Below are 106,355 nucleotides of genomic sequence, written 5' to 3' on the forward strand. Positions count from 1 at the left end.
TGGTGGGTAGGGGGTCGGGGCCGGGGTGGGGGGTGTCCGTCCTCGGAACGGCGCGGAATCGGCCTGTTACGGGGGTGAACCGGGTCGACGCGCCAACCGCTGCGGGCGGACACCCCCCACCCCGTCCCCTTCCCGCCGTGGGCGAGTGCGGGTACGTACCCCGCTCGGCTGCGGACGGCGGGTGGCGGACGGCGGGTGGCCGCGCCCCGCGCAGCCCGCGGATGCGCGGGGCCGCGTACCCGCACAACCGCGCACGGCGCGTGACCGCGTACCCGCGCCACCGTGTGGCCGCATCCCGCGGGCGGCGCGCAGCCGCATAGCCGCGGGCAATCGTGCCTCCCCAGAGGGGGGACCCCCAGGGGCGGCACGGGTGGGCGCGGCGGCACCCGGCCAGCGCCGGGCCGCGCCACCCCCTCCGTCAGCCGGCGGCACCCGGGCAGCGCCGGGCCGCGCAACGCCCCCCGCCCAACCCCGACGCCGGGCACCAGGCACCAGACACCAAAAGAGCCGCCGCCCTACTCCCCCAGATGCCGCTCCACCGTCGCGACCTTCGACGTCAGTCCATCCGTCACGCCGGGGCGGATGTCGGCCTTCATGACGACGGACACCCGCGGTGCCCGCGCCTCCACTGCCGCGACCGCCCGCTTGACGACGTCCATGACTTCGTCCCACTCACCCTCTACGGACGTGAACATCGCGTCGGTCCGGTTCGGCAGCCCCGATTCACGGACCACCCGCACCGCGTCGGCCACGTACTCCCCCACGTCCTCACCGACACCCAGCGGCGTCACCGAGAAGGCGATGATCATGCGTTCACCACCCCTTCCTGGCGAGCGCGGGACGCGATCACCGCGTCCTCGGCCTCCCGCTTCAGCCGCCGCTCGGCGAAGAAGCCGCCGGTGGGCAGCACCGAGAGGACGAAGTAGAGGATGCCGGTGCCGGCCGACCACTTCGCCCGGTTCCACGCGTCCGCCCAGAAGATCACGTACAGGACGAACAGCACACCGTGCACCATGCCCATCACCGGCACGGCGTTGAAGTCGGTGGTGCGCTTGAGCACCGAGCAGACGAGCAGGAGCAGGAAGGAGATCGCCTCGGGTGCGGACACCAGGCGGAGGCGGCGGAGGGCGGCGGCGGTCTTGAGGTCCACGGGTGGTCACCTTCGGAGGCTTCGGAGGAGAAAGACGTCGACGATCATCTTGTGAACGTGCGCACAAGCGCTTGGCCATTGTGGCAAATCCTCGGCGGGCCCGGCCGGGCGGGTGCGGACTCGGTTACCTTCGCAGCGTGGCGATGTTCCGACTTCAGAGCAGCAAGGTGCTCGCCGTCGACATGACCGGAGACGCCGTCAAGGCGAAGAACGGCTCGATGGTCGCGTACGACGGGCAGATGAGCTTCAAGAAGCTGAGCGGCGGGGGTGAGGGGCTGCGGGGAATGGTGACGCGGCGGATCACCGGGGAGCAGATGACGGTGATGGAGGTGAGGGGGCAGGGGACCTGCTGGTTCGCGGACCGGGCGTCCGAGATCAATCTGGTGGAGTTGCGGGGGGACAAGCTGTACGTGGAGTCCAGTAATTTCCTCGCCGCCGACGCCGGGCTGCGGACCGGGACCGAGTTCACCGGGCTGCGCGGCGCCTCGCAGGGCAACGGGCTGTTCACGACCAGCGTCGAGGGGCACGGCCAGGCGGCGATCATGTCGGACGGGCCGGCCGTGGTGCTGCGGGTCAGCGCGCAGTACCCGCTGACCGTCGATCCGGGGGCGTACGTCGCTCATCAGGGGAATCTGCGGCAGTCCTTCCAGTCGGGTGTGACGTTCCGCACAGTGCTGGGCGAGGGCGGCGGGGAGGCCTTCCAGATCCGGTTCGAGGGGGACGGGCTGGTGTACGTGCAGCCGAGTGAGCGGAACACGATCGCGGGGGATGTGTGACGTGGCGTTCCGGGAGATCAATTCCAAGATGGTCGAGGCCACGGTCGCGCCTGGGCAGCGGTTGTTCAGCCAGCGGGGGGCGATGCTGGCCTATCGGGGGGATGTGTCGTTCACTCCGAATCTGCGGGGCGGGCAGGGCGGGGTCATGTCGATGATCGGGCGGCGGGTGGCGGGCGAGGACACGCCGCTGATGACCGTCGAGGGCAGCGGGACCGTGCTGTTCGGGCACGGCGGGCATCATGTGCAGGTGATCCAGTTGTCGGGGGACACCTTGTACGTGGAGGCGGATCGGCTGCTCGCCTTCGAGGGCTCGCTGGAGCAGGGGACCGTCTTTCTGGGGGCGCAGGGCGGGGTCATGGGGATGGTGCGGGGGCAGGTCAGCGGGCAGGGGCTGTTCACCACCTCGCTGAAGGGGCACGGCGGCGTGGCCGTCATGGCGCACGGGGGTGTGATCGAGGTGCCGATCGTGCCGGGGCGTCCGGTGCACGTCGATCCGCAGGCGTATGTCGCTCATCACGGTGATGTGCGCAACAAGCTGTCGACGGCGCTGGGGTGGCGGGACATGGTGGGGCGTGGGTCCGGGGAGGCGTTCCAGCTGGAGCTGAGCGGGAGTGGCGCGGTGTTCGTGCAGGCGTCGGAGGAAAAGCTGTGAGCGTGGTTCAGCATGACGCGGTGACACTGCCGGTCGACGACAACGTCAACCCGTACACCTTCTGTGTGGAGCTGAAGGGGAGCCAGTGGTTCCTGCAGAAGGGGAAGATGATCGCCTACTACGGGGCGATCGAGTTCAACGGGATCGGGCACGGGCGGCTGGATCGGCTGGTGCGGTCTTCGTTCCATTCGCCTTTGCATGCCAGTGACTGGGTGGTGGCGGAGGGGTCGGGGAAGATGCTCCTCGCCGACCGGGCCTTCGATGTCAATTCGTTTGACCTGGAGGAGGGGAACCTGACCATTCGCTCGGGCAACCTGCTCGCTTTTCAGCCAAGTCTCGCGCTCAAGCAGTCGATCGTGCCGGGCTTCCTGACGCTGATCGGGACCGGGAAGTTCGTGGCCGCCTCGAACGGGCCGGTGGTGTTCATGGAACCGCCGCTGCGGGTGGACCCGCAGGCGCTGGTGGGGTGGGCCGACTGTCCCTCGCCGTGCCATCACTACGACCACGGGTACCTGACCGGGCTGATGGGCGGTCTACGTGCGATGACGGGCCTGGGCGGCGCCTCCGGGGAGGAGCACCAGTTCGAGTTCGTGGGGGCCGGGACGGTGCTGCTTCAGTCGAGTGAGGCGCTGATGGCGGAGCAGCCGGTCGGCGGCACTCCGCAGCAGCCGGGGGTGCCGGGCGGCGGCGGGCACGGGGCGCAGAGCGCCGGGTCCGGGGCACCGCGCCTTCCCGGACAGCTCGGTGACCTCCAGCGCCGCTTCGGGCTGTGAGCGGTACCCTGCGGAGGGTGACGTCGAACGCGTGCGCACCGAGACCGGGTCACTGTTACTAGTTCGCATTTCAACATCTTAGGTAGACTTCATCCATGGAGACCGAGACGGCCACCCGCTGGCTGAACGATGCGGAGCAGTCCGCCTGGCGCACCCACCTGGAGGTCAACAAGCTGCTGACCTACCAGCTCGAGAAGGACCTTCAGCCGTTCGGCCTGACCATGAACGACTACGAGATCCTGGTGAACCTCTCCGAGTCGCAGGACGTGCGGATGCGGATGAGCGACCTCGCCACCGCCACCCTCCAGTCCAAGAGCCGCCTCTCGCACCAGATCACCCGCATGGAGAACGCCGACCTGGTGCGGCGGGAGAACTGCGAGTCCGACCGCCGGGGGCTGTACGCGGTGCTCACCGAGCACGGCATGGAGACGATGCGCAAGGTCGCGCCGCACCATGTGGCGTCCGTGCGCAAGCACTTCATCGACCTGCTCTCCCCCGAGGCGCTGACCGAGCTGGACAAGGCGCTGCGGCCCATCGCGGACCATCTGCGGGGGCAGCGCGGCCGTCCCTGACGGCCGGTCTAGACGGCGGGCAGCCGGAGTTCGAACAGGGCGCCGCCCTGCGGGGCCTCACGGACCGTGAGGGTGCCGTCGTGCCGGGCGGCGACGTCCCGGGCGATGGCGAGGCCGAGTCCGGCGCCGCCGTCGTCGCGGCTGCGGGCCGCGTCCAGGCGTACGAAGCGTTCGAAGATCCGGTCCCGGTCGGCGGCGGGAACGCCCTCGCCGTCGTCGGCGACGGCGAGCACGGCCGTGCCGGCTTCCCGTCGGACGCGGACCTCGACCGCCGAACGCGCGTGCCGCTGGGCGTTGTCCAGCAGGTTCGCGAGTACCCGGCCGAGCTGGCCGCGCGACCCCGTGACGGTCACGCCCGCCTCGGCACGCACTTTCACCCCGGCCCGCCCCGCCGCCTCCTCCCGGGCGAGCGCGGCCAGGTCCACCCGGGCGTCGGCCGGCCGCTCCCCCGCGTCCAGCCGGGCGAGCAGCAGCAGGTCGGCGGCGAGCCGCTGGAGCCGTACGGTGTCCGCGACCGCGCCGTCCACGTCCAGCAACTCGGGGTGTGCGGCGCCCACTTCGAGCTGGGTGCGCAGGGACGCGATGGGGCTGCGCAGTTCGTGGGAGGCGTCCGCGACGAAACGGCGCTGGCGTTCCACCGAGGTCTGGAGCGCGGACAGGGTCTCGTTGGTGGTCAGGGCGAGGCGGGCGACCTCGTCGTGGGTGGCGGGCACCGGGACCCGGCGGGCCAGGTCGGCGGAGGCGGTGATCGCGGCCATCTCGCGCCGGATGCCCTCCACCGGGCGCAGGGCGCGCCGGGTGACCAGCCAGGTCACGGCGGCGACCACGGCCGCGAGGCACGGGAAGCCGATCAGCATGACGGTCAGCGCGGTGCGTACGGCGCCGTGCTCGGCGGACAGCGGGGAGCCCGCGTGCACGGTGAGAGTGCCGCGGTCGTCCGTCTCCACGGTGACGGCGGCGAAGCGGTAGTCCTCCGTCTCGCCGTCGATCGTCGCGGAGCCGTCGGTGACGGTGGTCCGCCCGCCGATCTCGCCGGGTTCCAGCCCTTCTTCGTCGTCCTCGTCCTCCCGGCCGTCCCGGCCGGCCGCCGGGCTCGGGCGTACGTCGTCCACCCCGGTGCCGCTGATCCGCTCCAGGTCCTCGCTGGCGGCGACCAGGACGCCGTCCGCGTCGGTCACCTGCACCGGCCGGTCGTCCACGTCCAGGGACAGGTCGTCGTAGCGGGTGCCGGCGGCGAGCTGGGCGGCGACCTCGCGGGCGGAGCGTTCGGCCGAGGTGCCGGCCTCGCCGAGCAGGTTCGAGCGCAGCGACAGCAGTACGGCGGTCCCGGCGGCGACCAGTGCCACGGCGACCACCAGGGTGGCGGCGAGCGTCGCGCGGGCCCGGACCGAGCCGAACAGGCGGCTCACCGGCTCGCCTCCAGCCGGTACCCGGCGCCGCGCACGGTCGCGATCAGCCCGGCGCGCAGCTTGCGCCGCAGGGCGCTGACGTACACCTCGACGATGTTGGGGTCGCCGGCGTAGGCGAAGTCCCAGACGTGCTCCAGGATCTCGGCCTTGGAGACCACCTCGCCGGCCCGCCGGACGAGCTGCTCCAGTACCGCGAACTCCCGTGCGGTGAGGGTTACTTCGTCGTCGGCGAGGAAGACCCGGCGGGCGGCCGTGTCGACCCTCAGGTCCCCGTGCGTGTGCACGGGCGAGGCCCCGGCGCTCGGCCGGCGGCGCAGCAGCGCCTTGATCCGGGCGACCAGGACGACGTAGGAGAACGGTTTGGTGAGGTAGTCGTCGGCGCCGGTGTCCAGGCCCTCCGCCTCGTCGTACTCGCCGTCCTTGGCGGTCAGCATCAGGATCGGCACCTCGTGGCCGGCGGCGCGCAGGGCGGCGCAGACCCGGTAGCCGTTCAGGCCCGGCAGCATGATGTCGAGGATCAGCAGGTCGTACGGGGTCTCGGTGGCCCGGTGCAGGCCCTGACGGCCGTCGTGCACCACGTCCACCGCGTAGCCCTCGGCGGTCAGGCCCCTGGCCAGCGACAGGGCCAGTCGTTTCTCGTCCTCGACGATCAGCAGGCGCATGCGTCCCAGGGTGACGCACCCGACCTGAAGATCTCTTCAGGCGGCTTCAGCTCCCCCTCAGCGTCGGTCCCCGACAGTGAAGCCACATCAGGTCGAACGAACCGACTCGGGAGGACAGCTCATGAAGCGCAACATCGTCATCGCCGCCGTCACGGCCGCCGCGCTGATCGGCGGCGGCACGGTCACGGCGGTCGCGGCCGGCGGGGACAGCGGTCACGCCGGGACCGCAGACCGGAGTGCGAACGCCCGGTCGGCCGGCGCCGAGGTGACGGCGGCCCAGGCGATCACCACCGCGCTGAAGGACACCTCCGGCACGGCCGTCTCGGCCGAACTGGACGACGACGAGGGCGACACCCCGGTCTGGGACATCGACGTCCTGGGCGGCGACGGCACCTGGCACAGCGTGCGGATCGACCCCGCCGACGGCACGGTCCTCGGCTCGGACACCGACGACGACGAGGACGACACGGCCGAGGTCCGGGCGGCGCTGAAGGGCACCTCCGTCACCGCCGCCGAGGCGGCCGAGGCGGCGGCCGGCCAGGGCACGGTGACCTCCGTCGACCTGGACGACGACGGCCGGGACCAGGGCTGGGAGGTCGAGACGCGCGGCTCCGGCTCCGGCGAGCGGGACTGGGTGGTCTCCGCCGGCTCGGGCAAGGTGACGGCCGACCGCGACGAGGAGTCCGACGACGACTGACGGACGTCGGCCTCCAGGCGGCCCCCTCGTCACCCCTCCGTGACCCCCGCCACCAGCTCGTCCGCCGCCCGGTAGGGATCCAGTTCCCCCGCCACGATCCGTTCCGCCAGCGCGCCCAGGCGGCGGTCGCCGTGCAGGTCGCCGATGCGGTGGCGGAGGGCGGTGACCGCGAGGGTCTCCACCTCGCGGGCGGCGCGGGAGTGGCGGCGTTCGGTGAGGATGTCGTGCTCCTCCATCCAGGCCCGGTGTTTTTCGAGGGCCTCGACGACCTCTTCGGTGCCCTCGCCGCGGGACGCGACCGTCTTGACGATGGGCGGGCGCCAGTCGCCGGGGGCGCGGGACTCGCCGAGGCCGAGCATGTGGTTCAGCTCGCGCGCGGTGGCATCCGCGCCGTCGCGGTCGGCCTTGTTGACCACGTAGACGTCGCCGATCTCCAGGATGCCGGCCTTGGCGGCCTGGATGCCGTCGCCCATGCCGGGGGCGAGCAGCACGACGGAGGTGTCGGCCTGGGCGGCGATCTCCACCTCCGACTGGCCGACGCCGACCGTCTCCACCAGGATCACCTCGCAGCCGGCCGCGTCCAGGACGCGGATCGCCTGCGGGGCGGCCCAGGCGAGGCCGCCCAGGTGCCCCCGGGTGGCCATCGAGCGGATGTACACGCCGGGGTCGGACGCGTGGTCGGACATCCGGACCCGGTCGCCGAGCAGGGCGCCGCCGGAGAACGGGGAGGACGGGTCGACGGCCAGGACGCCGACCCGTTTGCCCTGCTTGCGGTAGGCCGTGACCAGGGCGGAGGTCGAGGTCGACTTGCCGACGCCCGGTGAGCCGGTCAGGCCGACGACGTAGGCCCCGCCGGTGAGGGGGGCCAGGGCCGCCATCACCTCCCGCAGTTGCGGGGACGCCCCCTCGACCAGGGAGATCAGCCGGGCCACGGCGCGTGGGTGGCCTTCCCTGGCCCGGGCCACCAGCGCGGGGACGTCCTGCATGCGTACAGCTCCCTTCGGAACGGTCAGGCCCTGGGTACCCGGACGATCAGCGCGTCACCCTGGCCGCCGCCGCCGCACAGTGCCGCCGCGCCGGTGCCGCCGCCGCGCCGCTTCAGTTCCAGGGCCAGGTGCAGCACCAGCCGGGCGCCGGACATGCCGATGGGGTGGCCGAGGGCGATCGCGCCGCCGTTCACGTTCACCTTTTCGGTGGAGACGCCGAGGTCCTTCATTGACTGCGCGGCGACCGCCGCGAACGCCTCGTTGATCTCGATCAGGTCGAGGTCGGCGACGTCGAGGCCCTCCTTGGCGAGGGCGTGCCGGATCGCGTTCGACGGCTGCGACTGCAAAGAGTTGTCCGGGCCCGCGACGTTGCCGTGGGCGCCGATCTCGGCCAGCCAGTCCAGGCCCAGCTCCTCGGCCTTGGCCTTGCTCATCACGACGACGGCCGCCGCGCCGTCGGAGATCTGCGAGGCGGAGCCCGCCGTGATCGTGCCGTCCTTCGCGAACGCGGGGCGCAGCCGGCCGAGCGACTCGGCGGTGGTGTCGGGGCGGATGCCCTCGTCGGTGGCGCACAGCACCAGGTCGCCCTTGCGCTGGGGAATCTCCACCGGCGTGATCTCGGCCTCGAAGATCCCGTTCTTCTGGGCCGCCGCCGCCCGCTGGTGGGAGAGCGCGGCGATCTCGTCCTGCTCGGCGCGGGTCAGGCCGAGGCGGGTGTTGTGCTTCTCGGTGGACTCGCCCATCGCGATGTGCTCGAAGGCGTCGGTCAGACCGTCGTACGCCATCGCGTCGATCATCTCGATCGCGCCGTACTTGAAGCCCTCGCGGGACTTCGGCAGCAGGTGCGGGGCGTTGGTCATGGACTCCTGGCCGCCGGCCACCACGATGTCGAACTCGCCGGCCCGGATCAGCTGGTCGGCCAGCGCGATCGCGTCGAGGCCGGAGAGGCAGACCTTGTTGACGGTCAGCGCCGGCACGTTCATCGGGATGCCGGCCTTGACCGCGGCCTGCCGGGCCGGGATCTGGCCGGCGCCGGCCTGGAGCACCTGGCCCATGATCACGTACTGGACCTGGTCGCCGCCGATCCCGGCCCGGTCGAGCGCGGCCTTGATGGCGAAGCCGCCGAGGTCGGCGCCGGAGAAGGACTTCAGCGAGCCGAGCAGACGCCCCATCGGGGTCCGCGCACCCGCCACGATCACCGAGCTGTTCGAGGTGGAAGACATGAGCTGCGATCTCCTTTTCCGGCCCGCACTGGCCGAGGAGTGAACGAGGGTTTACTCGAAGGTACCGACCGGTATGGCAGCCGTCACCGTGCCGTCGGTGTGATCGCGCGCACGTTGCGTAACCGTCCGATCGGCGCTGCACTGAACCCATGCTGACGCGAATCGACCACATCGGGATCGCCTGTCATGACCTCGACGCGACTGTCGAGTTCTACCGGACCACCTACGGCTTCGAGGTGACCCACACCGAGGTGAACGAGGAGCAGGGCGTGCGCGAGGCCATGCTCAAGATCAACGATACGTCGGACGGCGGATCCTCGTACCTCCAGCTGCTCGAACCGACCCGGGCGGATTCCGCGGTCGGCAAGTGGCTGACCAAGAACGGGGAGGGCGTGCATCACATCGCCTTCGGGACCGCGGACGTCGACGCGGACGCGGCCGGCATCCGCGAGAAGGGCGTCCGGGTGCTGTACGACGAGCCGCGACGCGGTTCGATGGGGTCCCGGATCACCTTCCTGCACCCAAAGGACTGCCACGGCGTACTCACAGAACTGGTCACATCGGCGGCTGTTGAGTCACCTGAGCACTGACCCCCGTACATAGAGGCCGGTAGGGTTGGGTGCGGTCGCCGCTCGATCCAGGGTGACCCGGCCCCGTCGGCAGCGGTGGGGCCACAGCCGGGGTCCGGGTTTCGGGGGACGAGCGCCGGGGCAGCAGCACATGCCCCGCCGTTGATCTGACACCATTCCCCGGGGGCCCCGTTCGGCGGACGGTCGGGGTTCGTTCGTCAGAGTGTTGCGACCAGGGGACGGATGGGACCGCGCAGTGCGGGGCTACGAGAGCCAGGAGCGAGAGCCGGCGGCTGACGTCGACCACCTCTCTCGGTTCGAGGCCGAGATGAAGCGGCTGAAGACCGAGCGGGAAAAGGCGATCCAGCACGCCGAGGACCTCGGCTACCAGGTCGAGGTGCTGCGCGCCAAGCTGCACGAGGCGCGGCGCACCATCATGTCCCGGCCCGCCTTCGACGGCGGCGATCTCGGGTACCAGGCCGAGCAGTTGCTGCGGCAGGCGCAGGTGCAGGCCGACCAGATCCGGGCGGACGCCGAGCGGGAGCTGAGCCAGGCCCGGTCGCAGACCCAGCGGATCCTGCAGGAGCACGCCGAGCAGGCGGCCCGGCTCCAGGCGGAGCTGCACCAGGAGGCGGTGACCCGGCGCCAGCAGCTCGACCAGGAGCTGGCCGAGCGCCGGCAGACCGTCGAGTCGCACGTCAACGAGAACGTGGCGTGGGCCGAGCAGCTGCGGGCCCGCACCGAGTCGCAGGCCCGCCGGCTGCTCGACGAGTCCCGCGCGGAGGCCGAGCAGGCGCTGTCGGCGGCCCGCGCGGAGGCCGAACGGCTGACCGCCGAGGCCCGGCAGCGGCTGCGCGGCGAGGCGGAGTCCGCCCGCGCGGAGGCCGAGCAGTTGCTGCGCCGCGCCCGCGCGGACGCCGAGCGGCTGCTGAACGCCGCGTCGAACCAGGCCCAGGAGGCCACCGACCACGCCGAGCGGCTGCGCAGCTCCACCGCCAGCGAGTCGCAGGACGCCCGGCGCCGGGCCCAGGAGCTGAGCCGGGCCGCCGAGCAGCGGATGACCGAGGCCGAGGAGGCGCTGCGCAAGGCGCAGAGCGAGGCCCAGAAGCTGGTCACCGAGGCCGAGGAGGCCGCCGCCAAGGCGCTGGCCGGCGCCGAGGCGGCCAACGAGACCCGGACCCGGACCGCCAAGGAGCAGGTCGCCCGGCTGGTCGGCGAGGCCACCAAGGAGGCCGAGTCCACCAAGGAGGAGGCCGAGCAGCTCGTCGCGGACGCCCGCGCCGAGGCCGAGAAGATCGTCGCCGAGGCCGCCGAGAAGGCCCGCACGATCACCGCGGAGGAGACCGCCGGGCAGCTCGCGAAGGCGGCGAAGACCGCCGAGGACGTACTCAACAAGGCGTCCGAGGAGGCCAAGCGGACCACCAGGGCGGCCACCGAGGAGGCCGAGCGGATCCGCACCGAGGCGGAGGCCGAGGCGGACCGGCTGCGCGCCGAGGCGCACGACATCGCCGAGGAGCTCAAGGGCGCGGCCAAGGACGACACCAAGGAGTACCGGGCCAAGACGGTCGAGCTCCAGGAGGAGGCGCGGCGGCTGCGCGGCGAGGCCGAGCAGTTGCGCGCCGACGCGGTCGCCGAGGGCGAGAAGATCCGCGCCAAGGCCCGCAAGGAGGCCGTCCAGCAGATCGAGGAGGCGGCCAGGTCCGCCGAGGAACTGCTCGCCAAGGCCAAGGCGGACGCCGAGGAGCTGCGGCAGACCGCGACCACGGACAGCGAGAAGGTCCGCACCGAGGCGATCGAGCGGGCCACTACGCTGCGCCGGCAGGCCGAGGAGACCCTGGAGCGCACCCGCGCGGAGGCCGAGCGGCAGCGCGAGGAGGCCGTCGAGGCGGCCGATGCGGTGCGCACGGACGCCGAGCGGGCCGCCACCGAGCTGCGCGAGGAGACCGAGCGGGGCATCGAGGCCCGCAAGGCGGACGCCGCCGAGGAGCTGACCCGGCTCCAGACGGAGGCCGAGGAGCGGCTCGCCGCCGCCGAGCAGGCGCTGACCGAGGCCCGCGAGGAGGCCGGGCGGATCCGCCGGGAGGCCGCCGAGGAGGCCGAGCGGCAGCGCGCCGAGGCCGCCGAGCGGATCCGCACCCTCCAGCAACAGGCCGAGGAGGAGGCGGAGCGGCTGCGCACCGAGGCCGCCGCCGACGCCTCCGCGTCCCGCGCGGAGGGCGAGTCCGTCGCCGTACGGCTGCGCACCGAGGCGGCGAGCGAGGCCGAGCGGCTGAAGTCGGAGGCGCAGGAGAGCGCCGACCGGGTGCGGGCGGAGGCGCAGAGCGCCGCCGAGCGGCTCGCCGCCGAGGCGTCCGAGACGCTGGCCGCCGCCCAGGAGGAGGCCGCCCGGCGCCGCCGCGAGGCGGAGGAACTGCTCGGCTCGGCCCGCGAGGAGGCCGGGCAGGAGCGCGAGCGGGCCCGCGAGCAGAGCGAGGAACTGCTCGCCTCGGCGCGCAACCGGGTCGAGGAGGCGCAGGCCGAGGCGGTCCGGCTGGTCGAGGAGGCGGACCGGCGGGCCACCGAGATGGTGTCGGCGGCCGAACAGCACGCCGCCCAGGTGCGGGAGTCCGTCGCCGGGCTGCACGAGCAGGCCCAGGAGGAGATCGCCGGGCTGCGCAGCGCCGCCGAGCACGCGGCGGACCGCAGCCGGCGCGAGGCCGAGCAGGAGGCGGACCGGGTCCGCGCCGACGCCTACGCCGAGCGGGAGCGGGCCGGCGAGGACGCCACCCGGCTGCGGCGCGAGGCGCAGGACGAGACCGAGGCGGCCAAGACACTCGCCGAGCGGACCGTGTCCGAGGCGATCACCGAGGCCGACCGGATCCGCGCGGACGTCGCCGAGCACGCCCAGCGGGTGCGCACCGAGGCGTCCGACGCGATCGCCGAGGCCGAGCAGAGTGCGTCCCGCACCCGGGCGGAGGCCCGCGAGGACGCCAACCGGATCCGCTCCGACGCGGCCACCCAGGCCGACACCCTCATCACCGAGGCCCGCTCCGAGGCCGAGCGGCTGACCACCGAGACGGTCGCGGAGACCGACCGGCTGCGCGCCGAGACGGCCGCCGAGACCGACCGGCTGCGGGCCGCCGCGTCGGCCGCGCTCACCGAGGCCGAGGAGGCCGCCACCCGGGCCCGGACCGAGGCCCGGGAGGACGCCAACCGGCTGCGGTCGGACGCGGCCGAGCAGGCCGACCGGCTGATCACCGAGGCCCGGTCCGAGGCGGAGAAGCTGACCACGGACACCCTCAACGACACCGACCGGCTGCGCACCGAGACGGTGGCGGAGGCCGAGCGGGTGCGCACCGAGGCGCTGGCCGAGGCCGACCGGGTGCTCGCGGACGCCGCCGGGGAGGCGGAGCGGCTGCGGGCCGAGGCCGCCGAGACGGTGGGCTCCGCGCAGCAGCACGCCGAGCGCGTCCGCACCGAGGCGCAGCGGGTCAAGGCCGCCGCGGCGGCGGAGGCCGAGCGGATGACGACGGCCGCCCGCGAGGAGTCCGAACGCGCCCTGGACGAGGCCCGCAAGGAGGCCAACAAGCGGCGCTCGGAGGCGGCCGAGCAGGTCGACAAGCTCATCACGGAGACCACCGCCGAGGCCGACAAGCTGCTCACCGAGGCCCGGCAGCAGGCCCAGCAGACCACCGCGGACGCGGAGGGTCAGGCCGACACGATGGTCGGCGTAGCCCGCTCGGAGGCCGACCGGATCGTCGCCGAGGCGACGGTCGAGGGCAACTCCCGGGTGGAGCAGGCCCGTACGGACGCCGACGAGCTGCTGGTCGGCGCCCGCCGGGACGCCACCGCGATCCGGGAGCGCGCGGAGGAGCTGCGCGACCGGCTGACCGGCGAGATCGAGGAACTGCACGAGCGGGCCCGGCGGGAGGCCGCCGAGACCATGAAGTCGGCCGGCGACCGCTGCGACGCGCTGATCAGGGCCGCCGAGGAGCAGCTCGCCAAGGCGGAGGCCAAGGCCAAGGAGCTGGTTTCGGAAGCCAACTCCGAGGCGGGCAAGGTCCGGATCGCCGCGGTCAAGAAGGCCGAGGGGCTGCTGAAGGAGGCCGAGCAGAAGAAGGCCCGGCTGGTCAAGGAGGCCGAGGAGCTGAAGGCCGAGGCGGTCCGCGAGGCACGGCGTACGGTGGACGAGGGCAAGCGCGAACTGGAGCTGCTGGTCCGGCGCCGCGAGGACATCAACGCGGAGATCTCCCGGGTGCAGGACGTGCTGGAGGCGCTGGAGTCCTTCGAGGCGCCGGCCGCGGGCAAGGACAACGGGGTGAAGGCCTCGGCGACGGTCGGAGCTCCCCGTTCGGGTGGCAAGTCGTCAGACGGGTAGCGTGCGGAGCGGATTCGGTGTTCCCTGGGACCTTTGGCTGAGACTCATGGCTGGACCTTTGACCAAGACTTTGGCAAGCCACCGGCATGTCCGCCACTCAAAAGAGGTGTCCTTTTACAGATCAAACACGTATCCGCTCGATGACACACCGCATTGGCCCCTAGGATTCCACCTATCACCTCACCGGTCTCATTCGACAGGAACCCCATGAGCGACACTTCCCCCTACGGCTTCGAGCTTGTGCGGCGTGGGTACGACCGCGCTCAGGTGGACGAACGTATCTCCAAGCTCGTCTCCGACCGTGACAGCGCCCTGTCCCGCATCACCGCTCTGGAAAAGCGCATCGAGGAACTCCACCTCGAGACCCAGAACGCCCAGGCCCAGGTCACCGACGCGGAGCCGTCGTACGCCGGGCTCGGCGCGCGGGTCGAGAAGATCCTGCGGCTCGCCGAGGAAGAGGCGAAGGACCTGCGCGAGGAGGCCCGGCGCGCGGCGGAGCAGCACCGCGAGCTGGCCGAATCGGCGGCCCAGCAGGTGCGCAACGACGCCGAGTCGTACGCGACCGACCGCAAGGCCAAGGCGGAGGACGAGGGCGTCCGGATCGTCGAGAAGGCCAAGAGTGACGCCTCCCAGCTGCGCACCGAGGCGCAGAAGGACGCGCAGTCCAAGCGGGAGGAGGCGGACGCCCTCTTCGAGGAGACCCGCGCCAAGGCCGCGCAGGCCGCCGCCGACTTCGAGACCAACCTCGCCAAGCGCCGCGAGCAGTCCGAGCGGGACCTGGCCTCCCGTCAGGCCAAGGCCGAGAAGCGGCTCGCGGAGATCGAGCACCGCGCGGAGCAGCTCCGCCTGGAGGCGGAGAAGCTGCGCACGGACGCCGAGCGCCGCGCCCGGCAGACGGTGGAGACCGCGCAGCGCCAGGCCGAGGACATCGTGGCCGACGCCAACGCCAAGGCCGACCGCATCCGTTCGGAGTCCGAGCGCGAGCTGGCCGCCCTCACCAACCGCCGCGACTCCATCAACGCGCAGCTCACCAACGTGCGCGAGATGCTGGCGACCCTCACGGGCGCCGCGGTGGCCGCCGCCGGTTCGCCGGCCGAGGACGAGCCGATCTCCCGCGGGGTGCCCGCCCAGCAGTCCCGCTGACGTCACACCGGCGTCCCGGACCGGGTCGGATCATTGACGTAGCCCTCTGCCACTGGGGTGGCAGAGGGCTACGTCGCGTTCTAGCGTGGGCGGCATGATCGAGCTCGAGGGGCTGACCAAGCGGTACGGCGAGAAGGTGGCGGTCGACCACCTGTCCTTCACCGTCAGACCGGGGATCATCACGGGCTTCCTCGGGCCCAACGGCGCGGGCAAGTCGACGACCATGCGGATGGTGCTGGGCCTGGACCGGCCGACCGCCGGGGACGTGCGGATCGACGGCAAGCACTACGACCAGCTCCGCGATCCGCTGACGTACATCGGCGCGCTGCTGGACGCCAAGGCGATGCACGGCGGCCGCAGCGCCTACCACCACCTGCTGTGCCTGGCGCAGGCGAACGGCATTCCGGCCCGGCGGGTGCGCGAGGTGCTGGACACGGTCGGTCTCACCGCGGTCGCGAAGAAGAAGGCCAAGGGGTTCTCGCTCGGCATGGGGCAGCGGCTCGGCATCGCGGGCGCGCTGCTCGGCGATCCCCGGATCCTGATGTTCGACGAGCCGGTCAACGGCCTGGACCCCGAGGGCATCCACTGGATCCGGAACCTGATGAAGACGCTGGCGGCACAGGGCCGGACCGTGTTCGTGTCCAGTCACCTGATGAGCGAGATGGCGCTGACCGCCGACCACCTGGTCGTCATCGGGCAGGGCCGGCTGCTGGCCGACACCTCGATGGCCCAGTTCATCGCGGAGAACTCGCGCTCCTACGTCCGGATCCGCAGCCCGCAGCGGGAGCGGCTGCTGGACGTGCTGTCCGGCGCCGGGATCGCGGTGGCGGGCGACGGTGAGGTGCTGGAGGTGGACGGCGACCAGGCCGAGACGATCGGTGAGCTGGCCGCGCGGCACCAGGTCACGCTGCACGAGCTGAGTCCCCAGCGGGCCTCCCTGGAGGAGGCGTTCATGCAGCTGACGGCGGAGTCGGTGGAGTACCACGCGCACGACGGGCAGCCGCCCGCGCAGCGGCAGCCGCAGCGGCAGCCCTGGGGCAGCGACTGGAGGAAGGGATGAGCATGGCCGCGACACAGGTGGTCCGGTCCGAGTGGACCAAGATCCGGTCGGTCGCCTCCACGGTGTGGACGCTGGGACTGGCCGTGGTCGTCACCATCGCGCTGGGCATGCTGATCTCGGCACTGTCCAGGAGCGAGTACGACAACATGAGCGAGCGCAGCCGGCTCACCTTCGATCCGACGTTCATCAGCTTCGCCGGCATGAGCCTCGGTCAGCTCGCGATGATCGTGTTCGGGGTGCTGGTGGTGGCGGGCGAGTACAGCAGCGGCATGATCCGCACCTCGCTGGCCGCCGTACCGCAGCGCGGCACCTTCCTGTTCAGCAAGATCGCGGTGGCCACCCTGCTGGCCCTGGTGATCTCGATGGCCACCAGCTTCGCCGCGTTCTTCCTCGGGCAGGCGATGCTCGGCGACCTGAAGGCGTCCATCGGCGACGACGGGGTGCTGCGCGCGGTGATCGGCGGCGGCCTCTACATGACGCTGATCGCGGTGTTCTCGATGGGGGTGGCCGCGATGCTGCGCTCGCCGATGCTGTCGCTGGGCATCCTGATGCCGTTCTTCTTCCTCATCTCCAACATCCTGGGCAGCGTCGACGTGACCAAGAAGGTCGGGCAGTTCCTGCCGGACCAGGCCGGCAGCAAGATCATGGAGGTGGTCCCGCCGCTCGACGACGACACCCCCTACGGGCCGTGGGGCGGCCTGGGCATCATGGTGCTCTGGGTGATCGCGGCCCTCGTCGGCGGGTACGTGGTGCTGAAGCGGCGGGACGCGTAGGAGCGGTGCGGGGGTCCACGATCCGGCCGGGTGGGAACGGAACCGTCAGCGCCTGGATAAGCTCCTAACCCTTACGGGGGCGTGCGCCCCGCTGTCCTGATCCTTTCGATGGGTGCGGAGCATGATCGAGGCTGTCGGCCTGACCAAGCGCTACGGCGACAAGACCGCTGTGTACGACCTGTCCTTCCAGGTGCGTCCCGGGACGGTCACCGGTTTTCTCGGGCCGAACGGCTCGGGCAAGTCCACGACGATGCGGATGATCCTCGGTCTGGACAACCCCACCGCGGGACATGTGACGATCGGTGGTTTCCCCTACCGCAAGCTGCCCAACGCCCCCCGTCAGGTCGGCGCGCTGCTCGACGCCAAGGCGGTGCACGGCGGCCGGTCCGCCCGCAGCCATCTGCTGAGCCTGGCCCAGCTCTCCGGCATCCCGGCCCGCCGGGTGGACGAGGTACTCGGCGTGGTCGGCCTCCAGGACGTCGCCAAGCGGCGCTCCAAGGGCTTCTCGCTCGGCATGGGCCAGCGGCTCGGCATCGCCGCCGCGCTGCTCGGCGACCCGCGGGTGCTGCTCTTCGACGAGCCGGTCAACGGCCTCGACCCGGAGGGCATCCTGTGGGTGCGCAACCTGATGAAGGCGCTCGCCGCCGAGGGCCGGACCGTCTTCGTCTCCTCGCACCTGATGAGCGAGATGGCGCTGACCGCCGACCACCTGATCGTCATCGGGCGCGGCCAACTGATGGCCGACATGAGCGTGACGGACTTCATCTCGGCCAACTCCGCCGACTTCGCCCGGGTCCGCACCCCCGACACCGAGCCGCAACTGCGCGAGAAGCTCTGCTCGGCGCTCACCGAGGCGGGCGGCCACGTACTGCCGGAGCAGGACGGCGCGCTGCGGGTGACCGGGCTGCCGCTGCCCCGCATCAGCGACCTCGCGCACGAGAGCGACGTACGGCTGTGGGAGCTGTCGCCGCACCAGGCGTCGCTGGAGGAGGCGTACATGCGGATGACGCAGGGCGCCGTCGACTACCGCTCGACCGCCGACGCGAAGGCCGGGCTCCAGCAGCCGCTGCCGCCCGGCGCGCAGCCCCCGATGCCGGTGCCCGGCCAGGGCCAGCCCGGCTGGTACGCGCCGCCGGCCCAGCCGGGCGGCCCGCCGTTTCCGCCGCCCGTCCAGGGCCCCGGAGGCCCGTACGGCGCTCCGGCCGGCGCCCCGGCCAACCCGTACGCCCAGCCCGCGCCCCAGGCGCCCCCGGTGCCCCAGGCACCGCAGACGCCCCAGGCACCGCAGACGCCCCCGGCCGCCCCGGGGCCGGTCCCTGGGCAGCCCGCCCCCTCCGCGCCGGCTCCCTCCCCCGCGCCCGCCCCCGCCCCGACCGAGCCCGAGGACGCCCGATGAGCACGCCCCAGCCCCCGATGCCGCAGGCCGCACCCGACCGGTGGGCGGCGCCCGGTCCGGCGTACGCCGGGTACACCTCTCCGATCCCGGTCGTGCGGGCCAACCTGACGCACGCCGTCGCCTCCGAGTGGACGAAGATCCGCTCGGTGCGCTCGACGCTGTGGACGCTCGGGGTGTTCGTGCTGCTGGTGGTCGGCATCGGGCTGCTGGCCGGCGCGGTGGTGGCCGGCAACAGCGACGACGTGTCCGCCGGGAACCCGCTGGAGCTGGGCTTCTTCGGACTGCTGCTGGGCAGCATGTGCCTGATGTCGCTCGGCGTGCTGACCACCGCGTCGGAGTACGGCACCGGTCTGATCCGCACCACCATGACCGCCTGCCCCAGCCGCGGCCGGGTGCTGGCCGCCAAGGGCCTGGTGTTCTTCCTGGTCTCGTTCGCGGTGACGCTGGTCTCCACCACGCTGGTCGGCTTCGCGCACGTGGCGATGGTGGGCGGCGCGGACGACCCGACCGGCCAGGACTGGCTCAAGGCCACCGTCGGCGTCTCGCTCTACATGGCGCTGCTCGGTCTGCTCTCGCTCGCCGTCGGCTCGATCATCCGGCACTCGGCGGGCGCCATCACCATCATGATCGGCCTGTTGCTGGCGCCGCTGGTGGTCGCGCTGTTCATGTTCTCGGAGTCGCTGGCGGACGTGCAGCAGTTCCTGCTGGAGTACTCGATCCCCAACCAGCTCAGCATCTTCTACGCCAACTCGCTGTCCGACTCCGGCCCGTCCGGCTGGGACCCGCTGTGGATCGTGCTCGGCGTCACGGCCGTGGTCTACGGCGCCGCGTTCGCGCTGCTCGAGCGGCGCGACGTCTGACAACGCGCGACGGCCTCAGAATCGCGGCGCGTTGCGGGACCGCTGCACCCGTGTGGTGCGGCGGTCCTTCGCGTTCCAGCAGGACTTGTGCCAGTGCCGGCGGTCGTCGACGCCCGCGTGGTCCGGCCAGGCCACCACGTGCGGGACGCCGTCCGGGATCAGCTGGTCGCAGCCGGGGCAGCGGTAGGACTTGCCCTGCGCGCTCGCGCCCGCCACGTGCCGCACGTACCAGTCCTCGCCCTGCCAGCTCTCGGCGGACTGCCAGCCGCCGTAGCGGCCGGGACGGTCCTCCTCGACGCTGCGGCCGGACGAACCGGCTCCCTTGGGTCGGTTGCGACGCGGGGACACAGGACACCTCACGGGGCTATACGGGGAAGTACGTACCGTAACCAGCCTACGCGGGCGCGACAGGGGGTACGCGTACGGCGCCCGGGGCGGCGGGAGATCCGCGCGGGGGTGTGCCGGGCGCCGTCGGAGCCCCGCCGGGCGGCCCATTCGGCAGACAATCCGCAAATCTCCTCGCCGGCCGTGTCCTCGGCACGTGTCACGCGGTTATGCCCTGTGGGGGAGCTCCGTGTCGGAGCCAAGGAAGCAGGAAAGAACGATGCGCGTAGGAAGTTTTGTGCTGGCGGCCCAGTTCCCGGGGCAGGGCCAGGGGGAGGCACTGCACCGGGCGGTCCGCTCGGCCGAGGTCGCCGAGGAGGCCGGGCTGGACGCGGTCTGGCTGGCCGAACACCACTTCGTGCCGTACGGCACCTGTCCGTCGGCGGTGACGCTGGCCGCCCTGCTGCTCGGCCGCACCCGCCGGCTGCGGGTCGGTACGGCGGTCAGTGTGCTGCCCACGGCCCATCCGGTGGCCCTCGGCGAGCAGGCCGCGCTGCTGCACGTGACCAGTGGCGGCCGGTTCTCGCTGGGCGTGGGCCGCGGCGGCCCCTGGGTCGACCTGGAGGTCTTCGGCGCGGGCCTCGCGGCGTACGAGGAGGGGTTCCCGGAATCCCTGGACCTGCTGCTGCGCTGGCTGCGGGAGCCGGCGGTCGGCGCCATAGGGGAACGCTTCCGGTTCCGCGAGGTGCCGGTCGTGCCACGCCCCTCGGAGGCGCTCACCGAGACGGACGGACCCGAGGTCGTCGTCGCCTGCACCTCACCGGCGAGTGTCCGGCTGGCCGCCGAGCGGGGGCTGCCGATGCTGCTCGGGATGCATGTCGGCGACGAGGAGAAGGCCGAGATGGTCGCCCTGTGGCAGCGCCGCGCGCGGGCGGCCGGCCGGTCCGCCGAGGAGATCCGGTCCGCCGCCCATGTCTCGGCCGGCGTCTGCCAGATCGCCGACCGGCGCACCGACGCCTCGGAGACGCTGGCCAAGGCGATGCCCGGCTGGCTGCGGCAGGGCCTCGGCGCCCATGTCACGGTGGACGGCCGCCCGCGCCGGATGCGCGACCCGCTCGCCTACACCGAACTGCTGTCGGGACTGCACCCGGTGGGCACCCCCCGGCTGTGCGCCGACCGGCTCACCGCGACCAGCGAGCGCACCGGCGTCACCCGCTTCGCCCTGCTGGTGGAGGGCTCCGGCGACCTCACGGCCACCGAGGAGAACGTACGGCGGCTCGGCACGGAGGTGCTCCCGCAGCTCCGCTGACCGACCGCGGAGAGCTTGCCGCTCCGGCACAACCCGCACCTCCCGCGTACGGAGCGGCAAGCCGACGGTCTCCGGCGTCAGCAGTCGCGCAGTTCGGGCGACTGGTTCAGCAACTGGCCCCGCACCGAGGTGAACCGGGCCAGCGTGGCGTCCACCGCGGGATCGGTCGGGAAGACCGCCACCCGGTGGCAGTTCTGGAAGGCCAGCCGTATCCCGAAGTGCCGTTGCAGGGCGCCGCGTATCGCGTCACTCGCGAGCACACGCAGCAGCTGGCCGCGTGCCTGCTCGTCCGGCGGAGGCGTCTGGTTGTCGGCGAACTCGCCGCCGTCCACCTTCAGCTGTGCCACCAGGGAGCTGATCATCTCCCACGCGTAGGGCAGGGAGGTCCGGACGCAGTCGACGAAGTCCGCTTCGTCGACCTCGCCTCGCTCGGCCTGTTCGAGTAGGGCCGGTGAGACGTCGAGCGACATGAGTACTCCTCTCGCACCCCCGACCAGCAGGGGTTGCCGGACAGTTAAAGGGAGTCCGCGACATCGAACACGCTGTGTACGCATCTCGCGACCTCCCGTTGAATACCGTAAGCACCCCGGCGGGGCGGCACCAGGAGAATGCCCGGATGCGCGGATTCCCGTAGGCGCACAATCGGCCAGTGCGCAAGGTAGGGCCTATGGGAGAAGTGGGACGGACCGCACACCACCTGCCCAGGGTACGAATCGCGCCGGGGCGGGCGCGTCGAGTAGCGTTGCCGACCATGCGTCTCGTCATTGCCCGCTGCTCCGTGGACTACGCCGGGCGGCTCACCGCGCACCTGCCCTCGGCGCCCCGCCTGATCCTGGTCAAGGCGGACGGCAGCGTCTCGATCCACGCCGACGACCGGGCCTACAAGCCCCTGAACTGGATGTCGCCGCCGTGCGCCCTGAAGGAGGGCACCGGAGACGAGGCGGGCGTGTGGACCGTCGTCAACAAGGCGGGTGAGAAGCTCATCATCACGATGGAGGAGATCCTGCACGACTCCTCGCACGAACTGGGCGTGGACCCCGGCCTGATCAAGGACGGCGTGGAAGCGCATCTCCAGGAACTGCTCGCCGACCGCATCGAGACCCTCGGCGCGGGCTACACCCTGATCCGCCGCGAGTACCCGACCGCCATCGGGCCGGTGGACATCCTGTGCCGGGACGCCGACGGGAAGACCGTCGCCGTGGAGATCAAGCGGCGCGGCGAGATCGACGGCGTGGAACAGCTCACCCGCTACCTCGACCTGCTCAACCGCGATCCCCATCTCGCTCCGGTGCGCGGCGTCTTCGCCGCCCAGGAGATCAAGCCGCAGGCCCGGGTGCTGGCCACCGACCGGGGCATCGGCTGCCAGGTGCTGGACTACGACGCGCTGCGCGGCATCGAGGACGACAAGCTGCGGCTGTTCTAGGCGGCGGTACGACTGAGAGCCGGGAACCGTTCGTGGTTCCCGGCCCTTTCGCTCGGGTTCCTCAGATCAGCTGCGGCGACACCGAGCCCGAACTCGCGTCGGCCCCCGGCGCGCTCGTGGTGGCGCTGGTGGTGGTCGTCGGTCCACTGGCCGAGTCGGAGGTCTCCGGGGTGGTCTCGGGGTCCGAGGTCTCCGGCGGCGGCTCGGAGGTCTCCGGCGGCTGGGACGTCTCCGGCGGCTCCGAGGTCTCCGGCGGCTCCGAGGTCTTGGGCGGCTGCGAGGTCGGCGGCTTGGAGGTCGCGGGCGGCTTCGTCGACGGGTCGTCCGTGTCCTCCGGGTCGCTCGGATCACGGGTGCCGCTCGGGTCGTCCGAAGGAGTCCCGGTGCCGGTGGGCGTCGGGTCGTCGGAGGTGCCGGGCGTGCCGTCCGGGCCCGGGTCGGTGGTGGCGGCGCCGGCCGCGCCGGGCTCCCCCGCGGCGTCGCCCTCGTCGGCGGGCCGGTCGGCGCCCAGGCCGCCGTCGTCGGCGCCCTGGCTGGCCGAGGGGTTGACGCCGACCTGGTCCGAGGGGTCGTTGCCCTCGCCGTCGGAGGTGGCGCCGAGCGTGACGACCGTACCGAGCACCGCGACCAGCAGCGCGCCTGCGCCGGCCGCGACCAGGTTGCGCCGGGCGAAGCCCTTGAGGCCGCCGCGCGCCTTGCGGGACGGCCCCGTGCGCGCACCGGCCGGACCGGCCGCACCACGGTTGACCACGGTCGGGGCGTACGGGGTCGGCTGCAGCGGCGGGAACGGCGCCGGCACCCCGGCGGCCGGCGACGCCGACTCCTCGTGCCGGGCGTCGGGCACCTCCTCCCCCGCGGTCGGCCCGAACGCGGCCGCGGCGGCGGCGATTCCCAGCGGACCGGCCGCGAGCGCGCCGAGGCCCGGGGTGTCGCCGGAGCGGTCGGCGACCAGCGCGAGGGCGCGCCGGCCGGCCACGGTGCCGCGCTTGTCGGCGGCGGCGCCGCGCAGTCCGACGGACGCCTCCAGTTCGGCGCGGGCCCGGTCGAGCTGGTCCTCGCACAGCGCGAGGACGCCCAGTTCGTGGTGGAAGTAGGCCTGTTCGGCGACGTCGCCGGCGAGCCGACTGGCCTCGCTGCCGGAGCGCAGCGCCCGCTCCCAGGCGCCCCAGTGCAGTCCGGCGGCGAACGCGGGCGCCGCCGCGCGGGCCAGCCGGACGGCCGGGCTCTCCTCGTCCTCGCCGGTCTCCGGGTCCCGGCCGGGCGGGGTCGCGGCCGGCGCCAGCACGGCCAGGGCGGCCAGTACGGCGTCGGCCTCGGCGCAGACGCGTTCCGGGGTCACCGAGGGGTGCCCGGCCCACCAGGCGTAGTGCTGGGCGGCGTCCAGCACCCGCCCGGCGGCACTCTCGCCGTACCCGGCGGCCTCCAGCTGGGTCAGCACGCCGGCGGCGAGCCGGTAGCGGGAGCCGACCGGGGAGACCAGGCCGCAGGCGGCCAGCTCGCCGAGGGCGGCGTCCGCGTGGGTGTCTCCGGCCAGCGCCGGCAGATGCGCCTGGTGCGGCACCTCGCCGCCGAGGGCGACGGCGAACTCCAGGGCGGCCCGGGCCGAGCCGCTGAGCCGCGAGGCGAGCAGCGGCGCGGGCGCGGCGGCCTCCCCGAGGGACGGCAGCGGTACGTCGTCGGCGGCGGCCGGGTCGGCGGGCGTGGCGTCCTCGGGGGCGGCGTCGGTGAACACGCCGAACTCGTCGACGGCGTCGGCGCCGGCCCGCAGCCGGTCGCGGCGCCGCAGCAGCGCGCCGGCCTGCACGAAGCGCAGCGGCAGGCCCTCGGACTCGAACCAGAGGTCGCCGGCCCAGTTGGCCTCCTCCTCGGTGAGCGGCCGGCCGGCGGCGCGCTCCAGCAGGGCGACGCCGTCGGCGCGGTCCAGGCCGGTGAGGAAGACCTCCTCGACGGCCGCGTCGGCCGAGGGGGCGGCGACCTCGGGGGTGGCGGCGACGAGGAAGGCGCACTCGGGGGTGGCGTCCAGCAGGTCGTCCAGGGCGGCGCCGCCGAACTCGGCGTCGTCCAGGACGACGACCGCGCCGATCTCCCGGACGTACCCGAGGAGTTCCTCGCGCCCCGGGCGGTGCAGGGGGGCCTGGTAGACGGCGTGGAAGAGGTCGTGCAGCAGGTCGTCGGCCGAGCGGCGGAAGCCCTTGAGGCGGACCACGCCGTCGGGGGCGAGGTCGGCGCAGTCCTCGGCGACCCGGTCAAGGAGGCTGGTGCGGCCGGAGCCGCCGGGGCCGGTGAGGCGGACCGAACGGCCGCGGGCCAGCAGCCGCACCAGGCGGTCCCGCTCGTCCTGGCGGGCCAGCAGCGGCAGCGCGGGCAGCGCCGGGCCGGGCGGCACCGGCGGCCGGCCGGTCCGTTCCACCTCGGCGCGTTCGGCGGCGGTCAGCTTGCGCGGGCGCTCGGGGCGCTCTCCCGGCGGACAGACCTCGATCTCGCTGCCGTCGACCGGGTTGACGGTGAGCAGGAAGTCGCCGGCGACCAGCTGCACCGTGCGGGCCAGCGCGGGCGCGGACTGGCCGAAGTCGGGTGTGAGGGGGTCCCTGGGCGGGCGTGGGCGCGGCGCGTCGCCGTCGCCGTCATGGCCGTACTCCGCAGGTCCCCGGTTGTTCGGGTCCATAGGTTCAAGCCCCCCAAAAGCGTCGTGTGCTTCGGTCACCGGTCGGGACCACCCTCCCGGCCTTGCCGCACACCGCGCTGTCGCTTCTGGTCCGGGCCCGCCGGTGGGTCAACGAGAGAGCGGGCAGCCAGACCCTAAACCGTAGCCCAGTATCTCCGACAGTCCGGGGTACCGCCTCGTCCGAGACGTCACAGTCTCGTGAGGATTGCGCGTGTCGTGCGGTTCGGCGGCTGCTGTCCCCTCTCGCCCGGCGCTCGGACCCCGCCGGTCCCGCCCGGGTCACACCCGGGGCAGCGTCTCCACTCCGATGCCGCCCTCGATCGCCAGGATGCGGTGCAGCCGGGTGGCCACCAGCAGGCGCTGCATCTGCGGCGGTACGCCGCGCAGCACCAGGCGCCGGCCGCAGCGGCCGGCCCGCCGGTGGGCTCCCATGATCACGCCGAGTCCGGTGGCGTCCCAGGAGTCCAGTTCGGACAGGTCGAGCACCAGGTCGCCGGCTCCGTCGTCGACGGCCGCGTGCAAGGCCGTACGGGCGTCCGCCGCGCTGCGGACGTCGAGGCGGCCCCCGACGACCAGCTCGGCGTGGTCGCCCCTGATGTGCATATGCGCTCCCCGTGCGTGCGTCTCGTGCTCCGCGGTGTGGTCTCGTACCGGTGGTCGGTGTGCTCGGTGTGCCGTGAAGGTGATGCACCTTCTGACTGTGTGCAACGCGTCGCGGTTGCCACCTGAGAGCCAACCGATACCGAATTCACTCCGGCGTGTGACGTTCACCGGAGCGAGGGCGGAGCTCAGTGCTTGTAGAAGCCCTGCCCGCTCTTGCGTCCGATGTCACCGGCGTCCACCATCCGGCGCATCAGCTCCGGCGGGGCGAACTTCTCGTCCTGTGACTCCGTGTAGATGTTGCTGGCGGCGTGCAGCAGGATGTCCACGCCGGTCAGGTCGGCGGTGGCCAGCGGCCCCATGGCGTGGCCGAAGCCCAGCTGGCAGGCCAGGTCGATGTCCTCGGCGGTGGCGACGCCGGACTCGTAGAGCTTGGCGGCCTCGACCACGAGGGCGGAGATGAGCCGGGTGGTGACGAACCCGGCGACGTCCCGGTTGACGACGACGCAGGTCTTGCCGGTCGACTCGGCGAACTCCCGGGCGGTGGCGAGGGTTTCGTCGCTCGTCTTGTGGCCCCGCACCAGCTCGCACAACCGCATCATCGGCACCGGCGAGAAGAAGTGCGTGCCGACCACCCGCTCCGGGCGGTCCGTCACGGCCGCGATCTTGGTGATCGGGATGGCGGAGGTGTTGGAGGCGAGGATCGCCCCGTCCTGCACCAGCTTGTCCAGCGCCCGGAAGATCTCGTGCTTGACCTCGAGCTTCTCGAACACGGCCTCGACGACGACGTCCGCGTCCGCGACGGCGTCCAGCTCGGTGGTCGCGGTGATCCGGGCGAGCGCGGCGTCGGCGTCGTGCGCCTCCAGCTTCCCCTTGGCGACGAACTTGTCGTACGACGCCTTGATGGACCCGGTACCGCGCCGCAGCGCCTCGTCGGTGACATCGCGCAGCACCACGTCCCAGCCCGCCTGCGCGGAGACCTGGGCGATACCGGCCCCCATGAGGCCGGCTCCGATGACGGCGAGCTTCCGTGCCACTGTGCGACTCCCCTGGATGCGGGTGCTTTTGTCTCTCCGGCGGAGATTAGCGGGAGTGAGGGGCCCTGTGACCGGTAAGTAACGCGCGTCACGTCTCACATGACGGACATCACACCGGGGTGGGTCACGCGGGGCCTCGTACGGCGTAGTTGAGCACCTTCTCGCCCAACAGGTCCGCCATCTCGTCCAGGACGAGCAGCATCTCGCGGGAGACCCCGGCGGGGGTGCCGCCCGCCAGCATGCGCTGTCCGATCCCGGCCATGACCGTGCTGTGCAGCCAGCTGATCTGACCGGCGATCAGTCCGGGCAGCGGGTCGTGCTCCCCGGCGCCGACCTCCTCCCTGAGAGTCCGTTCGAGGTCGACGACGACCTCCTGGCCGATGGCCCACATCCGGGAGCGCAGCGCGGGCGAGTCGTGCACCACCCGCATGAACGCCGCGTAGCCGTCCATCAGGCCGACCCGGGGCGACACCGCCTCGACCTCCTCGCGCAGCTCGCGCAGGACCGCCGCGGCGGCCGACTCGCCGGCCCGCCGGCCCCGCACCCAGCGGGAGAGCCGGTCGACGACCCCCCGGGAGCGGTCGAGGAAGAGGTCCTCCTTGGCCGGGAAGTAGTTGTACACGGTGTTGACCGAGACGTCGGCGGCCTGGGCGACCTCCGCGACGGTGACGGCGTCGAAGCCGCGCTCGATGAACAGACCCGTGGCGACATCGGAGATGTACTGCCTGGTCTGCCGCTTCTTCCGTTCCCTGAGTCCCTCGGCCACAGCGCCATCCTAGCTTCGCTGGTGCGCCTGAAAACTTGGAGACATTGCAATTTTGGAGTGACTCTGTTTTTCTGTCGGGCATGGCAATCATCAGTACGGCCCAACTGGCGCGTACCTTCCGGACGAAGCGCGGCCCGGTGGAAGCCGTGCGCGGCATCGACCTCACCGTCCGCGAGGGCGAGATCCTCGGCTTCCTCGGCCCGAACGGCGCCGGCAAGACCACCGTCCTGCGGATGCTGACCACCCTGCTGGCGCCGACCGGCGGCGCGGCCACGGTGGCCGGCTGCGACCTGGCCGGCGACCCGGCCGGGGTCCGCGCGGCCTGCGGGTACGTGGCCCAGTCCGGCGGCGTCGACCCGCAGATCTCGGTACGGGAGGAGCTCGTGACCCAGGGCCGCCTCTACCGCCTGACCAGGGCGCGGGCCGCTGAGCGCGCCGCGGAACTCGCCCGCGACCTCGGCCTGACCGAGCTGCTCGACCGCAGGTGCGGCGCGCTGTCCGGCGGCCAGCGCCGGCGCCTGGACATCGCGATGGCGCTCACCCACCGCCCGAAGGTGCTCTTCCTCGACGAGCCGACCACCGGCCTGGACCCCGGCAGCCGGGCCGGCCTGTGGGAGCTGGTGCGCCGGCTGCGCGACGAGCACGGCACGACCGTCTTCCTGACCACGCACTACCTCGACGAGGCCGACGCCCTCTCCGACCGGCTGGTCGTCGTCGACCAGGGAGTGGTCGCCGCCGAGGGCACCCCGTCCGCGCTGAAGCTGAGGTACGGCGGCTCCCTGGACGCCTCGCTCCAGGACACCTTCCTCGCCGTCACCGGCCGCGGCCCCGCGTCCGCCGCCGACCCCGCCCCCGTAGCCGTATAGAGCCCGGAGGAGCCTCCCCATGTTTCTGCACGACACCGCTGTCGTCTACGGCCGATACGCCCGCCAGTCGCTGCGCTCCCGGTTCGCGCTGCTCTTCGGGGTGCTGATGCCGATGCTGTACCTGCTCTTCTTCGGCCCGCTGCTGACCGGGCTGCCGCTGGGCGGGCGGGGCGATTCCTGGCAGGTGCTGGTTCCCGGGCTGCTGCTGCAACTCGCCCTGTTCGGTGCCTCGTTCGCCGGTTTCATGGTGGTGCTGGAGAAGAACACCGGGGTGATCGACCGGATGCGGGTCACGCCGGTGAGCCGGCTGGCGCTGCTGCTGGGCCGGGTGCTGCGGGACGCCACGCTCTTCGGCTTCCAGGCGGTGCTGCTGGTGCTGGCCGCGCTGGCGATGGGCCTGCGGGCCCCGCTGGCCGGGGTGCTGATCGGCTTCGCGTTCGTCGCGCTGCTCACGGTCGCGCTCGCCGCGCTGTCGTACACGCTGGCGATGAAGGTCAGCAGCCCGCAGGAGTTCGGGCCCACGGTCAACGCGCTGACCATGCCGTCGATGCTGCTGTCCGGCCTGATGCTGCCGATGGCGCTGGGCCCGGCCTGGCTGGACGTCCTCTCCCACCTGATGCCGCTGCGCTATCTGGTGGACGCGGTGCGGGACGCCTACGTCGGCTCGTACGCCACCGCGCACATGCTGTACGGCGCCCTGGTCGCCGTCGCCTTCGCCGCGCTGGCCGTGGCGGCGGGCACACGTGTGTTCCGTACCGAGGGCGCGTAACTACGCTGGGCCCATGGTCAACCTGACGCGCATCTACACCAGAACCGGCGACCAGGGCAGCACCGCCCTCGGGGACATGAGCCGGGTGCCCAAGACCGATCTGCGGATCGCCGCGTACGCCGACGCCAACGAGGCGAACGCGGTGCTCGGTGCCGCGATCGCGCTGGGGGCGCTGGAGGAGGAGGTCGTGAAGGTCCTCGTGCGGGTGCAGAACGACCTGTTCGACGTGGGCGCGGACCTGTCGACGCCGGTGGTGGCGGACCCGGAGTACCCGCCGCTCAGGGTCGAGCAGTTCTACGTCGACCGGCTGGAGGCGGACTGCGACCGCTACCTCGCCGAGCTGGAGAAGCTGCGCTCCTTCATCCTGCCCGGCGGCACACCCGGCGCGGCCCTGCTGCACCAGGCGTGCACGGTGGTCCGGCGGGCCGAGCGGTCCACCTGGGCGGCGCTGGAGGCGCACGGCGAGACGATGAACCCGCTCACCGCGACCTACCTCAACCGCCTCTCCGACCTGCTGTTCATCCTGGCCCGGTACGCCAACAAGGAGACCGGGGACGTGCTGTGGGTGCCGGGCGGGGAGCGGTAGCCCGACGCCGGCGCTCTCCCTTCAGCGGGCGCGGCCGGGGGCACGCAGTGGTGCCGACCCAGGAGTCGGGGGTTTGGAAAGCCCCTCTCCGGGCCAGTGGTCCAGACCTATTGACCTATGGTCCAGACCTTTCTATTCTCGCGGCACTGCGGGCCTGTCGGTCAGGCATGCCCACGACATCACCCATACAAGGGAGGCGCACCGTGCGCTTCAGACACAGAGCCGCGGCCCTGCTCGCGACCCTCGCACTCCCCCTCACCGGACTCGTCGCCCTCGCCGCCCCCGCCCAGGCGGCCACCGCGGCGACCGCCACCTACACCAAGGCCTCGGACTGGGGCACCGGCTTCGAGGGCAAGTGGACGGTGAAGAACACCGGCACCACCTCCCTCAGCTCCTGGACCGTCGAGTGGGACTTCCCCTCCGGCACCTCCGTCACCTCCGCCTGGGACGCCGACGTCACCTCCGCCGGCACCCACTGGACCGCCAAGAACAAGTCGTGGAACGGGACGCTCGCCCCCGGCGCCTCGGTCTCCTTCGGCTTCAACGGCTCCGGCACCGGCTCCCCCACCGGCTGCAAGCTCAACGGCGGCTCCTGCGACGGCACCTCGGTGCCGGGCGACGCGGCCCCCTCCGCCCCGGGCACCCCGACCGCCTCGGACATCACCGACACCTCGGTGAAACTGTCCTGGTCGGCGGCGACCGACGACAACGGGATCAAGAACTACGACGTCCTGCGCGACGGCAGTAAGGTCGCCACGGTGACCGGCACCACCTACACCGACACCGGCCTGACCAAGGGCACCGCCTACTCCTACAGCGTGCAGGCCCGCGACACCGCCGACCAGACCGGCCCGGCCGGCGGCTCGGTCAAGGTGACCACCACCGGCGGCGGCTCCACCGACCCGGGCACCCCGGCCGGCAAGGTCAACCTCGGCTACTTCACCGAGTGGGGCGTCTACGGCCGCAACTACCACGTCAAGAACCTGGTGACCTCGGGCTCCGCCTCGAAGATCACCCACATCAACTACGCGTTCGGCAACGTCAAGAACGGCCAGTGCACGGTCGACGACACCTTCGCCGCGTACGAGAAGGCGTACACCGCCGACCAGTCCGTCTCCGGCACCGCCGACACCTGGGACCAGCCGCTGCGCGGCAACTTCAACCAGCTGCGGCAGCTGAAGGCGAAGTACCCGAACATCAAGATCCTGTACTCCTTCGGCGGCTGGACCTACTCCGGCGGCTTCGGCCAGGCCGCGCAGAACGCCGCCGCGTTCGCCAAGTCCTGCAAGGCCGTGGTGGAGGACCCGCGCTGGGCCGATGTCTTCGACGGCATCGACATCGACTGGGAGTACCCGAACGCCTGCGGCCTGACCTGCGACACCTCGGGTGCCGCCGCCTTCAAGAACCTCACCGGCGCGCTGCGCACCGAGTTCGGCGACGACTATCTGATCACCGCCGCGATCACCGCCGACGGCTCGTCCGGCGGCAAGCTCGACGCGGCCGACTACGGCGGCGCCGCGCAGTACCTCGACTGGTACAACGTGATGACCTATGACTACTTCGGCGCCTGGGCGACCACCGGCCCGACCGCCCCGCACTCCCCGCTGACCTCGTACTCCGGCATCCCGACCGCCGGCTTCAACAGCGCGGACGCGATCGCCAAGCTCAAGGCCAAGGGCGTCCCGTCGTCGAAGCTGCTGCTCGGCATCGGCTTCTACGGCCGCGGCTGGACCGGCGTCACCCAGGACGCCCCCGGCGGCACGGCGACCGGCGCGGCACCCGGCACCTACGAGGCCGGCATCGAGGACTACAAGGTGCTGAAGAACAGCTGTCCGGTCACCGGCACCGTGGCCGGCACCGCGTACGCGCACTGCGGCACCCAGTGGTGGTCCTACGACACCCCGTCGACCATCGCCGGGAAGATGAGCTGGGCCAAGAGCCAGGGCCTGGGCGGCGCCTTCTTCTGGGAGTTCAGCGGCGACACCAGCAACGGCGAGCTGGTCAGCGCGATCAGCAGCGGATTGCAGTAGCCCTCAAAAAGGGATCAGGCAACATTGACGCGCTGACCGGGCGGGGCTGCCTCCAGCCACGCGAGGAATCCGGTCAGCGCGTCGTCGCTCATCGCCAGTTCCAGCCGTGTTCCCCGGTGCAGACACGCGAGGACCACGGCTTCGGAGAGCAGCGCCAGCTCCTCCTCGCCGTCCGGGAGCCGGCGGCCGGCCACCTCGATCGAGCCGCGCTCAAGGACCCGGCGCGGGCGGGGCGAGTACGAGAAGACCCGGTACCACTCGACGCGATCGCCGTTGTACCGGGCCACTCCGTACGCCCACCCCTTGCCGTTGCCGTCGCCCTCCTTCGGCGCGTCCCAGCGCAGCGAGCAGTCGAAGGTGCCGCCCGAGCGCTGGATCAGCCGGCGGCGCAGGCCGAAGACGAAGAGTCCCACCGCCACGACGGCGATGACGATTCCGCACACAGTCAGAGCGAGGACCACCGGCACCGACCTCCTCGTCTCCTAGGTAACGGAACGTAAAAAACATCCACATCTGCCTCAGCCGCGGCCGGGTCCGGATCGCTCCGGTCCCAGCCGCGGCTGAGTCACGTCATAGCACGGCGCCCAGGCTCAGCGCGCCGACGCCGCCCGCAGTCGGACATCCGCGCGGCGCTCGGCGGAGGCGTCGCCCTCCGCCTTGGCGCGCTCCAGTTCCCGCTCCGCGCTCTGGACGTCGATCTCGTCCGACAGCTCGGCGATCTCGGCCAGCAACGACAGCTTGTCGTCGGCGAACGAGATGAAACCGCCGTGCACCGCCGCGACGACCGTCCCGCCGTCACTCGTACGGATGGTCACCGGGCCCGACTCCAGCACACCGAGCAGCGGCTGGTGACCGGGCATGACGCCGATGTCGCCGGACGTGGTGCGCGCGACGACCAGGGTGGCCTCGCCGGACCAGACCTCTCGGTCGGCCGCGACCAGCGCGACGTGCAGCTCAGCAGCCAAGGGTGGCTCCTCGGGTCACCACCCGGCGGGTGCGCCGGGTGTTGGTTACAAGTCTAAGGGGCGTGAGGGAGGGGGCGGGACGCGCCCGCCCCCTCCCTACGAAATCACCGGGGTCAGGAGACGCCCAGCTCCTTCGCGTTCTTCTTCAGGTCCTCGATACCACCGCACAGGAAGAACGCCTGCTCCGGGAAGTGGTCGTACTCGCCGTCGCAGATCGCGTTGAACGCGGTGATCGACTCGTCCAGCGACACGTCGGAGCCGTCCACACCGGTGAACTGCTTGGCGACGTGCGTGTTCTGGGACAGGAAGCGCTCCACGCGGCGGGCTCGCTGGACGACCAGCTTGTCCTCCTCGCCGAGCTCGTCGATGCCGAGGATCGCGATGATGTCCTGAAGATCCTTGTACTTCTGCAGGATGTTCTTCACACGCATCGCGGTGTTGTAGTGGTCCGCCGTGATGTAGCGCGGGTCCAGGATCCGGGACGTGGAGTCCAGCGGGTCCACGGCCGGGTAGATGCCCTTCTCCGAGATCGGACGGGAGAGCACCGTCGTCGCGTCGAGGTGGGCGAAGGTGGTGGCCGGGGCCGGGTCGGTCAGGTCGTCCGCGGGGACGTAGATCGCCTGCATCGAGGTGATCGAGTGACCGCGGGTCGAGGTGATGCGCTCCTGGAGGAGACCCATCTCGTCGGCCAGGTTCGGCTGGTAGCCCACCGCGGAGGGCATCCGACCGAGCAGGGTGGAGACCTCGGAGCCGGCCTGCGTGAAGCGGAAGATGTTGTCGATGAAGAACAGCACGTCCTGCTTCTGGACGTCACGGAAATACTCGGCCATGGTCAGGCCGGCCAGCGCGACGCGCAGACGGGTGCCCGGCGGCTCGTCCATCTGACCGAAGACCAGGGCGGTCTTGTCGATGACGCCGGACTCGCTCATCTCGTCGATGAGGTCGTTGCCCTCACGGGTGCGCTCGCCGACACCGGCGAACACCGAGACACCGTCGTGGTTGTTGGCGACGCGGTAGATCATCTCCTGGATGAGCACCGTCTTGCCGACGCCGGCGCCGCCGAACAGACCGATCTTGCCGCCCTTGACGTACGGGGTCAGCAGGTCGATGACCTTGACGCCGGTCTCGAACATCTCGGTCTTCGACTCGAGCTCGTCGAAGTTGGGGGCCTTGCGGTGGATGGACCAGCGCTCGCCCGAGTACTTCTCGTCGGAGTTCAGCACCTCACCGAGGGTGTTGAACACCTTGCCCTTGGTGAAGTCGCCGACCGGGACGGAGATGCCCGTGCCGGTGTCGGTGACCGGAGCCTGGCGGACCAGGCCGTCGGTGGGCTGCATCGAGATGGTGCGGACCAGGCCGTCACCCAGGTGCTGGGCGACCTCCAGGGTCAGCGTCTTCTTCTCGCCCGCGTTCGCCGGGTCGGCGATCTCGACGTGCAGGGCGTTGTAGATCTCCGGCATCGCGTCGACGGGGAACTCCACGTCGACGACCGGGCCGATGACCCGGGCGACGCGGCCCGTGGCAACGGCCGTCTCAACAGTGGTCGTCATTACTTGTCACTCCCCGCGGTCGCGTCGGCCAGGGCGCTGGCGCCACCGACGATCTCGCTGATTTCCTGGGTGATTTCGGCCTGGCGGGCCGCGTTGGCAAGTCGGGAGAGCGTGTTGATCAGCTCACCCGCGTTGTCGGTGGCCGACTTCATCGCGCGCCGCGTGGCGGCGTGCTTGGAGGCGGCCGACTGGAGCATCGCGTTGTAGATCCGGCTCTCGACGTACCGCGGCAGCAGCGCGTCGAGAACGTCCTCGGCGGACGGCTCGAAGTCGTACAGCGGAAGGATCTCGTCCTTCGCCTTCGACTCCTGGGCCACCTCGTCGAGGCGGAGCGGCAGCAACTGGCTGCCGATCGCGGTCTGGGTCATCATCGACACGAACTCCGTGTAGACGATGTGGAGTTCGTCCACGCCGCCGTCCGCGGTGTCCTTCTCGATGGCCTCGATGAGCGGAGCCGCGACCTGCTTGGCGTCCGCGTACGAGGGCTCGTCGGTGAAGCCGGTGAACGACTCCGCGATCGGGCGCTCACGGAAGTTGTAGTGGGCGACACCCCGGCGGCCGACGATGTAGACGACGACCTCCCGGCCCTCGCGCTCCAGCCGCTCGGTGAGCCGCTCCGCCTGCTTGATGGCGTTGGAGTTGAAGGCACCGGCCAGCCCGCGGTCGCTCGTCAGCAGCAGCACCGCGGAACGGGTGACCGTCTCGGCCTGGGTGGTCAGCGGGTGCTTGGTGTTCGAACCCGTACCGACCGCCGTGACCGCGCGGGTGAGCTCGGTCGCGTACGGCGTGGAGGCCGCCACCTTGCGCTGCGCCTTGACGACGCGCGAGGCGGCGATCATCTCCATCGCCTTGGTGATCTTCTTGGTCGCGGTGACGGATCGGATGCGACGCTTGTAGACCCGGAGCTGGGCTCCCATGAGTCAGGTCCTTCCTTACGTCACTTGGCGGCAGCGGCCGGAGCGTCCTCGCCGAGCAGCTTGCCGTCCGAGGTCTCGAACTGCTTCTTGAACTCCGCGATGGCGTCGCCGATGGCCTGGATGGTGTCGTCGGACATCTTGCCGCCCTCCTTGATGGAGGTCATGAGGCCCTGCTCCTTGCGGTGCAGGTACTCGAGCAGCTCCTTCTCGAAGCGGCGGATGTCGGCGACCGGGACGTCGTCCATCTTGCCGGTGGTACCGGCCCACACGGAGACGACCTGGTCCTCGGTCGGCATCGGCTGGTACTGAGCCTGCTTGAGCAGCTCGACCAGCCGCTGACCGCGCTCCAGCTGGGACTTGGACGCGGCGTCCAGGTCGGAACCGAAGGCGGCGAACGCCTCCAGCTCGCGGTACTGGGCGAGGTCCAGGCGCAGTCGGCCGGAGACCTGCTTCATCGCCTTGTGCTGCGCGGAACCACCGACTCGGGAGACGGAGATACCGACGTTCAGCGCGGGGCGCTGACCGGCGTTGAACAGGTCCGACTCCAGGAAGCACTGGCCGTCGGTGATGGAGATGACGTTGGTCGGGATGAACGCCGAGACGTCGTTGGCCTTGGTCTCGACGATCGGCAGACCGGTCATCGAGCCGGCACCCATGTCGTCGGAGAGCTTGGCGCAGCGCTCAAGGAGACGGGAGTGCAGGTAGAAGACGTCACCCGGGTAGGCCTCGCGGCCCGGCGGGCGGCGCAGCAGCAGGGAGACGGCGCGGTAGGCGTCGGCCTGCTTCGACAGGTCGTCGAAGATGATCAGGACGTGCTTGCCCTCGTACATCCACTGCTGGCCGATGGCCGAGCCGGTGTACGGCGCCAGGTACTTGAAGCCGGCCGGGTCGGAGGCCGGGGCGGCGACGATGGTGGTGTACTCCAGCGCGCCGGCCTCTTCGAGGGCACCACGCACGGAGGCGATGGTGGACCCCTTCTGGCCGATGGCGACGTACACGCAGCGGACCTGCTTGTTCGGGTCGCCCGAGCGCCAGTTGTCGCGCTGGTTGATGATCGTGTCGACGGCCAGCGCGGTCTTGCCGGTCTGGCGGTCGCCGATGATCAGCTGACGCTGGCCGCGGCCGACCGGGGTCATGGCGTCGACGGCCTTGTAGCCGGTCTCCATCGGCTCGTGCACCGACTTGCGCTGCATGACCGTGGGGGCCTGCAGCTCGAGGGCGCGGCGACCGCTGGTCTCGATCTCGCCGAGGCCGTCGATCGGGTTGCCGAGGGGGTCGACCACGCGGCCGAGGTAGCCCTCGCCGACCGCGACGGAGAGGACCTCTCCGGTGCGGGTGACCGGCTGGCCCTCCTCGATGCCGCTGAACTCACCGAGGACGATGGCACCGATCTCGCGCTCTTCGAGGTTGAGCGCGAGGCCGAGGGTGCCGTCCTCGAACTTCAGCAGTTCGTTGGCCATGGCCGAGGGAAGACCCTCGACCCTCGCGATGCCGTCGCCGGCAAGGGTGACCGTACCGACCTCCTCGCGCGAGGCCGCGTCCGGCTGGTACGACTGGACGAAGGTCTCCAGTGCGTCCCGGATCTCCTCCGGCCGGATCGTGAGCTCCGCCATCTGGGTTCCCTGCTCTCCTTGTTGGGCCCGAAGTTTCACTTTGGGGGGATGTCTCAACACTCCGGACTCCCCCCTGAACGAGGTGAATCCTCTGCACGGCCCAACCGGGCCGTAGGTACACGTACGTACTGCTCGTACTGCTATGAAGTTGCGGTCAGCCCGCCAGTCGGCGGCCGGCCTCGGCGAGGCGGTCGGCGATGGAGCCGTTGATGACCTCGTCACCGACCCGCACCTGGAGCCCGCCGAGGACCTCGGGGTCCACGTCGAGGTTGAGGTGCATCGGGCGGCCGTAGAGCTTCGCGAGGGCGGCGCCGAGGCGCTGCTTGTGCGAGTCGCTCAGCGGGACCGCCGAGGTGACGACGGCGACCATGCGGTTGCGACGGTCGGCGGCGAGCTTGGACAGGGACTCGAGGCCCGTCTCCAGGCTACGTCCTCGCGCCGCGGTCACAAGGCGCGTGACCAGCCGCTCGGTGACCGGATTGGCCCTGCCCCCGAGCAGGCTGTGCAGCAGCTCGCTCTTGGCGGGGACGGTGGCCTTGCGGTCGGTCAGCGCGGCCCGCAGCCCGGTGTTGGAGCCGACGATCCGGCCGAAGCGGAACAGCTCGTCCTCGACGTCGTCGAGGCTGCCGTTCTTCTCGGCGGCGGTCAGGTCGGCGGTGTCGGCCAGCTCCTCCAGGGCGTCCACCAGGTCGCGGGACTGCGACCAGCGGGAGCGCACCAGGCCGGCCACCAGGTCGGCGGCGGTGCCGCTGACCTGGCTGCCGAGCAGACGCTGGACCAGTTGGGCCTTGGCCTCGCCGGTCTGCGCCGGGTCGGTGAGGACCCGGCGCAGGCCCACCTCGCGGTGGAGCAGCGCGGTGACGGAGGCCAGCTCGTCGGCGAGCGAGCCGGCGTCCACGGACGTGGCGTCCGTCAGCGCGTCGAGACGCTCGCGTGCGGCGGCCAGGGCCTCGCGGCTCGCTCCGTTCATCGCGCCGCCTCGGCCTTCTCCTCGAGGTCACCGAGGAAGCGGTCGATGACGCGGCTCTGGCGGGCGTGGTCCTCCAGGGACTCGCCGACCAGCTTGCCGGCCAGCTCCGTGGCGAGCTTGCCGACGTCCTGCCGCAGCGCGGACGCGGCGGCCTTGCGGTCGGCCTCGATCTGGGCGTGACCGGCGGCGATGATTTCCTCACGCTGCCGCTGGCCTTCCGCGCGCATCTCGGCGATGAGCGTGGCGCCCTGCTCCTGCGCCTCCTGGCGCAGTCGCGCGGCCTCGTGCCGGGCCTCGGCGAGCTGTGCCTTGTACTGCTCGAGGACGCTCTGGGCCTCGGTCTGCGCGGCCTCGGCCTTCTCGATACCGCCCTCGATGGCCTCGCGACGCTCGTCCAGAACCTTGTTGATGTTCGGGAGGAGCTTCCAGGCGAGGAAGCCGAAGACGATGACGAAGGCGATCAGGCCGATGACAAGCTCGGGGATCGGCGGGACGAGGGGATTCTCCATCTCCTCGGCCGCCACCGTGAGCAGCTGGCTCATGTAAGTGCCTTTCGTCTAGTCGGCTGGAAGTTGATCCGTGATCACTTGCCGTAGACGAACGGCATGACCAGACCGATCAGGGCGAGCGCCTCACAGAAGGCGAAGCCGAGGATCTGGTTGGCGCGGATCAGGCCGGCCGCCTCGGGCTGACGGGCCAGGGCCTGGGTGCCGTTACCGAAGATGATGCCGACGCCGACGCCGGGGCCGATGGCAGCGAGGCCGTAACCGATGGAGCCGAGCGAGCCGGAAACAGCGGCAAGGGTCTGGGACATGCCAGTTCTTCCTTTTCTTTACGGACCGATGGGGGTTGGCCACCGGACGATCAGGGGTGGGGGTACAGGGCGGTCAGTGGTGCTCGGCGAGCGCGCCCTGGATGTACGTGCACGTGAGGAGCACGAAGACGTACGCCTGAAGTGCCTGGATGAAAAGTTCGAAGGCCGTCATGACGATCGTCATGATGAAGCTGACGCCCGCGTAGGCGATGCCGACGCCGTTCAGCAGGTACCAGCTGGCGATCGTGAAGAGCAGCAGCAGGGTGTGGCCCGCGAACATGTTCGCGAAGAGTCGCACGGCGTGCGTGAAGGGCCGCACCAGCAGGTTCGAGAAGAACTCGATGAGCATGGCCAGCGGCAGCACCGCACCCAGGGACTTGTCGTACCCCGTGACGTTCTTGAAGAAGCCGACGAAGCCGTGCCGCTTGAACGTCAGCGAGACCCACAGGACATACACGACGAGCGCGAGAACCGCCGGGTAGGCGATGATCGACGTCACCGGGAACTGTGCCACCGGGACGATCGACCAGAGATTCATCATCCAGATGAAGAAGAAGAGGGAGACGATCAGCGGAACGTACTTCTCTCCTTCCTTCTTGCCGATGGTTTCGTAGACGACACCGCGGCGGATGAAGTCGTAACCGGTCTCGGCCACCATCTGGAGCTTGCCCGGGACAACCTTCGGCTTGCGGAAGGCGGCCCAGAAGAACCCGACGATGATGATCGAGCCGAGCAGCGCCAGCAGCATCGGCTTGTTGAAGTACAAGTTGCTGTCGTGGTCGCCCCACAGGGGCTCGAACAGGAACGAGTGCAGGCCGGGAGCCGGGAAGCCACAGCCGTCGAAGATGTGGCAGTCGGTCTCGAAGGCGAGCACCTGCGTCGGGTCAGCACTCACCGCGGGCTCCTTCAGCGTGGCGCATAGGTACGGCAACCTCGTTGTGTCGGCGCGGCGCGGAGCCGCGGTTCGGCACGGGACTGGTGTTACGGATGTGGGGGCGGCTGTGGGGCATCTCGCCTCGCGAATGAGCAGGCGTCAGCTCGGATGCCCGCGCCCGCGATGCCGCAGTTGGCACCGGACGATAGCAGGAGTTCACATGCCTCTTTATCCCGGCCCTACCCCTCACGACGGGCGGCCCGTCTTCTCGGGCTTGTCGGCCGTCGAGTCGGGCTCGACATAGAGGATCTTGGCCTTCATGTGGGCGCGCGTCTGGGCGGCGATCCACACGAGGGTGGCGACGAGCAAGGTGATCGCGAACGACCGCGGGTTGAACAGCGTGGTGTTCTTGAACGCGGCCAGGAAGATGAACAGCAGCAGGATCTGCGCTCCGTAGAGCATCAGGCCCATCGACTGGAAAAGGTGCGGAAGCGTTTTGGCGGTGCGCTGCAACACGTACAGCCCGAGCCCCATGAACAGCAGCACCAGCAGCGTCGCGACGACAGCGCCGACCGCACCCTTGCCGCCGGCCACCACGGCACTGACGACGGTGGCTACAACACCGACGGCAGCCGTGGGCACGGCGGCATGGAGGAGGATCCGGGCGTCATTGGACGGCATGGCGGCAACTCCGCTTTTCGCAGGGGGCAGGGTGTCGTCATGGACGAGCGTAGTCCCGGGCTGAGTGGGGTCCTCACAGCCAAGGGACCGGCGCAGTGCGGCCCTTCGGCTCTATCCGGGGGTTCTCGTGAACCGTATCACAAACTATTTGATGAGGTCTTTACCTGAGGGTGTGCTCGCTGTCACACATGAGAGTGACAGTGCGCGTTTGTGCAAGCACAGCGCCGACTTGTCTGGTAATGGGGAACTTTGCTCCCCCACGAGTTGGCAATGCTCTAGTCAGATTCTTACCTTGGCAGCCGGGAGCGGGGACCCACCGCCGTCGCGCCGTTGACGCCGGACACTCCGGAGACCCCGGCCAGCACCCGGTCCTCTTCCTCTTGCTCGTCGTCCGCCGGTTCCGCCCCGGCGGCCGGGGCACCGACCGCCCGCCGCCGGTAGCGCGGCGGCACCACGCGCTGCGCCCACAGCGGGGCGCGCGGCGTGAACCGCGGCAGCAGGAGGAGCAGCAGCCCGATCGCGCTGAGGAAGACCACCCCGAGCACGATCCACATGGACGCCGAGTTGACCGAGTAGGCCAGGGCGCCGAAGGCGATGAGCGCGGACCAGAAGTACATGATGAGGACGGCCCGGCTGTGCGAGTGCCCGACCTCCAGGAGCCGGTGGTGCAGGTGTCCCCGGTCGGCGGCGAAGGGCGACTGGCCGCGCCAGGTGCGCCGCACGATCGCGAGGATCAGGTCGGCGGCCGGGATGGCGATGATGGTGAGCGGCATCAGCAGCGGGATGTAGACCGGCACCATCTGGTGCACGGTGTTGCGCTCGGAGCCGGAGAACAGCTTCAGCGCGTCCGGGTCGACCTGCCCGGTCACCGAGATCGCGCCGGCCGCGAGGACCAGCCCGATCAGCATGGAGCCGGAGTCGCCCATGAAGATCCGCGCGGGGTGCATGTTGTGCGGCAGGAAGCCGATGCACATGCCCATCAGGATCGCCGCGAACAGGGTGGCCGGGGCGGCCGCCTCGATGCCGTACGAGTACCAGATCCGGTAGGCGTACATGAAGAACGCCGCCGCCGCGATGCACACCATGCCGGCCGCGAGCCCGTCCAGGCCGTCCACGAAGTTGACCGCGTTGATGGTGATGACCACGAGGGCGACGGTGAGCAGGGTGCCCTGCCACTGGGTGAGCGCCACGTTGCCGACGCCCGGGATGGGCAGCCACAGGATGGTCAGACCCTGCACCACCATCACGCCCGCGGCGATCATCTGGGCGCCCAGCTTGATCAGGGCGTCGATCTCGAACTTGTCGTCCAGGACGCCGATCAGCCAGATCACCGCCGCTCCGGAGAGCAGGGCGCGCGGCTCGTTGGAGGTCTCGAAGACCTCGTTGAGGTTGGTGAGGTGGTCGGCGACCAGCATGCCCGCGCACAGGCCGAAGAACATGGCGATACCGCCGAGCCGCGGAGTGGGTTCCCGGTGCACGTCCCGGGCCCGGATCTCCGGCATCGCCCCCGCCACGATCGCGAACTTCCGCACCGGCCCGGTCAGCAGATACGTCACCGCGGCCGTGATGCAGAGCGTCAGGAGGTATTCACGCACGGGCTTCCCCACAGGTCTCGCTGGCCATTCCAGGCCCACACCCTAGCGATGCGCGCATACGGGTGGGGACTTCCGGGTAGCGACGATGGTTGCACGTGTGGCTGTGCACTCGTGAGCGGCTACCCCGCTTCGTTACGGATACGGCGGGAATCCGGCGGCCAGCTCACTCGCCTCCGCGCGCACCCGGGCCGCCCGCGCCCCGCCGGTGAGCGCCCTGGCCAGCAGCCCGGCGACGGTCCGCATCTCGCCCTCGCGCATGCCCTGCGTGGTCAGCGCGGCGGTGCCGAGCCGCAGGCCGCGGGCGTCGGCGTGCGGAAGGGCACAGCAGTCCAGGACCATGCCGGCCGCCGCCAGCCGGGCGCGGGCGGTGCGGCCGTCGACGCCGAGCGGGGCCGGGTCGGCGGTGATCAGGTGGGTGTCCGTGCCGCCGGTGACGACCACCAGGCCCTCGGCGGCGAGATGCTCGGCGAGCACCCGGGCGTTGGCGACGACCTGACGGGCGTACCCGGCGAAGGCCTCGGTGGCGGCCTCGCCGAAGGCGACCGCCTTGGCGGCGATGGTGTGCATCTGCGCACCGCCCTGGGTGAACGGGAAGACGGCCCGGTCGACCCGCTCGGCCAGTTCGCTCCCGCACAGCAGCATGCCGCCGCGCGGACCGCGCAGCACCTTGTGGGTGGTGGCGCAGACGATGTCGGCGTACGGCACCGGGTTGGGTGCCACGCCCCCGGCGACCAGCCCGATGGGGTGCGCGGCGTCCGCGATCAGATAGGCGCCCACCTCGTCGGCGATCTCGCGGAAGGCGGCGTAGTCGAGGTGGCGGGGGTAGGAGATCGAGCCGCACACGATGGCCTTGGGCCGGTGGCCGCGGGCCAGGGTGCGGACCTGGTCGTGGTCGACGAGGCCGGTCTCCGCGTCCACCCCGTAGCCGACGAAGTCGAACCAGCGGCCGGAGAAGTTGGCCGGTGAGCCGTGGGTGAGGTGGCCGCCGTGCGGCAGGCCGAGGGCCAGCACGGTGTCGCCGGGGCGCAGCAGCGCCGCGTAGGCGGCCAGTACCGCCGAGGAGCCGGAGTGCGCCTGCACATTGGCGTGCGCGGCACCGAACAGCGCCTTGGCGCGGTCCACGGCGAGCCGTTCGGCGAGGTCGACCAGCTCGCAGCCGCCGTGGTGCCGGGCGCCCGGGTAGCCCTCGGCGTACTTGTTGGCGAGCGGGGAGCCGAGGGCGGCCAGCACGGCGGGCGAGGTGAAGTTCTCGGCGGCGGTCAGCTGGAGCGTGGTGGCCTGCCGGCGGCGTTCGGCGAGCAGGATCTCGGCCAGCTCGGGGTCCTGCCGGGCGATCACGTCGGTTTCACTGCGGACGGTGGGGGTGACCGACATGGCGTGCTCCGGACGTGCTGCGAGGTGCTGGCTCAGTCCACAGTAGGCCCGGTAGGTCCGGTGTGCCCGGTGTGCGCGGTCGTCGGGTCCGGGCGTCAGGTCCGGGCGGGTACTCCGGTGAGCGCCGTGACCACCGGATCGAGTGCCTGGTGTATCTCGTCGCCGATCGACCGGAAGAACGTCAGGGGCGCCCCGTAGGGGTCGTAGACCTCGTCCGCCTCGGCGGTGGGGGCCAGCAGCCAGCCGCGCAGCGCCGCCGCGGCCCGCACCAGCGCGCGGGCGCGGGTGACCAGGCCCTCGTCCAGGGAGGGCAGGGTGGCCGGGTCGATGGCGTTGACCAGCCGGGTGAACTCCTTCAGGGTGAAGGTGCGCAGCCCCGCGGAGTGGCCCATGGAGATGACCTGGGCGCGGTGGTCGCGGGTCGCGGTGAGCACCAGGTCGGCGCGGATGACGTGCTCGTCGAGCAGCTCGCGGCCGGTGAACCCGGCCGCGTCCGCGCCGAAGTCGGCCAGCACGGCCTCCGCGTTGGCCTCCATCGGGGCGCCCTCGTGGCCCCAGGTGCCCGCGCTCTCCACGACGAGCCCGCCGCCCAGGATGCCGAGCCGCTCCCGCACGAGATGGCGGGTCAGCCGCTCGGTGATGGGTGAGCGGCACACGTTGCCGGTGCTGACGTGGAGGATGCGGAAGGTGTCGCGCGGCAGTCCGACGAAGGTCGTCGTCTGCTCATTCATACCGCCTATGCCACGCCCCTCAGGGGCCGTCAATTCGCCACCTCGAGGTCGGGTACGACCTTCCGCAGATCCTCCGCCGACAGCGCGCCGGCCCGCAGCAGCACCGGAACCTCACGGGTGACGTCGACGATGGAGGACGGCACGATGCCCGGGGTGGGGCCGCCGTCCAGGTAGACGGAGACGGCGTCGCCGAGCATCTGCTGGGCGGCGTCGCAGTCCTCGGGGGCGGGGTGGCCGGTGAGGTTGGCGGAGGAGACGGCCATCGGGCCGAACTCGGTGAGCAGCTCGATGGCGACCGGGTGCAGCGGCATCCGCACGGCGACGGTGCCCCGGGTGTCGCCCAGGTCCCACTGGAGGGACGGCTGGTGCTTGGCTACCAGGGTGAGGGCGCCCGGCCAGAAGGCGTCGACCAGTTCCCAGGCCAGCTCGGAGAAGTCGGTGACCAGGCCGTGCAGGGTGTTCGGGGAGCCGATCAGGACCGGGCTGGGCATGTTGCGGCCGCGGCCCTTGGCCTCCAGCAGGTCGCCGACGGCCTCGGCGGAGAACGCGTCGGCGCCGATGCCGTACACGGTGTCCGTCGGCAGCACCACCAGCTCGCCACGGCGGACCGCGGACGCGGCCTCACGCAGACCCGTCACGCGGTCGGTCGCGTCATTGGTGTCGTATCGCCGTGCCATGTCTAGCGGTCCTCCTCGGACACGTACTGCGGGATCGGGATCGTCAGGGGGTTCACGGCAGCGCCTTGCGGGCGGTCGCGAACCGGGGTCGGTTGTTGAGGTCGGGGTGGTCGGCCGCGTCGGCCCAGCCCCGCTCCTCGGTGAAGATCCAGGGCACCTGGCCGCCCTGGGTGTCGGCGTGCTCGACGACGACCACGCCGCCGGGCCGCAGCAGCCGGTGCGCGGTGCGTTCCAGGCCGCGGATCAGGTCGAGGCCGTCCTCGCCGGAGAACAGCGCCAGCTGCGGATCGTGGTCGCGGGCCTCGGGGGCGACGTACTCCCACTCGGTGAGCGGGATGTACGGCGGGTTGGAGACCACCAGGTCGACCTGGCCGTCGAGGTCCGGGAAGGCGGTCAGGGCGTCGCCCTGGCGCAGGTCGACCCGGGACCCCTCCATGTTCTTGCGGGTCCACACCAGGGCGTCCTCGCTCAGCTCCACGGCGTGCACGCGGGAGCGCGGCACCTCCTGGGCGAGGGCGAGCGCGATGGCGCCGGAGCCGGTGCACAGGTCGACGATGCAGGGCTCGACGACGTCCATGGCGCGGACCGCGTCTATGGCCCAGCCGACCACGGACTCGGTTTCCGGGCGGGGCACGAAGACGCCCGGCCCCACCTGGAGCTCCAGGTAGCGGAAGTAGGCCCGGCCGGTGATGTGCTGGAGCGGTTCGCGGGCCTCGCGGCGGGCGATCACCTCCCAGTACCGGGCGTCGAAGTCCGCGTCCTTGACGGTGTGCAGCTCGCTCCGCTTGACGCCGTGCAGATACGCGGCGAGCTCCTCCGCGTCGGTGCGCGGCGAGGGCACGCCGGCGTCGGCCAGCCGCATGGTGGCCTGGGCCACCTCAGCGAGCAGCAGGTTCACGCTGGTCCTCCGGGCTGTGTACGTGGGTTACGCGGCGGCGAGCTTGGCGGCCGAGTCCGCGTCGACGCAGGCCTGGATCACCGCGTCCAGGTCGCCGTCCAGGACCTGGTCCAGGTTGTACGACTTGAAGCCGACGCGGTGGTCCGAGATGCGGTTCTCCGGGAAGTTGTACGTGCGGATCTTCTCGGAGCGGTCGACGGTGCGGACCTGGCTGCGGCGGGCGTCGGCGGCCTCCTTCTCCGCCTCCTCCTGGGCCGCGGCGAGCAGCCTGGAACGCAGGATACGCATCGCCTGCTCCTTGTTCTGGAGCTGGCTCTTCTCGTTCTGGCAGGAGGCGACGACGCCGGTGGGCAGGTGCGTGATGCGCACCGCGGAGTCGGTGGTGTTGACGGACTGACCGCCGGGCCCGGACGACCGGTACACGTCGATGCGCAGGTCGTTCGGGTTGATCTCGACGTCGATCTCCTCGGCCTCCGGCGTGACCAGCACACCGGCGGCGGAGGTGTGGATGCGCCCCTGGGACTCGGTGGCCGGCACCCGCTGCACGCGGTGCACGCCGCCCTCGTACTTCAGCCGCGCCCAGACGCCCTGCCCCGGCTCGGTGGCGCCCTGGCCGCCCTTGGTCTTCACGGCGACCTGGACGTCCTTGTAGCCGCCCAGCTCGGACTCGGTGGAGTCGATGATCTCGGTCTTCCAGCCGACCCGCTCGGCGTACCGCAGGTACATGCGCAGCAGGTCGCCGGCGAACAGGGCCGACTCGTCGCCGCCCGCGCCCGCCTTGATCTCGAGGATCACGTCCTTGTCGTCGCTGGGGTCGCGCGGCACGAGCAGCAGCCGCAGCTTCTCGGTCAGCTCCTCGCGGCTCTTCTCCAGCTCCTTGACCTCGGCGACGAAGTCGGGGTCGGCGGCGGCGAACTCGCGCGCGGTCTCGACGTCGTCGCCGGTCTGCTTCCAGGAGCGGAACGTGGCGACGATCGGGGTCAGCTCGGCGTACCGCTTGTTCAGCTTGCGCGCGTTGGCCTGGTCGGAGTGGACCGACGGGTCGGCGAGCTTCTTCTCCAGGTCGGCGTGCTCGGCGACGAGTTCCTCGACGGCCTCGAACATCTTGGGCTCCTGCTACTGCGACGGCTGCTGCGGAAAGGGGGCGGGCGAAGGCGGGCGACCAAAAACGCCGGTCCCGGCGCGCCCTGGGAGGGGGCGCGGCCGTGGACCGGCGATCGGTGGCTCGCTACTTCTTGGAGCCGGCGGCAGCCTTGCCGAAGCGGGCCTCGAAGCGGGCCACGCGGCCACCGGTGTCGAGGATCTTCTGCTTGCCCGTGTAGAACGGGTGGCACTCGGAGCAGACCTCGGCCCGGATGGTGCCGGACTCGATGGTGCTGCGGGTGGTGAACGACGCGCCGCAGGTGCAGCTGACCTGCGTCTCGACGTACTCGGGGTGGATGTCGCGCTTCAAGGTGTCTCCTAGGTTCGGGAGGGCGCCGGGTCGCTGCCGCGGGGTGCGGGGGCGTGAACCGGAGCCGACGTACCAGTCTGCCAGGACTGGGGCCATCCCCCAAAACCGGGGGCGGGGCTCTGATATTCCCTGCGGGACGGTGGGGGCTGGTGGCGCCCGCGCGGCGGAGCCGCACATCGATACAGCCCCGCGCCCCTCAAGGGGCGCTCACCACGCCCTTGGCTCCGCCTGCTGCCGTGCCTTCGGTTGCCGTCCTGGGGATGGTCTTGTCGGCTTTCAAGGCGTCCCAGACCTGCTGGGCCTTCGTCTCCTCCACCAGGACGCGGTTGGCGTTGGCGGGGTCGTACTGGACCGGCATCGTGACCATGTTCATGTGGGCGGGGGTGATGCCCTTGAGGCCGCTCGCGAAGGAGACCAGCTTGTTCACCGAGCCGAGGTCGGAGTCGGTGGTCACCGTCTTGGTCGCGGTGTCGGCGAGGTCGACGAGCTTCTTCGGGTTGGTGAGGACGCCGATGTCCTTGACCCGGTTGACCAGCGCCTTGATGAACGCCTGCTGGAGCTGGATGCGGCCGAGGTCGGAGCCGTCGCCGACGCCGTGCCGGGTGCGGACCAGGCCGAGCGCCTGCTCGCCGTCGAGGGTGTGGGTGCCGGCCTTCAGGTCGAGGTGGCTGTCGGGGTCGGAGATGTCCTGGGTGGTGGTGATCTCGACGCCGCCCAGGTCGTCGATGAGCTGCTGGAAGCCGCTGAAGTCGACCTCCAGGTAGTGGTCCATGCGCAGGCCGCTCATCGACTCGACGGTCTTGACCGCGCAGGCGGCGCCGCCGGTGGAGTACGCGGAGTTGAACATCACGTCGGCGGCCGCGTCGTGGGTCTGCCCGTCGGTGTCGGTGCACTCGGGGCGTTCGACGAGGGTGTCGCGCGGGATGGAGACCACGCCGGCCTTCTTGTGGCCCTCGTAGACGTGCACGACCATCGCGGTGTCGGAGCGGGCGGTGCCGTCGTCGGTGCCGCCGCCGAGCTTGTCGTTGCCGCCGGCCCGGGTGTCGGAGCCGAGCACCAGGATGTTCTCGGAGCCGTTGTCGGCCTTGGCCGGCCGGTCGGTGCCGAGCGCCTGGTCGATGTCGACGCTCTTCAGGTTGCCGTTCAGCTTGAAGTAGAGGTAGCCCGCGCCGGTGCCGCCCAGGACCACGATGCCGGCCGTCGTCCACGCGGCGACCAGCAGGCCCTTACGGCGTCTGCTGCGGGGCCTGCGACGGCGGCCCTTGCCCCGGTGGCGTGGCCCGCTGGTGCCGGGCTCCCCCGGTATGCCGGGTTCCGGTGTGTGCTCGGCGGACATGTGCTCCTCGGCTCTCGTACGGCGGCTGTACCCCCTGCTGTCGGTACCGGACATTCCTCACGGCACCATCGTCGCTCCGATCGGTCAGACGGAGAAACCCGGGACAGGGTTGCACGAGGTGCCGCCCGCGATCCGTGCCCGTCCCATGACCGTACGTGTCCGGTCTTGTCCGGACACCCCCCGCTCACCTGCGCTTTCGCCCGGCCCGCCGGGCCTTCGCGCCGTACGGACGAAAAACGCTCCGTGTGGGGAAGGTCTCCCGCGCCGCGCCCGGACATGCGTGAAGGCCGCTCCCCGTATCCCGGGTGTCCCGGGGGGGGGAGCGGCCTGCACGGCTGGACCGTCGGACGACGTCAGTCGCCGTTGCCCGGCGTCGGGGTCGTCTTCTGGATCTGGAGCAGGAACTCGGCGTTCGACTTGGTCTGCTTCATCTTGTCGAGGAGCAGCTCGATCGCCTGCTGGGAGTCGAGCGCGTGCAGCACCCGGCGCAGCTTCCAGGTGATGGCCAGCTCGTCGCTGCCGAGCAGGATCTCCTCCTTGCGGGTACCGGACGCGTCGACGTCCACCGCGGGGAAGATGCGCTTGTCGGCGAGCTTGCGGTCGAGCTTGAGCTCGGCGTTGCCGGTGCCCTTGAACTCCTCGAAGATGACCTCGTCCATGCGGGACCCGGTGTCGACCAGCGCGGTGGCGAGGATGGTCAGCGAGCCGCCGTCCTCGATGTTGCGCGCGGCGCCGAAGAACCGCTTGGGCGGGTACAGCGCCGTCGAGTCGACACCACCGGAGAGGATGCGGCCCGACGCCGGTGCGGCGAGGTTGTACGCGCGGCCCAGGCGGGTGATCGAGTCGAGCAGCACGACCACGTCGTGACCCAGCTCCACCAGGCGCTTGGCGCGCTCGATGGCCAGCTCGGCGACGGTGGTGTGGTCCTCGGCCGGACGGTCGAAGGTCGAGGAGATGACCTCGCCCTTCACCGACCGCTGCATGTCGGTGACCTCTTCGGGACGCTCGTCGACCAGGACGACCATCAGGTGGCACTCGGGGTTGTTGTGCGTGATCGCGTTGGCGATCGCCTGCATGATCATGGTCTTGCCGGTCTTCGGCGGGGCCACGATCAGACCGCGCTGGCCCTTGCCGATGGGCGCGACGAGGTCGATGATGCGGGTCGTCAGCACCCCCGGGTCGGTCTCCAGGCGGAGCCGGTCCTGCGGGTACAGCGGCGTCAGCTTGTTGAACTCCGGGCGTCCCCGGCCGTGTTCGGGCGCCATGCCGTTGACCGAGTCGAGCCGGACCAGCGCGTTGAACTTCTCGCGCCGCTCGCCCTCCTTCGGCTGGCGGACCGCGCCGGTGATGTGGTCGCCCTTGCGCAGGCCGTTCTTGCGGACCTGGGCGAGGGAGACGTACACGTCGTTCGGTCCGGGCAGGTAGCCCGAGGTGCGGATGAACGCGTAGTTGTCGAGGATGTCGAGGATGCCCGCGACCGGGATCAGCACGTCGTCGTCGGTGATCTGCGGCTCGGCGGCCATGCCCTCGTCGCGTCCGCGCCGGCCCCGGCGGTCGCGGTAACGTCCGCGCCGGCCGCGCCGGCCACCGTCGAAGTCGTCGTCGTCCTGCGGGCCGTTGTTACGGTCCTGGCGGCCGCCGCCCTGCTGCTGGCGCTGCTGCTGGCCACCGCCCTGGTTCTGCTGGTCGTCGCCCTTGTTACGGCGGTCCCGGTCGCGGTCGCGGCCGCGGTCCCGGCGGTCGCGGCGGCGGCCCTCGCCGCCGTCGGCGTCGGACCGGCCGTCGCCCTGGTGCTGCTGGCCGCCCTGGTGCTGGTTCTGGTTCTGCTGGGACCGGTCGGCCGTGTCGGCCTTCTGGTCACCGCGGGCCTCGGTGCGGGCCTCGGCGGCGACCGTCTCGGTCTGGGCCGCCGGGCTGCCGGCGTCGGCGGTGGCGCGGCGCCGACCGCGGCCGGCCGGGACCTCGTCGGCGGCGGGCTGCCCGGGGATCTCGATCTGCTGCTGGGCGGAGGCGGCCTTCTCGGCGGAGTCGGTGGCCTTGGCCGCCTTCTTCTCGGCCTTCTCGGTCTTGTCGACCTTGCCGGCCGCGGGGGCCTCGTCGCCGGTACGGGTCCGGGAGGTGGAGCGGCGCTTGGGCTTGGCCTCGGCGGCGCCGTCGGCGGCCTTGGCGGGGGCTCCTCCCCCGGCCTGCGCTTCCTTGATGACCTCGATCAGCTGGCTCTTGCGCATCCGCGCGGTGCCCCTGATGCCCAGGCCGGAGGCGACCTGCTGCAACTCGGCCAGCACCATGCCCTCGAGGCCGGTACCGCGGCGCCGCCGGGAGCCGGCACCGCTGGCAGGCGCGGAGGCGTCCGTGGCGGGCGCGGCAGCGGTCTCCTCGACACGTGCGCCCATCAGATCGGTGGTGTCGCTCACGAAGGGTCCTTCCCTGGAGCGGACGTCGGCCTGTCTGGCTCGGCGACCGGTTGTGCTGTCCGGCTTCGGTCCTTGCTGTGCGAACCGTGCCGGGGCGGTGGTCCGCCTAAGCGGCGGAAGAGATATCTGGTGATGGCGCTTCCCCTGGCCGTGGCACCCGGTGTCTGTGTCACGCGGCCTGGTCGCACCGGTTCCGGAGCGATTCCGGACCGCTCAGTGTCGATGGACGCCGTACTGCCCGCGTACGGCACTCACCACACAAGGCGGTTTGGGGGGCTCCCGGAAGAATGTCTGTCCCGGACGGGGACACGAGGCACCTCGCCATGGTGGGGTCGGGTGCAGACTTGAGGTTAACACTACCGGATCCAACAAATATTCCCCCTCTCGAAATCCGGCAACCGTGCGCGGCTAAATGTCACTGGTGGTTGCCAGCGGGAGCACGCTCGCCCCCTTCAGATCGAGGCTCAGCCGGTTCGCGGCCCAGTCCTCGCCCGCCAGCGCCTCGACCTTGTCGGCGGCGGCGGCGTCGACCAGCGCCATGACCGTGGGTCCGGCGCCGGAGATCACCGCGGGGATGCCGTCGCCCCGCAGCCGCTCCACCAGCGCCGCGCTCTCCGGCATGGCCGGCGCGCGGTACTCCTGGTGCAGCCGGTCCTCGGTGGCCGGCAGCAGCAGCTCGGGGCGCCGGGTCAGGGCCTCGACGAGCAGCGCGGCGCGGCCCGCGTTGGCGGCGGCGTCGACGTGCGGCACGGAGCGCGGGAGCAGTCCGCGCGCCGTCTGTGTCAGTACCGGCTTACCCGGTACGAAAACCACCGGAACGATGGAATCGGCCGGCTCCATCCTGATCGCGCGGGCGGCGCCGCTTTCCAGCCAGGACAGGGTGAAACCGCCGAGCAGACAGGCCGCGACGTTGTCGGGGTGGCCCTCGATCTCGGTGGCGAGGTCGAGCAGCGCCGCGTCGTCGAGGCGGGCCTCGCCGCCTATGGTCACCGCGCGGGCGGCGACGATGCCGGCGCAGATGGCGGCGGAGGAGGAGCCGAGGCCGCGGCCGTGCGGGATGCGGTTGGCGCACACGATCTCCAGGCCGCGCGGCTGTCCGCCGAGCAGTTCGAAGGCGGTGCGCAGGGAGCGTACGAGCAGGTGCTTCTCGTCGCGCGGCAGCGTCTCGCTGCCCTCGCCCGCGATGTCGATGCCCAGTCCGGAGTCGGCCACCCGGACGACGACGTCGTCGTAGAGCCCCAGGGCCAGGCCGAGGGCGTCGAAGCCCGGGCCGAGGTTGGCGCTGGTGGCGGGGACGCGCACCCGGACGGCGGCGGCGCGGAAGGCGGGACCGGCCATCGCTCGTTGACTCTCCTTGAGCTGCGTGATGGTCGAACGACTGTCGAGGTCAGCGAGGTCAGTGAAATGTTTCGATGACTTTCGATGACTTCGAGGCCGAATGACTTTCGATGAACATCCGATGACGTACGAGAACCCTGGGGCCGCCGCTCCCTGCCGAACGGGTGACCGCGGCCCCGGCCGCTTCAGGCCGCGTGGTCGGCCGCGGAGACGACGCGGCACCGCGGCATATGCGACGGGCGGGTTCAGTACAGCCTATCGAAGGTAGGTTCCGTGGCGACATAGGGCGCACAGGAGGCGCACGATGCGTGTCGTAAGCCCCCCGTGCAACCCCCCGCTGTACGGCTCCCGTAAGGACGGGTCGGGTCAGACCAGGCCGAGGCGCTCGGCGGCCGTCGCGGCGTCGACCGGGACGGTGACCGGCTGCGGCGCGCCGGCCACGGCCCAGTCGGGGTCCTTGAGCCCGTTGCCGGTGACGGTGCAGACGATGCGCTGCCCCGGGTCGACCTTGCCCTGCTCGGCGGCCTTCAGCAGACCGGCCACCGACGCGGCGGAGGCGGGCTCGACGAAGACGCCCTCCTGGGAGGCCAACAGCCGGTAGGCGCGCAGGATCTCACGGTCCGTCACCTCGTCGATGGCGCCGCCCGACTCGTCCCGCGCGGCGATCGCGTAGTCCCAGGAGGCGGGGTTGCCGATCCGGATGGCGGTGGCGATGGTCGAGGGGTCCTTGACCACCTCGCCGCGCACGATCGGCGCGCTGCCGGACGCCTGGAACCCCCACATACGGGGAGTCCGCGCGCTGATCCCGTCGGCGGCGTACTCCTTGTACCCCTTCCAGTACGCGGTGATGTTGCCCGCGTTGCCGACCGGCAGGACGTGGATGTCGGGCGCGTCGCCGAGCATGTCGACGATCTCGAAGGCGGCCGTCTTCTGCCCCTCGATCCGCACCGGGTTGACCGAGTTGACCAGCGCGACGGGGTAGTTGTCGCTGAGCGCGCGGGCCAGCGTCAGGCAGTCGTCGAAGTTGCCGTCGACCTGGAGGATCTTGGCACCGTGGACGAGCGCCTGCCCCATCTTCCCGAGTGCGATCTTGCCCTGCGGCACGAGCACGGCGGACACCATGCCGGCCCGTACCCCGTACGCGGCGGCGGAGGCCGACGTATTGCCGGTGGAAGCACAGATGACGGCCTGCGCGCCCTCCTCCTTGGCCTTGCTGATGGCCATGGTCATGCCCCGGTCCTTGAAGGACCCGGTCGGATTGGCCCCTTCGACCTTGAGGTGGACCTCGCAGCCCGTGCGCTCGGAGAGCACCTGCGCGGGCACGAGCGGCGTGCCGCCCTCGCGGAGCGTCACGACCGGCGTGCTGTCGGAGACGGGGAGCCGGTCCCGGTACTCCTCGATGATTCCGCGCCACTGGTGGGTCATTGCTGGTTACTCTCCTTCAACCCGCATGATGCTGGCGACACCCCGCACGGTGTCGAGCTTGCGCAACGCCTCGACGGTGCCGCCGAGGGCGGCGTCGGACGCGCGGTGGGTGACGACGACGAGGGAGGCCTCGCCGTCCTTCCCGGACTGCCGGACGGTGTCGATCGACACCCCGTGCTCGGCGAACACCGTGGCCACCTGGGCGAGCACGCCCGGTTTGTCGGCGACGTCGAGACTGATGTGGTACCGCGTGACGACCTCGCCCATCGGCGACACCGGCAGCGCGGCGTACGCGGACTCACCGGGCCCGCGCCCGCCGCCGAGCCGGTTGCGGCAGACGGCGACCAGGTCGCCGAGCACGGCGGACGCGGTCGGCGCACCGCCGGCCCCGGGCCCGTAGAACATGAGCTGCCCGGCCGCGTCGGACTCCACGAACACCGCGTTGTACGCCCCGCGCACGCCCGCCAGCGGATGGCTGAGCGGAATCATCGCGGGATGCACCCGGGCCGTGACCGACCCCCCGTCCACCGCCCGCTCACAGATGGCGAGCAGCTTGATGGTGCAGCCCATCTCCGTGGCGGAAGCGAAGTCGGCGGCGGTGACCTCGGTCATGCCCTCGCGGTGCACGTCGTCGAGGCGGACCCGGCTGTGGAAGGCGATCCCGGCGAGGATGGCGGCCTTGGCCGCGGCGTCGAACCCCTCGACGTCGGCCGTCGGATCGGCCTCGGCGTACCCGAGCGCGGTCGCCTCGTCGAGGGCCTCCTGGTACCCGGCCCCGGTCGAGTCCATCTTGTCGAGGATGAAGTTGGTCGTCCCGTTCACGATCCCGAGCACCCGGTTGACCTTGTCGCCGGCGAGCGACTCGCGCAGCGGCCGGAGCAGCGGGATGGCACCGGCGACGGCGGCCTCGTAGTAGAGGTCCTTCTCGTTCGCGGCCGCGGCGGCGTGCAGCGCGGCCCCGTCCTGGGCGATCAGCGCCTTGTTGGCGGAGACCACGGAGGCGCCGTGCTCGAAGGCGGTGGTGATGAGTGTCCGGGCGGGCTCGATCCCGCCGATGACCTCCACCACCACATCGATGTCGCCGCGCTTGACGAGGGCGGTCGCGTCGGTGGTGACGAGGGCGGGGTCGATGCCGGCCCGCACCCGGTCGGGCCGCCGTACCGCGACACCCGCCAGCTCCAGGGGCGCGCCGATCCGGGCGGCGAGGTCGTCGGCGTGCGTCGTCATGATGCGGGCCACCTCAGAGCCGACGACTCCACAGCCCAGCAGCGCCACCTTCAGCGGACGCGTACGCATCATCCGACCTCGTTTCCTCATACCGTATGCGGTGGAACCAGTCTCACTCACCGGACGGGAGTTTCTGCCCTTCGTCCGGATCGTGAGACATTTATTTCATTTGCGGAGGCCGGTGGACGTGAAGATCTCCGGCCCGCTTTCGTTTTGCCGGGCTGCTCATCCGACGTCGAGCCGCAGCAGGTCCTCCTCGGTCTCCCGCCGCACGATGACCCGCGACTCGCCGTCCCGGACGGCGACGACCGGCGGCCGCAGCGCGTGGTTGTAGTTGCTGGCCATGGACCGGCAGTACGCCCCGGTCGCCGGTACGGCGATCAGGTCACCGGGTACCAGGTCGCCCGGCAGGAACGCGTCCTTGACCACGATGTCCCCGCTCTCGCAGTGCTTGCCGACGACCCGGGCGAGCATCGGCTCGGCGGCGGAGGCGCGGGAGACGAGAGCGACGCTGTACTCGGCGTCGTAGAGCGCGGTGCGGATGTTGTCGGACATGCCGCCGTCGACGGAGACGTAGGTCCGGAGGTTCTCCAGCGGCTTGACGGTGCCGACCTCGTAGAGCGTGAAGGCGGTGGGCCCGACGATGGCCCGTCCGGGCTCGACGGAGATCCGCGGCACCCGCAGCCCCGCGCCCTCGCACTCGCGGGTCACGATCTCGGTCAGCGCCTTGGCGATCTCGTGCGGCTCGCGGGGGTCGTCGTCACTGGTGTACGCGATCCCGAGCCCGCCGCCGAGGTCGATCTCGGGCAGCTCGACCCCGTGCTCGTCGCGGATGTCCTTGAGCAGCCCGACCACCCGGTGCGCGGCGACCTCGAACCCGGACATGTCGAAGATCTGCGACCCGATGTGCGAGTGGATGCCGATGACCTCGAGCCCGTCGAGCTGCAACGCCCGCCGCACGGCCTCCGCCGCCTGCCCGCCGGCCAGCGGAATCCCGAACTTCTGGTCCTCGTGCGCGGTGGCGATGAACTCGTGGGTGTGCGCCTCGACCCCGACGGTGATCCGGATCTGCACCCGCTGCCGCTTGCCGAGTTCCTGCGCGATGTGGGCGACGCGGACGATCTCCTGGAAGGAGTCGAGGACGATCCGGCCGACGTCGGCGCGGATGGCCCTTTCGATCTCCGCCTTGGACTTGTTGTTGCCGTGGAAGGCGATGCGGTCGGCGGGCATGCCGGCGGAGAGCGCGGTGGCGAGTTCCCCGCCGCTGCACACGTCGAGGTTCAGCCCTTCCTCGTGCAGCCAGCGCACCACGGCCCGGGACAGGAACGCCTTGCCGGCGTAGAACACGTCGGCGTCACTGCCGAAGGCACCGCGCCAGGCCCGCGCCCGGGCCCGGAAGTCGGCCTCGTCGAGGATGTAGGCGGGGGTGCCGTGCTGCTCGGCGAGCGTCTTCACGTCGACGCCGCCGACGGTGACGACGCCGTCCGCGTTCCGGCCCACCGTGTGGGCCCAGACCTTGGCGTCGAGGTCGTTGAGGTCGGTCGGCGGAGCGGAGTAGTGCCCCTCGGGGAGGACGTCCGCGTGACGGGGTCCGGCGGGGTGTGCGGAACGGCTCATGATTCTGGTGGCTCTCTCGGTCTCTGGGGTCTCTCGGTGGTCAGAGGTGGTCGGGTGCGTCGATGCCGAGCAGGGAGAGGCCGCCGGCCAGCACCACCCCGGCGGCTTCGGCGAGCGCGAGCCGGGCACGGTGGGCGGCCGAGGGTTTCTCGTCCCCGAGCGGGAGTACGGCGGGGAGCGGCGGCAGCGTGGCATCGGCGACGGCGACCAGGTGCCGGGCGAGCCGGTCGGGGGCGTGCGCGCGGGCGGCGGCGGCCAGGACACGGGGGTGGTCGGCGAGGGCGCTCGTCAGCTCTTCGGTGCCGGCGGTGGGGCCGGGCTCGGGGACGAAGCCCAGGTCGGCGGCGTTGCGGAGGAGGGCGCGGGTACGGGCGTGGGCGTACCGAACGCGGAAGAGGGGGTTGCTCTCGCGCTGCACGAGGTGCTCGTCGGCGCCGGTGCGGGGCCGGTCGTGGGGGGCGGGGTGCAGCAGGGCCCAGCGTCCGGCGTCGGGGCCGAGGGCGAGGACTGCGTCGGGGTCGCCGACCGGGACGGGACGGGTGGTGACGTCGAGGGCTCCGGGCGTGGCGTCGACGCGGGCCCCGTCCATCACCACCGCCCACTCCTCCGGCGGCGGAGCCGCGCAACTGGTGCGTACGGGCACGCCCTGGGCCCGCAGCAGCCGGGCGACGCTGTCCATGACGACGAGGGCGCGGAGTTCGCGGGGGCAGTGCAGGTGGACGACGGCCGCTGGGCGGACGGGAGCGTCGGGAGCATCGACGTGCCCGTACCTGGTCCGCCGCCGCAGAACTTCCGCGACGAGCACACCGGGGGCCGCGTCACCGAGGGAGAGGTTGAGAAACCCGGGCCCGGTGACGACGACATCGGAGATCCCGTCCACCCCGACGAGATAGGACCGCAGTGTGTCGGCGACCTCCCGGGGCGGCCGCTTGGCCGGCCGGGCGAGCTGGAGGGCGAGGTTGCTGGCGTAGTCGCCGCATCCCCCGGGCCCCGGCGGCGCGACCACGACCCGCTCCGGAACGGTCACGGTGAGCTTTCCGTCGTCGACAGCGCGACGCACCGCGTGCAGCAGGGTGCGGGAGAGCTCGACGGGGGTCACGGGACCAGCGTATGGGAGGAGGGGGGCGGGTACGCGAACCGGTTTCGCCAGCATTCCGGGATGTGGACGCAACGCCGTCCGCTCCCCTCTCGGCGGCGGCTACCCGGCCTGCTCGGCGCGGCTCTCGACGTCCCGGTAACCGCCCGCCGCACTCCCCTCGCCCGCCCTGCGCTCGGCGAGCCTGCGCACGAGGCCGACGAGCTCGGCCGGCTCGAACGGCTTGGAGAGGAAGGCGTCGACGCCGACCCCGAGCCCGGCCTCGACCTCGTGCTGACTGCACGCGCTGATGATGGCGAGGGGAAGATCCCGGGTCCGAGGATCGGCACGCAGCCGCCCGGCGGTCCGAATCCCGTCAAGCCGGGGCATGACGACATCCAGCGTGATGACGTCGGGCCGCACCTGATGAACGACTTCCAGACACTCGGCACCATCGGCCGCGGTCACGACCTCGAAGCCCTCCAGCTCGAGGTTGACCCTGATCAACTGCCGGATGACCTTGTTGTCGTCCACAACAAGCACCCGGCGCGACGCCCCTGGCACACCTCGAGAGTAGGTCGACGTCGGCCATCGCGTCCGGGTTTTCCCTACTTCTGCCCTGTGCGGGGGACTCGGGGCTCGCCCCGGGCCGCCGGGCACCTACGGCGACCCGCGGAAACCCGTTCATGACCACCCCGAGCGAGCTGGTAGTGTTCTACCCGTCGCCGCGAGCGAGAAGCACCGCGACCGACACGCCCCCGTAGCTCAGGGGATAGAGCAACGGCCTCCGGAGCCGTGTGCGCAGGTTCGAATCCTGCCGGGGGCACCTTGCAATAGGTGCCCAAAGACCCCGCCATCAGCGGTAACGCTGAAGTCGGGGTCTTCGCGTGTGTGCGGGCGGATGCCGCCAGAAGCAGGCGTTTGCCAGTGATCACGTTGCAATAGCGTGATGATCTTGGAGTGTCAGTAGCAGGTCAGCGCCTCTGTCTGCGCGGCGCCCGCACCCTGCACCGAGAGGTCCTGAAGCCGCCCGGCCGGGCCCACCCAAGCGCTTCAACTCCCTCCCTGGTGCCGCCTCTCACCTCTCGACCAACCCATCACCGAACAGGCCCTGCCAACCACAAGGGCCGGCACCTTCGACCGCCATGCCACCCCAAGGCGCTAACGGACGACCCAGCCTGACGGACGAGCAGGAGTTCAACGGCGACCGAAGCCGCACTGGTCACACAAAGGTAACAAAGAGGCCGATAGAGGTGACGGCAGCCGCTGGCGTGCGCTTTACTGGCATGCACAGAACAGAGGCGAATGACGGCCTAAAATTATTTAGTTTTGCTAAGCAACTTACTTTGACCAGCAACGGTTTATTAACAGCGGAAGGAAAGAATTAATGCGTAAGAACTGGTACCGAATCGTCAATGAAGCTTTGAAAAGTGGAGACGGGACACTTCGCCTCGTGTTTCTGATGGCCTCGGGAGTCGGGTGCGGGGCCGCGCTCGTGGGGGTGCTGGTTGTGGCTCGACTCGTAGGTCTGCTTTAGGCGAAAGGTGCAGCACATAGCCGTGCGACAACAACATCATTGGCCTGGCGCCCCACTCCCTTGAGTCCCTGACCGGGCTGTCTACCCAGAGGCCCACCGCCAACTGCGGCTCAGGAAGAGGCGAGGCTCTCCTGCAGATCAGCGCGTCAGCTTGCCCTGTTCACGGATGAGGCGAAGCCCCTGAGCGCTCCCGGGGCTTCGCCTCATCGACATGCCGCGTGTCAGTGGCTGGTGCTGTCTCCCTCCCTCAGGCCCTGCATGATCCGGTCGTTCATCTCCTGCTCCTGGCCGTCGATGCACTTGGCGTAGATCTTCAGCAGGACGTCCACCGAGTGGCCGGCGCGGGCAGCGACCTCCGGGGCAGGTACGCCGGAGTTGAGCCACTGGGAGACACCCGCGTGGCGAAGGTCGTACGGCCGGGAGGCCAGGACCGAGGACACCTGATGCGGGACGAGCGCCAGTTCCCGGGCTTGCTTCCACGCGCGGGAGTACGAGGAGGCGGCGATCACGTTGCCCCGCTCGCTGGCGAACAGCCGGCCGTCCTCCGCCGTGCCGAACTCCTTCAGGTGCTCGCGGAGCAGCCGCACGAGTGGCGGCGGGATCGGCACCGTGCGTACCTCACCCTGGGCACGCTGCTTGAGGCCACGCCGATCGTGCGCCTCACCCGAGTCGGTCCACGTCTTACCGGCCGTCGGACGCGTCTCCGCCAGCTCGATACGACCCCAGCCACCCACCGGAAGCGTGCAGTCCGAACGACGCAGGCCGAGTGCCTCACCCGGCCGCATGGCCGCGTAGTACAGGCACCCGAAGAACGCCCGCAGCCGTCGACCGCTCGCCCGCTCGTAGCCGCCGACGTACGTGAGTGCCGTCAGTAGCTCTCGTGCCTGCCGAGGGTTGACCACCACCCTCCGGTCGACTTCCTGCACCGCCCGCTTGCCCCGTTTGCGGCGCACCCGAGCCAGGGGGTTGGAGGTCAGGTACTCCAGCTCTACCGCGTACTCCAGAGCGTTGAAGACGACGGCACGGCGCCGCCTGTACGTCTGCGTCGCTGCCGGCTTGCCGTCCAGCCGTCGCCCAAGTCCATCGATCAGTTCGTGCACCCGGGCGATCTCCAGCAGTTCCGCCAGGGGAAGCGACGCCTTCTCGATCCATCGGACAGCGGCGGCGATCTCCTCCGGACGTTCCCGATCCCGCCGGGGAACAGGCAGGACATACGATCGCAGCGCCCGGCGCAGCATCTCCGGAGTTGGGCGGCCGCGCCCAGGTTTCACCAGGACGGGCACGACCGTCGCCAGTGCGTCCGTCATGCTGTCCCGCTGCTTCGCCGATGCATCGGCCCAGCGGGCATCCACGTACGCGACCGCCAGACCGAGAAACGAGACAGCGGCTCTGCCACCCCGGAGCGAGTCCGGCAACCCTGTCACCGTGTCGAAAGGCTCACCCTTGTCCAGGGCGCGTACGAGCTTCGACCGGAAGCGGTCAGCAAGTGCCTTGGTCTTGTAGGACTCGCTGAACGGCTGCCCGTCGACCGCCCAGCGCACCAGATGCGTGGGCTTCTTGGTGGTCTTATTGACCGACAGCTTCCAGACAGAGGCTTTGTACGACTTCATCGCATGCCTCCGTCCTCATGTTCTGCCCGCATTTCCACCCAGGCGTCGAGCGCGTCACGCCGGACCCGGAGTTCGCCGTTCGGGAGCCGGATGCAGGCGGGGGCGAGGTGGAGTTCACGCCAGCGGTAGAAGGTGCGGCGGGAGACGCCGCCCAGTTCCTCGAGGACTTGGCGCACGGTGAGCAGCTCGATGCCGGTCCGGTCACGCGCCATGGGGAACACCGTCCTCCCGTACCGAGGCCGCGAGGAGGGCGGCTTCCGGGGAGCAGCCGCGTCCGGCGTACCGCCACTGGCCGACGTAGGCCACGGGATGGCCCTCCAGGCCCAGGGCCGCGCGCTGCTCCTGGGCGCGGTGCTCGGCGCGGGCGCGGCGGAGTTCGCCGAGGGTGGTCGAGTAGCGGCGGGACTTGGTGGAGAAGTGGCCGCCGTAGCCGAGCATGTGCGCCCAGCGGCGCAGGCCGAGGCCCGCGAAGGCGGGGAGGCCGCCGAGCCACCAACACGTACCGATCATGCGCAGCACGTGCGCCCGTACCGGCAGAAGGACCATTTCCCGGGCAGACCGGATACGTCCGTCGACCGCGCCGGCCGTCTCGGCGCCCTTGGTGGCGTACTTGGCGATGTACCCGGCAACCGCGCCCGGCGCAGGCCGCTCCCCCACAGGTGACGCGGCGACCGGGCGTACGTCGACCTGAGCGCCGAAGCGCAGCACACGCGCCCCGACGACCGCCGAGCCAGGCGCCTGGAAACGGACCCGCGCGACGGCCGCAGGGACGGCATCGGCGAGCAGAGCGGCGCTCGCCCAGGAGGGCGGTGGCGAGTCCGGCCCGTCCGGGCCGTCGAGGCGGACCACGGCATGGAAGTGGACCAGGCCGCGCCGCTGGTACTCGGCGACCTTCGCGTACGAGAGCCGGGCAACGTCCGCCAGCTCGGCACGGGACAGCGCGGCCCGGCGGGCGATCTCCCGCCGCAGCTCGATGCCGAAGCGGTGCCAGAGCAGGCCGGCGCAGGACTGCCAGAGCACGGCCCCGGCGTAGTCGTAGCAGCGCGGGCAGAGGGGTTCGCCGAGGCAGGGGTCATCCGGCGCGTGCCGCTCGGAGCAGCCGAGGGGCACGCCGTGTGGGCAGTTCTTCGCATCCCGGCGGGGACGGCACGGGCGTACGCGGCCCGACCGCTCCCGGCGGGTGTGGACCGGCCCGAAGCCGGGAGCGGTGAGGGTGGCGAACACTCGGGGGTGCTCGCTCACCGAATCCGGTACCGCCTTGCCGCCGACGAGGCCGGCGCGTACGAGTTGGTAGGTGTCCGCCTGGTACACGCGGGAGCAGGCGGGGCAGACCGAGGCACGGCGGTTGCCGCAGGCGGTCAGCAGACGCCTGCCGTTCGGGTCGGAGCCGTCGACGTCGGTCAGGGCTTCCCCCGTCGCCGTATCGACCAGGCGGGCGGAGCCGACGAGGTGGACCGGGTTGGTGCAGCCGCCGAGGCGGATGACGGTACGACGCCAGTCGGGGAAGTCGGGCCGGGCCGCACGGTCCAGCAACGCGGCCACGGCGGGCGGGAGCGGCGGCGGCGCGTTCATCGGCGCCCTCCGTTCCCGGGGCCGAAGGCGTACCCCATGACGGCGGCGATGGTCTCCGGTCGGGTCTTGGCGCTGAACCGGTGTGTCGGGTCCGTCAGCCAGACCGCTGCGGCGTGGCCGGGGCAGAGGCGGCGTTCGGTGTTGTCGAGGGCGACCAGGACGACCTGTTCGTGGCCGGCGCAGGTGGCCGGGTAGTCGTCGGGCGCCCGGAGGTCGCAGTCCGGCGCGTGGGATTTGCGCGGACGGTGGGCGGTGGACACAGTGTGAGTGCTCCTTTCACTGCTCATGTGGCGGAGGGAGTGGGCTCCTGGCGGGGTCGGGTTTGGCGACTTCGCGCCCCGTCGGGAGCCCGCGGAACGGGTGGTCACTGCCGGTCCTGGGGCGGAACGCCAATGACCAGGTACGAGATGGGGCCGAACTCACGGCGGGCGTCGAAGTAGCCCATGCCGATGTCGGCGACCGGGACGCCGAGCGCGGAGGCAGCGGACTCCACCCCGGCCCGGCGGGCGTCGGAGTCGTCCGCGTCGACCAGGACGGCGAAGGACGGGCGGCGCGGCACGAGGACGGTCGGGTTGGCGGTCAGGAAATCGGTCAGCTCCCGCAGGCCGGCCAGGAAGGCGGCACGGTCACCGGAGCGGATGGTGTAGTCGGACACGGACGGATGCCTTTCGTTCGGGTCGTTCGTCGGGGCACGTCGCGGCACGCGGTGTGGAGGGCTCAGAAGCGCATCTGTCCGAGCAGGCCGTTCACCCCGGAGAGCAGGAGCGAGACCAGCGGCGCGGCGACGGTGCGGGAGAGCAGGAAGCCGAAGGCGCCGCAGAGCAGCACGTCCAGCCAGCGCAGGTAGCGGATGCGCAGGAGGAACCAGATCGCGAGGCCGAGCAGCAGCACGGCCGAGGTGGTGACCAGCACGGTGACGCTCCTTGTCAGGCCAGGGCGGCGGACAGTTCGGGCAGTGCGGGGGTCAGGTGCGCGTGGGCGGTGGCGACGGCTTCGGCGTCCGCCTCGGTGACCAGGTGGGACCGGCCGCGCTCCCAGCCGTCGCCGGAGGCGAGCACGGCGGTGCCGGCCTGTTCGGGGGTGATGGCTTGAGCGGCCTTGAGGGCGTCCGGATTGAGGTCACCGAGGGTCATTTCCGCCGTGCCGGGGTCGGCGACGCGGTGGCAGACCCGGCCGCCGAGTTGGGCTCGAAGCGCGGTGACTCCGGGCCCCAGGTCGGAGCCGACGCGCTGCCCGGCGACGACGAGGAAGACGCCGAGGGCCGCGCCGAGCTGGGCAAGCCGGATCAGGGCGGTGCCGGCCGCATGGGCTTCGTCCTTCTCGTGTCGTCCGGCGACGAGGAAGAGTTCCGCGATCTCGTCCACGATGACGACGACCGGGACCGGCCGTTCCTTCTCGGCGAGGCCCCATATGTTGCGGACCCCGGCGGTGCGGCAGACCGTCATCCGGTCGAGGGTGAGGTCCACCAGCGCGGACAGCAGCCGTACCGCCTGTGCCCGGTCGGTCGCGAGGGCGGAGAGGCGGGGGCCGTAGAGGGACAGTTCCATGCCGCCCTTGCAGTCGATCCCGACGAGGGCGACCGGTTGCGGAGCGAGTCCGGCGACGAGAGCGTGGATCAGCGTGGACTTGCCGGAGCGCGTGGCGCCGACGATCAGCCAGTGCGGGATGCGGCGCAGGTCGATGACCCAGGACGCCCCGGTTTCCAGCGTCCCGACGACGACCCGCAGCAGCCGCCCCGGCCCCCGGGAACGGGGCACCCGAGGTGCGGCGAGCGGATCGGCGTACAGGGCGGCGATCCGTACGACGCCGGGCCGTAGGCAGGTGACGCGGACCGCGTGAACCTGCCAGTCCTCCGCCATAGCGGGGGCCGCCTTCACGAAGTCGTCGGGCAGCTGTCCCGGCAGCAGCCGCGCCACGAGTTCGAAGCCGGCCGCCGTGGGCCGGATGAAACCGTGCCGGGGGACGCGCGGTTGGGGCGGCGGAGCGCCGTTCCCGACGAGCCCGGACACCACGGTCAGCGCCGGGCGACGGCTCACGGCGAGCCCACACCCGGCCATCAGCGCCCGCCAGGTACGGGCGACGCGGAAGGCGGAGGCCGGGTAACTGAGTAACAGCCACCAGGCGGCCGGGGACCTCCGGCGCAGCGCCGGGCCTACGATCAGCAGGCCCGACGCGACGACGGCGGCGACCACGAGGACCCGTCCCGGCCAGGTGGCCCCGGCCGACGGGTCGGAGGACGCCAGGATCATCACTGCCCGGCCCCCTTGGCGGCGGAAGCCGCGTGGAGGGGGCGGATCTCGGCGGCGCGGTAGGCGATGCCGTGCCGTCCCTCGTTCTCCCAGGGAACGGCGACCAGGTCCCGCACGGTGACGGGGGTGCCGATCTGCACGCCGGACGGCTCACCGGGGACGCTCACGTTCACCACGTCCGCCGAGGTGCCAGCCATCAGGCACAGGCCCACCTGGTACAGCGTCTTGCCGGTGTCGCGGTCGACCCGCACCTGCCCGGACTCACGGTTCACGAGCCGCGGAGCCGGGGGCACGGCGCAGATGATCCCCGTGTACTTCGCGGTGTCGATCGGAAGGGTTGCCACAGTTCTGGACTCCTCACATCTGGATGACGAGCAGCCGCAGGACGGCCCTACGGACAGCTAGACCACCCGTAGTACGGGTGGCGTGAGTCCAGATTGGCGACCCGTAGTACGGGTTGTCAACCGGGTTGGGGATGGGAGAAGCTGTCTACGGCCGTGGACAAGTTGTTCACGAGGACGCACAACCCGCAGAGGCCGAGGCCACGGAGGACAGGGCATGCCGCCGAAGAACACGCAGCCGAAGTACCGGCAGATTGCCGACTACCTGCGCGAAGGCATCCTTGACGGCACCTTCCCCGCCGGCCAACCGCTCCCGTCGGAGGAGGCGTTGGCCAAGCAGTTCGGCGTGACACGCCCCACAGTCCGTCAGGGACTTACCGAGCTACGGGCATCCGGCTTGGTCGAGGCCATCATGGGCCGGGGCACGTTCGCCCGCTCCCCCCACAACCGCCCCAGCTTCACCTACCCGCGCGGCGTCCGCCGCTCGCCCGACGGTCAGTACACCGAGGCCGACGGCATCCGCTGGACCGACGCCGAGGAGCCCACGGCCACCCGCACGGACGCCCCCCTCGCACTCGCCGACCTGCTGCGCATCCCACCGGGGGAGCCACTGTTCACGTACGACGCGTTGCAGACCGCGGACCAGGGCCGCCTACGCCAACTTCATCGCACCTACGTGCCGTTCTCGGTACTCCTCGGCACCAAGTACGAGGAGACGCCTCCACCGCCGGCCCCGCAGCTCTACAACGCCTTGGCGGAGCTGGGTCACGAGCTGCACTTCACGGAGTACGTCCGCACCCGCATGCCCCTGCCGGACCAGGCCCAGGCGCTCCGGCTTGCCGACGGGGTACCCCTGCTGCATGTGCTGCGCGTGACGCTCACCGCCGCCGACAAGCCGCTTGCTCTGGAGGAGTTCCACCTTCCGGGGCATGACTTGGAGCTTGCGTTCCGGCTGTAACGGCAGCCCCAGGAGCAGCGCTGCGGTTCAGACTTTCTCCACTTCATCAAGGCGGCTCGCTCCGCTCCCCGCGCGCGGCCCGGCCCCCGGCCGGGCCTGCGCTCCTGCCTCCGCCCCGCTCCAGCCCGGCAGACGCCCGTGCCACGCGCACAGTAGTCACCGACCTGGACCCCCCGCAGTCAGCCCCGGACGATAACCGATTCTGGAGACATCATCTGGTTTCGCACGTAAACTATGGACCTCTTGCCGCCTGCCAGGGGGATGGAAAGTGTCCGGAGCGCAAACCCTGATCACGACTGTCTACGAACAGTGGAAGAGTCAAAATGCTGCCCATATGTCAGATGCCGATGCGTGGGAGATTTTTCTTGCCTGGCTGCTTTTGCGTGACAAAGATGTAACCCTTGACGCTATCAGCGATGGAGTCGTTGACGGGTCGAACGACGGTGGCGTTGATGCCATCTACACCATTCTAGAGGGCAGCATTCTGCCGATTGACCATCAGGTAGTCGAAGAGCCGCAAGCAGCGCGAGAGCTGCCAGAAGGCCTTGAACTGGCACTCTACGTTATTCAATCAAAATTCAGTCAGAGCTTCACCCAAAATTCCGTCTCGGCACTCCAATCCGTCTTGCCTTCCGCTCTTGATCTGGGGAGCCGACTTGAGGAACTGTCTGACGAACTCAACGAGCAAGTCATCGAAAAGCTGACTGTATTTCGCTCTGCCTACAAGAATCTTCTCGTTAGGCGACCGAAGGTCTTTGTGAAAGTGGTACTCGGAAGCCGAGGGCTCACAGAGCAAGCCAACATCAACGTGACCAGCAGAGCAGAGCGACTGAGAGAGGATATTCTTCTTAAGCTCCCGTCTGCAGATGTCACCGTTGACCTACTTGGCGCTGACGAACTTTGGCGCATGTACGACACCCGCAAGGCTGAAACCCTCACGCTCGAATGCGATGAAGTGTTGACGAGCGGCGAGTCATACGTAGCTCTGGCTCGACTGTCAAGCTTCGTCAGGCTAATTACCGATGACAATCTCACACTGAGAAGACATATTTTCGAAGCCAACGTTCGGGATTACCAGGGACAAGTTGCTGTCAATAAGGAAATCTTGAGCTCGCTGAACGAGAGCGCTAGCCCGGACTTCTGGTGGCTAAACAACGGTGTAACTATTGTATGCGATGAGGCGCATAGCGTAGGAAAGACTTTCGCACTAAAAAACATTCAAATCGTCAACGGCCTCCAGACTTCGCACACCATTTTCAATTGGCACAAGGAGCGGGCAGAGAAAGGCGAGAGCCTTCCCGCCGATGATCGGAAAATTCTTGTACGCGTCATCAAGGCAAGCAACGACGCTGTACGCGACAAGATCATCCGAGCAACGAATAGGCAAACACCCGTTCCGGATGCTTCGCTTCGAGCGACGGACGAAATCCAACGCAGAATTGAAGCCTACTTCGGGGCTAAGGGTCTGTTCTATGATCGCCGCAAAGGGTACTACCGAAATCTCGGGAAAGATCCCGGCAAGATCGTGAGCATCCCTTACCTTGGTCAAGCAATGTACGCCATTGCCTACGGTCGGCCGGAAGTGGCTCGCGGTAAGCCCAATTCGCTACTAGCGGAGGATGCCCGCTATCGGCAGGCCTTCGACCCTAAAGCAAGCCCGCAGGTCTTCTACTGGGCTGCGCGAGTCCTACGCCAAGTCGACGAGTACCTACAGTCAGGAAAATCGCAGACCAGGTATCCGGAGCGACGATATCTGGCTCCCTTCGTCGCCTTCACGTTGGTCATGAAGACCATCGGGAAAGACCCCTCACACTGGCGAGAAATTGCTCAACTCGCGGAGCAAGACCGGGAGTTCACCGACGAGGAACTAGAGGCATCAGGGACCAAGGTCAAGGAAGAGCTTGATAAGTATACCGCTCAGTCGAAGAGTTCGTCCTCAGATGCCACCAAACGGCAGCCCTTCACCAGACACCTTATTGCGAGCATGAACTTCACTCACAATCCCACCGCGAAGAGCCGCGGGACGGGAAAACGCCCCTAAGGGTCAGCAGCGGCGAAACTTGTAGGGGCGTCCATACCCGTCCGAGGCCAGCAATGGCCATGGACGGGGAAAAAGCCTACAGGTGAGCCCCGGAACCGCCCGTTAACGGTTCAAGCCACCTGAGGGCGGCTCGGGCACCATCATCACGTGCCGGCCGTCGGCGCTTGCTCTGATCGACAACCTAGGCAGCGTGGCCGAGGCCGGTGGGGGTGCAGCGAGGCATACGCGCGCCTGGTCGGTCGGCGCGCCCGCGGTCGTGGCTGACTGTCGTCGGCTGAGGTTCGTGCCACCACCGTGCCAGATGCACGGGTCAGCCACGGTCAGCGCCGGTGCCCTGCGGTCGAGTAGCCGCCTGCTTCCTCGGCCGTCGAAGCCGCAGCTCAGGGGCGAGATCACCCAGCCTCTCTCCTAAATCGGGGGTCGCAGGTTCCCATTCTGCCGGGGCACAGCCAGAAGGGTCGGCTCGAAATCACCAACACAGTTGGATAGTGCGTGTTTGCCGTTATCCGCGGCTCTGTCCCCGCATGACATCGACGAGGTCAGCACCAACCATCCGCCCTCCGTACAAAACGCTCCAAGCGAGCAAAGAAATCACCCCGATCAACGGCGTTGCCGCGGCTTCCGGCAATCCGGCCATCAGTGCGCCCGTCACTGTGCCCGTGACAATCAATCCGAGGGCGAGCAGACGCATCCATTCCCGGCTCTGCGCCGGAATCACGTTTTCAAGATCATCGGGGTCCAACAGTGCTAGTGTGCGCCCTTCTGCATAACGTTGAGCGATCTTCAGCAGCAGTACCGCCGTATCCTCAAATACCTTCGACGTATCAGCCTCACTGTCCTGCCTTGCTTCCATGGCGCGCACAGCCCCTACTACCGCAGCAGCATGCCTTTTCAGCTCGCCCCGGCGGGCCCGTCGGATACGACCGTGCCTAGTTCGCCAAGCGGACCATGCGACCCGCTCGGCTGTCTTCAAACTAACCCGGGGAGCATGCAGCACGTGACGGGATTCCAGATGACTGTACGCCAGCCCGACACTCCTGCAAACAGTCAGTAGAACTACAACCGGCTGCCACCTTGCTGTCGTACTATCTTGCTTTATCTGAGCTGGCACCCGTCGAGGTTCCCGAGCAGCCGTGGGCAAGAGGCTGGGACCGCGGTGCTCAGTAGAGACGTTGGCGTGGCGAAGAAGGGACACTGCGACCCAAAGGGCCACCCCAAACATCACTGACAGGGCTAGAGCTACAACTGTTCGTGCAGTGGCCGCCAGATCTCCCAATGGATTGGCAATCACAGGCGCAAGCTCTGACCACAGCCATTCACCTGCATCACGCCCTGCACCCCAGAGGGTCGCGAGCGGGTCGAGCTCAGTGCAATACGGTGAAACGCCTGTGCCAGCCTCAGGGTCCTGCCCGCCTACTTTCCCACTGCTCTGGCAGTTCAGCTCACGCGGATGCTCGCTACCCGGCGGGTTCTGCATGACATGCCTGACCGCAGCGACAATTGTTCCGACATTGAGCAGTGCAAAGCTCAACAGAATGATTTGAATCGCCTGCCCGACTAGCGCGAGAGGCATAAAGGCAGTCCAAGCCTTGGTTGCCTCAATGAGAGCGAACCATCCGCGCGTCGGTACCCCAGGTACAGCCATCTCCAAGTGGACCAACGCCTTACTCACGCGCCGCATCGCATGCGCCGTGATCCATGCATTCCAATGTCGACCTACGGGCGTTACTGCGCCCCGAACGATCTGTTTGGCTCTTCGTTTCAGCGATTGACGAAGCGGCGCCGTCCTTACCCAGGCGATCACCACCCCGCAATAGAAGGCGATGATACCGAGGGTCTTGATCAGGGACACGAGCTTCTCGATCACTGGGGCAGTGTGCTCCCACAGTCCGGCGCCGCGCAGCCGAAACTATCGATCCACTTCCCAAGCTGATGACTGCAACGGCGTTGTGGTCTGCTGCCCGGCCGGGCTGCGGCGCTGGGGCGCCGGTCCCGGCCGGGCAGCAGACCACAGGCCGCTCAGCCACAGAGAAGGAGGCTTCGAGTCGATCAGTTCCGAACACTGAGATGCGGGCGCGTCTCACGCTCCTGTACCGCCGTGCCGGCCTCAATGAGCCGTGCCAGCAGTAGCGCCGCATCAGGGCGAACCGCGCCCAGTCGTACCAGGCCGTCGCCCCACACGTTCACGTCTGCGGCGAGGCCTTGAAAATCGGTTCCCAGGCCGAACGCTGCAAGCTGCTCGGCAAGGCTTTCGGCGCCGCGTCGGGCCTTTGCCCAGCCCTGGACATAGTTCACGCCGACTGTCAGGTTCTCGGCGCGAGGGGCGATGACTCCATGCCGGTCCGTCATCAGGTCACTCCCCCGGTTCGTGGTCGGCTTCAGTGGACGGGTGCGGCACGGCCGCGCTTGCCAGGGCCAGTCTCAGCAACTCGGCCAGGTGCTCCGCCGTGGCCGGCGAGACGCGGCCCAGCTCGACCAGGCCGTGGCCGAAGGCGTTCAGGTCGGCGCGCAGGTAAGGGAAGTCGCGTTCCATGCCTGCCCGGACGAGAGCGTCTCGGAGGGCTGTGGTCGCGTTCCGTGCTGCGTACCAGTCGTCCGTGTCCAGCGGCGACCAGTGCGCGGCGTCGAGGTGGTGGGAAGGGTCAGGCACCGGGGACCGGCTCCTCCGGGTAGGCGGCCACCGCGTCGGCCGGGGAACCGAACTTCTCTCCGTAGCGGTCGACACGGGCCAGCAGCTCGGCCGAGGCACCCAGCACGGTCGCGAGGGCGATCGGGCGGCACGGGTTCGCTTCCGGGCGTCGGATCGGTGCGCGGAGCCACTCGTACCGGTCGCCGCTCAGGGGCATCGGGCCAGGCACCACAACCACCGAGTCGCCGCTCAGGTACCTGTAGTCGATCGGCCTCTTGGCTTCGCGCCTGATGAAGTACGCGAACCAGTACCAACTGTTGGAGGTCAGGAAGAAGCCCACCCTCCGCGCCTTGTGGTCGATCATGACCGGTCCGTGGGGGAGGTCGTGGCGGGACAGTTGGTCGAAGGTTTCCAAGCCGAGGCGTTGTTCGACTGACACCACGTCGAAGAGGCGCCCCGTGGGAAGCATGACCGGGTGGCGCGGGTCGTCCGCCCACCGCGCTCGGCACATCACCGGGTCACTGGCTGCTGCCGACAGCCATTCGATGCCTCTCCTGGTCATCGTCTGCACGTCATCTCACCTCGGGTCAGCTAGCCCACGGCCCCTCTGCCGCAGTGCCAACAGACTCCCGGGCACGGCCCTCACCTGGGCAGATGACGAGAGGTGACGGGGGATGACGGTCATTCGCGTGTCGCGTCATCCCCTGTCAGCTCCGATGGAGATGGTGATTTGTGTTCACCACTGCCAACGGGAGCAGCGAAACGCGTAAGTTCGTATGAGACAGGACTTCGCACCACTCCCCTTGCACGGTACGAGGAGGGAAGGGCCACGTCTCCCATGGAGCCCGTCCACGAGCGGTTACGACAGTTCCGAGCGGAACGCGGCTGGAGTCAGCCGCGTCTCGTGCGTGAGCTACGTCGGGCAGCGACGAAGCGCGGGCATCAGTTGCCGTCGGACGAGAGCGTCAAGCGGCGTATCGCTAGCTGGGAGAACGGGCACAGCACGCCGGACGGGTTCTACGGGGCGCTGATCGGCGACGTGTACGGCGTCTCCGCCCAGGAGATCGGGTTGGCCAGTGGCGGCACCGAAGACGCTGCGCTCCTGGACGCTGGTTACCCGGACAGTCCGAACGCGGCTATCAGCACGGTGGAGCGGCTGTGGAGCGCGGACCTCAACCGTTATGAGCCCCTGATCCAGTCGGAGGCCGCCGAACCAGCGTGGAACGAAGCTTCCCTGCGGTGGCTGGTGGCCCCGGAGCCGGCTCCCCGGTCCGGGCGACCGGGGGCGTTGCGCGTGGGGCTGGGGGACGTGGCCGCGGTGAAGACCACTGCCGACATGTTCGCCCAGCTCGATGACCGGTTCGGCGGGGACCATGCTCGGCGGTCCGTGATCCAGTACCTCAGCAACGATGTCGTTCCGCTGCTGCGCGGCAGCTACAGCGACGCCGTCGGACGGGCCCTGTACTCGACCGTTGCCGAGGCCACTCTTCTGGCCGGTTGGATGTCGTACGACGCCTGCCATCACGGTCTCGCGCAGCGCTACTTCCTCCAGGCCCTCCGGCTCGCCCAGGACGCCAATGACCGGCGGCTTGCCGGAAGCATCCTCTCTGCCATGAGCCACCAGGCGACGTTCCTGGGTCGATACACCGAAGCGGCCACGCTCGCCCGCGCTGCCCTGATGGGCATTGCCCAGGTGGCGACCCCGACCCTCCGCGCTCAGTTCCACGCGATGGAAGCGCGCGCGCTCGCTCGTACCGGAGACGTGCGCGCCTGTGAAGCGGCGTTGACGGCCGCCATGCGTGCGTTGGCGTGCCGGAACGACGAGGAGGAGCCGGAGTGGATCACCTACTTCGATGAGGCGGAGTTGGCGGCCGAGGCCGCGCACTGCTTCCGTGATGTCAACAGCGCCCGACGGGCCGTTGCCCACGCGGAGAACGCGATGAGCGGCAGTCACGTACGGAGTGACTTCTTCGCCACGATGGTGCTGGCCGACGCGCATCTCCGGGCCGGCGACGTCGAGGAGGCGTGCAGGGTTGCCCTGGACGCGTTGGATCTCGGCGAGCACCTGAAATCCGCACGGTGCGTGAGCTACCTGGCTGAGTTCCGCTCGAACCTCTTCGCCGTCGGGGACAACGCGGTCTCTCGGGTCTTCGCGGAGCAGGCTCGCGAGCACCGGCTATGGGTGGCTGCGGAGGCCGGTCGGTCGGCCGCTCGCTGAGTCGTTCATCAGGCGCGCAGCCCGCGCGCTCAGAAGGCGCCCCATGTGTCGCGTTCTCCGCCCGTTCTCAGGGACCGCATGCGCTTTTCGAACTCGGCGGCGAAGCGCTCGCTCGTCGCGGCCTGGTGACCGACCCACGCCACCATCATGAGTTCCCGGAAGTCGGCGAGGGTTTCGTAGCCGGGCCAGTTCATGAGGTCGAAGCCGTAGCGGTGGACGAAGGTTCGGTACTCCTCCTGCGAGTGCCAGCCGTAGCGGTCGTAGTACATCGCGGTGAGGATGAGGTCCCACTCTCGCGGGGCCAGGGCGAAGCCGTCCAGGTCGATCAGTACGGCGTGTCCGTCGCGGTGGCGGAGGACGTTCCCGATGTTCGCGTCACCGTGGATCAGGCCGAAGGGGAGGACGAAGTCCAGGCGGTCGTACGCCTTGCCCACCTCGGTCGCACGCTCCTCCAGGAACTCCCGGTCCCGGTCAGCGATGCCGTCCAGGGCCGTCAGGGACGCGGCCAGCTTGGCGTGTGGGTCGAAGTACGGCAGGCCGAGGTGTTCGGGCTCTTCCAGCCAGTGCAGCCGTCTCAGCAGGTCGGCGACTTCGCCCAGCGTGGCGTACTCCACCTGCTCCTGGACGCTCTCCCAGAAGGTGACGATCCGCCCTCTGACAGTCGTGGGTTGGGTGACGCCTCGCGGCACTCGGTTGGCCGGAAAGTCCGACGCCTCCAGCCAGCGGGCGACGCCGACCGCGCGTTGCATCCCGGGGAGGGCGGTACGGTCCTGGGCGATGCGGACGATGATCGGGTCCGAGGACAGTCGGTACACGGCGTTCGAGCCGAGGCGGAGGAGTTCGGCGCCTGTCGGGTCGAGGCCGGCGGCGTGGCAGGCGTCCTGGAGGATGGAGGTCGTGGCCTCTGCCGTGAAGGCCGTCTCGTCGCCGTCTTCCGGTACGCCGTCGCTGCCCGAGATCATGGGTCCGACCTTACGGGGCGCCGCCCGGGGCTGACAGGGCACCTGCGTAATGGGAGCGTAATGATCTTGGCGTCGGCGGTAGGGGACGTGCTTCCGGTGCAGGTCAGATGCTTGCGGCGCCGTCAGCTCCCCCGGCCTCCGGAGCCGTGTGCGCAGGTTCGAATCCTGCCGGGGGCACCGGAAATCAAGGCCCTGATCAGCGGAAGCGCTGGTCAGGGCCTTCTTGTGCATGCCAAAACAGCAAAAGCCAAGTAGCCATGTGCACTCGCCAGCCCGCGCATTTCGACGCCGCCACGCTCCCCAGATGAGGCTGGAGGCGCCCATAGCGAGCGACTCGACGGCTGCGCTGCGCCAACTCCACTCGAGGAGGGCCACGGGTAGGATGAGTGGCATGAGTGATCCTACCGGGAAGTACTCAATCACCATGCCTCGCGACATCGCCGAGGCTGCCAGGGCCCGCAGCGGCCCTTCGGGCCTGTCTGCCTATGTCGCCGCCGCCGTCGCGCGCCAGATCGAGCGGGACAATCTCAACGAGCTCATCCAGGTCGCCGAGGCCGAGCACGGGCCCATCACCGACGAAGAGATCCAGGCCCTGCGCGACCAACTCCACCAGGCCCGGCGGCAGCAGACGCAAGGCGGGGCGAACGCCGCGTGACCCGCGCGTCCGCCGCTGCCTCCGGCGGCACCCTCGTCCTCGACAGCGAAGGGCTGGCGAAGGCCGTCCTTCGCGACCGCGCCGTCACCGGCTGGCTCGCCCTCGCCCGTGCCGACGACCTGCGGGTGATCACTTCTGCGGCCGCCCTCGTGGAAGTGGTCCACCCCCGGATCAACCGTCCGGCCCTGGAGTGGATCCTCTCCCGCATCATCGTCGAACCGGTCAACGAACCCATCGCCCGCCACGCCGCCGCCCTCCTCGCCGACGCCGGCCTGCACGGCCACAAATACGCCATCGACGCCATGCTCGGCGCCACCGCCCTCGCAGCCCCCGGTCCGGCGACGGTTCTCACCTCGGACCCCGAGGATCTGACCGCCCTGTGCGGTTCTCGCATCACTGTCATCAAGGTCTAGCCTCGGCTCTGCGGTACGGATCCCCCTCGGCGCTCCCCAGCGCAGGGCCGCCGCTGGTGCCGATCTCTGCGTTCCAGGACGCGTCGACCCGGTGGTCGTGGCGGCGTGCGCGGCCGGGCTCCGAACAAAGGGACCGTGGGTGTCATCGGTCTACTCGGATGAGCGGGTGGTGCGCGGTTGGGTGATTGGTGTTCACCTGTGGTGGGTGGTGGTCGCGGCCGGCCGCGGTGCGATGGAGGCCCGCACGGTGGGAAGTCCCGTCAGCGGGCAGGCGAGTAGGTCAGCTCGGCGCCGGAGGCGTTGCGGCCGGTTCCTGCGAGCCTGGCGCTGCCTGCCGGGCGAGGAAGTCCTGGAACGCCGCCTTCTGTTTGGGGTCCATGAAGCCCTGGCGGACGTTGCGGGCCGTCTCCTCAAGACAGTGCGCCTCGTCAGGGTTCAGCAGCTCAGCGACCACCACGCCTTGGCGAGCGACCGCCGTGCGCCCTCCCGCTCGGCGACGGAAGAGTGTGAACGGGCCGTATTCCGCCGGGTGGGCCAGTTCCGGCTCCTCCGTCACGGTCCGGGTCTCGTTCCCGGAGTCGCGCATCGGGCAGGCGGTCGGGGCCCAGTGTTCCCAGAGTGCCAACGTAGCCGCGGGCACCAGCACCGCGCGCTCCGCTTCTTCGCCCGCCTCCCACATGAACGTGACAGTGACAGGCTCACCGACCGCCTCGGCCAAACCGAGCACTCTTTCCATCTCGTCGTTGATCGGGTATGCCACCACGACGTCGATCTGTATGCCCATGACGGCTGAGGCTACGGGCAGTTTTCAGGCATGCCTCTCACGCCGTCGTCGCCTTGCCGTACGGCCAAGGGTTCCGTCGCCCGGACGCGGAGGGGTGGGCCCTCGTCCAGGGTCAGGATTACTGCTGCGGTGGGTGTGCTGGGCTGTTCGGTGGTTACGTCGAGCACCGTGTGCCATTCGCCCCACGACTTCACTGTCTGGCCGGGGCGTACTGCGGCTGCCGCGATCTCCTTTGTGAGGGGCTCGGTGATGATGTCCGGGGCCTTCAGTTCGGCCCATACCGTCTTGCCGATTCCGTTCGCCCGTTCTTCGACGCCCCAGCGGTGGGACAGTGCTTCCACCAGGAGTAGGCCTCGGCCGCCGGCTTCGTCGTCGGCGGGGGCTCGTACCTCGGGGCGGCCTGGGCCCGCGTCGCTGACTTCCATTCTCAGGATTCCGTCCAGTTGTGATTGTGCGATGCGGACGCCCACCTGCCGGCCGCTCGGTACGGGGACGCGCAGCGCGTTGGTGACCAGTTCGGAGAGCAGCAACTCTGCGGCTTCCAGTACGTCTTGGCCGATGTTCCATTCGCTGAGCACGGCGTGCAGCATGGCGCGCGCCCGAGGGACGCTGGACCGGCTGCGCGGCAATCGGCAGGTGATCTCGTGGGTGGAAGTGCTGGCCTGCTTGGCCACGGTGACCCCCAAGGGTTCGACGACATTGGCGACCCGCGCCGCAGTCCTCGGTAAGGCTGCGTGCCCCATCAGATTGGGCGGCTGGTGACTCAACTCGCAACGTTGACAGTGAGATTCGGGTCCTTTTTCATCATTACGAGTGAGAGCCCGGAGCGGTAGGGGACATGTCTGCTAGAAGGAAGTCCATGAGCATGCGCGGTACGACCGACCGACCATCCACCGTGCTGGGGCGACAGCTTGGCGACGAGTTGCGCAGGTACCGAGAAGCCGTGGGCATGTCCACCACTGAGGCTGCTGTGGCGCTTGACTGCACCAAGGGCAAGATCAGTCGTATGGAGAACGGCCGGGTCCTGGTGCGCACACCGGACGTCGTGGCACTGCTTCATGCCTACGGGATCGACGACCACGCGACGCACGAGCGTCTTACCGTTCTTACCCGCGCGGCCAACCGCAGGCGCCGACAGGGGTGGTGGCACCAGTACGACTCAGTGCTGGGGGATGCCTACCGCGACCAGATCGAGATGGAGGCCATCTGCGACTGCATTCGGACTTACCAAGTGTTGTTGGTTCCGGGGCTTTTGCAGACTGAGGAGTACGGGCGGGCGGTGACGGTCGCTTCGCGCACCTGGCAGACGCCCGAAGAGATCGACCAGTTCGTTCAGGTCCGCCTTGCCCGGCAGAAGAGGCTGACGGGCGACGCCCCTGTGAAGCTGTGGGCCGTGCTTGCCGAGGGTGTGCTGCACCAGCAGGTCGGTGGGCCGAGCGTGATGCGCGATCAGCTCTCCCACCTGGCGCGTATGGCGAAACGGCCCAACATCACCGTTCAGGTGCTGCCGTTCTCCCGTGGAGCGCACTCGGGTATGTTCGGCCCGTACCTGCTGCTGAGCTTCCCGCAGATGGCATCGCTCGACCTTGTTCTGGCAGAGACTCCGACTGGCAACATGTGGATGGAGCAGGAGCCTGAAGTCGCCCGCTACCGTGCGCTTTTCGATGATGCGCGGACCGGTGCGCTGCCACCGGAGGAATCGCTCACGCTGATCCAACGCATCGCCAAGGAGTACTAGTCATGAGCCAGCAGTCCGGCATATCGCCGAGTACACCGGAAGCGCAGTGGCGTAAGAGCAGCTACAGCGGCGGGCAGGGTGACTGTGTCGAGGTCGCCGACAACTTCCCGGCCCTCGCCCCCGTCCGGGACAGCAAGTGGCCCGGCGGCCCCGCGCTGGTGTTCGCGAATGAAGCGTGGGCCGCCTTTGTCGGGCACGTGCGTCAGTAGCAGGGGGTGCCGTCGTCTTCGCGCCAGGTCAGGGCGGTGACGGTCATCGGCATGGTGAAGTAGCTGCCCGAGACGGCGTTGACGCAGGTCGTGTAGGTGGGGCCCTGGCCGGCGTCCGCGGTGATGGCGTACGTCATCGTCATGTCCTGGGACGTGTTGTTGTAGAAGATGTGGCCGGGGGCGGTGCCGGACCACTCGGTCTCGGTTGCCAGGGACGGGGTCATGTCCGTGTCGCCGTACCAGTACTCGGGCCATACGCAGAAGCTGCCCACCGGGCAGTTCGCGGAGGACCACGCCGAGGCGGTGGGGGCGGCTGCCATGACGCCGAGGAAAGCTGCGGGTACGACTGCGAGGGCGAGGGCCTTCAGGCGCATGTGTGCTCCATGGGTGAGGGGGTCGCCTCACGCTAGAGCCGTGGATCTTGAAGGGACAAGTACCGGTAAGGCCAGCCTGAGTGCGGTCAGTTGGCCGGTTTCCATGTCATCGGGTGGCTCAGGTGGGCTGGCCGGACAGGCGGCGGTGCATGGCCTTGCTCGGTTCGTTGAGGCCGGTGATGGTGACCTTCTTGCCGCGTTCCGCGTATTTCTGCTCGATGGCGTCCAGGGCTGCGACGGACGACGCGTCCCAGATGTGGGTGGCTGAGAGGTCGATGATCACGTCGGCGGGGTCGTTGCGGTAGTCGAACTGGGTGATCAGGTCGTTGGCGGAGGCGAAGAAGAGTTCGCCGGTGACCGAGTAGACGACCTGGTTGCCGTCCGGGTCGAGTACGCCGGTGACCGAGGCCAGGTGGGCCACCCGGCGGGCGAAGATGATCATGGCGGTGATGCTGCCCACCACCACGCCGATGGCCAGGTTGTCGGTCGCTACTACGACGATGACCGTCAGGACCATGACGGTCGTTTCGCCCAGGGGCATGCGCTTCAAGGTGCGGGGAGCGATCGAGTGCCAGTCGAACGTGCCTACCGAGACCATGACCATGACGGCGACCAGGGCGGCCATGGGGATGTCTGAGACGACTGGGCCGAAGACGATGCAGAGGATCATGAGGAAGGTGCCGGCCAAGAAGGTGGAGAGGCGGGTGCGGGCGCCCGAGACCTTTACGTTGATCATCGTCTGGCCGATCATCGCGCAGCCGCCCATGCCGCCGAAGAAGCCGGTGACGATGTTGGCGATGCCCTGGCCGATGGACTCCCGCGTCTTGTTGGAGCGGGTGTCGGTGATGTCGTCGACCAGCTTGGCCGTCATCAGGGATTCCATCAGGCCGACCAGGGCCATGGCGAGGGCGTACGGGGCGATCGTCGTCAGCGTGGACGTGGTGAAGGGGACGTCCGGGAGGCCCGGGACCGGGAGGGAGGACGGGAGGGTGCCCTTGTCGCCGACGGTCGGGACCGCGATGCCCGCGGCGACCGTGATCACGGTCAGGATGACAATGGAGATCAGCGGGGCCGGGACCACTCGGGTCAGTTTCGGGGAGAGGACCAGTAGCGCCAGGCCGGCCGCGATCAGGGGGTAGACCGGCCAGGGGACGTCCCGCATGTTCGGGAGCTGGGCCATGAAGATCATGATGGCCAGGGCGTTGACGAAGCCCGTCATCACCGAGCGGGGGACGAAGCGCATCAGGCGGGCCACGCCCAGGGCGCCCAGGACGATCTGGAAGACGCCGGCCAGGATGACCGTGGCGATCAGGTAGCCGAGGCCGTGTTCGCGGTTCATCGGGGCGATGACCAGGGCCACCGCGCCGGTGGCTGCCGAGATCATTGCCTTGCGGCCGCCGACGACGGAGATGACCACCGCCATGGTGAAGGAAGCGAAGAGGCCGATGCTCGGGTCCACGCCCGCGATGATCGAGAAGGAGATGGCCTCCGGGATCAGGGCCAGGGCGACGACCAGGCCGGCCAGCACCTCCGTGCGCAGCACCTTGGGGGACGCGAGCCAGTCGGGCTTGGACAGGCGCGGCGAGCGGGCCGCGGACAGTGGCGAGGGCATGCGATCGTTTCTGTCGGCTGTTTGGGGTGGGGACGCAATAACTCTACCCTTACGTGAGGGAAGAGTGTGGCGCCCGGGGTCCGGACGTCTGGAGGAGAAGGCGCGGCGATGAGTGCAGGGCACATGCGGATCGGCGAGGTGGCCGAGCGGACCGGGCTGTCGCTGCGCACCATGCGTCACTACGAGGAAGTCGGGCTGGTTATTCCCTCGGCGCGCAGCAAGGGCGGCTTCCGGCTCTACACCGAGGCGGATGTGGAGCGGCTCATGGTGATTCGGAGGATGAAGCCGCTGGACTTCTCGCTGGAGGAGATGCGGGATCTGCTGGAGATCACCGACCGGCTCCAGGACGCGGACGTGGACGCCGGCGGGGCGGAGCGTGCGCGGCTTCGGGAGCGGCTGGACGCCTATCGGGAGAAGGCCGACGCCCGGGTCGAGGCGTTGCGGGTGCGGCTGGGGATGGCGGAGGAGTTCGCCGGGACGTTGCGGGAGCGGTTGGGGGGAGCGGCGGAGGCGGGGCGGCCGTCTCCGGGGCGCGTTGATTGATTCGGGTCTTCCGTCCGTACCTCCTGGCGTACCAGTCGTCGTCGTCCTGGAGGTGCCGTGCGCATGTCCCGCAGCAGGGTCGGGGTCGTCGTCCTGTTCGGTGTGCTGAGTCTGACCCTCACCGCTCTCGCCTTTCCCGGCATGGTCGGGCTGGAGGGGAAGGGCGGGGGTGGGCAGGACCGGCTCGTGGCCAGTACCAAGTACGGGCCGGTGACCGAGGCCGACCGGGACTTCGTGGTGAAGGTGCGGGCCGCCGGGCTGTGGGAGTACCCGCTGGGTGAGCTGGCCATGAGGCGCGGGACCAGCAAGGCGATGAAGGAGGCCGGGGAGCATCTCGTCGTCGGGCATGCCGGGCTCGACGCCGAGTGCCGCAAGGTCGCCACCGAACTGGGGATCACGCTGCCGAACAAGGCGAGTCCGCAGCAGCAGGAGTTCGTGGCGACGGTGCGGGGGAGGCAGGGGAAGGACTTCGACGCGACCGCGGTCACCATCATGCGGGTCACCCACGGGCAGATCTTTCCCGTCATCGCCAATATTCGCGCGACCACCCGGAACACACTGGTGCGTGAGCTGGCCGACCTGGCCAATGACACCGTGCTCGACCACATGACGGTGCTGGAGAAGACTGGGTTGGTCGGGTTTGGTGACGTCAGTTTCCAGCAGACCGCCCCGGCGAAGCTTCCCAAGGACCGGGTCACGCCGCCCCCGCCGCAGCCTGGCGAGCCCACGGCCGTCCTTACCCCTCGGCCGGATCTAAATGTACGGACCGGCGGGCCTACGCTGGCGCCGGCGGCGACGCCGAGTGGGGGCTGAGCGGGCGGGGTGTGTCCTTCAGGTTCGTACGGCTCGGTCGTGGACTGCGGCGTACGGCCGCTCTCTCCTGATGTTCCCCGGTGTGGGCTGGCGTTTCGTTTTTGCACCGTGCGATGATCCAGGCCCGCGAGAGGAAGAGGCGATCGTGAGCGGTGCCGGGGCGGGCAGCGGCGGAACGCCGGACGAGGTCTGGCAGAAGTTCCTGACGGACAGCGAGGACGCCATACGGGCCTCCGCGCCCCGGGAACCCTCGGCGCGGGACCGGACACCGGGGTGGCGGCCGCCCCCCGCGGCCACCGGACCGACCGAGGCGGTCGGGGAGCTGTGGCGGCCGGACGACACCGAACCGGAGCCGGCCTGGCGGGAGCTGGACGGGCGGGGGCGGCTGCGCCGCGTCGCCCGGGTGCTGGTCACGGCGGCGGCGGTGGTCGTCGCGCTGACGGTCTGGTCGCAGCTGACCAGTGACTCGCAGGCGCCGTCCGGTGGCCCCGGCGACAGCCTGGTGGAGCGGCTGGAGAATGCCCCGGCCGGTCTGCCCACGGCGGCGCCCGCGCCGGCCGCGGTGCCGGAATCCGCGACGGCCGGCTCCACGGCGACGGCGACGGTATCGGCCGCGGTATCGGCCACGGCCACGGCTTGGACGGTCGGCTGACGTTTCCCGTGGGCGGGTGGGTCAGGCGCTGCGGCGGCCTGATGCCGTCTTCTTGGCGGCGGACTTCTTCGCGGGGGTTTTCCTGGCAGCCGATTTCGCGGTCGACTTCGCCGTCGACTTCGCCGTCGGCTTCGCAGTCGACTTCGCCGTCGGATTCTTTGCGGTCGCCTTCTTGCTGGTCGGCTTCTCGGTGGTCGACGTTCCGGCGGTCGACTTCCCGGCCGTGGTCTTCTTCGGCTTCGGCTTGGTGTCCGGCTCGGGTGTCGCCTTCGCCGCCGGCTTGCGGCGCGGCAGTTCCCGTACCTCCGCGTCCTCCTCGCCCCGCGACTCCCGGGCCGCCCGCACGCTGTTCTCCAGGGCCGCCATCAGGTCCAGCACCTTGCCGGAGGCGGCCGGGCGCGGGGTCTGTGGCGGGGCCTCGCCGGCCGACTTGGCGGCGATGACCTCCTCCACCGCCTCCCGGTACTCGTCGTGCAACTCCGTCAGGTCGATCTCGCCGAGGGTGTCCATCAGGGCGTCCGCCAGGTCCAGTTCCTGGTCGCGGACGGTGACGTCGGTGTCGGGGGCGACGCCCTCGGGGGCGCGTACCTCGTCCGGCCAGAGCAGGCCGTGCATGGCGATCGCGTCGTCGACCACGCGCAGCATGCCGAGCCGTTCGCGGCCGCGCAGCGCGTACTTGGCGATGGCCACCCGGTTGCTGCGCTTGAGCGCCTCGCGCAGCAGGGTGTACGGCTTGGCGGCCGGGGCGCCGCTCGCGGCCAGGTAGTACGCGGAACTCATCTGGAGCGGGTCGATGCGGTCCTCCGGCACGAAGGCCACGATCTCGATGGTCCGCGCGGTCGGGATGGGCAGGGCGGACAGGTCCTCGTCGGTGATCGGGACGATCGAGCCGTCCGCGTCCTCGTAGCCCTTGCCGATCTCCGCCTGGGAGACCTCGCGGTCCTCCAGTTCGCACACCTTACGGTAGCGGATGCGGCCGCCGTCCTCCGTGTGGATCTGGCGGAAGGAGATCGCGTGGTTCTCGGTCGCGTTCACCAGCTTGATCGGGATGCTGACCAGGCCGAACGAGATGGCGCCGTTCCAGATCGATCGCACGTGCAGCACCTTTCCGGGAGCTGACCACACAGGGCGGTACGTACCTTTTCTGTGAGATTCTCATCGTATGGCGCCTATCACCGAGGTGGAGGGGCGGCGGGTGGCCCTCAGCAACCTGGACAAGGTGCTGTATCCCGCGACCGGCTTCACCAAGGCCGAGCTGCTGCACTACTACGCGACCGTGGCGGGCGTGCTGCTGCCGCATCTGCGGGACCGGCCGGTGTCGTTCCTGCGGTATCCGGACGGGCCGGACGGGCAGGTCTTCTTCGCCAAGAACGTGCCGCCGGGTACGCCCGACTGGGTCACCACGGCCGAGGTGCCGAGGTCGGCGGGGCCGGCCCGGATGGTGCTGGTGCAGGACCTGGCGAGTCTGATGTGGGCGGCGAATCTGGTGACCGAGTTCCATACCCATCAGTGGGTCGCCGACGATCCGGGCGAGGCGGACCGGCTGGTGTTCGACCTGGACCCGGGGCCGCCGGCCAGTGTGGTGCAGTGCTGCGAGGTCGCCCGGTGGCTGCGGGAGCGGCTGGCGGCGGACGGGATCGCGGCGTACGCCAAGACCTCCGGGGCGAAGGGGCTGCATCTGCTGGCCGGGGTGCGCGGGGCGTCGTCGGAGCGGGTGTCGGAGTACGCGAAGGCGCTGGCGGTGGAGGCGGAGCGGGCCATGCCGGAGCTGGTGGTGCACCGGATGACGCGGAGTCTGCGGCCGGGGAAGGTGTTCGTGGACTGGAGTCAGAACGCGGCGCGGAAGACGACGGCCGCGCCCTACACCGTGCGGGCGCGGGCCCAGCCGGGGGTGTCCGCGCCGGTGACCTGGGAGGAGGTGGCGGGGTGCCGGGAGCCGCGGGAGCTGGTCTTCCTGCCCGGTGACCTGCCGCCGCGGCTGGCGGCGCACGGTGATCTGCTGGCGCCGTTGTTCGACCGGCGGGGGGCGGGGACGCTGCCGTGACGGCGCCCCGTCCTGATGGTCCCTACAGTCGCTCCCACGTGTTCCGGTCCCGGGCCAGCGCGTGCAGGGCCGCCACGTCCGCCGGTTTGAGGACGCCGCCGGGGCGGGCGAGGTGGGGCAGGTCGGTGTCCGGCAGGACCCGGAGGTCGCGGGGTGGTGGGTCGGTGAGCGCGAGGTCGGCCGGGGCGACCAGGGCGAGGACCGGGCGGACCTCGGCGGTCAGCGCGTAGGAGGCGCGGTCGGCGTCGGCGCGGACCCGGCGCAGCAGCGGGCGCGGCTCGTGCCGGCCCAGCGTGACCAGCGGGTCGGCGACCCGGACCCGGGCCTTGCGGGCGTACAGGGTGTGGACGGCGAACAGGCCGCCGGGGCCGATCAGCAGGTGGTGGACGCGGTCGCCGCCGGGCAGCGGGATGGAGTGCAGGGTGTGCCAGCCCGCGCCGTCGAGCCGGTCGAGGGCCTCCCCCACCGTCTGTTCGGCGGTCAGGGCGCGGCGGCGCGGGTCGGGGCGCAGGCGGCGTGCGGGGCCGGGGGCGCGGTCGAGGGCGACGAGGAGGGCCTCGCCGGGGCGGTTGGGGGCGAGGTCGTCGTCGGGGTGCAGGGAGAGGCGGGCCAGTTCGGCGGGGGTGGGGGCGGGGGGCGGGCCGACCGTCACCGGGCCGGTGAGGAAGGGGGCCAGCGCGTCGAGGACGTCGGCCTCGTGGTGGTCGCTCAGCAGGTTGACCCGGGCCGTCTCGCGGTCGTACCAGGCGATGTCGCGGCCGTCCGGGAGACAGACGTAGAGCCGGTCCTGGCCGGGCCGGCGGGCCGGCCGGACGCGCAGTCGGGTCATGCGTCATCACCCCCCGACCATGGGAACAGGCGGGGTGCTCCGGGGGCAAGAACCCGGTTACCTTTGAGGGGAGTTGCGCCCGCGGGGCAGGCCCGTCGGACGTGAGGGCGGGGAGGCAGCGTTGCGCACCCGGGGGAACCAGCCCGACGTACCGGTTCCGGACCGTCCGTGGAGCGAGATCGTGCCGGGGCTGTGGATGGGCGGGCACGAGTACCGCGTGGGGGCCGGGCAACTGGCGTTCGCCTCGGTGGACGAAGAGTTCGATCTCGTACAGACGCTGCTGCGGCTGCCCGGACACGGGCCGGCGGCGGGGGTGGCGCACCAGGTGTGGCCGATCCCGGACGGCCCGCTCGACGGGACGCAGCTGGCCGGGGTGATGCGGCTGGCGCAGGCCGCGTGTGCGGCGCTGGACGAGGGGCGGCGGGTCCTGGTCCGCTGTTACCACGGGTACAACCGGTCCGGTCTGGTCGTCGCGCACGCGCTGGTGCGGCGGGGGGCCGGCGCGGACGAGGCGATCCGGCTGATCCGTGCCCGGCGGTCGCCGTGGGCGCTGCACAACGAGCTGTTCGTGGAGTATCTGCGGGCCGGGCTGCCCACGGTGCGGCTGCTGGAGGAGCTGGCCGAGTAGGGCACCGGCACGGCCTCGCGAATGGCGCAGTGCGACGGGCGGGGCCCTGCCGGCGATCCTAATGTGGCGATTGGTCAGGTTTGACTGGCCTGACTGGCCTGACCGGCCCGGCTCTCACCCCTGGAGGTCGCCCCATGTCCCGCACCCCGCGTTCGCCCCTCGCCCGCCGGCTCGCCATAACGGCCGCGGCCGGCGCGCTCGTCACCGCGGCGGCCGTCGCGCCCGCCGTCGCCGTGGACGGCGACTGGGGCGATGACGACCCCGGCCGCAGCAGCTACCACGGGGACGGCGGCGGCCACGAGCAGGGCCGGTACCGCGGCGTCGTCACCGCCGACCGGCTCGCGCTGCGCGGCGCGCCCAACCGCGGCTCCGAGATCATCCGCTACGCCCACCGGGGCGAGACCGTCCACATCTACTGCAAGACCGGCGGCGAATCCGTCCAACGCAACCCCATCTGGTACCTGCTGACGGACGGCACCTGGGCGTGGGGCGCGGCCCGGTACATCGACAACGTCGGCCCCGCGCCGCGCTGGTGCTGATGCATGCCGCGATGCATGCCGCGAGCCCCGCGAAGCCGACCATTGGGTAAGTTCCGGACATGATGAAGGCCGGAACCGGACCCGGACCCGGGCTCACCGTGGCGGCGGCGGACGCGCCCGCTCCCGTCGCCCGCCGCCCCCGGCGCCGTGGCGTCGAACTCGCCCTGATCGTGCTGGCCGTCCTGCTGTCGGTGTGCGGCTACTGCGCCGTGGGCCTCGCCCAGCACGGCACCCTCCCGCCCGGCGCCGCCGGTTACGGCGCCGGGCTCGGCGTGCTGGCGCTGCTGGCGCATCTCGCGGTGCGGCTGCGCGCGCCGTACGCCGATCCGCTGCCGCTGCCCATCGGGGTGCTGCTCAACGGCCTGGGCGCGGTGCTGATCTACCGGCTGGACCTGGAGACACCGGGCGACCGGGCCGCCCCCACCCAACTGGTGTGGTCCGCGCTCGGCATCGCGCTGTTCATCGTGATCGTGCTGATCCTGCGCGACCACCGCATACTCCAGCGCTACACCTACGTCTGCGTGGTCGCGGCGCTGGTGCTGCTGACGCTGCCGATCCTGTTCCCGGCGGTGAACGGGGCCCGGATCTGGCTCCGGATCGCCGGGTTCTCCATCCAGCCGGGCGAGTTCGCGAAGGTGCTGCTCGCGGTGTTCTTCGCCGCGTACCTGGCGGCGAACCGGGGCGCGCTGGCGTACGCGGGCCGCCGGGTGTGGCGGCTGCGACTGCCCACCGGCCGGGTGCTCGGCCCGATCGTCGCGGTCTGGCTGGTCAGTGTGGGGGTCCTGGTCCTGGAGCGGGACCTCGGCACCTCGCTGCTGTTCTTCGGCCTGTTCGTGGTCATGCTCTACGTCGCCACCGGCCGCACCGGCTGGATCGCGCTCGGCCTGCTGCTCGCCGCGGTCGGCGCGGTCGCGGTGGGCTGGCTGGAGCCGCATGTGCACAGCCGGGTGGCGGACTGGCTGCATCCGTTCGCGTCCATCGAGGCCGGGCAGGGCCCGAACCAGCTCGCGCAGTCGCTGTTCGCGTTCGGCGCGGGCGGGGTCACCGGCAGCGGGCTCGGGCTCGGCCACTCGGTGCTGATCGGTTTCGCCGTCAAGTCGGACTTCATCCTGGCCACCGCCGGGGAGGAGCTGGGCTTCCTCGGGCTGTCCGCGATCTTCCTGCTGTACGGGCTGCTGGTGGAGCGCGGCTTCCGGGCGGGCCTCGCGCTGCGCGACCCGTTCGGGCGGCTGCTGGCGGTGGGGTTGGCGACGCTGGTGGCGCTCCAGGTGTTCGTGATCGCGGGCGGGGTGACGGGGCTGATCCCGCTGACCGGGATGGCGATGCCGTTCCTGGCGCAGGGCGGCTCCTCGGTGGTCACCAACTGGGCGATCGTGGCGCTGCTGATCCGGCTGGGCGACTCCGCCCGGCGGCAGGTGGCGGACCCATGACCCGCAACATCCGGCACGCCGCCTTCTTCTGCCTGCTGCTGCTGGCCGCGCTGCTGGTGAACGCGGCCCGGGTGCAGGTGGTGCGGGCCCCGGAGTACGACGCGAACCCGGCCAACCGGCGCCCCGACATCGCCCGCTACCAGCAGCCGCGCGGCGACATCCTGGTCGGCGGCCGGCCGGTCACCGGGTCCCGGGACACCGGCGAGCACCTGCGTTTCGAGCGGACCTACGCGGACGGGCCGATGTGGGCGCCGGTCACCGGTTTCGCCTCGCAGGAGTACGGCACGACGCTGCTGGAGCACGCCGAGGACGGGCTGCTGTCCGGCGCCGACCCGATGCTCGCGCCGCTGCCGCTGTGGAACGACGTCACCGGCTTCCGCAACCCGGGCGGCGACGTGCTGACGACGCTGCACCCGGGAGCGCAGCGGGCGGCGTACCGGGGGCTGGGGCGGCGTACCGGGGCGGTGGCGGCGATCGAGCCGGCCACCGGGCGGATCCTGGCGCTGGTGTCCACGCCGTCCTACGACCCCGGGGAGCTGTCCGGGAACGGGGCGGCCGCGCTGCGGACCTGGCAGCGGCTGAACGACGACCCGCGGCGGCCGATGCTGAACCGGGCGGTGCGGCAGACCTACCCGCCGGGGTCGACGTTCAAGGTGGTCACCGCGGCGGCGGCGCTGGACGCGGGGGTGGTCACGGACCTGGACGCGGCCACCCGCTCGCCCGAGCCGTACACCCTGCCCGGCACCCGGACCCGGCTGACCAACGAGGCGGCGGGCTGCGCGGACGCCTCGCTGCGGGAGGCGTTCGAGCGGTCCTGCAACACGGTGTTCGCCAAGCTCGGCGTGGACGTGGGGGTGGACGCGCTGGCGGCGACGGCGGCCGGGTTCGGCTTCAACGACGACGGGCTGCGCATCCCGTTCGCCGTGGCCCGCTCCACCTTCGACACCTCGGTGGACCGGGCGCAGCTCGCGCTGTCGGCGATCGGGCAGTACAACACCCGGGCCACACCGCTCCAGATGGCGACGGTGGCGGCGGCGGTGGCGGGCGGGGGGCAGGCGCGGGCGCCGTACCTGGTGGAGCGGACGACGCGGGCGGGCGGCGGGATCGTGTCGACGGCCGGGTCGCGGCCCGCCCGGCAGGTGATGCGGCCGTGGACGGCGATGCGGCTGAAGGAGCTGATGACCGGGGTGGTGGAGAGCGGCACGGGCGGCAACGCGGCGATCCGCGGGGCGACCGTGGGCGGCAAGACCGGTACCGCGCAGCACGGCGTCGGCAACTCCGGGACGCCGTACGCGTGGTTCGTCTCCTGGGCGCAGGGCGAGCGGGACCTGGAGCCGAAGGTGGCCGTCGCGGCGGTGGTGGAGGGCACGGCGGCGGACCACGGGGAGGTCAGCGGGGGCGGTCTCGCGGCGCCGGTGGCGCGGGCGGTGATGGCGGCGGTGCTCGAGGGATGAGCGGCCTGGGGCTCAGCGGCGGCGGTCGATCGCGGTGAGGTCGAGGTCGACGGGGAAGGGGACGGTGAGCTTGATGCGGTTGTGGAAGATGCCGGTGGGCGCGTAGGAGCGGGTCGCGGGGTCGAGTTCGTAGACGTAGGCCACAGCGAGGCCGTCGCCCCTCGGTTCGATCCGCCAGAGGTGGCTGATGCCCGCGCGCGCGTACTTGAGCGGCTTGGCCTCGCGGTCCCGGTCGACCGAATCCTCGGAGACCACCTCGGCGACCAGGATGACGTCCGCGGGCAGCAGCCGCGTCTCCTTGGGGCCCGGATCGGCGCCGGCTCGGGCCACCAGTACGTCGGGTTCGAGCCGGTTGCGGTCGTCGAGTGTCACCGTGAAGCGCGCGTACACCTCCAGGCCGTCCGGCACCCCGTCGGCAGGGTCCGGTGCGGCAGCCCGACCGCGCGCGCGTGGAAGGCGGTCTGCGGGCACGCGAAGACCAGGCTCCCGTCGATCAGTTCCGTGTGTGCGGGCAGGTCGGGCAGCTCGTCCAGGTCGTCCGCCAGCCAGCCGCCCTCCGGTGGGCGAGGCCACTGGTGGTCGGCGTCCAGCCCGTAGTCGCGCGCGGTGCTCATGCGGGCAGCGTAGCCAGGGCGTACCGGCTTCCCATCTTTACTCGCGGTCAACAAGTTCCGTCCAAGGGATTGACGCGCTTGCTGACGAGCAGTCTTATAAGGGGAAGTAACCACGGGTAACCCGTACGCCGAGTACGACGAGGTACGACGAGGTGGGACAGCCATGACGACCCTGACGGAAGCCGACGCGCTCGACGGTCTGCGCGACGCGCTCGGCCTGCTGAAGGACCGGGAGCAGGTGGCCGAACGGCTGCTCGACTCTTCCGCCAAGCACTCGTTCGACCCGGACAAGGAGCTGGACTGGGACGCGCCCTTCGAGGACGGCAAGTGGTACTGGCCGCCGGAGCTGGTGTCGCTGTACGACACCCCGCTGTGGAAGCGGATGAGCGAGGAGCAGCGCGTCCTGCTCTCCCAGCACGAGGCGGCCGCGCTGGCCTCGCTCGGCATCTGGTTCGAGCTGATCCTGATGCAGCTGCTGGTCCGGCACATCTACGACAAGTCCGCGACCAGCGCGCACGTGCGGTACGCGCTGACCGAGATCGAGGACGAGTGCCGGCACTCCAAGATGTTCGCCCGGCTGATATCGCGCGGCGGCACGCCGTGGTACCCGGTGAGCCCGGTCCACCAGCACCTGGGGCGCCTGTTCAAGACGGTCTCCACCACCCCCGGCTCCTTCACCGCCACCCTGCTCGGCGAGGAGGTGCTGGACTGGATGCAGCGGCTGACCTTCCCCGACGAGCGCGTGCAGCCGCTGATCCGGGGCGTCACGCGGATCCACGTGGTGGAGGAGGCCCGGCACGTCCGGTACGCCCGTGAGGAGCTGCGCCGCCAGATGGTGACCGCGCCGAAGTGGTCGCAGGAGTTCACCCGGATCACCTCCGGGGAGTTCGCCCGGGTCTTCTCGATCGCCTTCATCAACCCCGAGGTCTACACGAACGTGGGACTGGACAGGCGCGAGGCGCTCGCTCAGGTGAAGGCCAGCGGCCACCGCAAGGAGATCATGCAGACCGGCGCGAAGCGCCTGACCGACTTCCTGGACGACATCGGCGTGCTGCGCGGCGCCGGGCGGCGGCTGTGGAAGTCGTCCGGGCTGCTGGCGTAACGGAAACGGGCGGGGACGGGCGGTCCGTACCGGTTAGTCTGCGGGTCATGACCCCGCAGGCTCCCACCCCCGCCTACCGTCGGCTCAGTGTCGAGGAGCGGCGCGTGCAACTGCTCGACGCCGCGCTCACCCTCTTCGCCCACCGGCCGCCGGAGGAGGTGTCGCTCGACGACGTGGCGGAGCAGGCCGGGGTCTCCCGACCGCTGGTGTACCGGTACTTCCCCGGCGGCAAGCAGCAGCTCTACGAGGCCGCCCTGCGCTCGGCCGCCGACGAGCTGCGGCTGTGCTTCGACGAACCCCGCGAGGGTCCGCTGCTCGCCCGGCTCACCCGCGCCCTGGACCGCTACCTCGCCTTCGTCGACGGGCACGACACCGGCTTCAGCGCGCTGCTGCGCGGCGGCAGCGTGGTGGAGACGTCCCGGACCACGGCCATAGTGGACGGCGTACGCCGGGCCGCCGCCGAGCACATCCTGAGCCATCTGCGGGTGGACGGACCCGGGCCCCGGCTGCGGATGACGGTCCGGATGTGGATCACGGCGGTGGAGGCCGCCTCGCTGATCTGGCTGGACGAGGAGAAGCAGCCGCCCCTGGCGGAACTGCGGGACTGGCTGGTGGAGCAGTTCGTGGCGGTCCTGTCGGTCACCGCCCGGCGCGACCCGCAGACCGCCGCGCTGGTCGAGGCGCTCGCGGCGGAGATCTGACCCGGGCGCCGCGCGGCACCCGCCCGTCACCGCCGGCGCGCGGCACCCGCCCGTCACCGCCGCCGCGCGGCACCCGCCCGTCACCGCCGCCGCGCGGCACCCGCCGGGTACCACCGGCGCACGGCGCACACTGGTGGGGTGAAGAGCGAAGACACCCCCTTCGAGGGCGGCCCGATGGACGGCCGGGTGCTGCCCGTGCTGGTGGGGATGACCGGGCAGCCGCCGAAGACGTACCGCATCCCGGTGCCCGGCACCGACGGCCGGCCGCCGACCGTACTGGTGTACCGGCGGGTCCCCCGGGCGGACGGCCCCCGGCTCGGCTTCGCCCGCTGGAAGTACGTCCACGCGCCCGAGGGCGCTCCCCGCTCCGGTCCCCGCTGGCCCTGGTCGAGGCCCGGCGCCGCGCCGGGCGGCAAGCCGGACGACGCCGACGGGTGACGTCGTTGCGCCGGGCGGCGCACACTCCGCGCGCGAAGCCGCGGCCCGCGCCCGATGCTCGCCGTGCGGAGCGGACGGGCCGCCCCGCAGCGGAGGTGATGACATGTCAGGAAGCCTGCTCCGTCTGGTGTGTACGGCGGCGGTGGCGGCCGGGATCGTCCTCGCGCCCCTGCCCGCCGCGGCGGAACCGGAGGGCGGCGAGCGGTCCGTCGCCGAGCTGCTGACGGACCTTCAGCGCCGGTACCGGGAGGCCGAGCAGGCCACCGAGACCTACAACGGCACCGCGGCGAAGCTGAAGCGGCAGCGCGCGACGGTCCGCCGCCTCGACGCCGAGCTGGCCCGGACCCGGGCCACCCTGCGCGACAGCCGGGGCGCGGCGGCCCGGCTGGCCCGGCAGCAGTACCAGAACAGCGGCACCGGCCTCTCCCCCTACCTGCGGCTGCTGCTGGCCCGCGACCCGCAGCGCGCCCTCGACCAGGGCCATGTGATCGGCCGGCTGGCCCGGGACCGGGCCGCGACCGTCGACCGGCTCACCGGCGGCGAGCGGAAGGCCGGCGAGCTGGCCCGCCGGGCCCGCGCCGCGCTCGACGCCCAACTCGCCCTCGCGGCCCGGCAGAAGGCGCAGCGGGACGTCGTACGCGACCGGCTGCGGGACGTGGAGGAGATGATCGCCTCGCTGGACGCCGGGCAGCTCACCGCGCTGGCCGCCGCCGAGGAGAAGGGGACCGCGAAGGCGCAGCGGCGGCTCGTGGCGTCCGGGGCGCTCGGCGACGGCGACGGCAAGCCGTCCGCCGGGGGCGACCGGGCGCTGCGCTTCGCCGTCGAGCAGCTCGGCAAGCCGTACGAGTGGGGTGCGCAGGGGCCCGGGTCCTACGACTGCTCGGGGCTGACCTCGGTGGCCTGGCAGCGGGCCGGGACACCGATCCCGCGCACCAGCCAGGAGCAGTGGGCCCGGCTCAAGCGGGTCCCGCTGGACCAGCTGCGCCCCGGTGACCTGGTCGTCTACTTCCCCGAGGCCACCCATGTGGCGATGTACCTGGGCGCCGGAAAGGTGGTCCAGGCGCCGCGGCCGGGCGCCGCGGTGAAGGTGTCCCCGCTCGCGGCCAACCCGGTGCTGGGCGCCGTCCGCCCCGACCCGGACAGCCGTCCCGTGGCACGGTACGCGCCGCCGCGGCTGCCCGCGGGGGCGGCGGACGGGTCGGACGCGGGGTACGGGGCCGCTTACGCGCCAGCCGCGCCGGAGACCTCCATCAGGTAGCCCTCGGTCTTCCTCGGGTCGTAGAAGAAGTTCTCGAAGTCGGCGGGGTCGTCGAAGCCGTTGGCGAAGCGGTCGGCGGCCGGCTGGATCTCGCCGGCCGCGCCGATCAGGTTCAGGACGTGCTCCGGGGGCGGGGCCAGCATGGCGTTGGTCCACTTGGTGACGTGCCGCGCGGTCTCCCAGTACCGGTCGAAGGTGGCCCGCATCCACGCCTCGTCGAACTCCCGTTCGCCGTGCGCCAGGATCGAGGCGAGGTAGGCGGCGGCGCACTTGGCGGCCGAGTTGGCGCCCTGGCCGGTGATCGGGTCGTTGGCCACGACCACGTCGGCGACGCCCAGCACCAGGCCGCCGCCGGGGAGCCGGCCGACCGGGTTGCGGACGGTGGGGGTGTAGCGGCCGGCCAGGGTGCCGCCGGCGTCGGTCAGTTCGACCCGGGTGGCCCGCGCGTACTCCCAGGGGACGTACCGCTCCATGAGTTCCAGGGTCAGGGAGAGGTGTTCCGCCGGGTCGCGGACGTCCTTGAAGACGTCCAGCGGGCCGCCGGGGATGCCCTCCAGGAAGAGGATGTCGGCGCGGCCGGAGGTGGTGAACGTCGGCATGACGAACAGTTCGCCGACGCCGGGCACCAGGTTGCAGCGGACCGCGTCGAAGTCGGGGTGCTCCGGGCGCGGGGCCAGGCCGTGCACGTAGGCGACGGCGAGGGCGCGCTGCGGCTCGGTGTACGGGGAGCGCTCCGGGTCCCGGGCGAACATCTGGACCAGCTCGCCCTTGCCCGCCGACACCAGGACCAGGTCGTACGTACGGGAGAAGTAGTCGAGGTCGCCGACGGCGGCGCCGTGCACGACCAGTTGGCCGCCGCGCTGGGCGAAGGTCTCCATCCAGCCGGCCATCTTCACCCGCTGGTCGACGGACTGGGCACAGCCGTCCAGCCTGCCGACCCAGTCGATGGCGCGCTGGGCGGGGCCGGGGTCGTGCGAGCCGGGGGCGGCGACCGAGACGCCGAGCCCTTCGATCCGCGGGACCTGGGTCTCCCAGAAGTTCAGGGAGAGGTCGCGCTCGTGCTGGAGCGCGGTGTGGAACATGACCTGCGTCGACATGACCCGGCCGGTGCGGATCTCGTCGGCGGTCCGGTTGGACATGAGGGTGACCTCGTAGCCGTGCGACTGGAGGCCGAGGGCGAGCTGGAGACCGGACTGACCGGCTCCGACGACGAGTATCTTCCGCATGCGGGGGTTTCCGCCTCCTATTCGGGGGTTTCGTCCAGCGCGTGGCCGACCAGGGTCAGGAGCGTCTCGACCACGGAGATACGGCGCCGCGCGTCCATGATCATGACAGGTATGTGCCTGGGCACGGTCAGCGCCTCCCGTACGTCCTCCTCGTCGAACCGCTCACTGCCCTCGAAGTGGTTCACCGCCACGACATACGGCAGTCCGCAGCTCTCGAAGTAGTCCAGCGCGGGCCAGCTGTCCTTCAGACGGCGGGTGTCGGCCAGCACGACGGCGCCGATCGCGCCGCGCACCAGGTCGTCCCACATGAACCAGAACCGCTGCTGGCCCGGGGTGCCGAACAGGTAGAGCACCAGGTCGTCGTCGAGGGTGAGGCGGCCGTAGTCCATCGCCACGGTGGTGGTGAGCTTGTCGGGGGTGGCGGAGAGGTCGTCTACGTCCTCGCTGGCCCGGGTCATCAGCGCCTCGGTCAGCAGCGGCGGGATCTCCGAGACGGCGCCGACCAGTGTGGTCTTGCCGACCCCGAAGCCGCCCGCGATCACGATCTTCGTGGCGACGGGGGCGCGGTCGGTGTTGGTCTCCCAGGGCCGCAGCGGCTCGTCGACCACGGCGGTGCCGGAGACGGCGGTGTCCGAGACTGCGGTATCAGAGACGGCGGTGTCGGAGACGGCGGTATCAGAGACGGCGGTATCAGAGACGGCGGAGTCCACTCAGCACCCTTTCCAGCAGAGCGCGGTCCGGGCGGCCTGTGCCATGGCCGGTTCCGGTGCCGTACACACGGATCTTTCCCTGGTCCGCGAGGTCGCTGAGGAGCACCCGGACCACGCCGAGCGGCATCCTCAGCAGCGCGGCGATCTCGGCCACCGTGCGCATCCGGCGGCACAGTTCGACGATGGCCCGCATCTCCGGCATCACCCGGGACAGCGGCGTCTTCGTCAGTTCCCTGCGGTCGTCGGCGGCCTCCAGCGCGGCCGGGCCGGTGGCGCCGACGAAGGTCTCCACCAGCAGGACGTGGCCGAAGCGGGTCCGGCCGCCGGTGAGCGAGTACGGGCGGACCCGGGCGGGCCTGCGGCCACTGCCGCGCACGGGCAGTTTGTTCGTCGGGCCTCGGCTCATCGGGGACTCCCGGCCGCCGCGGACTCCACCGACTGCCGCAGCTCGTTCCTGAGCTCCGGGGTCAGCACATGGCCGGCCCGGCCCACGAACAGCGCCATGTGGTACGCCACCACGCTCATGTCGCAGTCGGCGGCGCCGTGCACGCCGAGCAGCGAACCGTCGCTGATCGACATCACGAACAGGCTGCCCTCGTCCATCGCGACCATCGTGTGCTTGACGGCACCGAAGTCCATCAGCTTCGCGGCGCCGACGGTCAGGCTGCCGATGCCGGAGACGACGGTGGCGAGGTCGGCGGCGGAGCCGCGCGGGCCGGTGGTGGACCGGCCTCCGCTCCGGCGGGCCGCCTCGTTGCTCTCCTGGTCGGAGGAGAGCAGCAGCAGGCCGTCGGAGGAGACCACCGCGACGGAGAGGATGCCGGGGACCTCCTCGACGAGATTGGTGAGCAGCCAGTGCAGGTTGCGGGCTTCACTGCTCAGGCCGAAGGTACTGGGCGCGGTCAACTGCTTGCCTCCTCGACAGTGCCCCCCGTGGATTCTTCGGTGCGGTCCGGTGTGGCGTCCGGCGCGTCGGGCCGGGTGGTGGTGGTCTGTTCGGTTTCGGCGATCTCGGCCGCCACCTCGCGCCGTCCGGCCTCCGCGCCCTTGCGGAAGCCGCCGAGGCGGCGGCGGAGCTCGTCGGCGTCCACCGCGCCGGTGCGGGGGCGGGGGGTCGACGCGGGGGTGCTGATCCTCGGGGTCCGCTTGGGGAGGCCCTTGTCGGTGACCGGATCTTCGCCGTCGCCATCGCCGTCGACATCGCCATCGCCGCCGACATCGCCGTTGTCGTCCGCTTGCGGTTCGGCGCCCTCGTCGGGGGCGCGGTCGTGGGCGGGTTCGGCTTCGGGAGCCGGGGCCGGGATCAGCAGTTCCATGGTGATCTCGGAGACGGGCTCCGCGGACGCCGGGGACTCCGACGGCTCCGGGGACTCCGACCGCCGTACCGCCTCCTCCGCGAGCGACACCAGCGGGTCGCCGCTTGCGCGGTCCTCACCGCTCTCCGAGCGGCCCTGGAGAACGTTGGAGTTGGCCTCCGCGTCCGCGCCCGGCAGTGCGAAGCCCGCCGTGCCGTCGGCGGCGGGCACCGCCGGGGGTGCGGCGACCGGCGGGCCCTCGGCGAGCAGCGGCAGGGGTACGACCACGACGGCCGCCATGCCGCCCTGCTGCTGCTCGCGTAGCCGCACCCGGGCGCCGTGCCGGTGGGCGAGGCGGGCCACGACGTACAGGCCGAGACCGAGACCGCTCTCGTCCTCCTCGCCCGCCTCGCCCGCCTCGCCCCGAGGCTGCTCGTAGGGGGCCTCGGGGTCGAAGTCGGTGAGCCGGGCGTTGAGCCGCTCCAGCCGGTCCTGTTCCATGCCGATGCCCTCGTCCTGGACGGAGAGCATCACCTCGCCGTTCTCCAGCAGCCAGCCGGAGACCTCGACGGGCCGGTCCGGCGGCGAGAAGGAGGTGGCGTTCTCCAGGAGTTCGGCGAGCAGGTGGGACAGGTCGTCGGCGGCGAACCCGGCCACGTGCGCGTGCGGCGGCAGCGCGGCGATGCGGACCCGCTCGTAGCGCTCGATCTCGCTGACGGCGGCGCGCACCACGTCGACCAGCGGCACCGGTCCGGCGGTGTGCCGGCCGTGTTCGGCGCCGGCCAGCACGAGGAGGTTCTCGCTGTGCCGGCGCATCACGGTGGCGAAGTGGTCGAGCTTGAACAGGGTGGCCAGGCGGTCCGGGTCCTGCTCCCGCTCCTCCATCGACTCGATGACGCCGAGCTGGCGTTCGACCAGGCCGAGGGTGCGCAGTGCCAGGTTGACGTAGGTGGAGCCGACGCTCTGGCGGACCTGCTCCAGCCGGGCGGCGGACTCGGCGAGTTCGGCGCGCAGTTCCTCGCGGGCGTCGGCCATCTTCTGCCGCTGGCCGACCAGGTGCTTGCGGTCGGACTCCAGGGTGGTGACCCGCTCGGCCAGGGCGACGGCGTGCGCGTGCAGGGCGTTGACCGAGCGGACCGCCTTGGCGAACTCGTCGTTGCGGCCGGTGAAGGTGAGCGGTTCCTCGGCGGCCGGGTGCTCGGCCTCGGCGAGCCGGGCGGTGCCCCGGCGCAGTACCGACAGCGGGCGGGTGAGGCTGCGGGCCAGCGCGGTGGCGACGCCCACGGCGATCAGGATCAGCGCACCGAGCACGGCGATCCGGATCTCCAGCGCGGTGACGTCGTCGTCGCGCAACTGGGCCAGGTCCGTGCTGCGCCGCTCGTAGAGAGCGGACTCGGCGCCGCGCATGGCGTCGACCCGGGCCCAGAGCGCGGCGGACAGCTTGGTGACACTGGTGCCGAGGTCGTCGTCGGAGAGCGTCGGCTGGTCGGTCAGGGCGGCCAGGTACTTCTCGGCGCTGTCCACCTCGGGCCCGGTGACGGTGGCGTCGTAGCGCTCCTTGGCCGGCTCGGGGGCGCCCTCGCGGAAGTCGGCCAGGGCGGCGTCGGAGCGGACCCGGGCCTCCTGGGCGGCGGCGGCCAGCGCGGCGCGGGTCTTGGCGTCGGCGTCCGAGGTGGTGTTGGTCTCGGTGGGCAGGCCGGTGATCGGGTCGTACGAGGTCTGGGTACCGCTCGGCACGCTGAGCGCGGCGAGCAGCAGGCCGCGGGCGGCGGCGGCCTGCTGGACGGCGGAGTCCAGCTCGGCCAGCGCGTACGCCCCGGCGCCCGCGCGGGGCGGCATCTGCTCGGCCAGCTGTTCGGCGAGGCCGTGCAGTTCGGTGATGGCGGTGGAGTACGCGTCGTGCGCCTCCAAGGCGCTGGACTTGCCGGTGAGCGCGGCCCGGCGCAGCGCGGCGACGGCGTCCAGGTCCGCGCGCAGGGCGGCGGGCAGGTCGGGGTCGGCACGCAGTTCCTCGACCTGGCGGTCGACGCGCTTGCCGCGCTGCTCCGAGGGCGCCTTGGACTCGGGCCGGCCGGCGGCGATGTAGGGGGTGACCTCGTCGCGTTCGTCGGCCAGCGAGTGGGCCAGGGTGAGCGCGTCCTGGGTCTGCTCGGCGCGGGTCACCAGGTCCTGGGCGTCGCTGAGCTGCTCGGATGCGGTGATGACCGAGGGCGCGCCGGCGCCGGCGATCGCGGCGGCCACCACCAGGACGGCGACGATCAGCCGGTTGCGTACGTGGGTGGGCCGGCCCCGGCCCACGGTGGGGGCCACGACGGCCGGGGCGGGGGTCGCCGCGGGGTCCGGGGCGGGGGTGACGGGGGAGGTTCGCTCCGTACCCCCGGCGGGGGCCGTCTGCTTGCCTGTGCGACGAGGCCGCGTCTTCTGCACCGGTGCTCGCATTCCTGACTCGTGTACCCGTGGGGCCGGGTGGCGCTCCGTCAACCGGCCGGCCGGCCCGTACGTCCGTCTTCACGTCCGTGTTCGATCCGTACGGCCGTCTTCATCCGTCGACCGTGCCGGGCGCGCCGTCGGCCGTGGTCGGACGGGGCGGGACCCCCACCGGCTCCCGACCCTCCCAGTGCCCATGGGCACCGGGTGTGCAACACCTGGCCCGCCACCCGAAGGAGTGAACCCCGGAGGCGAGTTGGGGAGCAAGTTCCCGTGGCATGTTCGACGGGCTTGCCCCGGGGGCCGGTTGGACGTTCCCGGCGGGGCGGTGGCAGGATGTGCCGCCACGTGCCGCCGGAGTGCGGTATTCCGCCCCAAATCAGGCGCCTGACCTGCACGGCGGTGACGAAATCAGGCCACCGGCCGACACCTTGCGCCGGTCGTGAAGGACTCGTGCAGACTGATCGGATGCGTACGGATCTGGTCTCCGAACCCAGCACCTCCCGGCTGCCCAACGAGGACTTCGCGAGCGTCGCCCTCCCGGCCTCCGGACGGGGCGGCGTGGTGGTGCTGCTGGACGGGGTGACACCGCCGAAGGACGCGACGGGGTGCGTGCACTCGGTGCCGTGGTTCACCGCGCGCCTCGGCGGGGCACTGACCGAACTGACCGTTTCACTCCCGGATGTTCCTCTCGCCGACGCGCTGTCCCGCGCCATCGCGGTTACCGCCGAGGCGCACGCCAAAACCTGTGACCTTTCTCACCCGCGAACGCCGCAGGCGACGGTGGTCCTGGCCCGCTGGTCGCCGGCGCGGGTCGAGTACCTGCTGCTGTGCGACTCGGCGCTGCTGGTCGAGGCGCCCGACGGCACGGTCACGGCCCGCCTGGACGACCGGCTGGCCCGGCTGCCGCGCGCGGCCCGCGCCACGGACGCGCTGGTGGACGCGGACCTGCGGAACAAGGAGGGCGGCTTCTTCACGGCGGCGGCCGACCCCGCGGTGGCGGCGCGCGCGGTGACGGGGGAACTGCCGCGCGACGAGGTGCGGGCGCTGGCGGCGCTGAGCGACGGGGCGACGCGGTGGGTGGAGAAGTTCGGCGCGGGCGACTGGCCGGACCTGCTGCGGATCGTCCGCAAGGAGGGCGCCCAGCGCCTGGTGGACCGGGTGCGGGAGCTGGAACGGGCCGACACGGAGCGGGCGTTCCTGGGGCGCAGCAAGACGCATGACGACGCGACGGTGGTCTACGTGGAGTTGTGAAGGGGGCTTCGGAGTTCCCGCAGGGCACCGGCCCCGCGCCGGCTCACCTCGCCATCCCCCGGCTCACCTCGCCATCCCCCGGCTCACCTCGCCATCCCCCGGCTCACCTCGCCATCCCCCGGCTCACCTCGCCATCCCCCGGTTCAGCTCGTGCAGCAGCCGGGCCAGTTCGGACACCTCCCGGGGGTCCCAGTCGGCGAGGCGGCCGGCGTAGCGGGCCCGGCGGGCCTCGCGGACCCGGCGGACCCGGTCGCGGCCCTCCGGGGTGAGGTCGACCAGCCAGGCGCGGCCGTCGGCCGGGTCGGGCTCCCGGGCGATCAGCCGGAGCTCCTCCAGGGCGCGCAACTGCCGGGACATGGTCGCCTTGCCGACGCCGATGTAGGCGGCCAGCTCGGTGGCCCGCTGCCCGCCGCACTCCCCCAGCCGCACCAGCAGCCCGTACGCGGAGGACTCCAGGTCCGGGTGGACCTCGCGGGCCATCTCCGCCTGGTTGCCCCGGGCCCGGCGCAGCAGCACCGTCAGCTCGCGCTCCAGGGCGAGGAAGCCGGGCTGGTCCACGTCCTTGCCGGCCGCCTCGGATTCAGCTTGCCGTCCGCCGCCGTTCCCGTTCTCGTGCACGTCAGTCCCTGCCTCGGTTTTCCCGGTCCTGAAAGTTTCCGCCGTACGCCGCCATCGCCGCAGTTCGGCAAGTATTTCGCAGGCTTGGACCAACGGCGGCTGCCGGACCCTCTTCCGGCGGCGGGTCTACGTGCGTAGCGTCTGCCGCGCGCACCCGCAGTGGCATGTTCACACCACTCTCGAGCACCACGAGCCTCGGAGGCCCGTCATGCCCGTGCACAGACCCGGTCCGGCCCGCGGCCGGCGCCTCGCCGCCGTCGGCGCCCTGCTCGCCGCCTTCTCGCTCCTTCTCGCCCTCCCCTCCGCCGCCGCCGACACCCCGGTCCGCGGCTCCGCGTACCTGGGCATGGGGGTCCCGGCCCACGACGGGGAGCACGGCACGCCCGTCCCCGGTGACGCCACCCAGACCGAGGGCGTCGACGTCTCCAGCCACCAGGGGAACGTCGCCTGGTCGACGCTGTGGAGCAGCGGCGTCAAGTGGGCCTACGCCAAGGCCACCGAGGGGACGTACTACACGAACCCGTACTTCGCCCAGCAGTACAACGGCTCCTACAACGTGGGCATGATCCGCGGCGCGTACCACTTCGCCACCCCGGACACCACCAGCGGCGCCGCCCAGGCCAACTACTTCGTCGACCACGGCGGCGGCTGGTCCCGGGACGGCAGGACGCTGCCCGGCGTGCTGGACATCGAGTGGAACCCGTACGGGGCCTCCTGCTACGGCAAGACGCAGAGCCAGCTGGTCAGCTGGATCCGCGACTTCCTGACCACCTACAAGGCGCGCACCGGCCGGGACGCCGTCATCTACACGGCGACCAGCTGATGGACCGAGTGCACCGGCGACCACAGCGGCTTCGCGACCGCCAACCCGCTGTGGGTGGCCCGGTACGCCTCGGCGGTGGGGACGCTGCCGGCCGGCTGGTCGTACTACACGATGTGGCAGTACACCTCGTCCGGACCGACGGTCGGGGACCACGACAAGTTCAACGGCGCGCTGGACCGCGTGGTCGCGCTCGCCAACGGCTGAACACCGCGCGGGGCCCCCGGCAGGCAGCCGGGGGCACCGCGCCCGTCCGTCAGGCCGCGACCGGCACCTCGCTGGTGGCCGGTGCCAGCGCCAGTTCCAGGACCTGGCGGACGTCCGAGACGGCGTGGACGTCGAGCTTGTCCAGGATCTCGGCCGGGACGTCGTCCAGGTCGGGTTCGTTGCGCTTGGGGATGATCACCGTGGTCACCCCGGCGCGGTGCGCGGCGAGCAGCTTCTGCTTCACCCCGCCGATCGGCAGGACGCGGCCGGTCAGTGAGACCTCGCCGGTCATCGCCACGTCGGTGCGGACCAGCCGGCCGGACAGCAGGGAGGCGAGGGCCGTGGTCATGGTGACGCCCGCGCTCGGGCCGTCCTTGGGGACCGCGCCCGCCGGGAAGTGGATGTGCACGCCCCGGTCCTTCAGGTCGGCCACCGGCAGTTCCAGTTCGGCGCCGTGCGAGCGCAGGAAGCTCAGGGCGATCTGCGCACTCTCCTTCATCACGTCCCCGAGCTGTCCGGTCAGGGTCAGGCCCGCCGCGCCGGTCTCCGGGTCGGCCAGCGACGCCTCCACGTAGAGGACGTCGCCGCCCGCTCCGGTGACCGCGAGGCCGGTGGCCACGCCCGGCACCGAGGTGCGGCGCTCGGCCGGGTCCTGGGCGGACTCGGGCACGTGGTGCGGCCGCCCGATCAGGTCCCGCAGGTCGTCCGCGCCGACGGTGAACGGCAGCTTCCGCTCGCCCAGTTCGTGCTGGGCCGCCACCTTGCGCAGCAGCCGGGCGATGGACCGCTCCAGGGTGCGCACGCCCGCCTCCCGGGTGTACTCCCCGGCCAGCCTGCGCAGCGCGCCCTCGTCGATCGTCACCTCTTCGCTGTCCAGGCCGGCCCGCTCCAGCTGGCGCGGGAGCAGGTGGTCGCGGGCGATGACGACCTTCTCGTCCTCGGTGTAGCCGTCGAGCCGGACCAGCTCCATGCGGTCGAGCAGGGCTTCCGGGATGGCCTCCAGGACGTTGGCGGTCGCCAGGAACACCACGTCGGAGAGGTCGAGTTCGACCTCCAGGTAGTGGTCGCGGAAGGTGTGGTTCTGGGCCGGGTCGAGGACTTCGAGGAGGGCCGCCGCGGGGTCGCCGCGGAAGTCGGAGCCCACCTTGTCGATCTCGTCCAGGAGCACCACCGGGTTCATCGAGCCGGCCTCCTTGACCGCCCGCACGATCCGGCCGGGCAGCGCGCCGACGTAGGTACGGCGGTGGCCGCGGATCTCGGCCTCGTCGCGGACGCCGCCGAGGGCGACCCGGACGAACTTGCGGCCCATCGCGTGGGCGACGGACTCGCCGAGGCTGGTCTTGCCGACGCCGGGCGGGCCGACCAGGGCCAGCACCGCGCCGCCGCGCCGGCCGCCGACGACGCCGAGGCCCCGGTCGGCGCGGCGCTTGCGGACGGCCAGGTACTCGGTGATCCGCTCCTTCACGTCCGCCAGGCCCGCGTGCTCGGCGTCCAGGACCGACTGGGCGCCCTGGATGTCGTACTCGTCCTCCGTCCGCTCGTTCCACGGCAGTTCCAGGACCGTGTCCAGCCAGGTGCGGATCCAGGAGCCCTCGGGCGACTGGTCGCTGGCGCGCTCCAGCTTGTCGACCTCCTTGAGGGCGGCCTCGCGGACCTTCTCCGGCAGGTCGGCGGCCTCGACCCGGGCCCGGTAGTCGTCGGACTCCTCGCCCTCCTGGTCGCCGTTGAGCTCGCGCAGTTCCTTGCGGACGGCTTCGAGCTGGCGGCGCAGCAGGAATTCGCGCTGCTGCTTGTCGACGCCCTCCTGGACGTCCTTGGCGATGGTCTCGGCGACGTCCTGTTCGGCGAGGTGCTCGCGCAGCTGGGCGGTGGCCAGCTTGAGGCGGGCCACCGGGTCGGCGGTCTCCAGGAGTTCGGTCTTCTGGGCGGTGGTCAAGAACGGCGAGTAGCCGGAGTTGTCGGCGAGCGCCGAGACGTCCTCGATGGCCTGGACCCGGTCCACCACCTGCCAGGCGCCGCGCTTGCGCAGCCAGGCGGTGGCCAGCGCCTTGTACTCCTTGACCAGTTCGGTCACCTGGCCCGGCAGCGGCTCGGGCACGGTCTCGTCGATCCGGGTCCCCTCGACCCACAGCGCGGCGCCGGGGCCGGTGGTGCCGGCGCCGATCTTCACCCGGCCGCGGCCGCGGATCAGCGCGCCGGGGTCGCCGTCGGCCAGCCGGCCGACCTGTTCGACGGTGCCGAGCACGCCGGTGCTCGCGTAGGTGCCGTCGACGCGGGGCACCAGCAGGACCTTCGGCTTGCCGGGCTCGTCGCGGGCGGCGGCCTGCGCGGCCTCCACCGCGGCCCGGACCTCGGCGTCGTTCAGGTCGAGCGGGACCACCATCCCGGGCAGCACGACCTCGTCGTCGAGCGGCAGCACGGGCAGGGCGAGCGATGTGAACGGCGTGGACTCAGCAGCCATGATCTCCCCTTCGGCAGTCAAGTTGAGTTGCTTGCACTCAAGTACATCGACTCAATGCCCGGGAGACGCCGGATGTTCCCCGCCCGGCGTTCGCTGTGAGCGATCAAGGCCCACGAGACGCCGGACGGCGGATGTCAGGATGCCGGGATGTCGGTCCACGCAATTCCCGAACCCCCGGTGGTCCTGGACCGCCGCGAGGGGCCGTACGGCGAGGTCGTGCTGCGCAGGCACGGCGAACTGCTCCAGATCATCGCCAACGGCTGCTTCCTGATGGACACCTCCGACGGGCGCTCGGAGCGGCTGCTGGTCGACGCGGCGCTGGCGGCGCTGCCCGCGAGGCGCGCGGACCCGCAGGTGCTGATCGGCGGCCTGGGCGTCGGCTTCTCGCTCGCGCACGCCGCCGCCGACCCCCGCTGGGGGCGGATCACCGTGGTCGAACGCGAACCGGCCGTCATCGGCTGGCACCGGGACGGCCCGCTGTCCGCGCTGACCCGCGAGGCACTGGCCGACCCGCGCACGGAGATCGTCGAAGCCGACCTCGTCGCGTACGTCAATGAGACATCCGACACACACCCCGCCAGCTACGACGCCCTGTGCCTCGACATCGACAACGGCCCCGACTGGACCGTCACCGAGGGCAACGAAGGGCTCTACGGACCGTCCGGACTGGCGGACTGCGCACGGCTGTTGAGGCCCGGCGGAGTACTCGCCGTGTGGTCCGCGCAGCCCTCCCCCCTTTTCGAAGAAACCTTGCGTAATGCCGGGTTCCAGCAGGTGCGTACCGAAGAGATCCGCGTTGCCCGGGGCGTTCCGGACGTCGTGCACATCTGCGTCGGACCTGGATAGCAAAGGCCCGGTGACTCCCCGTACGCTGCTGCTCTGACGCGGTTCATTCAAGCGTCGAGCGCAGTCATGGGATCACCCCACGGATTCCGTAAAGCACACCTCAGGGGCGGGCGATGGAGCAGACACACACCTCCCACAACGGCACGGCGACCGCTACGCAGGGCGCGCAGCGCCGGGTGCTGGTGGTGGAGGACGACCAGACGATCGTGGACGCCATCGCGACCCGCCTGCGCGCCGAGGGTTTCCTGGTGCAGACGGCGGGCGACGGTCCGGCCGCCGTCGACACCGCCGAGGCCTGGCAGCCCGACCTGCTGATCCTCGACATCATGCTGCCCGGCTTCGACGGCCTGGAGGTCTGCCGCCGGGTGCAGGCCGCCCGCCCGGTGCCGGTGCTGATGCTCACCGCGCGCGACGACGAGACGGACATGCTGGTCGGGCTCGGCGTCGGCGCCGACGACTACATGACCAAGCCGTTCTCGATGCGCGAGCTGGCCGCCCGGGTGCACGTGCTGCTGCGCCGCGTGGAGCGGGCCGTGGTCGCCGCCTCCACCCCGCGCAGCGGCATCCTGCGGCTGGGCGAACTGGAGATCGACCACGCGCAGCGCCGGGTGCGGGTGCGCAGCGAGGACGTGCACCTCACGCCGACCGAGTTCGACCTGCTGGTGTGCCTGGCGAACACGCCGCGCGCGGTGCTCTCCCGGGAGCAGTTGCTGGCCGAGGTGTGGGACTGGGCGGACGCCTCCGGCACCCGGACCGTCGACAGCCACATCAAGGCGCTGCGCCGCAAGATCGGCGCCGAGCGGATCCGCACCGTGCACGGGGTGGGCTACGCGCTGGAGACCCCGACGCCATGAGTGCGGGGCGGCAAGCCGCGCGGCGGAGCAGCGGTCCCCGGTCCGCCGGGGAGCCCTGGGGCGGCGTACGCCCGTTCTCGATCAAGACCAAGCTGGGCGCGCTGGTCGTCACCTCGGTGCTGATCACCACCGGACTGTCGGTGATCGCCGTGCACACCAAGACCGAGCTGCGCTTCATCACGGTGTTCTCGATGATCGCCACGCTGCTGATCACGCAGTTCGTGGCGCACTCGCTGACCGCGCCGCTGGACGAGATGAACGCGGTGGCCCGGTCCATCTCGCACGGCGACTACACCCGCCGGGTCAGCGAGAACCGCTGGGACGAGCTGGGCGACCTGGCCCAGACGATCAACCACATGGCCGACGACCTGGAGGCCCAGGACCGGCAGCGCAAGGAACTGGTGGCTAACGTCTCGCACGAGCTGCGCACCCCGATCGCGGGTCTGCGCGCCGTGCTGGAGAACATCGTCGACGGGGTCACCGAGGCCGACCCGGAGACCATGCGCACCGCGCTGCGGCAGACCGAGCGGCTCGGCCGGCTGGTGGAGACCCTGCTGGACCTGTCCCGGCTGGACAACGGCGTGGTGCCGCTGCGCACCCGCCGCTTCGAGGTGTGGCCGTACCTGTCCGGGGTGCTGAAGGAGGCCAACATGGTCGCCTCGGCCCGCGCGGGCATCGCCTCCGGCTCCGGCAACCACACCCGCAGCGACGTCCATCTGCGGCTGGACGTGGAGCCGCTGAGCCTGACCGCGCTGGCCGACCCGGAACGCATCCACCAGGTGGTCGCCAACCTGATCGACAACGCGGTCAAGCACAGCCCGCCGCACGGCCGGGTGACGGTGAAGGCGCGGCCGGGCGGGCTGCCGGACTCGCTGGAGCTGGAGGTGCTCGACGAGGGCCCGGGCATCCCCAGGTCGGAGTGGCACCGGGTGTTCGAGCGGTTCAACCGGGGCGCGGTGACCCGGCCGCACGGTCCCGGCAGCGACGGCGGCACCGGGCTGGGCCTGGCGATCGCCCGCTGGGCGGTGGACCTGCACGGCGGCCGGATCGGGGTGGCCGAATCCGAGCGCGGCTGCCGGATTCTTGTCACTCTCCCGGGCCTGTCTTCGACGCCGAGTTGACGTAGGGTGCTCATCGGAGCCACATGATCCACAGACGTTCGCGCTGACGGACACGTGTGATCAGGCGGAGGCCCGCGCCCACGGGGCGCCGGGCCCGCTCGAGCCTTCCCTCCTGACGCGGAACCACGCTTGTTTCCCGCCATTTCCAGCGCCGAAACACCTGCCGCGATGTGACTTACACGACGATGGCCCGGCCCGGCCTGACCTTCTCGCTCTTGGAGGCGTAGCCTTTATTCCCGCTGTCCATCACCTTGTGAAGCGGAAGAGGGCGGTTGCCGCCGTGTCGCCACAGTCCCCCAGTAACTCGAGCATCTCGACCGACACCGACCAAGCGGGGAAGAACCCCGCCGCAGCGTTCGGTGCCAATGAGTGGCTCGTAGACGAGATCTATCAGCAGTACCTCCAGGACCCGAATTCGGTCGACCGAGCCTGGTGGGACTTCTTCGCCGACTACAAGCCGGGGGCGCCCGCCACCCCTGCCGCGTCGGGTACCGCGGCCGCGGGGGCCGCGGAGACCCCCGCGCCGGCTCCACAGGCCGCCCAGGCACCCGCCCCGGCCCCGGCTCCGGCCGCCGCCCCGGCGCAGCCCGCC

The 106,355-nt window shown here is 70.9% G+C and carries 105 protein-coding genes, 1 tRNA gene and 2 pseudogenes; 44 read left to right on the top strand and 64 right to left on the bottom strand.

All coding sequences use genetic code 11. The annotated features are described in order from the left end of the window. Positions 1-515 precede the first annotated feature (515 nt). Both ACTT8P_RS07550 and ACTT8P_RS07555 read right to left on the bottom strand, forming a co-directional pair. Positions 516-809 carry an MTH1187 family thiamine-binding protein gene (locus ACTT8P_RS07550; RefSeq protein WP_442830754.1) on the bottom strand — a complete coding sequence of 98 codons (294 nt, stop codon included), beginning with the start codon at positions 807-809 and terminating at the stop codon, positions 516-518. After that, the gene (locus ACTT8P_RS07555; protein ID WP_442830755.1) at positions 806-1,150 is read right to left on the bottom strand and encodes a DUF3817 domain-containing protein; all 345 of its coding nucleotides are present in this window, start codon (positions 1,148-1,150) and stop codon (positions 806-808) included. Before ACTT8P_RS07555 ends, ACTT8P_RS07550 begins: the two co-directional genes overlap by 4 nt. 143 nt (positions 1,151-1,293) lie before the next feature. Here ACTT8P_RS07555 and ACTT8P_RS07560 point away from each other — a divergent pair, with 143 nt between their 5' ends. From ACTT8P_RS07560 to ACTT8P_RS07575, 4 genes are all read left to right on the top strand, one after another. Further along, positions 1,294-1,926 carry an AIM24 family protein gene (locus ACTT8P_RS07560; protein WP_442830843.1) on the top strand — a complete coding sequence of 211 codons (633 nt, stop codon included), beginning with the start codon at positions 1,294-1,296 and terminating at the stop codon, positions 1,924-1,926. A gap of 1 nt (position 1,927) precedes the next feature. Then, complete coding sequence (locus ACTT8P_RS07565) at positions 1,928-2,578, top strand: AIM24 family protein (RefSeq protein WP_442830756.1); 651 nt, start codon at positions 1,928-1,930, stop codon at positions 2,576-2,578. After that, positions 2,575-3,351, top strand: a complete 777-nt coding sequence (locus ACTT8P_RS07570; RefSeq protein WP_442830757.1) for an AIM24 family protein — start codon at positions 2,575-2,577, stop codon at positions 3,349-3,351. The genes ACTT8P_RS07565 and ACTT8P_RS07570 overlap by 4 nt, the downstream gene beginning before the upstream one ends. A gap of 95 nt (positions 3,352-3,446) precedes the next feature. Continuing rightward, complete coding sequence (locus ACTT8P_RS07575) at positions 3,447-3,923, top strand: MarR family winged helix-turn-helix transcriptional regulator (protein WP_361161580.1); 477 nt, start codon at positions 3,447-3,449, stop codon at positions 3,921-3,923. Positions 3,924-3,931: 8 nt separating this feature from the next. Here the strand turns inward: ACTT8P_RS07575 and ACTT8P_RS07580 are convergent, their stop codons facing one another. Together ACTT8P_RS07580 and ACTT8P_RS07585 are read right to left on the bottom strand one after the other, a co-directional pair. After that, positions 3,932-5,332: an ATP-binding protein gene (locus ACTT8P_RS07580; protein ID WP_442830758.1), complete on the bottom strand. Its 1,401-nt coding sequence runs from the start codon at positions 5,330-5,332 to the stop codon at positions 3,932-3,934. After that, a complete protein-coding gene (locus ACTT8P_RS07585; protein WP_442830759.1) occupies positions 5,329-5,994 on the bottom strand; it encodes a response regulator transcription factor in 666 nt (221 codons plus the stop codon). The genes ACTT8P_RS07580 and ACTT8P_RS07585 overlap by 4 nt, the downstream gene beginning before the upstream one ends. 121 nt (positions 5,995-6,115) lie before the next feature. Between ACTT8P_RS07585 and ACTT8P_RS07590 the strand changes: the two genes are divergently transcribed. Then, positions 6,116-6,691, top strand: coding sequence for a PepSY domain-containing protein (locus tag ACTT8P_RS07590; RefSeq protein ID WP_442830760.1), 576 nt, complete (start codon positions 6,116-6,118; stop codon positions 6,689-6,691). A 29-nt stretch (positions 6,692-6,720) separates the two neighbouring features. Here the strand turns inward: ACTT8P_RS07590 and meaB are convergent, their stop codons facing one another. Together meaB and ACTT8P_RS07600 are read right to left on the bottom strand one after the other, a co-directional pair. Beyond that, on the bottom strand, positions 6,721-7,677 hold the full coding sequence (gene meaB / locus ACTT8P_RS07595) for a methylmalonyl Co-A mutase-associated GTPase MeaB (protein ID WP_442830761.1): 957 nt from the start codon (positions 7,675-7,677) through the stop codon (positions 6,721-6,723). Between the two features lie 23 nt (positions 7,678-7,700). Next, a complete protein-coding gene (locus tag ACTT8P_RS07600) occupies positions 7,701-8,900 on the bottom strand; it encodes an acetyl-CoA C-acetyltransferase (RefSeq protein ID WP_442830762.1) in 1,200 nt (399 codons plus the stop codon). A gap of 149 nt (positions 8,901-9,049) precedes the next feature. Between ACTT8P_RS07600 and mce the strand changes: the two genes are divergently transcribed. The 7 genes from mce to ACTT8P_RS07635 all read left to right on the top strand — a co-directional run bounded on the left by mce (position 9,050) and on the right by ACTT8P_RS07635 (position 19,058). Beyond that, positions 9,050-9,490: a methylmalonyl-CoA epimerase gene (gene mce, locus ACTT8P_RS07605; RefSeq protein ID WP_442830763.1), complete on the top strand. Its 441-nt coding sequence runs from the start codon at positions 9,050-9,052 to the stop codon at positions 9,488-9,490. Positions 9,491-9,725: 235 nt separating this feature from the next. Then, positions 9,726-13,826, top strand: a complete 4,101-nt coding sequence (scy, locus tag ACTT8P_RS07610; protein ID WP_442830764.1) for a polarized growth protein Scy — start codon at positions 9,726-9,728, stop codon at positions 13,824-13,826. A gap of 207 nt (positions 13,827-14,033) precedes the next feature. Then, a complete protein-coding gene (locus ACTT8P_RS07615; protein ID WP_442830765.1) occupies positions 14,034-14,969 on the top strand; it encodes a cellulose-binding protein in 936 nt (311 codons plus the stop codon). A gap of 94 nt (positions 14,970-15,063) precedes the next feature. Further along, positions 15,064-16,029 carry an ABC transporter ATP-binding protein gene (locus tag ACTT8P_RS07620; RefSeq protein WP_442830766.1) on the top strand — a complete coding sequence of 322 codons (966 nt, stop codon included), beginning with the start codon at positions 15,064-15,066 and terminating at the stop codon, positions 16,027-16,029. Positions 16,030-16,031: 2 nt separating this feature from the next. Next, complete coding sequence (locus ACTT8P_RS07625; RefSeq protein WP_442830767.1) at positions 16,032-16,802, top strand: ABC transporter permease; 771 nt, start codon at positions 16,032-16,034, stop codon at positions 16,800-16,802. Positions 16,803-16,923: 121 nt separating this feature from the next. Beyond that, positions 16,924-18,198, top strand: coding sequence for an ATP-binding cassette domain-containing protein (locus tag ACTT8P_RS07630; protein WP_442830768.1), 1,275 nt, complete (start codon positions 16,924-16,926; stop codon positions 18,196-18,198). Beyond that, positions 18,195-19,058 carry an ABC transporter permease subunit gene (locus ACTT8P_RS07635; RefSeq protein WP_442830769.1) on the top strand — a complete coding sequence of 288 codons (864 nt, stop codon included), beginning with the start codon at positions 18,195-18,197 and terminating at the stop codon, positions 19,056-19,058. The genes ACTT8P_RS07630 and ACTT8P_RS07635 overlap by 4 nt, the downstream gene beginning before the upstream one ends. Positions 19,059-19,073: 15 nt before the next feature. Here ACTT8P_RS07635 and ACTT8P_RS07640 read toward each other — a convergent pair whose 3' ends face one another. Further along, entirely contained in the window at positions 19,074-19,406 is a 333-nt protein-coding gene (locus ACTT8P_RS07640) for an ATP/GTP-binding protein (protein WP_442830770.1), read from the bottom strand. Between the two features lie 256 nt (positions 19,407-19,662). On the opposite strand from ACTT8P_RS07640, the gene ACTT8P_RS07645 reads away from it, so the two are divergent. Next, positions 19,663-20,691: an LLM class flavin-dependent oxidoreductase gene (locus tag ACTT8P_RS07645; protein ID WP_442830771.1), complete on the top strand. Its 1,029-nt coding sequence runs from the start codon at positions 19,663-19,665 to the stop codon at positions 20,689-20,691. Between the two features lie 77 nt (positions 20,692-20,768). Here ACTT8P_RS07645 and ACTT8P_RS07650 read toward each other — a convergent pair whose 3' ends face one another. Continuing rightward, positions 20,769-21,161 carry an SCO5389 family protein gene (locus ACTT8P_RS07650; protein ID WP_442830772.1) on the bottom strand — a complete coding sequence of 131 codons (393 nt, stop codon included), beginning with the start codon at positions 21,159-21,161 and terminating at the stop codon, positions 20,769-20,771. A 281-nt stretch (positions 21,162-21,442) separates the two neighbouring features. On the opposite strand from ACTT8P_RS07650, the gene nucS reads away from it, so the two are divergent. After that, complete coding sequence (gene nucS, locus ACTT8P_RS07655; protein ID WP_361161554.1) at positions 21,443-22,114, top strand: endonuclease NucS; 672 nt, start codon at positions 21,443-21,445, stop codon at positions 22,112-22,114. A gap of 61 nt (positions 22,115-22,175) precedes the next feature. Here nucS and ACTT8P_RS07660 read toward each other — a convergent pair whose 3' ends face one another. The 4 genes from ACTT8P_RS07660 to ACTT8P_RS07675 form a co-directional block, all read right to left on the bottom strand. Continuing rightward, on the bottom strand, positions 22,176-24,779 hold the full coding sequence (locus ACTT8P_RS07660; protein ID WP_442830773.1) for an ATP-binding protein: 2,604 nt from the start codon (positions 24,777-24,779) through the stop codon (positions 22,176-22,178). 279 nt (positions 24,780-25,058) lie between these two features. Continuing rightward, positions 25,059-25,382: an STAS domain-containing protein gene (locus tag ACTT8P_RS07665; protein WP_442830774.1), complete on the bottom strand. Its 324-nt coding sequence runs from the start codon at positions 25,380-25,382 to the stop codon at positions 25,059-25,061. 185 nt (positions 25,383-25,567) lie between these two features. Next, positions 25,568-26,416 carry a 3-hydroxyacyl-CoA dehydrogenase family protein gene (locus ACTT8P_RS07670; protein WP_442830775.1) on the bottom strand — a complete coding sequence of 283 codons (849 nt, stop codon included), beginning with the start codon at positions 26,414-26,416 and terminating at the stop codon, positions 25,568-25,570. A 124-nt stretch (positions 26,417-26,540) separates the two neighbouring features. Continuing rightward, entirely contained in the window at positions 26,541-27,182 is a 642-nt protein-coding gene (locus ACTT8P_RS07675) for a TetR/AcrR family transcriptional regulator (RefSeq protein ID WP_442830776.1), read from the bottom strand. 80 nt (positions 27,183-27,262) lie between these two features. Between ACTT8P_RS07675 and ACTT8P_RS07680 the strand changes: the two genes are divergently transcribed. The 4 genes from ACTT8P_RS07680 (at position 27,263) to ACTT8P_RS07695 (ending at position 31,433) form a co-directional block, all read left to right on the top strand. Then, a complete protein-coding gene (locus tag ACTT8P_RS07680) occupies positions 27,263-28,048 on the top strand; it encodes an ABC transporter ATP-binding protein (RefSeq protein ID WP_442830777.1) in 786 nt (261 codons plus the stop codon). 19 nt (positions 28,049-28,067) lie between these two features. After that, positions 28,068-28,817, top strand: coding sequence for an ABC transporter permease (locus tag ACTT8P_RS07685; RefSeq protein ID WP_442830778.1), 750 nt, complete (start codon positions 28,068-28,070; stop codon positions 28,815-28,817). A gap of 13 nt (positions 28,818-28,830) precedes the next feature. Beyond that, entirely contained in the window at positions 28,831-29,403 is a 573-nt protein-coding gene (locus ACTT8P_RS07690; RefSeq protein WP_442830779.1) for a cob(I)yrinic acid a,c-diamide adenosyltransferase, read from the top strand. Between the two features lie 203 nt (positions 29,404-29,606). Then, complete coding sequence (locus tag ACTT8P_RS07695) at positions 29,607-31,433, top strand: glycosyl hydrolase family 18 protein (RefSeq protein ID WP_442830780.1); 1,827 nt, start codon at positions 29,607-29,609, stop codon at positions 31,431-31,433. Positions 31,434-31,447: 14 nt separating this feature from the next. Here the strand turns inward: ACTT8P_RS07695 and ACTT8P_RS07700 are convergent, their stop codons facing one another. The 25 genes from ACTT8P_RS07700 to ACTT8P_RS07820 all read right to left on the bottom strand — a co-directional run bounded on the left by ACTT8P_RS07700 (position 31,448) and on the right by ACTT8P_RS07820 (position 57,637). Next, complete coding sequence (locus ACTT8P_RS07700) at positions 31,448-31,894, bottom strand: DUF2550 domain-containing protein (RefSeq protein WP_442830781.1); 447 nt, start codon at positions 31,892-31,894, stop codon at positions 31,448-31,450. Positions 31,895-32,023: 129 nt separating this feature from the next. Further along, positions 32,024-32,398, bottom strand: coding sequence for a F0F1 ATP synthase subunit epsilon (locus tag ACTT8P_RS07705; protein ID WP_361161536.1), 375 nt, complete (start codon positions 32,396-32,398; stop codon positions 32,024-32,026). A gap of 113 nt (positions 32,399-32,511) precedes the next feature. Next, the gene (atpD, locus tag ACTT8P_RS07710) at positions 32,512-33,948 is read right to left on the bottom strand and encodes a F0F1 ATP synthase subunit beta (RefSeq protein ID WP_442830782.1); all 1,437 of its coding nucleotides are present in this window, start codon (positions 33,946-33,948) and stop codon (positions 32,512-32,514) included. Beyond that, positions 33,948-34,865 carry a F0F1 ATP synthase subunit gamma gene (locus ACTT8P_RS07715; protein ID WP_442830783.1) on the bottom strand — a complete coding sequence of 306 codons (918 nt, stop codon included), beginning with the start codon at positions 34,863-34,865 and terminating at the stop codon, positions 33,948-33,950. The genes atpD and ACTT8P_RS07715 overlap by 1 nt, the downstream gene beginning before the upstream one ends. Before the next feature lie 20 nt (positions 34,866-34,885). Next, positions 34,886-36,478, bottom strand: coding sequence for a F0F1 ATP synthase subunit alpha (gene atpA, locus ACTT8P_RS07720; protein ID WP_442830784.1), 1,593 nt, complete (start codon positions 36,476-36,478; stop codon positions 34,886-34,888). A gap of 154 nt (positions 36,479-36,632) precedes the next feature. After that, positions 36,633-37,448, bottom strand: a complete 816-nt coding sequence (locus ACTT8P_RS07725; protein WP_442830785.1) for a F0F1 ATP synthase subunit delta — start codon at positions 37,446-37,448, stop codon at positions 36,633-36,635. Then, the gene (locus ACTT8P_RS07730) at positions 37,445-37,990 is read right to left on the bottom strand and encodes a F0F1 ATP synthase subunit B (RefSeq protein ID WP_361161526.1); all 546 of its coding nucleotides are present in this window, start codon (positions 37,988-37,990) and stop codon (positions 37,445-37,447) included. The genes ACTT8P_RS07725 and ACTT8P_RS07730 overlap by 4 nt, the downstream gene beginning before the upstream one ends. Positions 37,991-38,031: 41 nt before the next feature. Next, positions 38,032-38,262, bottom strand: coding sequence for an ATP synthase F0 subunit C (gene atpE / locus ACTT8P_RS07735; protein WP_024884520.1), 231 nt, complete (start codon positions 38,260-38,262; stop codon positions 38,032-38,034). 73 nt (positions 38,263-38,335) lie between these two features. Then, entirely contained in the window at positions 38,336-39,157 is an 822-nt protein-coding gene (atpB, locus tag ACTT8P_RS07740; protein WP_442830786.1) for a F0F1 ATP synthase subunit A, read from the bottom strand. Between the two features lie 225 nt (positions 39,158-39,382). Further along, positions 39,383-39,817: a hypothetical protein gene (locus tag ACTT8P_RS07745; RefSeq protein ID WP_442830787.1), complete on the bottom strand. Its 435-nt coding sequence runs from the start codon at positions 39,815-39,817 to the stop codon at positions 39,383-39,385. 287 nt (positions 39,818-40,104) lie between these two features. Next, positions 40,105-41,412, bottom strand: a complete 1,308-nt coding sequence (locus ACTT8P_RS07750) for an MraY family glycosyltransferase (RefSeq protein ID WP_442830788.1) — start codon at positions 41,410-41,412, stop codon at positions 40,105-40,107. Positions 41,413-41,544: 132 nt separating this feature from the next. Beyond that, positions 41,545-42,786, bottom strand: a complete 1,242-nt coding sequence (gene glyA, locus ACTT8P_RS07755; RefSeq protein WP_442830789.1) for a serine hydroxymethyltransferase — start codon at positions 42,784-42,786, stop codon at positions 41,545-41,547. Positions 42,787-42,881: 95 nt separating this feature from the next. Beyond that, positions 42,882-43,550: an arsenate reductase/protein-tyrosine-phosphatase family protein gene (locus tag ACTT8P_RS07760; protein WP_361161516.1), complete on the bottom strand. Its 669-nt coding sequence runs from the start codon at positions 43,548-43,550 to the stop codon at positions 42,882-42,884. Continuing rightward, the gene (locus ACTT8P_RS07765) at positions 43,547-44,194 is read right to left on the bottom strand and encodes an L-threonylcarbamoyladenylate synthase (protein ID WP_442830790.1); all 648 of its coding nucleotides are present in this window, start codon (positions 44,192-44,194) and stop codon (positions 43,547-43,549) included. Before ACTT8P_RS07765 ends, ACTT8P_RS07760 begins: the two co-directional genes overlap by 4 nt. Positions 44,195-44,246: 52 nt before the next feature. Further along, the gene (gene prmC / locus ACTT8P_RS07770; RefSeq protein ID WP_442830791.1) at positions 44,247-45,092 is read right to left on the bottom strand and encodes a peptide chain release factor N(5)-glutamine methyltransferase; all 846 of its coding nucleotides are present in this window, start codon (positions 45,090-45,092) and stop codon (positions 44,247-44,249) included. Positions 45,093-45,119: 27 nt separating this feature from the next. Next, positions 45,120-46,196 (bottom strand): peptide chain release factor 1, encoded by a 1,077-nt coding sequence (gene prfA, locus ACTT8P_RS07775; RefSeq protein WP_442830792.1) that lies wholly within the window; start codon positions 46,194-46,196, stop codon positions 45,120-45,122. Positions 46,197-46,320: 124 nt separating this feature from the next. Further along, on the bottom strand, positions 46,321-46,545 hold the full coding sequence (gene rpmE, locus ACTT8P_RS07780; protein WP_019326867.1) for a 50S ribosomal protein L31: 225 nt from the start codon (positions 46,543-46,545) through the stop codon (positions 46,321-46,323). A gap of 196 nt (positions 46,546-46,741) precedes the next feature. Further along, a complete protein-coding gene (locus tag ACTT8P_RS07785) occupies positions 46,742-47,881 on the bottom strand; it encodes an LCP family protein (RefSeq protein WP_442830793.1) in 1,140 nt (379 codons plus the stop codon). Between the two features lie 353 nt (positions 47,882-48,234). Next, positions 48,235-50,295, bottom strand: a complete 2,061-nt coding sequence (rho, locus tag ACTT8P_RS07790; protein WP_442830794.1) for a transcription termination factor Rho — start codon at positions 50,293-50,295, stop codon at positions 48,235-48,237. Positions 50,296-50,703: 408 nt separating this feature from the next. Next, entirely contained in the window at positions 50,704-51,633 is a 930-nt protein-coding gene (thrB, locus tag ACTT8P_RS07795; protein WP_442830795.1) for a homoserine kinase, read from the bottom strand. A gap of 366 nt (positions 51,634-51,999) precedes the next feature. Further along, a complete protein-coding gene (thrC, locus tag ACTT8P_RS07800; protein WP_361161504.1) occupies positions 52,000-53,058 on the bottom strand; it encodes a threonine synthase in 1,059 nt (352 codons plus the stop codon). Positions 53,059-53,064: 6 nt separating this feature from the next. Continuing rightward, positions 53,065-54,357: a homoserine dehydrogenase gene (locus tag ACTT8P_RS07805; RefSeq protein WP_442830796.1), complete on the bottom strand. Its 1,293-nt coding sequence runs from the start codon at positions 54,355-54,357 to the stop codon at positions 53,065-53,067. Positions 54,358-54,510: 153 nt separating this feature from the next. Continuing rightward, positions 54,511-55,902, bottom strand: coding sequence for a diaminopimelate decarboxylase (gene lysA, locus ACTT8P_RS07810; protein WP_442830797.1), 1,392 nt, complete (start codon positions 55,900-55,902; stop codon positions 54,511-54,513). 40 nt (positions 55,903-55,942) lie between these two features. Continuing rightward, positions 55,943-57,001 (bottom strand): ArgS-related anticodon-binding protein NrtL, encoded by a 1,059-nt coding sequence (gene nrtL / locus ACTT8P_RS07815; protein WP_442830798.1) that lies wholly within the window; start codon positions 56,999-57,001, stop codon positions 55,943-55,945. A 99-nt stretch (positions 57,002-57,100) separates the two neighbouring features. Continuing rightward, positions 57,101-57,637 carry a response regulator gene (locus ACTT8P_RS07820; RefSeq protein ID WP_442830799.1) on the bottom strand — a complete coding sequence of 179 codons (537 nt, stop codon included), beginning with the start codon at positions 57,635-57,637 and terminating at the stop codon, positions 57,101-57,103. Positions 57,638-57,731: 94 nt separating this feature from the next. On the opposite strand from ACTT8P_RS07820, the gene ACTT8P_RS07825 reads away from it, so the two are divergent. Then, a tRNA-Arg gene (locus tag ACTT8P_RS07825) sits at positions 57,732-57,803 on the top strand. A gap of 932 nt (positions 57,804-58,735) precedes the next feature. Here ACTT8P_RS07825 and ACTT8P_RS07830 read toward each other — a convergent pair. The 8 genes from ACTT8P_RS07830 to ACTT8P_RS07865 form a co-directional block, all read right to left on the bottom strand. Next, positions 58,736-60,124, bottom strand: a complete 1,389-nt coding sequence (locus tag ACTT8P_RS07830) for a tyrosine-type recombinase/integrase (protein WP_442830800.1) — start codon at positions 60,122-60,124, stop codon at positions 58,736-58,738. Next, positions 60,121-60,336, bottom strand: coding sequence for a helix-turn-helix transcriptional regulator (locus ACTT8P_RS07835; RefSeq protein WP_442830801.1), 216 nt, complete (start codon positions 60,334-60,336; stop codon positions 60,121-60,123). The genes ACTT8P_RS07830 and ACTT8P_RS07835 overlap by 4 nt, the downstream gene beginning before the upstream one ends. Next, positions 60,326-61,696, bottom strand: coding sequence for a replication initiator (locus tag ACTT8P_RS07840; protein WP_442830802.1), 1,371 nt, complete (start codon positions 61,694-61,696; stop codon positions 60,326-60,328). The genes ACTT8P_RS07835 and ACTT8P_RS07840 overlap by 11 nt, the downstream gene beginning before the upstream one ends. After that, complete coding sequence (locus ACTT8P_RS07845) at positions 61,693-61,956, bottom strand: hypothetical protein (RefSeq protein ID WP_442830803.1); 264 nt, start codon at positions 61,954-61,956, stop codon at positions 61,693-61,695. Before ACTT8P_RS07845 ends, ACTT8P_RS07840 begins: the two co-directional genes overlap by 4 nt. 104 nt (positions 61,957-62,060) lie before the next feature. Next, the gene (locus tag ACTT8P_RS07850; RefSeq protein ID WP_215165655.1) at positions 62,061-62,351 is read right to left on the bottom strand and encodes a hypothetical protein; all 291 of its coding nucleotides are present in this window, start codon (positions 62,349-62,351) and stop codon (positions 62,061-62,063) included. A gap of 62 nt (positions 62,352-62,413) precedes the next feature. Beyond that, on the bottom strand, positions 62,414-62,608 hold the full coding sequence (locus ACTT8P_RS07855; protein WP_215165653.1) for a hypothetical protein: 195 nt from the start codon (positions 62,606-62,608) through the stop codon (positions 62,414-62,416). Positions 62,609-62,622: 14 nt separating this feature from the next. Continuing rightward, the gene (locus ACTT8P_RS07860; protein WP_442830804.1) at positions 62,623-63,945 is read right to left on the bottom strand and encodes an FtsK/SpoIIIE domain-containing protein; all 1,323 of its coding nucleotides are present in this window, start codon (positions 63,943-63,945) and stop codon (positions 62,623-62,625) included. Next, positions 63,945-64,289, bottom strand: coding sequence for an SCO3933 family regulatory protein (locus ACTT8P_RS07865; RefSeq protein WP_442830805.1), 345 nt, complete (start codon positions 64,287-64,289; stop codon positions 63,945-63,947). Before ACTT8P_RS07865 ends, ACTT8P_RS07860 begins: the two co-directional genes overlap by 1 nt. A gap of 214 nt (positions 64,290-64,503) precedes the next feature. On the opposite strand from ACTT8P_RS07865, the gene ACTT8P_RS07870 reads away from it, so the two are divergent. Next, positions 64,504-65,244, top strand: coding sequence for a GntR family transcriptional regulator (locus tag ACTT8P_RS07870; RefSeq protein WP_442830806.1), 741 nt, complete (start codon positions 64,504-64,506; stop codon positions 65,242-65,244). Between the two features lie 268 nt (positions 65,245-65,512). After that, positions 65,513-67,285, top strand: coding sequence for an AIPR family protein (locus tag ACTT8P_RS07875; RefSeq protein ID WP_442830807.1), 1,773 nt, complete (start codon positions 65,513-65,515; stop codon positions 67,283-67,285). 502 nt (positions 67,286-67,787) lie between these two features. Here ACTT8P_RS07875 and ACTT8P_RS07880 read toward each other — a convergent pair. The 4 genes from ACTT8P_RS07880 to ACTT8P_RS07895 form a co-directional block, all read right to left on the bottom strand. Beyond that, positions 67,788-68,138: a hypothetical protein gene (locus tag ACTT8P_RS07880; RefSeq protein ID WP_442830808.1), complete on the bottom strand. Its 351-nt coding sequence runs from the start codon at positions 68,136-68,138 to the stop codon at positions 67,788-67,790. 1,196 nt (positions 68,139-69,334) lie between these two features. After that, complete coding sequence (locus tag ACTT8P_RS07885; RefSeq protein WP_226025174.1) at positions 69,335-69,634, bottom strand: hypothetical protein; 300 nt, start codon at positions 69,632-69,634, stop codon at positions 69,335-69,337. Between the two features lie 4 nt (positions 69,635-69,638). Continuing rightward, a complete protein-coding gene (locus ACTT8P_RS07890; protein WP_269957691.1) occupies positions 69,639-69,935 on the bottom strand; it encodes a hypothetical protein in 297 nt (98 codons plus the stop codon). Next, positions 69,928-70,476: a bifunctional DNA primase/polymerase gene (locus tag ACTT8P_RS07895; RefSeq protein ID WP_442830844.1), complete on the bottom strand. Its 549-nt coding sequence runs from the start codon at positions 70,474-70,476 to the stop codon at positions 69,928-69,930. The genes ACTT8P_RS07890 and ACTT8P_RS07895 overlap by 8 nt, the downstream gene beginning before the upstream one ends. 342 nt (positions 70,477-70,818) lie before the next feature. Here ACTT8P_RS07895 and ACTT8P_RS07900 point away from each other — a divergent pair, with 342 nt between their 5' ends. Further along, the gene (locus tag ACTT8P_RS07900; RefSeq protein WP_442830809.1) at positions 70,819-72,132 is read left to right on the top strand and encodes a hypothetical protein; all 1,314 of its coding nucleotides are present in this window, start codon (positions 70,819-70,821) and stop codon (positions 72,130-72,132) included. A gap of 29 nt (positions 72,133-72,161) precedes the next feature. Here ACTT8P_RS07900 and ACTT8P_RS07905 read toward each other — a convergent pair whose 3' ends face one another. Then, positions 72,162-73,094 carry a phosphotransferase gene (locus ACTT8P_RS07905; protein ID WP_442830810.1) on the bottom strand — a complete coding sequence of 311 codons (933 nt, stop codon included), beginning with the start codon at positions 73,092-73,094 and terminating at the stop codon, positions 72,162-72,164. 391 nt (positions 73,095-73,485) lie between these two features. On the opposite strand from ACTT8P_RS07905, the gene ACTT8P_RS07910 reads away from it, so the two are divergent. Together ACTT8P_RS07910 and ACTT8P_RS07915 are read left to right on the top strand one after the other, a co-directional pair. Then, the gene (locus ACTT8P_RS07910; RefSeq protein ID WP_442830811.1) at positions 73,486-73,749 is read left to right on the top strand and encodes a CopG family transcriptional regulator; all 264 of its coding nucleotides are present in this window, start codon (positions 73,486-73,488) and stop codon (positions 73,747-73,749) included. After that, positions 73,746-74,162: a DNA-binding protein gene (locus tag ACTT8P_RS07915; RefSeq protein WP_442830812.1), complete on the top strand. Its 417-nt coding sequence runs from the start codon at positions 73,746-73,748 to the stop codon at positions 74,160-74,162. Before ACTT8P_RS07910 ends, ACTT8P_RS07915 begins: the two co-directional genes overlap by 4 nt. A 280-nt stretch (positions 74,163-74,442) precedes the next feature. Here ACTT8P_RS07915 and ACTT8P_RS07920 read toward each other — a convergent pair whose 3' ends face one another. Together ACTT8P_RS07920 and ACTT8P_RS07925 are read right to left on the bottom strand one after the other, a co-directional pair. Next, positions 74,443-74,946 (bottom strand): hypothetical protein, encoded by a 504-nt coding sequence (locus ACTT8P_RS07920; protein ID WP_442830813.1) that lies wholly within the window; start codon positions 74,944-74,946, stop codon positions 74,443-74,445. A gap of 11 nt (positions 74,947-74,957) precedes the next feature. Further along, a complete protein-coding gene (locus ACTT8P_RS07925) occupies positions 74,958-75,620 on the bottom strand; it encodes an ATP-binding protein (protein WP_442830814.1) in 663 nt (220 codons plus the stop codon). Between the two features lie 185 nt (positions 75,621-75,805). Between ACTT8P_RS07925 and ACTT8P_RS07930 the strand changes: the two genes are divergently transcribed. After that, positions 75,806-76,684, top strand: a complete 879-nt coding sequence (locus ACTT8P_RS07930; RefSeq protein ID WP_442830815.1) for a helix-turn-helix domain-containing protein — start codon at positions 75,806-75,808, stop codon at positions 76,682-76,684. A gap of 2 nt (positions 76,685-76,686) precedes the next feature. Beyond that, entirely contained in the window at positions 76,687-76,893 is a 207-nt protein-coding gene (locus ACTT8P_RS07935; protein WP_442830816.1) for a DUF397 domain-containing protein, read from the top strand. On the opposite strand, the gene ACTT8P_RS07940 is transcribed toward ACTT8P_RS07935, so the two are convergent. Both ACTT8P_RS07940 and ACTT8P_RS07945 read right to left on the bottom strand, forming a co-directional pair. Further along, positions 76,887-77,267: a hypothetical protein gene (locus tag ACTT8P_RS07940; protein WP_442830817.1), complete on the bottom strand. Its 381-nt coding sequence runs from the start codon at positions 77,265-77,267 to the stop codon at positions 76,887-76,889. The two genes, ACTT8P_RS07935 and ACTT8P_RS07940, sit on opposite strands and share 7 nt — an antisense overlap. A 118-nt stretch (positions 77,268-77,385) precedes the next feature. Continuing rightward, entirely contained in the window at positions 77,386-78,879 is a 1,494-nt protein-coding gene (locus ACTT8P_RS07945; protein WP_442830818.1) for a SulP family inorganic anion transporter, read from the bottom strand. Positions 78,880-78,987: 108 nt separating this feature from the next. On the opposite strand from ACTT8P_RS07945, the gene ACTT8P_RS07950 reads away from it, so the two are divergent. The 3 genes from ACTT8P_RS07950 (at position 78,988) to ACTT8P_RS07960 (ending at position 80,887) form a co-directional block, all read left to right on the top strand. Beyond that, positions 78,988-79,422 carry a MerR family transcriptional regulator gene (locus ACTT8P_RS07950; RefSeq protein WP_442830819.1) on the top strand — a complete coding sequence of 145 codons (435 nt, stop codon included), beginning with the start codon at positions 78,988-78,990 and terminating at the stop codon, positions 79,420-79,422. 57 nt (positions 79,423-79,479) lie between these two features. After that, the gene (locus tag ACTT8P_RS07955; protein WP_442830820.1) at positions 79,480-80,235 is read left to right on the top strand and encodes a DUF4142 domain-containing protein; all 756 of its coding nucleotides are present in this window, start codon (positions 79,480-79,482) and stop codon (positions 80,233-80,235) included. Between the two features lie 145 nt (positions 80,236-80,380). Next, a complete protein-coding gene (locus ACTT8P_RS07960) occupies positions 80,381-80,887 on the top strand; it encodes a hypothetical protein (RefSeq protein ID WP_442830821.1) in 507 nt (168 codons plus the stop codon). 21 nt (positions 80,888-80,908) lie between these two features. Here ACTT8P_RS07960 and ku read toward each other — a convergent pair whose 3' ends face one another. After that, the gene (ku, locus tag ACTT8P_RS07965) at positions 80,909-81,982 is read right to left on the bottom strand and encodes a non-homologous end joining protein Ku (protein WP_442830822.1); all 1,074 of its coding nucleotides are present in this window, start codon (positions 81,980-81,982) and stop codon (positions 80,909-80,911) included. Between the two features lie 67 nt (positions 81,983-82,049). Here ku and ligD point away from each other — a divergent pair, with 67 nt between their 5' ends. Continuing rightward, positions 82,050-82,931: a non-homologous end-joining DNA ligase gene (ligD, locus tag ACTT8P_RS07970; RefSeq protein ID WP_442830823.1), complete on the top strand. Its 882-nt coding sequence runs from the start codon at positions 82,050-82,052 to the stop codon at positions 82,929-82,931. A 22-nt stretch (positions 82,932-82,953) separates the two neighbouring features. Here ligD and ACTT8P_RS07975 read toward each other — a convergent pair whose 3' ends face one another. Beyond that, complete coding sequence (locus ACTT8P_RS07975) at positions 82,954-83,760, bottom strand: nuclease-related domain-containing protein (RefSeq protein ID WP_442830824.1); 807 nt, start codon at positions 83,758-83,760, stop codon at positions 82,954-82,956. A 121-nt stretch (positions 83,761-83,881) separates the two neighbouring features. Between ACTT8P_RS07975 and ACTT8P_RS07980 the strand changes: the two genes are divergently transcribed. The 4 genes from ACTT8P_RS07980 (at position 83,882) to ACTT8P_RS07995 (ending at position 87,811) form a co-directional block, all read left to right on the top strand. Further along, positions 83,882-84,388 (top strand): protein-tyrosine phosphatase family protein, encoded by a 507-nt coding sequence (locus ACTT8P_RS07980; protein WP_442830825.1) that lies wholly within the window; start codon positions 83,882-83,884, stop codon positions 84,386-84,388. 134 nt (positions 84,389-84,522) lie between these two features. Further along, entirely contained in the window at positions 84,523-84,927 is a 405-nt protein-coding gene (locus ACTT8P_RS07985; RefSeq protein WP_442830826.1) for an SH3 domain-containing protein, read from the top strand. Between the two features lie 59 nt (positions 84,928-84,986). Beyond that, complete coding sequence (locus ACTT8P_RS07990) at positions 84,987-86,357, top strand: FtsW/RodA/SpoVE family cell cycle protein (protein WP_442830827.1); 1,371 nt, start codon at positions 84,987-84,989, stop codon at positions 86,355-86,357. Continuing rightward, entirely contained in the window at positions 86,354-87,811 is a 1,458-nt protein-coding gene (locus tag ACTT8P_RS07995) for a penicillin-binding transpeptidase domain-containing protein (RefSeq protein ID WP_442830828.1), read from the top strand. Before ACTT8P_RS07990 ends, ACTT8P_RS07995 begins: the two co-directional genes overlap by 4 nt. A 12-nt stretch (positions 87,812-87,823) precedes the next feature. On the opposite strand, the pseudogene ACTT8P_RS08000 reads toward ACTT8P_RS07995, so the two are convergent. After that, positions 87,824-88,425 (bottom strand): annotated as a pseudogene (locus ACTT8P_RS08000) (Uma2 family endonuclease). Between the two features lie 163 nt (positions 88,426-88,588). Here ACTT8P_RS08000 and ACTT8P_RS08005 point away from each other — a divergent pair. The 4 genes from ACTT8P_RS08005 to ACTT8P_RS08020 all read left to right on the top strand — a co-directional run bounded on the left by ACTT8P_RS08005 (position 88,589) and on the right by ACTT8P_RS08020 (position 91,924). Next, positions 88,589-89,527, top strand: coding sequence for an AurF N-oxygenase family protein (locus tag ACTT8P_RS08005; RefSeq protein ID WP_442830829.1), 939 nt, complete (start codon positions 88,589-88,591; stop codon positions 89,525-89,527). Between the two features lie 47 nt (positions 89,528-89,574). Further along, a complete protein-coding gene (locus tag ACTT8P_RS08010) occupies positions 89,575-90,228 on the top strand; it encodes a TetR/AcrR family transcriptional regulator (RefSeq protein WP_442830830.1) in 654 nt (217 codons plus the stop codon). 138 nt (positions 90,229-90,366) lie between these two features. Continuing rightward, positions 90,367-90,666 carry a hypothetical protein gene (locus tag ACTT8P_RS08015; protein WP_442830831.1) on the top strand — a complete coding sequence of 100 codons (300 nt, stop codon included), beginning with the start codon at positions 90,367-90,369 and terminating at the stop codon, positions 90,664-90,666. A 103-nt stretch (positions 90,667-90,769) separates the two neighbouring features. Continuing rightward, positions 90,770-91,924, top strand: coding sequence for an NlpC/P60 family protein (locus ACTT8P_RS08020; RefSeq protein ID WP_442830832.1), 1,155 nt, complete (start codon positions 90,770-90,772; stop codon positions 91,922-91,924). On the opposite strand, the gene ACTT8P_RS08025 is transcribed toward ACTT8P_RS08020, so the two are convergent. The 5 genes from ACTT8P_RS08025 to ACTT8P_RS08045 form a co-directional block, all read right to left on the bottom strand. Continuing rightward, positions 91,888-93,150, bottom strand: a complete 1,263-nt coding sequence (locus tag ACTT8P_RS08025; protein WP_442830833.1) for a styrene monooxygenase/indole monooxygenase family protein — start codon at positions 93,148-93,150, stop codon at positions 91,888-91,890. The two genes, ACTT8P_RS08020 and ACTT8P_RS08025, sit on opposite strands and share 37 nt — an antisense overlap. A gap of 17 nt (positions 93,151-93,167) precedes the next feature. Continuing rightward, on the bottom strand, positions 93,168-93,758 hold the full coding sequence (locus ACTT8P_RS08030) for a GTP-binding protein (RefSeq protein WP_442830845.1): 591 nt from the start codon (positions 93,756-93,758) through the stop codon (positions 93,168-93,170). Between the two features lie 82 nt (positions 93,759-93,840). Beyond that, entirely contained in the window at positions 93,841-94,266 is a 426-nt protein-coding gene (locus tag ACTT8P_RS08035; protein WP_442830834.1) for a DUF742 domain-containing protein, read from the bottom strand. Then, on the bottom strand, positions 94,263-94,766 hold the full coding sequence (locus ACTT8P_RS08040; RefSeq protein ID WP_442830835.1) for a roadblock/LC7 domain-containing protein: 504 nt from the start codon (positions 94,764-94,766) through the stop codon (positions 94,263-94,265). The genes ACTT8P_RS08035 and ACTT8P_RS08040 overlap by 4 nt, the downstream gene beginning before the upstream one ends. Next, complete coding sequence (locus tag ACTT8P_RS08045; protein WP_442830836.1) at positions 94,763-97,594, bottom strand: sensor histidine kinase; 2,832 nt, start codon at positions 97,592-97,594, stop codon at positions 94,763-94,765. The genes ACTT8P_RS08040 and ACTT8P_RS08045 overlap by 4 nt, the downstream gene beginning before the upstream one ends. Positions 97,595-98,050: 456 nt before the next feature. Between ACTT8P_RS08045 and ACTT8P_RS08050 the strand changes: the two genes are divergently transcribed. Next, positions 98,051-98,836 carry a hypothetical protein gene (locus tag ACTT8P_RS08050; protein ID WP_442830837.1) on the top strand — a complete coding sequence of 262 codons (786 nt, stop codon included), beginning with the start codon at positions 98,051-98,053 and terminating at the stop codon, positions 98,834-98,836. A 123-nt stretch (positions 98,837-98,959) separates the two neighbouring features. Here the strand turns inward: ACTT8P_RS08050 and ACTT8P_RS08055 are convergent, their stop codons facing one another. Next, positions 98,960-99,454 (bottom strand): MarR family winged helix-turn-helix transcriptional regulator, encoded by a 495-nt coding sequence (locus tag ACTT8P_RS08055; RefSeq protein ID WP_442830838.1) that lies wholly within the window; start codon positions 99,452-99,454, stop codon positions 98,960-98,962. 208 nt (positions 99,455-99,662) lie between these two features. Here ACTT8P_RS08055 and ACTT8P_RS08060 point away from each other — a divergent pair. After that, positions 99,663-100,481, top strand: a pseudogene (locus ACTT8P_RS08060) (lysozyme). A 49-nt stretch (positions 100,482-100,530) separates the two neighbouring features. On the opposite strand, the gene lon reads toward ACTT8P_RS08060, so the two are convergent. Continuing rightward, a complete protein-coding gene (gene lon, locus ACTT8P_RS08065) occupies positions 100,531-102,942 on the bottom strand; it encodes an endopeptidase La (protein WP_442830839.1) in 2,412 nt (803 codons plus the stop codon). Between the two features lie 147 nt (positions 102,943-103,089). On the opposite strand from lon, the gene ACTT8P_RS08070 reads away from it, so the two are divergent. The 4 genes from ACTT8P_RS08070 to ACTT8P_RS08085 form a co-directional block, all read left to right on the top strand. Next, a complete protein-coding gene (locus ACTT8P_RS08070) occupies positions 103,090-103,788 on the top strand; it encodes a spermidine synthase (protein ID WP_442830840.1) in 699 nt (232 codons plus the stop codon). A gap of 113 nt (positions 103,789-103,901) precedes the next feature. Further along, entirely contained in the window at positions 103,902-104,642 is a 741-nt protein-coding gene (locus ACTT8P_RS08075) for a response regulator transcription factor (RefSeq protein ID WP_361161436.1), read from the top strand. After that, a complete protein-coding gene (locus ACTT8P_RS08080) occupies positions 104,639-105,763 on the top strand; it encodes a HAMP domain-containing sensor histidine kinase (RefSeq protein ID WP_442830841.1) in 1,125 nt (374 codons plus the stop codon). Before ACTT8P_RS08075 ends, ACTT8P_RS08080 begins: the two co-directional genes overlap by 4 nt. A 280-nt stretch (positions 105,764-106,043) precedes the next feature. Beyond that, a partial coding sequence (locus tag ACTT8P_RS08085; protein ID WP_442830842.1) for a 2-oxoglutarate dehydrogenase E1 subunit family protein occupies positions 106,044-106,355 on the top strand: 312 nt, incomplete at its 3' end.

It is taken from the genome of Streptomyces sp. JW3 (genome assembly GCF_052216785.1).
Classification (GTDB): domain Bacteria; phylum Actinomycetota; class Actinomycetes; order Streptomycetales; family Streptomycetaceae; genus Streptomyces.

Excerpts from the sequence above, each read along its gene's own strand:
- ACTT8P_RS07575 (WP_361161580.1), top strand. The coding sequence starts at position 3,447 with ATGGAGACCGAGACGGCCACCCGCTGGCTGAACGATGCGGAGCAGTCC.
- ACTT8P_RS07945 (WP_442830818.1), bottom strand. The coding sequence starts at position 78,879 with ATGCCCTCGCCACTGTCCGCGGCCCGCTCGCCGCGCCTGTCCAAGCCC.
- ACTT8P_RS07625 (WP_442830767.1), top strand. The coding sequence starts at position 16,032 with ATGGCCGCGACACAGGTGGTCCGGTCCGAGTGGACCAAGATCCGGTCG.
- ACTT8P_RS08010 (WP_442830830.1), top strand. The coding sequence starts at position 89,575 with ATGACCCCGCAGGCTCCCACCCCCGCCTACCGTCGGCTCAGTGTCGAG.
- ACTT8P_RS07935 (WP_442830816.1), top strand. The coding sequence starts at position 76,687 with ATGAGCCAGCAGTCCGGCATATCGCCGAGTACACCGGAAGCGCAGTGG.
- ACTT8P_RS07585 (WP_442830759.1), bottom strand. The coding sequence starts at position 5,994 with ATGCGCCTGCTGATCGTCGAGGACGAGAAACGACTGGCCCTGTCGCTG.
- ACTT8P_RS07995 (WP_442830828.1), top strand. The coding sequence starts at position 86,354 with ATGACCCGCAACATCCGGCACGCCGCCTTCTTCTGCCTGCTGCTGCTG.
- mce (WP_442830763.1), top strand. The coding sequence starts at position 9,050 with ATGCTGACGCGAATCGACCACATCGGGATCGCCTGTCATGACCTCGAC.
- ACTT8P_RS08005 (WP_442830829.1), top strand. The coding sequence starts at position 88,589 with ATGACGACCCTGACGGAAGCCGACGCGCTCGACGGTCTGCGCGACGCG.
- ACTT8P_RS08020 (WP_442830832.1), top strand. The coding sequence starts at position 90,770 with ATGTCAGGAAGCCTGCTCCGTCTGGTGTGTACGGCGGCGGTGGCGGCC.
- ACTT8P_RS07985 (WP_442830826.1), top strand. The coding sequence starts at position 84,523 with ATGTCCCGCACCCCGCGTTCGCCCCTCGCCCGCCGGCTCGCCATAACG.
- ACTT8P_RS07680 (WP_442830777.1), top strand. The coding sequence starts at position 27,263 with ATGGCAATCATCAGTACGGCCCAACTGGCGCGTACCTTCCGGACGAAG.
- ACTT8P_RS08045 (WP_442830836.1), bottom strand. The coding sequence starts at position 97,594 with ATGCGAGCACCGGTGCAGAAGACGCGGCCTCGTCGCACAGGCAAGCAG.
- ligD (WP_442830823.1), top strand. The coding sequence starts at position 82,050 with ATGGCGCCTATCACCGAGGTGGAGGGGCGGCGGGTGGCCCTCAGCAAC.
- ACTT8P_RS08080 (WP_442830841.1), top strand. The coding sequence starts at position 104,639 with ATGAGTGCGGGGCGGCAAGCCGCGCGGCGGAGCAGCGGTCCCCGGTCC.
- ACTT8P_RS08025 (WP_442830833.1), bottom strand. The coding sequence starts at position 93,150 with ATGCGGAAGATACTCGTCGTCGGAGCCGGTCAGTCCGGTCTCCAGCTC.
- ACTT8P_RS07950 (WP_442830819.1), top strand. The coding sequence starts at position 78,988 with ATGAGTGCAGGGCACATGCGGATCGGCGAGGTGGCCGAGCGGACCGGG.
- ACTT8P_RS07840 (WP_442830802.1), bottom strand. The coding sequence starts at position 61,696 with ATGAACGCGCCGCCGCCGCTCCCGCCCGCCGTGGCCGCGTTGCTGGAC.
- ACTT8P_RS07905 (WP_442830810.1), bottom strand. The coding sequence starts at position 73,094 with ATGATCTCGGGCAGCGACGGCGTACCGGAAGACGGCGACGAGACGGCC.
- atpD (WP_442830782.1), bottom strand. The coding sequence starts at position 33,948 with ATGACGACCACTGTTGAGACGGCCGTTGCCACGGGCCGCGTCGCCCGG.
- ACTT8P_RS07725 (WP_442830785.1), bottom strand. The coding sequence starts at position 37,448 with ATGAACGGAGCGAGCCGCGAGGCCCTGGCCGCCGCACGCGAGCGTCTC.
- ACTT8P_RS07940 (WP_442830817.1), bottom strand. The coding sequence starts at position 77,267 with ATGCGCCTGAAGGCCCTCGCCCTCGCAGTCGTACCCGCAGCTTTCCTC.
- ACTT8P_RS08035 (WP_442830834.1), bottom strand. The coding sequence starts at position 94,266 with ATGAGCCGAGGCCCGACGAACAAACTGCCCGTGCGCGGCAGTGGCCGC.
- ACTT8P_RS07880 (WP_442830808.1), bottom strand. The coding sequence starts at position 68,138 with ATGGAAGCAAGGCAGGACAGTGAGGCTGATACGTCGAAGGTATTTGAG.
- ACTT8P_RS07600 (WP_442830762.1), bottom strand. The coding sequence starts at position 8,900 with ATGTCTTCCACCTCGAACAGCTCGGTGATCGTGGCGGGTGCGCGGACC.
- ACTT8P_RS08070 (WP_442830840.1), top strand. The coding sequence starts at position 103,090 with ATGTCGGTCCACGCAATTCCCGAACCCCCGGTGGTCCTGGACCGCCGC.
- lysA (WP_442830797.1), bottom strand. The coding sequence starts at position 55,902 with ATGAGCCGTTCCGCACACCCCGCCGGACCCCGTCACGCGGACGTCCTC.
- ACTT8P_RS07685 (WP_442830778.1), top strand. The coding sequence starts at position 28,068 with ATGTTTCTGCACGACACCGCTGTCGTCTACGGCCGATACGCCCGCCAG.
- glyA (WP_442830789.1), bottom strand. The coding sequence starts at position 42,786 with ATGTCGGTCACCCCCACCGTCCGCAGTGAAACCGACGTGATCGCCCGG.
- atpE (WP_024884520.1), bottom strand. The coding sequence starts at position 38,262 with ATGTCCCAGACCCTTGCCGCTGTTTCCGGCTCGCTCGGCTCCATCGGT.
- ACTT8P_RS07870 (WP_442830806.1), top strand. The coding sequence starts at position 64,504 with ATGCCGCCGAAGAACACGCAGCCGAAGTACCGGCAGATTGCCGACTAC.
- ACTT8P_RS07785 (WP_442830793.1), bottom strand. The coding sequence starts at position 47,881 with ATGTCCGCCGAGCACACACCGGAACCCGGCATACCGGGGGAGCCCGGC.
- lon (WP_442830839.1), bottom strand. The coding sequence starts at position 102,942 with ATGGCTGCTGAGTCCACGCCGTTCACATCGCTCGCCCTGCCCGTGCTG.
- ACTT8P_RS07590 (WP_442830760.1), top strand. The coding sequence starts at position 6,116 with ATGAAGCGCAACATCGTCATCGCCGCCGTCACGGCCGCCGCGCTGATC.
- ACTT8P_RS07975 (WP_442830824.1), bottom strand. The coding sequence starts at position 83,760 with ATGACCCGACTGCGCGTCCGGCCGGCCCGCCGGCCCGGCCAGGACCGG.
- ACTT8P_RS07745 (WP_442830787.1), bottom strand. The coding sequence starts at position 39,817 with ATGCCGTCCAATGACGCCCGGATCCTCCTCCATGCCGCCGTGCCCACG.
- thrC (WP_361161504.1), bottom strand. The coding sequence starts at position 53,058 with ATGACCCACCAGTGGCGCGGAATCATCGAGGAGTACCGGGACCGGCTC.
- nucS (WP_361161554.1), top strand. The coding sequence starts at position 21,443 with ATGCGTCTCGTCATTGCCCGCTGCTCCGTGGACTACGCCGGGCGGCTC.
- ACTT8P_RS07805 (WP_442830796.1), bottom strand. The coding sequence starts at position 54,357 with ATGATGCGTACGCGTCCGCTGAAGGTGGCGCTGCTGGGCTGTGGAGTC.
- ACTT8P_RS07635 (WP_442830769.1), top strand. The coding sequence starts at position 18,195 with ATGAGCACGCCCCAGCCCCCGATGCCGCAGGCCGCACCCGACCGGTGG.
- atpA (WP_442830784.1), bottom strand. The coding sequence starts at position 36,478 with ATGGCGGAGCTCACGATCCGGCCGGAGGAGATCCGGGACGCACTGGAG.
- ACTT8P_RS07990 (WP_442830827.1), top strand. The coding sequence starts at position 84,987 with ATGATGAAGGCCGGAACCGGACCCGGACCCGGGCTCACCGTGGCGGCG.
- ACTT8P_RS07730 (WP_361161526.1), bottom strand. The coding sequence starts at position 37,990 with ATGAGCCAGCTGCTCACGGTGGCGGCCGAGGAGATGGAGAATCCCCTC.
- ACTT8P_RS07615 (WP_442830765.1), top strand. The coding sequence starts at position 14,034 with ATGAGCGACACTTCCCCCTACGGCTTCGAGCTTGTGCGGCGTGGGTAC.
- ACTT8P_RS07920 (WP_442830813.1), bottom strand. The coding sequence starts at position 74,946 with ATGGGCATACAGATCGACGTCGTGGTGGCATACCCGATCAACGACGAG.
- ACTT8P_RS07620 (WP_442830766.1), top strand. The coding sequence starts at position 15,064 with ATGATCGAGCTCGAGGGGCTGACCAAGCGGTACGGCGAGAAGGTGGCG.
- ACTT8P_RS07550 (WP_442830754.1), bottom strand. The coding sequence starts at position 809 with ATGATCATCGCCTTCTCGGTGACGCCGCTGGGTGTCGGTGAGGACGTG.
- ACTT8P_RS07560 (WP_442830843.1), top strand. The coding sequence starts at position 1,294 with ATGTTCCGACTTCAGAGCAGCAAGGTGCTCGCCGTCGACATGACCGGA.
- ACTT8P_RS07645 (WP_442830771.1), top strand. The coding sequence starts at position 19,663 with ATGCGCGTAGGAAGTTTTGTGCTGGCGGCCCAGTTCCCGGGGCAGGGC.
- ACTT8P_RS07630 (WP_442830768.1), top strand. The coding sequence starts at position 16,924 with ATGATCGAGGCTGTCGGCCTGACCAAGCGCTACGGCGACAAGACCGCT.
- ACTT8P_RS07860 (WP_442830804.1), bottom strand. The coding sequence starts at position 63,945 with ATGATCCTGGCGTCCTCCGACCCGTCGGCCGGGGCCACCTGGCCGGGA.
- ACTT8P_RS07650 (WP_442830772.1), bottom strand. The coding sequence starts at position 21,161 with ATGTCGCTCGACGTCTCACCGGCCCTACTCGAACAGGCCGAGCGAGGC.
- ACTT8P_RS07885 (WP_226025174.1), bottom strand. The coding sequence starts at position 69,634 with ATGACGGACCGGCATGGAGTCATCGCCCCTCGCGCCGAGAACCTGACA.
- ACTT8P_RS07910 (WP_442830811.1), top strand. The coding sequence starts at position 73,486 with ATGAGTGATCCTACCGGGAAGTACTCAATCACCATGCCTCGCGACATC.
- ACTT8P_RS07665 (WP_442830774.1), bottom strand. The coding sequence starts at position 25,382 with ATGCACATCAGGGGCGACCACGCCGAGCTGGTCGTCGGGGGCCGCCTC.
- ACTT8P_RS07830 (WP_442830800.1), bottom strand. The coding sequence starts at position 60,124 with ATGAAGTCGTACAAAGCCTCTGTCTGGAAGCTGTCGGTCAATAAGACC.
- ACTT8P_RS07690 (WP_442830779.1), top strand. The coding sequence starts at position 28,831 with ATGGTCAACCTGACGCGCATCTACACCAGAACCGGCGACCAGGGCAGC.
- prfA (WP_442830792.1), bottom strand. The coding sequence starts at position 46,196 with ATGTTCGAGGCCGTCGAGGAACTCGTCGCCGAGCACGCCGACCTGGAG.
- ACTT8P_RS08050 (WP_442830837.1), top strand. The coding sequence starts at position 98,051 with ATGCGTACGGATCTGGTCTCCGAACCCAGCACCTCCCGGCTGCCCAAC.
- ACTT8P_RS07660 (WP_442830773.1), bottom strand. The coding sequence starts at position 24,779 with ATGGACCCGAACAACCGGGGACCTGCGGAGTACGGCCATGACGGCGAC.
- ACTT8P_RS07930 (WP_442830815.1), top strand. The coding sequence starts at position 75,806 with ATGAGCATGCGCGGTACGACCGACCGACCATCCACCGTGCTGGGGCGA.
- ACTT8P_RS08075 (WP_361161436.1), top strand. The coding sequence starts at position 103,902 with ATGGAGCAGACACACACCTCCCACAACGGCACGGCGACCGCTACGCAG.
- ACTT8P_RS07765 (WP_442830790.1), bottom strand. The coding sequence starts at position 44,194 with ATGGCACGGCGATACGACACCAATGACGCGACCGACCGCGTGACGGGT.
- thrB (WP_442830795.1), bottom strand. The coding sequence starts at position 51,633 with ATGGCCGGTCCCGCCTTCCGCGCCGCCGCCGTCCGGGTGCGCGTCCCC.
- ACTT8P_RS07835 (WP_442830801.1), bottom strand. The coding sequence starts at position 60,336 with ATGGCGCGTGACCGGACCGGCATCGAGCTGCTCACCGTGCGCCAAGTC.
- ACTT8P_RS07895 (WP_442830844.1), bottom strand. The coding sequence starts at position 70,476 with ATGACCAGGAGAGGCATCGAATGGCTGTCGGCAGCAGCCAGTGACCCG.
- meaB (WP_442830761.1), bottom strand. The coding sequence starts at position 7,677 with ATGCAGGACGTCCCCGCGCTGGTGGCCCGGGCCAGGGAAGGCCACCCA.
- ACTT8P_RS07715 (WP_442830783.1), bottom strand. The coding sequence starts at position 34,865 with ATGGGAGCCCAGCTCCGGGTCTACAAGCGTCGCATCCGATCCGTCACC.